Source organism: Kosakonia sacchari SP1 (genome assembly GCF_000300455.3).
GTDB lineage: Bacteria > Pseudomonadota > Gammaproteobacteria > Enterobacterales > Enterobacteriaceae > Kosakonia > Kosakonia sacchari.
Genome location: NZ_CP007215.2, coordinates 687,824 through 803,166, shown reverse-complemented (window position 1 = coordinate 803,166; position 115,343 = coordinate 687,824). Strand labels below are relative to the sequence as shown.

96 protein-coding genes, 1 tRNA gene and 2 pseudogenes (1 of these 99 cut by a window edge) are annotated in these 115,343 nt (G+C 53.2%); 32 read left to right on the top strand and 67 right to left on the bottom strand.

The features are described from left to right. The 3 genes from speA to C813_RS47730 form a co-directional block, all read right to left on the bottom strand. Positions 1 to 20 carry the beginning of a biosynthetic arginine decarboxylase gene (gene speA, locus C813_RS26790; protein WP_017457588.1) on the bottom strand. 1,957 nt of this gene lie to the left of the window's left edge, so only the first 20 of its 1,977 coding nucleotides appear in the window; it begins with the start codon at positions 18 to 20; its stop codon lies beyond the left edge, outside the window. A gap of 8 nt (positions 21 to 28) precedes the next feature. Beyond that, positions 29 to 211, bottom strand: coding sequence for an acid stress response protein YqgB (yqgB, locus tag C813_RS47685; protein WP_017457587.1), 183 nt, complete (start codon positions 209 to 211; stop codon positions 29 to 31). A gap of 93 nt (positions 212 to 304) precedes the next feature. Then, positions 305 to 448: a hypothetical protein gene (locus C813_RS47730; protein WP_419177757.1), complete on the bottom strand. Its 144-nt coding sequence runs from the start codon at positions 446 to 448 to the stop codon at positions 305 to 307. 439 nt (positions 449 to 887) lie between these two features. On the opposite strand from C813_RS47730, the gene metK reads away from it, so the two are divergent. The 8 genes and pseudogenes from metK to ruvX all read left to right on the top strand — a co-directional run bounded on the left by metK (position 888) and on the right by ruvX (position 8,086). After that, positions 888 to 2,042, top strand: coding sequence for a methionine adenosyltransferase (gene metK, locus C813_RS26785; RefSeq protein WP_017457586.1), 1,155 nt, complete (start codon positions 888 to 890; stop codon positions 2,040 to 2,042). A gap of 402 nt (positions 2,043 to 2,444) precedes the next feature. Beyond that, the gene (locus C813_RS26780; RefSeq protein WP_017457585.1) at positions 2,445 to 3,839 is read left to right on the top strand and encodes a sugar porter family MFS transporter; all 1,395 of its coding nucleotides are present in this window, start codon (positions 2,445 to 2,447) and stop codon (positions 3,837 to 3,839) included. 81 nt (positions 3,840 to 3,920) lie between these two features. Next, entirely contained in the window at positions 3,921 to 4,427 is a 507-nt protein-coding gene (locus C813_RS26775; protein WP_017457584.1) for a SprT family zinc-dependent metalloprotease, read from the top strand. An 87-nt stretch (positions 4,428 to 4,514) separates the two neighbouring features. Next, entirely contained in the window at positions 4,515 to 5,213 is a 699-nt protein-coding gene (endA, locus tag C813_RS26770) for a deoxyribonuclease I (protein ID WP_017457583.1), read from the top strand. Between the two features lie 81 nt (positions 5,214 to 5,294). Further along, a pseudogene (gene rsmE / locus C813_RS46220) lies at positions 5,295 to 6,025 on the top strand (16S rRNA (uracil(1498)-N(3))-methyltransferase). A 13-nt stretch (positions 6,026 to 6,038) separates the two neighbouring features. Next, complete coding sequence (gene gshB / locus C813_RS26765) at positions 6,039 to 6,986, top strand: glutathione synthase (RefSeq protein WP_017457581.1); 948 nt, start codon at positions 6,039 to 6,041, stop codon at positions 6,984 to 6,986. A 120-nt stretch (positions 6,987 to 7,106) separates the two neighbouring features. Next, entirely contained in the window at positions 7,107 to 7,670 is a 564-nt protein-coding gene (locus C813_RS26760; protein WP_017457580.1) for a YqgE/AlgH family protein, read from the top strand. Continuing rightward, positions 7,670 to 8,086, top strand: coding sequence for a Holliday junction resolvase RuvX (gene ruvX, locus C813_RS26755; RefSeq protein WP_017457579.1), 417 nt, complete (start codon positions 7,670 to 7,672; stop codon positions 8,084 to 8,086). The genes C813_RS26760 and ruvX overlap by 1 nt, the downstream gene beginning before the upstream one ends. A gap of 153 nt (positions 8,087 to 8,239) precedes the next feature. On the opposite strand, the gene C813_RS26750 is transcribed toward ruvX, so the two are convergent. Then, on the bottom strand, positions 8,240 to 8,932 hold the full coding sequence (locus C813_RS26750; RefSeq protein ID WP_017457578.1) for an IclR family transcriptional regulator domain-containing protein: 693 nt from the start codon (positions 8,930 to 8,932) through the stop codon (positions 8,240 to 8,242). 66 nt (positions 8,933 to 8,998) lie between these two features. Between C813_RS26750 and C813_RS26745 the strand changes: the two genes are divergently transcribed. Then, on the top strand, positions 8,999 to 11,257 hold the full coding sequence (locus C813_RS26745; RefSeq protein WP_017457577.1) for an FAD-dependent oxidoreductase: 2,259 nt from the start codon (positions 8,999 to 9,001) through the stop codon (positions 11,255 to 11,257). Here C813_RS26745 and C813_RS26740 read toward each other — a convergent pair. Further along, on the bottom strand, positions 11,254 to 12,234 hold the full coding sequence (locus C813_RS26740; protein ID WP_017457576.1) for a type IV pilus twitching motility protein PilT: 981 nt from the start codon (positions 12,232 to 12,234) through the stop codon (positions 11,254 to 11,256). The genes C813_RS26745 and C813_RS26740 overlap by 4 nt on opposite strands. Positions 12,235 to 12,251: 17 nt before the next feature. Between C813_RS26740 and C813_RS26735 the strand changes: the two genes are divergently transcribed. From C813_RS26735 to hemW, 5 genes are read left to right on the top strand one after another with little or no spacing between them, the layout of a single operon-like run. Next, positions 12,252 to 12,956: a YggS family pyridoxal phosphate-dependent enzyme gene (locus C813_RS26735; protein ID WP_017457575.1), complete on the top strand. Its 705-nt coding sequence runs from the start codon at positions 12,252 to 12,254 to the stop codon at positions 12,954 to 12,956. Between the two features lie 18 nt (positions 12,957 to 12,974). Then, positions 12,975 to 13,541 carry a YggT family protein gene (locus C813_RS26730; RefSeq protein ID WP_017457574.1) on the top strand — a complete coding sequence of 189 codons (567 nt, stop codon included), beginning with the start codon at positions 12,975 to 12,977 and terminating at the stop codon, positions 13,539 to 13,541. Further along, positions 13,538 to 13,828: a DUF167 family protein YggU gene (gene yggU, locus C813_RS26725; protein WP_017457573.1), complete on the top strand. Its 291-nt coding sequence runs from the start codon at positions 13,538 to 13,540 to the stop codon at positions 13,826 to 13,828. The genes C813_RS26730 and yggU overlap by 4 nt, the downstream gene beginning before the upstream one ends. Positions 13,829 to 13,836: 8 nt before the next feature. Further along, positions 13,837 to 14,430: an XTP/dITP diphosphatase gene (locus C813_RS26720; RefSeq protein WP_017457572.1), complete on the top strand. Its 594-nt coding sequence runs from the start codon at positions 13,837 to 13,839 to the stop codon at positions 14,428 to 14,430. Beyond that, on the top strand, positions 14,423 to 15,559 hold the full coding sequence (hemW, locus tag C813_RS26715; RefSeq protein WP_017457571.1) for a radical SAM family heme chaperone HemW: 1,137 nt from the start codon (positions 14,423 to 14,425) through the stop codon (positions 15,557 to 15,559). Before C813_RS26720 ends, hemW begins: the two co-directional genes overlap by 8 nt. Positions 15,560 to 15,612: 53 nt before the next feature. Here hemW and wzz(fepE) read toward each other — a convergent pair whose 3' ends face one another. From wzz(fepE) to trmB, 4 genes are all read right to left on the bottom strand, one after another. Next, on the bottom strand, positions 15,613 to 16,716 hold the full coding sequence (gene wzz(fepE) / locus C813_RS26710) for an LPS O-antigen length regulator Wzz(fepE) (protein ID WP_017457570.1): 1,104 nt from the start codon (positions 16,714 to 16,716) through the stop codon (positions 15,613 to 15,615). Between the two features lie 326 nt (positions 16,717 to 17,042). Beyond that, complete coding sequence (locus C813_RS26705) at positions 17,043 to 17,762, bottom strand: YggN family protein (protein WP_017457569.1); 720 nt, start codon at positions 17,760 to 17,762, stop codon at positions 17,043 to 17,045. Between the two features lie 55 nt (positions 17,763 to 17,817). After that, positions 17,818 to 18,144, bottom strand: coding sequence for a YggL family protein (locus C813_RS26700; protein ID WP_017457568.1), 327 nt, complete (start codon positions 18,142 to 18,144; stop codon positions 17,818 to 17,820). Next, a complete protein-coding gene (trmB, locus tag C813_RS26695; RefSeq protein ID WP_017457567.1) occupies positions 18,144 to 18,863 on the bottom strand; it encodes a tRNA (guanosine(46)-N7)-methyltransferase TrmB in 720 nt (239 codons plus the stop codon). Before trmB ends, C813_RS26700 begins: the two co-directional genes overlap by 1 nt. Before the next feature lie 142 nt (positions 18,864 to 19,005). Here trmB and mutY point away from each other — a divergent pair, with 142 nt between their 5' ends. The 4 genes from mutY (at position 19,006) to C813_RS26675 (ending at position 23,040) form a co-directional block, all read left to right on the top strand. After that, a complete protein-coding gene (gene mutY / locus C813_RS26690) occupies positions 19,006 to 20,055 on the top strand; it encodes an A/G-specific adenine glycosylase (RefSeq protein WP_017457566.1) in 1,050 nt (349 codons plus the stop codon). Positions 20,056 to 20,080: 25 nt separating this feature from the next. After that, positions 20,081 to 20,356, top strand: coding sequence for an oxidative damage protection protein (locus tag C813_RS26685; RefSeq protein ID WP_017457565.1), 276 nt, complete (start codon positions 20,081 to 20,083; stop codon positions 20,354 to 20,356). Between the two features lie 109 nt (positions 20,357 to 20,465). Beyond that, entirely contained in the window at positions 20,466 to 21,548 is a 1,083-nt protein-coding gene (gene mltC, locus C813_RS26680; RefSeq protein ID WP_017457564.1) for a membrane-bound lytic murein transglycosylase MltC, read from the top strand. Between the two features lie 238 nt (positions 21,549 to 21,786). Next, positions 21,787 to 23,040 carry a nucleoside permease gene (locus C813_RS26675; RefSeq protein WP_017457563.1) on the top strand — a complete coding sequence of 418 codons (1,254 nt, stop codon included), beginning with the start codon at positions 21,787 to 21,789 and terminating at the stop codon, positions 23,038 to 23,040. Between the two features lie 241 nt (positions 23,041 to 23,281). On the opposite strand, the gene citG is transcribed toward C813_RS26675, so the two are convergent. From citG to C813_RS26635, 8 genes are read right to left on the bottom strand one after another with little or no spacing between them, the layout of a single operon-like run. Further along, on the bottom strand, positions 23,282 to 24,109 hold the full coding sequence (citG, locus tag C813_RS26670; RefSeq protein ID WP_017457562.1) for a triphosphoribosyl-dephospho-CoA synthase CitG: 828 nt from the start codon (positions 24,107 to 24,109) through the stop codon (positions 23,282 to 23,284). Next, a complete protein-coding gene (gene citX / locus C813_RS26665; RefSeq protein WP_017457561.1) occupies positions 24,087 to 24,626 on the bottom strand; it encodes a citrate lyase holo-[acyl-carrier protein] synthase in 540 nt (179 codons plus the stop codon). Before citX ends, citG begins: the two co-directional genes overlap by 23 nt. Beyond that, the gene (gene citF / locus C813_RS26660; RefSeq protein WP_017457560.1) at positions 24,623 to 26,149 is read right to left on the bottom strand and encodes a citrate lyase subunit alpha; all 1,527 of its coding nucleotides are present in this window, start codon (positions 26,147 to 26,149) and stop codon (positions 24,623 to 24,625) included. The genes citX and citF overlap by 4 nt, the downstream gene beginning before the upstream one ends. A 10-nt stretch (positions 26,150 to 26,159) precedes the next feature. Further along, positions 26,160 to 27,035: a citrate (pro-3S)-lyase subunit beta gene (citE, locus tag C813_RS26655; protein ID WP_017457559.1), complete on the bottom strand. Its 876-nt coding sequence runs from the start codon at positions 27,033 to 27,035 to the stop codon at positions 26,160 to 26,162. Next, on the bottom strand, positions 27,032 to 27,325 hold the full coding sequence (gene citD / locus C813_RS26650) for a citrate lyase acyl carrier protein (protein WP_017457558.1): 294 nt from the start codon (positions 27,323 to 27,325) through the stop codon (positions 27,032 to 27,034). Before citD ends, citE begins: the two co-directional genes overlap by 4 nt. A 17-nt stretch (positions 27,326 to 27,342) precedes the next feature. After that, positions 27,343 to 28,362, bottom strand: a complete 1,020-nt coding sequence (gene citC / locus C813_RS26645) for a [citrate (pro-3S)-lyase] ligase (RefSeq protein WP_017457557.1) — start codon at positions 28,360 to 28,362, stop codon at positions 27,343 to 27,345. A 16-nt stretch (positions 28,363 to 28,378) separates the two neighbouring features. Next, positions 28,379 to 29,242: a fumarylacetoacetate hydrolase family protein gene (locus C813_RS26640; RefSeq protein ID WP_017457556.1), complete on the bottom strand. Its 864-nt coding sequence runs from the start codon at positions 29,240 to 29,242 to the stop codon at positions 28,379 to 28,381. Positions 29,243 to 29,263: 21 nt separating this feature from the next. Then, positions 29,264 to 30,628 (bottom strand): 2-hydroxycarboxylate transporter family protein, encoded by a 1,365-nt coding sequence (locus C813_RS26635; RefSeq protein WP_017457555.1) that lies wholly within the window; start codon positions 30,626 to 30,628, stop codon positions 29,264 to 29,266. Between the two features lie 335 nt (positions 30,629 to 30,963). Between C813_RS26635 and C813_RS26630 the strand changes: the two genes are divergently transcribed. Both C813_RS26630 and C813_RS26625 read left to right on the top strand, forming a co-directional pair. After that, on the top strand, positions 30,964 to 32,601 hold the full coding sequence (locus C813_RS26630) for an ATP-binding protein (RefSeq protein WP_017457554.1): 1,638 nt from the start codon (positions 30,964 to 30,966) through the stop codon (positions 32,599 to 32,601). After that, on the top strand, positions 32,591 to 33,283 hold the full coding sequence (locus tag C813_RS26625; RefSeq protein ID WP_017457553.1) for a response regulator: 693 nt from the start codon (positions 32,591 to 32,593) through the stop codon (positions 33,281 to 33,283). The genes C813_RS26630 and C813_RS26625 overlap by 11 nt, the downstream gene beginning before the upstream one ends. A gap of 35 nt (positions 33,284 to 33,318) precedes the next feature. Here C813_RS26625 and C813_RS26620 read toward each other — a convergent pair whose 3' ends face one another. Next, complete coding sequence (locus C813_RS26620) at positions 33,319 to 35,454, bottom strand: ornithine decarboxylase (protein ID WP_017457552.1); 2,136 nt, start codon at positions 35,452 to 35,454, stop codon at positions 33,319 to 33,321. 399 nt (positions 35,455 to 35,853) lie between these two features. Here C813_RS26620 and C813_RS26615 point away from each other — a divergent pair, with 399 nt between their 5' ends. Both C813_RS26615 and C813_RS26610 read left to right on the top strand, forming a co-directional pair. Continuing rightward, entirely contained in the window at positions 35,854 to 36,570 is a 717-nt protein-coding gene (locus C813_RS26615) for a DUF554 domain-containing protein (RefSeq protein WP_017457551.1), read from the top strand. 105 nt (positions 36,571 to 36,675) lie between these two features. Continuing rightward, positions 36,676 to 36,751: transfer RNA gene (locus tag C813_RS26610), tRNA-Phe, on the top strand. Positions 36,752 to 37,436: 685 nt separating this feature from the next. On the opposite strand, the gene C813_RS26605 is transcribed toward C813_RS26610, so the two are convergent. From C813_RS26605 to C813_RS26495, 22 genes are all read right to left on the bottom strand, one after another. After that, positions 37,437 to 38,846, bottom strand: a complete 1,410-nt coding sequence (locus C813_RS26605; RefSeq protein WP_017457550.1) for a VasL domain-containing protein — start codon at positions 38,844 to 38,846, stop codon at positions 37,437 to 37,439. A gap of 393 nt (positions 38,847 to 39,239) precedes the next feature. Further along, positions 39,240 to 39,677: a type VI secretion system baseplate subunit TssE gene (gene tssE / locus C813_RS26600; RefSeq protein ID WP_017457549.1), complete on the bottom strand. Its 438-nt coding sequence runs from the start codon at positions 39,675 to 39,677 to the stop codon at positions 39,240 to 39,242. Further along, a complete protein-coding gene (gene tssJ / locus C813_RS26595) occupies positions 39,677 to 40,222 on the bottom strand; it encodes a type VI secretion system lipoprotein TssJ (RefSeq protein WP_017457548.1) in 546 nt (181 codons plus the stop codon). The genes tssE and tssJ overlap by 1 nt, the downstream gene beginning before the upstream one ends. Continuing rightward, complete coding sequence (gene tssG / locus C813_RS26590) at positions 40,200 to 41,285, bottom strand: type VI secretion system baseplate subunit TssG (protein ID WP_017457547.1); 1,086 nt, start codon at positions 41,283 to 41,285, stop codon at positions 40,200 to 40,202. The genes tssJ and tssG overlap by 23 nt, the downstream gene beginning before the upstream one ends. Further along, entirely contained in the window at positions 41,249 to 43,003 is a 1,755-nt protein-coding gene (gene tssF, locus C813_RS26585) for a type VI secretion system baseplate subunit TssF (protein ID WP_017457546.1), read from the bottom strand. Before tssF ends, tssG begins: the two co-directional genes overlap by 37 nt. Before the next feature lie 67 nt (positions 43,004 to 43,070). Further along, positions 43,071 to 43,340 (bottom strand): hypothetical protein, encoded by a 270-nt coding sequence (locus tag C813_RS26580; protein ID WP_017457545.1) that lies wholly within the window; start codon positions 43,338 to 43,340, stop codon positions 43,071 to 43,073. Next, positions 43,333 to 44,487: a PAAR domain-containing protein gene (locus tag C813_RS47465; protein WP_017457544.1), complete on the bottom strand. Its 1,155-nt coding sequence runs from the start codon at positions 44,485 to 44,487 to the stop codon at positions 43,333 to 43,335. The genes C813_RS26580 and C813_RS47465 overlap by 8 nt, the downstream gene beginning before the upstream one ends. A 30-nt stretch (positions 44,488 to 44,517) precedes the next feature. After that, positions 44,518 to 46,119, bottom strand: a complete 1,602-nt coding sequence (gene tssA / locus C813_RS26570) for a type VI secretion system protein TssA (protein WP_017457543.1) — start codon at positions 46,117 to 46,119, stop codon at positions 44,518 to 44,520. Beyond that, complete coding sequence (locus C813_RS26565) at positions 46,119 to 49,595, bottom strand: ImcF-related family protein (RefSeq protein WP_017457542.1); 3,477 nt, start codon at positions 49,593 to 49,595, stop codon at positions 46,119 to 46,121. The genes tssA and C813_RS26565 overlap by 1 nt, the downstream gene beginning before the upstream one ends. Then, positions 49,592 to 50,800, bottom strand: coding sequence for a hypothetical protein (locus tag C813_RS26560; protein ID WP_025263842.1), 1,209 nt, complete (start codon positions 50,798 to 50,800; stop codon positions 49,592 to 49,594). The genes C813_RS26565 and C813_RS26560 overlap by 4 nt, the downstream gene beginning before the upstream one ends. Before the next feature lie 630 nt (positions 50,801 to 51,430). Further along, positions 51,431 to 51,904: a hypothetical protein gene (locus C813_RS26550; RefSeq protein WP_017457539.1), complete on the bottom strand. Its 474-nt coding sequence runs from the start codon at positions 51,902 to 51,904 to the stop codon at positions 51,431 to 51,433. Positions 51,905 to 51,907: 3 nt separating this feature from the next. Then, complete coding sequence (locus C813_RS26545) at positions 51,908 to 53,983, bottom strand: kinase (RefSeq protein ID WP_040016502.1); 2,076 nt, start codon at positions 53,981 to 53,983, stop codon at positions 51,908 to 51,910. 12 nt (positions 53,984 to 53,995) lie between these two features. Further along, complete coding sequence (locus tag C813_RS26540; protein ID WP_017457537.1) at positions 53,996 to 56,347, bottom strand: type VI secretion system Vgr family protein; 2,352 nt, start codon at positions 56,345 to 56,347, stop codon at positions 53,996 to 53,998. Then, positions 56,344 to 58,998, bottom strand: coding sequence for a type VI secretion system ATPase TssH (gene tssH / locus C813_RS26535; RefSeq protein WP_017457536.1), 2,655 nt, complete (start codon positions 58,996 to 58,998; stop codon positions 56,344 to 56,346). Before tssH ends, C813_RS26540 begins: the two co-directional genes overlap by 4 nt. Positions 58,999 to 59,174: 176 nt before the next feature. Then, a complete protein-coding gene (hcp, locus tag C813_RS26530; protein ID WP_017457535.1) occupies positions 59,175 to 59,666 on the bottom strand; it encodes a type VI secretion system effector Hcp in 492 nt (163 codons plus the stop codon). 4 nt (positions 59,667 to 59,670) lie between these two features. Beyond that, the gene (locus C813_RS26525) at positions 59,671 to 61,383 is read right to left on the bottom strand and encodes an OmpA family protein (protein WP_025263841.1); all 1,713 of its coding nucleotides are present in this window, start codon (positions 61,381 to 61,383) and stop codon (positions 59,671 to 59,673) included. Then, positions 61,380 to 62,069, bottom strand: coding sequence for a type VI secretion system protein TssL, short form (gene tssL / locus C813_RS26520; protein ID WP_017457533.1), 690 nt, complete (start codon positions 62,067 to 62,069; stop codon positions 61,380 to 61,382). The genes C813_RS26525 and tssL overlap by 4 nt, the downstream gene beginning before the upstream one ends. Continuing rightward, positions 62,066 to 63,409: a type VI secretion system baseplate subunit TssK gene (tssK, locus tag C813_RS26515; protein WP_167579009.1), complete on the bottom strand. Its 1,344-nt coding sequence runs from the start codon at positions 63,407 to 63,409 to the stop codon at positions 62,066 to 62,068. Before tssK ends, tssL begins: the two co-directional genes overlap by 4 nt. A gap of 14 nt (positions 63,410 to 63,423) precedes the next feature. Continuing rightward, positions 63,424 to 64,971 (bottom strand): type VI secretion system contractile sheath large subunit, encoded by a 1,548-nt coding sequence (tssC, locus tag C813_RS26510; RefSeq protein WP_025263840.1) that lies wholly within the window; start codon positions 64,969 to 64,971, stop codon positions 63,424 to 63,426. 32 nt (positions 64,972 to 65,003) lie between these two features. Continuing rightward, on the bottom strand, positions 65,004 to 65,501 hold the full coding sequence (gene tssB / locus C813_RS26505) for a type VI secretion system contractile sheath small subunit (RefSeq protein WP_017457530.1): 498 nt from the start codon (positions 65,499 to 65,501) through the stop codon (positions 65,004 to 65,006). Positions 65,502 to 65,777: 276 nt separating this feature from the next. Next, positions 65,778 to 66,410: an ECs1377 family protein gene (locus tag C813_RS26500; RefSeq protein ID WP_017457529.1), complete on the bottom strand. Its 633-nt coding sequence runs from the start codon at positions 66,408 to 66,410 to the stop codon at positions 65,778 to 65,780. A 161-nt stretch (positions 66,411 to 66,571) separates the two neighbouring features. Continuing rightward, positions 66,572 to 74,632, bottom strand: coding sequence for a non-ribosomal peptide synthetase (locus tag C813_RS26495; RefSeq protein WP_083200598.1), 8,061 nt, complete (start codon positions 74,630 to 74,632; stop codon positions 66,572 to 66,574). Between the two features lie 804 nt (positions 74,633 to 75,436). Between C813_RS26495 and C813_RS26490 the strand changes: the two genes are divergently transcribed. Beyond that, on the top strand, positions 75,437 to 76,150 hold the full coding sequence (locus C813_RS26490; protein WP_025263838.1) for a 4'-phosphopantetheinyl transferase family protein: 714 nt from the start codon (positions 75,437 to 75,439) through the stop codon (positions 76,148 to 76,150). A gap of 62 nt (positions 76,151 to 76,212) precedes the next feature. On the opposite strand, the gene C813_RS26485 is transcribed toward C813_RS26490, so the two are convergent. The 4 genes from C813_RS26485 to C813_RS47345 all read right to left on the bottom strand — a co-directional run bounded on the left by C813_RS26485 (position 76,213) and on the right by C813_RS47345 (position 84,289). Then, complete coding sequence (locus C813_RS26485) at positions 76,213 to 79,977, bottom strand: two-partner secretion domain-containing protein (protein WP_017457526.1); 3,765 nt, start codon at positions 79,975 to 79,977, stop codon at positions 76,213 to 76,215. A 681-nt stretch (positions 79,978 to 80,658) separates the two neighbouring features. Beyond that, entirely contained in the window at positions 80,659 to 81,690 is a 1,032-nt protein-coding gene (gene pstS, locus C813_RS26480) for a phosphate ABC transporter substrate-binding protein PstS (protein ID WP_370568886.1), read from the bottom strand. 451 nt (positions 81,691 to 82,141) lie between these two features. Next, positions 82,142 to 83,698, bottom strand: coding sequence for an MFS transporter (locus C813_RS26475; RefSeq protein ID WP_017457523.1), 1,557 nt, complete (start codon positions 83,696 to 83,698; stop codon positions 82,142 to 82,144). A gap of 423 nt (positions 83,699 to 84,121) precedes the next feature. After that, entirely contained in the window at positions 84,122 to 84,289 is a 168-nt protein-coding gene (locus C813_RS47345; protein ID WP_017457522.1) for a hypothetical protein, read from the bottom strand. Positions 84,290 to 84,454: 165 nt separating this feature from the next. Here C813_RS47345 and C813_RS26470 point away from each other — a divergent pair, with 165 nt between their 5' ends. Beyond that, a complete protein-coding gene (locus tag C813_RS26470; protein ID WP_017457521.1) occupies positions 84,455 to 85,147 on the top strand; it encodes a class I SAM-dependent methyltransferase in 693 nt (230 codons plus the stop codon). Positions 85,148 to 85,151: 4 nt separating this feature from the next. Here C813_RS26470 and C813_RS26465 read toward each other — a convergent pair whose 3' ends face one another. The 4 genes from C813_RS26465 to budA form a co-directional block, all read right to left on the bottom strand. Further along, positions 85,152 to 85,919: a class I SAM-dependent methyltransferase gene (locus C813_RS26465; RefSeq protein ID WP_017457520.1), complete on the bottom strand. Its 768-nt coding sequence runs from the start codon at positions 85,917 to 85,919 to the stop codon at positions 85,152 to 85,154. A gap of 130 nt (positions 85,920 to 86,049) precedes the next feature. Beyond that, positions 86,050 to 86,820 (bottom strand): (S)-acetoin forming diacetyl reductase, encoded by a 771-nt coding sequence (locus C813_RS26460; protein ID WP_017457519.1) that lies wholly within the window; start codon positions 86,818 to 86,820, stop codon positions 86,050 to 86,052. Positions 86,821 to 86,836: 16 nt separating this feature from the next. Then, positions 86,837 to 88,516: an acetolactate synthase AlsS gene (gene alsS, locus C813_RS26455; protein WP_017457518.1), complete on the bottom strand. Its 1,680-nt coding sequence runs from the start codon at positions 88,514 to 88,516 to the stop codon at positions 86,837 to 86,839. A 22-nt stretch (positions 88,517 to 88,538) separates the two neighbouring features. Continuing rightward, on the bottom strand, positions 88,539 to 89,318 hold the full coding sequence (gene budA, locus C813_RS26450) for an acetolactate decarboxylase (protein WP_017457517.1): 780 nt from the start codon (positions 89,316 to 89,318) through the stop codon (positions 88,539 to 88,541). Positions 89,319 to 89,425: 107 nt separating this feature from the next. Between budA and C813_RS26445 the strand changes: the two genes are divergently transcribed. Beyond that, on the top strand, positions 89,426 to 90,298 hold the full coding sequence (locus C813_RS26445) for a LysR family transcriptional regulator (RefSeq protein WP_017457516.1): 873 nt from the start codon (positions 89,426 to 89,428) through the stop codon (positions 90,296 to 90,298). A 29-nt stretch (positions 90,299 to 90,327) separates the two neighbouring features. Here the strand turns inward: C813_RS26445 and C813_RS26440 are convergent, their stop codons facing one another. Genes C813_RS26440 through C813_RS26430 form a run of 3 tightly spaced genes read right to left on the bottom strand, consistent with a single transcriptional unit; the run spans position 90,328 to position 91,389 of the window. Next, positions 90,328 to 90,684: a DUF1971 domain-containing protein gene (locus C813_RS26440; RefSeq protein WP_017457515.1), complete on the bottom strand. Its 357-nt coding sequence runs from the start codon at positions 90,682 to 90,684 to the stop codon at positions 90,328 to 90,330. Between the two features lie 23 nt (positions 90,685 to 90,707). Further along, a complete protein-coding gene (locus tag C813_RS26435) occupies positions 90,708 to 91,046 on the bottom strand; it encodes a DUF1869 domain-containing protein (protein ID WP_017457514.1) in 339 nt (112 codons plus the stop codon). A gap of 10 nt (positions 91,047 to 91,056) precedes the next feature. Then, positions 91,057 to 91,389: a DUF1971 domain-containing protein gene (locus C813_RS26430; RefSeq protein ID WP_017457513.1), complete on the bottom strand. Its 333-nt coding sequence runs from the start codon at positions 91,387 to 91,389 to the stop codon at positions 91,057 to 91,059. Positions 91,390 to 91,601: 212 nt separating this feature from the next. Here C813_RS26430 and C813_RS26425 point away from each other — a divergent pair, with 212 nt between their 5' ends. Further along, on the top strand, positions 91,602 to 92,189 hold the full coding sequence (locus C813_RS26425; protein WP_017457512.1) for a flavin reductase family protein: 588 nt from the start codon (positions 91,602 to 91,604) through the stop codon (positions 92,187 to 92,189). A gap of 37 nt (positions 92,190 to 92,226) precedes the next feature. On the opposite strand, the gene C813_RS26420 is transcribed toward C813_RS26425, so the two are convergent. From C813_RS26420 to C813_RS26400, 5 genes are all read right to left on the bottom strand, one after another. After that, positions 92,227 to 93,315: a pectinesterase family protein gene (locus tag C813_RS26420; RefSeq protein ID WP_017457511.1), complete on the bottom strand. Its 1,089-nt coding sequence runs from the start codon at positions 93,313 to 93,315 to the stop codon at positions 92,227 to 92,229. A gap of 10 nt (positions 93,316 to 93,325) precedes the next feature. Beyond that, a complete protein-coding gene (locus C813_RS26415; RefSeq protein ID WP_017457510.1) occupies positions 93,326 to 94,909 on the bottom strand; it encodes a rhamnogalacturonan acetylesterase in 1,584 nt (527 codons plus the stop codon). A 211-nt stretch (positions 94,910 to 95,120) separates the two neighbouring features. Further along, entirely contained in the window at positions 95,121 to 96,182 is a 1,062-nt protein-coding gene (locus C813_RS26410; protein WP_025263836.1) for an ABC transporter ATP-binding protein, read from the bottom strand. A gap of 1 nt (position 96,183) precedes the next feature. Beyond that, positions 96,184 to 97,758, bottom strand: coding sequence for an ABC transporter permease (locus C813_RS26405; protein WP_017457507.1), 1,575 nt, complete (start codon positions 97,756 to 97,758; stop codon positions 96,184 to 96,186). Between the two features lie 21 nt (positions 97,759 to 97,779). Next, positions 97,780 to 98,796: an iron ABC transporter substrate-binding protein gene (locus C813_RS26400; RefSeq protein ID WP_017457506.1), complete on the bottom strand. Its 1,017-nt coding sequence runs from the start codon at positions 98,794 to 98,796 to the stop codon at positions 97,780 to 97,782. A 341-nt stretch (positions 98,797 to 99,137) separates the two neighbouring features. Between C813_RS26400 and C813_RS26395 the strand changes: the two genes are divergently transcribed. Together C813_RS26395 and C813_RS26390 are read left to right on the top strand one after the other, a co-directional pair. Further along, a complete protein-coding gene (locus C813_RS26395) occupies positions 99,138 to 99,365 on the top strand; it encodes a hypothetical protein (RefSeq protein ID WP_017457505.1) in 228 nt (75 codons plus the stop codon). A 310-nt stretch (positions 99,366 to 99,675) separates the two neighbouring features. Continuing rightward, positions 99,676 to 101,865: a TonB-dependent siderophore receptor gene (locus C813_RS26390; RefSeq protein ID WP_017457504.1), complete on the top strand. Its 2,190-nt coding sequence runs from the start codon at positions 99,676 to 99,678 to the stop codon at positions 101,863 to 101,865. A gap of 286 nt (positions 101,866 to 102,151) precedes the next feature. Here C813_RS26390 and C813_RS26385 read toward each other — a convergent pair whose 3' ends face one another. Continuing rightward, positions 102,152 to 102,631 (bottom strand): hypothetical protein, encoded by a 480-nt coding sequence (locus tag C813_RS26385; RefSeq protein ID WP_231942994.1) that lies wholly within the window; start codon positions 102,629 to 102,631, stop codon positions 102,152 to 102,154. A 436-nt stretch (positions 102,632 to 103,067) separates the two neighbouring features. Between C813_RS26385 and C813_RS26380 the strand changes: the two genes are divergently transcribed. The 4 genes from C813_RS26380 (at position 103,068) to fucR (ending at position 106,381) form a co-directional block, all read left to right on the top strand. After that, complete coding sequence (locus tag C813_RS26380) at positions 103,068 to 103,625, top strand: DsbA family protein (RefSeq protein ID WP_017457502.1); 558 nt, start codon at positions 103,068 to 103,070, stop codon at positions 103,623 to 103,625. Positions 103,626 to 103,691: 66 nt separating this feature from the next. Further along, the gene (gene yghU, locus C813_RS26375; RefSeq protein WP_017457501.1) at positions 103,692 to 104,555 is read left to right on the top strand and encodes a glutathione-dependent disulfide-bond oxidoreductase; all 864 of its coding nucleotides are present in this window, start codon (positions 103,692 to 103,694) and stop codon (positions 104,553 to 104,555) included. A 132-nt stretch (positions 104,556 to 104,687) separates the two neighbouring features. Further along, positions 104,688 to 105,674 (top strand): sensor domain-containing diguanylate cyclase, encoded by a 987-nt coding sequence (locus C813_RS26370; protein ID WP_017457500.1) that lies wholly within the window; start codon positions 104,688 to 104,690, stop codon positions 105,672 to 105,674. Beyond that, complete coding sequence (gene fucR, locus C813_RS26365; protein ID WP_017457499.1) at positions 105,671 to 106,381, top strand: L-fucose operon activator; 711 nt, start codon at positions 105,671 to 105,673, stop codon at positions 106,379 to 106,381. Before C813_RS26370 ends, fucR begins: the two co-directional genes overlap by 4 nt. Here the strand turns inward: fucR and hybG are convergent. The 10 genes and pseudogenes from hybG to C813_RS26315 form a co-directional block, all read right to left on the bottom strand. Beyond that, entirely contained in the window at positions 106,372 to 106,626 is a 255-nt protein-coding gene (gene hybG / locus C813_RS26360; protein WP_017457498.1) for a hydrogenase maturation factor HybG, read from the bottom strand. The two genes, fucR and hybG, sit on opposite strands and share 10 nt — an antisense overlap. A gap of 7 nt (positions 106,627 to 106,633) precedes the next feature. Beyond that, entirely contained in the window at positions 106,634 to 106,972 is a 339-nt protein-coding gene (gene hypA, locus C813_RS26355; protein ID WP_017457497.1) for a hydrogenase maturation nickel metallochaperone HypA, read from the bottom strand. Further along, entirely contained in the window at positions 106,965 to 107,444 is a 480-nt protein-coding gene (gene hybE, locus C813_RS26350) for a hydrogenase-2 assembly chaperone (protein ID WP_025263835.1), read from the bottom strand. The genes hypA and hybE overlap by 8 nt, the downstream gene beginning before the upstream one ends. Beyond that, entirely contained in the window at positions 107,434 to 107,931 is a 498-nt protein-coding gene (locus C813_RS26345) for a HyaD/HybD family hydrogenase maturation endopeptidase (protein ID WP_017457495.1), read from the bottom strand. Before C813_RS26345 ends, hybE begins: the two co-directional genes overlap by 11 nt. Next, a complete protein-coding gene (hybC, locus tag C813_RS26340) occupies positions 107,931 to 109,634 on the bottom strand; it encodes a hydrogenase 2 large subunit (protein ID WP_017457494.1) in 1,704 nt (567 codons plus the stop codon). The genes C813_RS26345 and hybC overlap by 1 nt, the downstream gene beginning before the upstream one ends. After that, the gene (gene hybB / locus C813_RS26335) at positions 109,631 to 110,803 is read right to left on the bottom strand and encodes a Ni/Fe-hydrogenase cytochrome b subunit (RefSeq protein ID WP_017457493.1); all 1,173 of its coding nucleotides are present in this window, start codon (positions 110,801 to 110,803) and stop codon (positions 109,631 to 109,633) included. The genes hybC and hybB overlap by 4 nt, the downstream gene beginning before the upstream one ends. Further along, positions 110,793 to 111,769 (bottom strand): annotated as a pseudogene (gene hybA / locus C813_RS26330) (hydrogenase 2 operon protein HybA). The gene hybB and the pseudogene hybA overlap by 11 nt, the downstream one beginning before the upstream one ends. Positions 111,770 to 111,771: 2 nt before the next feature. Further along, positions 111,772 to 112,890 carry a hydrogenase 2 small subunit gene (gene hybO, locus C813_RS26325; RefSeq protein WP_017457491.1) on the bottom strand — a complete coding sequence of 373 codons (1,119 nt, stop codon included), beginning with the start codon at positions 112,888 to 112,890 and terminating at the stop codon, positions 111,772 to 111,774. A gap of 241 nt (positions 112,891 to 113,131) precedes the next feature. Then, positions 113,132 to 113,419 carry a DUF2623 family protein gene (locus tag C813_RS26320; RefSeq protein ID WP_025263833.1) on the bottom strand — a complete coding sequence of 96 codons (288 nt, stop codon included), beginning with the start codon at positions 113,417 to 113,419 and terminating at the stop codon, positions 113,132 to 113,134. A gap of 68 nt (positions 113,420 to 113,487) precedes the next feature. Next, the gene (locus C813_RS26315; protein WP_017457489.1) at positions 113,488 to 115,137 is read right to left on the bottom strand and encodes a methyl-accepting chemotaxis protein; all 1,650 of its coding nucleotides are present in this window, start codon (positions 115,135 to 115,137) and stop codon (positions 113,488 to 113,490) included. Positions 115,138 to 115,343: the final 206 nt, after the last annotated feature.

Genomic DNA, 115,343 nt, shown 5'->3' with positions numbered 1-115,343 from the left:
GAAGACATGTCGTCAGACATAACGAACCTCAATAGATGAAAGTGTATACCCTGTGCACATCACGACGCCCAAAGGCGACCGCGCGAAAATGCATACGGATAAAATAGTTGACTACTATCGCAGTGACACATAGCGATAACAACCCATAAACAGTCTGACTTTTCAGCGAAATATGCTGAAGCACCGACTGTGCGACCGGTTTCTTATTCATATCATTGTAAAACACGTATCGGGACTCGAGTATGACAGCCCGGCGAAACCACGAGAAAACCCCTGATCTAACAGGAGAGCCCTTGTTCAGTTATCACAACGCCTTACCGGCCCTGGAGTCCTGAGAAGCGCCGAAATGGGTATAACATCGGCAGGTTTGCAGATTCGAAATGCAGGTTGCGGGGAATAAACGCACGTCAGAACGACGCGACAGGTCCTGTAGAAAACAGCGCTTCATTATCTCTTATCACCTCCACGCAAGCCGTTAAGACCCGCGACAAGCCAAAGCCATTAAATTCACTGCTTAACCCGGCTGGAAGTGGCGACACAGCGTTTCTGCCGTGCGCTTTTTTAATGAGCCGCGCGCGGCGTTTTATACCGATAACGGGGTGAAAATGCAAAATAAAAAAGCTGTGTTTGCCGCATTGCCAGGAAAATTTTCCGTCACTATTTGTGACAGGATGTGGCGAGCATCAAAAAACGCTGGCAATAGGGTCAAGAGTTAACCTAGAATAGCCATCCAGATGTTAATCCGTCCATACGTGAAGAATGTATGCGCAGAACCGATTAACACGCAGACTTCATGTGTCACCTTCTGCAGTCCGCGTCCGCCAGACGCGAAGACCTCCGGACACAGAATTCGAGCTAACCGTATTACTCCAGGGTGAAAACTTACTATGGCAAAACACCTTTTTACGTCCGAGTCCGTCTCTGAAGGGCATCCTGACAAAATCGCTGACCAAATTTCCGATGCCGTGCTGGACGCTATCCTCGAGCAGGATCCGAAAGCACGCGTTGCTTGTGAAACCTACGTCAAAACCGGCATGGTACTGGTAGGTGGCGAAATCACCACCAGCGCGTGGGTAGATATCGAAGAGATCACCCGTAATACCGTACGTGAAATCGGCTATGTGCATTCGGACATGGGCTTTGACGCGAACTCCTGCGCCGTACTGAGCGCAATTGGTAAACAGTCTCCGGATATCAACCAGGGTGTTGACCGTGCAGACCCGCTGGAACAGGGCGCTGGCGACCAGGGCCTGATGTTTGGCTATGCGACCAATGAAACCGACGTGCTGATGCCAGCACCGATCACCTATGCTCACCGTCTGGTTCAGCGCCAGGCTGAAGTGCGTAAAAACGGCACGCTGCCGTGGCTACGTCCGGACGCGAAAAGCCAGGTAACGTTCCAGTATGACGACGGCAAAATCGTCGGTATCGACGCGGTAGTTCTGTCTACCCAGCACGCAGAAGATATCGATCAGAAATCCCTGCAAGAAGCGGTGATGGAAGAGATCATCAAACCGATCCTGCCGACCGAATGGCTGAACGCCTCAACCAAATTCTTCATCAACCCGACGGGCCGTTTCGTTATCGGTGGCCCAATGGGCGACTGCGGTCTGACCGGGCGTAAAATCATCGTTGATACCTACGGCGGCATGGCTCGTCACGGCGGCGGTGCATTCTCCGGTAAAGATCCGTCGAAAGTTGACCGTTCTGCGGCGTATGCTGCGCGTTACGTGGCGAAAAACATCGTTGCGGCTGGCCTTGCCGATCGCTGTGAAATCCAGGTTTCTTACGCTATCGGCGTGGCTGAACCGACCTCCATCATGGTGGAAACGTTCGGTACGGAGAAAATTGCCATCGAACAGCTGACGCTGCTGGTGCGCGAGTTCTTCGATCTGCGTCCGTACGGCCTGATCCAGATGCTGGATCTGCTGCACCCGATCTACAAACAAACCGCCGCATACGGTCACTTTGGTCGCGAAACTTTCCCTTGGGAAAAAACCGACAAAGCGGCGCTGCTGCGTGAAGCCGCTGGTCTGGAATAATTCTCTAACCGCGTTGCTGTTCAGGCCAGCCTTGTGCTGGCCTTTTTATTTTTGACACCAGTTCATTTCGCCGCGATTTTTTCCAGCGCCTATACTCACTTATCCCGCACAGTATTTATCTGAAAGCGATTACACCGCTGCGCTTCGCTGATTTTTCAGACTTTTCCTTTTGAAAATCGAATACAACATGACTGTTACATTCCGTTTCGGTTTAGTCTGAAACTCGCCGCATCCCCTCTCCTTTACTGCCCAACAATTCTATAATAATTAACACTTTTATTTACATTGACGTCCTTATCGCAATGTAACCGATTACACTCATGTGATGTGAGTCACGTATTTTTACTGATGAGTGGCCTACCTTTTACATCGAAAAAACCAATGACATGAATGGAGGGCATAATGCCTGACAATAAAAAACAGGGGTATTCAAACAAGGCAATGACCTTCTTTGTTTGTTTCCTCGCTGCACTGGCAGGACTGCTTTTTGGCCTGGATATTGGGGTAATCGCTGGTGCGTTGCCCTTCATAACCAAAGATTTTCAGATTAGCGCACACACGCAGGAGTGGGTGGTTAGCTCAATGATGTTCGGTGCCGCTGTTGGCGCCGTCGGCAGCGGCTGGCTCTCCTGGCGCCTGGGGCGTAAAAAAAGCCTGATGATTGGCGCTATCTTGTTTGTCATCGGTTCGCTCTGTTCTGCGGCCGCACCAAACGTGGAAGTGCTGATTATTTCCCGCGTACTGCTCGGTCTGGCGGTTGGTATTGCCTCTTATACTGCGCCACTCTATCTCTCTGAAATCGCGCCGGAAAAAATTCGCGGCAGCATGATTTCCATGTATCAGTTGATGATCACTATCGGGATTCTGGGTGCTTATCTCTCTGACACCGCGTTCAGCTATAGCGGCGCATGGCGCTGGATGCTGGGCGTTATCATCATTCCGGCGATTTTGTTGCTGATTGGCGTGTTCTTCCTGCCGGACAGCCCGCGCTGGTTTGCCGCCAAGCGCCGCTTCCACGACGCCGAACGGGTGTTGTTGCGCCTGCGCGATACCAGCGCCGAAGCGAAAAACGAGCTGGAAGAGATCCGCGAAAGCCTGCAGGTAAAACAGACCGGTTGGGCACTGTTCAAAGAGAACAGCAACTTCCGCCGCGCGGTGTTCCTGGGCGTATTGTTACAGGTAATGCAGCAGTTCACCGGAATGAACGTCATCATGTATTACGCGCCGAAAATCTTTGAACTGGCGGGTTACACCAACACCACCGAGCAGATGTGGGGCACGGTGATCGTGGGTCTGACTAACGTACTGGCGACCTTTATTGCCATCGGTCTTGTCGATCGTTGGGGACGTAAACCCACGCTGGTACTGGGCTTCATGGTAATGGCGGCCGGTATGGGCATTTTGGGCACCATGCTGCATCTGGGTATCCATTCGCCGTCGGCACAATACTTTGCTGTCGCCATGCTGCTGATGTTTATTGTTGGCTTCGCCATGAGCGCCGGTCCGTTGATTTGGGTGCTGTGTTCCGAAATTCAGCCGCTGAAAGGCCGCGACTTCGGTATCACCTGCTCCACCGCCACCAACTGGATTGCCAATATGATTGTCGGCGCAACCTTCCTGACCATGCTCAACACACTGGGCAACGCCAACACCTTCTGGGTTTACGGCGGTCTGAACGTACTGTTCATCGTGCTGACACTGTGGCTGGTGCCGGAAACCAAACATGTTTCGCTTGAGCACATTGAGCGTAACCTGATGCGTGGCCGTCCGCTGCGCGAAATAGGTTCCCACAACTAACCTTCAAGGCTTCCTCTGCGGAGGAAGCCTTTACTTTTTGCCTGTTGCACTCATGCCCCGCCCCACCTATTCTCTGCACTTATGAAAACACCCCGTCTCCCAATCGCCCTTCAGCAAGCCGTGATGCGCAGCCTGCGGGATAAACTCGCGCAAGCGAACCTGAAACTGGGACGTAACTACCCGGAACCGAAACTGGTCTATCAGCAGCGCGGCACGGCGGCAGGCACCGCCTGGCTGGCCGATTACGAAATCCGGCTGAATCCCGTTCTGCTACTCGAAAACCAGCAGGCGTTTATTGAAGAGGTGGTTCCCCACGAACTGGCACACTTGCTGGTGTGGAAGCATTTTGGTCGCGTCGCACCGCACGGCAAAGAGTGGAAGTGGATGATGGAGAGCGTACTCGGGGTGCCCGCTCGCCGCACTCATCAGTTTGAACTGGAATCTGTGCGGCCCAATACTTTCCCATACCATTGCAAATGTCAGCAGCACCAGTTAACGGTGCGACGACACAACCGGGTGCTGCGCGGCGAGGCGGTTTACCGCTGTGTACACTGCGGCGAGCCGCTGGCTGCCGGCGCGAGTAACTGAATCCATTAAGAAGTTTTCCGCTCGAACTGATTGCATCAGGCAACAGCTTCCGCTACGTTGCGAACTCGTTTTGACAGGGAGTTCGCCATGTTTCGTTTTATCTCACTCTTCTTCGCGCTGATAGCAGTTCCCGCCTTCGCAGCGGACGGCATTAACAGCTTTGCCCAGGCCAAAGCAGCGGGCGTTAAAGTTAACGCCGATGTGCCGGGTGATTTCTACTGCGGTTGTAAAATCAACTGGCAGGGTAAAAAAGGGGTTATTGACCTCGCGTCTTGCGGCTACCAGGTACGCAAAAACGAAAACCGCGCCAGCCGGGTCGAGTGGGAACATGTCATGCCCGCCTGGCAGTTCGGCCATCTGCGCCAGTGCTGGCAGGATGGCGGGCGTAAAAACTGCGCCAAAGATCCGGTGTACCGCAAAATCGAAAGCGATATGCACAACCTGCAACCCGCTGTCGGCGAGGTAAACGGCGATCGCGGCAACTTTATGTACGGTCAATGGAACGGCGGCGAAAACCAGTACGGTCAGTGCGGCATGAAAATTGATTTCAAAGCGAAGCTCGCTGAACCGCCTGTTCGCGCGCGTGGCGCAATTGCGCGTACCTATTTCTATATGCGCGACCAGTATCAACTCAACCTTTCCCGCCAGCAAACCCAGCTTTTCACCGCCTGGGACAAGCTTTATCCGGTCACTGACTGGGAGTGCAAACGTGATGAGCGCATCGCCAACGTGCAGGGCAACCATAACCCTTACGTGCAGCGCGCTTGCATGGCGCGAAAGAGCTAACCTACACTAGCGGCATTTGTTAAAGCCCGCCCCGCCCGTCAATCCCGGTCGGGGCTGCAACCTAAGCGGATTCGAAATACCATGCGCATTCCCCGCATCCACCACCCAGAACTTATCCAGCCAGGCCATGATATTGCCCTCAGCGAAGATGCTGCCAACCATGTCGGCCGCGTGCTGCGTATGGGGCCAGGCCAAGCCATTCAGCTTTTCGACGGCTCTAATCAGGTTTTTGAAGCCGAAATTGTCCGCGCCGATAAAAAAAGCGTGGTGGTGAAAATCCTTGGCAGTGAAGTGGACGATCGTGAATCGCCGCTGCATATTCACCTGGGCCAGGTGATGTCGCGTGGTGAAAAAATGGAATTCACTATCCAGAAATCGATTGAGCTTGGGGTAAGCCTCATTACGCCACTTTTTTCTGAGCGCTGCGGGGTTAAACTGGATGCTGAACGTCTGAATAAGAAGCTCCAGCAGTGGCAAAAAATCGCCATTGCCGCATGTGAACAGTGCGGTCGCAATCGGGTGCCGGAAATTCGCCCGGCGATGGATCTCGAAGCCTGGTGCGCCGAAGAGGAAGCTGGCTTAAAGTTGAATCTGCATCCGCGCGCCAGCCAAAGCATCAACACGCTGCCGCTGCCCGTTGAACGTGTGCGCTTACTGATTGGCCCGGAGGGCGGGTTATCCGCCGACGAGATTGCGATGACCGCGCGTTATCAGTTCACAGATATTTTGTTAGGCCCCGTGTGCTACGCACAGAGACTACGGCGCTTACCGCCATCACCGCGCTTCAGGTGCGCTTCGGCGACCTGGGTTGAAAGGAGAAGCAGAATGATCAAGCTCGGCATCGTGATGGATCCCATCGCGGACATCAATATCAAAAAAGACTCCAGCTTCGCCATGCTGCTGGAAGCTCAGCGCCGCGGCTACGAGCTGCACTATATGGAGATGGCGGATCTTTATCTGATTAACGGTGAAGCTCGCGCCCGAACTCGTACGTTGTCCGTCGAACACAATTACGACAAATGGTATGAATTCGGCAGCGAACAGGATATGGCTCTCGCCGAGCTGGACACTATCCTGATGCGTAAAGATCCGCCGTTCGATACCGAATATATTTATGCGACGTATATCCTTGAACGCGCGGAAGAAAAAGGCACGCTGATCGTGAACAAACCGCAAAGCCTGCGTGACTGTAACGAAAAGCTGTTCACCGCCTGGTTCCCGGAATTAACTCCGGAAACGCTGGTCACCCGCAACAAAGCACAACTGAAAGCCTTCTGGCAAAAGCACACAGACGTCATTCTTAAGCCGCTGGACGGCATGGGCGGCACCTCAATTTTCCGCGTGAAAGAGGGCGATCCAAACCTCTCGGTTATCGCCGAAACGCTGACCGAGCTGGGTAGCCGCTACTGCATGGCGCAGAACTACCTGCCCGCCATCAAAGATGGCGACAAACGCGTGCTGGTCGTTGATGGCGAACCGGTGCCTTACTGTCTGGCGCGCATTCCGCAGGGCGGTGAAACTCGCGGTAACCTCGCCGCAGGTGGACGCGGCGAACCACGCCCGTTAAGCGAAAGCGACTGGGCTATCGCGCGTAAAGTCGCGCCGGTGCTGAAAGCGAAAGGGTTAATCTTTGTCGGCCTGGATATTATCGGCGATCGCCTGACCGAAATTAACGTCACCAGCCCGACGTGCATCCGCGAAATCGAAGCGGAATTCCCGATCTCCATTACCGGTATGTTGATGGACGCTATCGAAAAACGCCTCGGAAAATAACTGTCATATAAAGGTGCGGGATGGATCCCGCCCCTCGCCAGCTTTGGCTAGTGACAGCACTTCGCTTTCCCCCCATACTAAGCTGTCGCTTTTTTGAACCAGGAAACAGAACCTCTGACAATGAATTTACAGCATCACTTTCTTATTGCCATGCCTGCTCTTCAGGATCCCCTCTTTCGTCGCTCAGTGGTTTACATTTGCGAGTACAACGATGAAGGTGCGATGGGGCTGATTATTAATAAGCCTCTGGAAAACCTGAAAGTGGAAGGTGTTCTGGAAAAACTCAAAATCCAGCCCACAGAACGCGATCCGGCAATCCGCCTGGATAAACCGGTGCTGCTTGGCGGCCCGCTGGCCGAAGATCGCGGTTTTATTCTGCACACACCACCAGCGGCATTCTCGTCGAGCATTCGCGTGTCGGATAACACCGTGATCACCACCTCGCGCGATGTGCTGGAGACGCTTGGTACGGCAGAACAACCGAGCGAAGTGCTGGTTGCGCTGGGCTATGCCTCGTGGGAAAAAGGGCAGCTCGAGGAGGAGATCCTTGATAATGCCTGGCTCACTGCACCTGCGGATCTCAACATTCTGTTTAAAACGCCGATCGCCGATCGCTGGCGTGAAGCGGCCAAACTTATCGGCATCGATATCTCCACCATGCCTGGCGTGGCGGGACACGCCTGATGAGCGGAACCCTGTTAGCCTTTGATTTTGGCACCAAAAGCATTGGCGTTGCCATCGGGCAGCGCATCACGGGTACGGCTCGCCCACTCAGCGCGCTGAAAGCGCAGGACGGCACGCCGGACTGGAAGCTTATCGAAAAGCTGTTAAAAGAGTGGCAGCCCGAGTCTGTGATTGTGGGTTTGCCGTTGAATATGGATGGCACCGAGCAACCACTTACCGCTCGTGCCCGTAACTTTGCCAACAAAGTTCATGGCCGTTTTGGCGTGCAGGTGACGCTGCATGATGAACGCTTAAGCACTGTCGAAGCCCGCGCCGGGCTGTTCGAACGCGGCGGTTTTCGCGCGCTCGACAAGGGAAGTGTCGATTCCGCTTCCGCCGTCATCATCCTTGAGAGCTACTTCGAACAACATTTCTGAACCTGCCCCGACCAGCAACTCTCCCCATTACTGACCCAACGAAAGCCGCGACCTGTTCGCGGCTTTCTGCCGATCGTTCTCACAGTTTCCGGCTGTGCTTTTTGCATTTCATCGCGTGTTTCTATAAAAGAAACATATTAGCGTTAGCCAGCGTCAGGATTTTTCCGTCAGGCGTTCAACCAGCGCGTGAAGTGCCTGTAGCCGTGTTTCTACGACCGTGTCGTCAACGCGCCACATTCCGGCAAAGGCGAGTGCGGCGGAATGTGCGCCAAGCGGTTTTGCCATCGAGACTTCACCGTCGTCATGGTGCCAGACCACGTGACCGCGCTCACGCTGCCGGGCGACATGTGGGCCAAGCAGCAGCCACTGCTCTTCGCTAAAGCGCTGTTGCAGGGTTTCATCACTTTCTGCCGCCAGTAACGCCATACCGATGACGGACTGCCAGGCCGGGAGCATATGAAAACCGGCCAGCGCCTGGCTGACCTGACTACCGGGGCTGGAGTGATAGATATAGATCACCTGATCCTCCCAGAGCACGCCCATTGCCACCACGATGTCTTTCGGGGCATGGCTTTCCAGTAGCGGCAGCGCCTGGGAGAAGAGTGCTGAACCCCGGATGGCCTGCGCTGCCAGCGCATGGATTCCGGGGCCAGGCAGATAGCGACGCTGTGCATCCTGCATCGTCAGGCCAATAGACGCCATGGTCATCAACAACCGGTTTACACGGGTTGTGTTAATGCCCATCAGGCGCGCCAGTTCGCGACAGCCAATGGCGCGATCGCTGGAAACCAGATACTGCAGGCAGCGAATGCCGTCGATCAGGCTTTGATTGGGTTGTGAAGACATTGCAGGTTCACTTTTCAGGTTGCTCGAAAAACCGATTTTACCGCCAGTAAAGAAGGAAACAAGGTTATGAAAATCTTTCCTCAAACCGAGGCCAGAACATTTCCAGCGCAGCAACTGCACGCCGATCTGCTAGTTGCGGGCGGCGGGCTGGCGGGGCTTTGCGCCGCGCTGGCGGCAGCGCGAGACGGCCTGCAAGTGGTGCTCGTTCAGGACAGGCCAGTGCTGGGCGGTAATGCCTCCAGCGAAGTGCGTTTGTGGGCCAACGGCGCAACGTCACATATGGGCAATAATAACCGCTGGGCGCGCGAAGGCGGCATCATGGGCGAAATCATGGAAGAGAACCTCTGGCGGAACAAAGAGGGGAATCCGGTGATGTTCGACCTGGTGCTTCTGGATCTTGCCAAAAGCCAGCCGGGGCTGACATTGCTACTCAATACCACCGTCTTTGAGGTCGAAAAAACGGGAAACGCCCTCACTGCGGTAAAAGCCTTCAACCCCATTAACGAAACCTTTTACACCGTAAGCGCCACGCAGTTCTGCGACGCTACCGGTGACGGCGTACTCGGTTTTCTGGCCGGCGCAGAATACCGTGAAGGCGCAGAAGAAGCTGAAGAGCTGGGCGAAAAAATGGCGCCCGGTGACAATTTTGGTCACAAGCTGGGCCACTCCATCTATTTCTACACTAAGCAAACCGCCGGGCCGGTAAACTTTGTTCCCCCCTCTTTTGCGCTGAAAGATATCACTGAAATCCCGCGCTATAAGCGCCTGACGTCAACGCTGAACGGCTGCGATTTGTGGTGGCTGGAGTGGGGAGGCCGCCTCGATACCGTGCACGAAAGTGAAGAGATCAAATGGGAACTGTGGAGAATTGTCTGGGGCGTCTGGGATCACATTAAAAACTCTGGCGAATTCCCTGAAGCCGCCAATATGACTATCGAATGGGTTGGTGCGATCCCCGGCAAGCGTGAAAGCCGCCGTTTCCCTGGCGATCATTTGCTGTGCCAGCAGGACATTATTGAGCAGCGCGATCACTACGACGCCGTAGGTTATGGCGGTTGGTCGATAGATTTGCACCCGGCGGATGGCGTGTATAGCACCCACGACGGTTGCCGGCAGTTTCACAGCAAAGGCACCTACACCATTCCGTTTCGCAGCCTTTACAGCCGCTCACTCGATAACTTATTGCTTACCGGGCGGCTGATCTCCGCTTCGCATGTCGCCTTCGGCAGCGCCCGCGTAATGTGTACCTGCGGTCTGTTGGGCGAAGTTGTCGGGCGCGCTGCGGCGCAATGTAAAGCCCTTAACCTGCTGCCGCGTGAACTGGCTCAGCGGGAGCATATCAGCGCTTTGCAGCAACATTTACAGGCCACTGGCTGCTATATCCCACGTCAGTGGCTGAACGACCCGGCTGCTGGTGCCACCGTCAGCGCCAGCAGCGAATACCAACTGAGCGAGCTGAAACCCAACGGCACCTGGCAGCCGCTTTCGGAACGCATGGCGTTACTGTTACCCGTACGCGCGGGCGCGCAACTACCCGAGATGACGCTGCGCTTACGGGCATCAACACCGCAACCACTGGCGGTTTCACTGCTTGGCAGCGCACGCGCCGGGAACTTCACCCCGGATTATCAATACGACGAAAGCGTACTTCAGGTCTCCGGCGAAGCCGAGTACACCCTGGCTTTCAACTGGCAAAGCGATCGCGACCAGTATGTGTTTGTCGCTTTCGACGCGCAGGAAGGTATCGAAATTGCGCTCACGGATACCCACCCGCCAGGCATTATGACGGTCTTTAACAGCCTTAACGCCCGCGTGGCAAAACACACCCGCCAGGTCGCAGACGGCGATTATGGCGTCGACGAGTTCGATTTCTGGCTACCGCGCCGTCACCCGCAGCAGATCTTCCCTGCCCTGCGTTTCAGCCAGCCACTGAATGCCTGGTGTGCGCAGAATGTAGTAAATGGCCGCTTGCGTCCGGAGCAGCAAATCAATGCATGGACACCCGCCGCTGACGATGTCGCGCCGGAAATCATCTGGCGCTGGGCGGAGCCACAAACGTTGCAGCATTTAACGCTGGTACAGGACAACGACTTCGATAACGCGATGGAGTCAGTCCAGATGGGTCATCACTATGCCGTAACGCCACACTGCATCACGCACTACCGCTTGTGGGCCGACGAACAGCTCCTGGCAGAGGTGGAAAACAACCACCACTCGGTGTGCCAGCACAGGCTGGAAGAACCGCTGACGGTGCGCAGCGTCAGGCTGGAGATCCTGAAAACGGCGGGCGCGCTGCCTGCGGTTTACTCGCTAAACATCCGCTAAAGCCAGCCTTGCAGCACCCGTTGTTGGTGGCTTTGTGCGAAAGTTTGCATTCCCGCCTGTTGCCCGGTTTGCATTACGCCGGGCAACTGGTGGGTTTTGCCTTCGCGGATCAGGCTCGCCGCCGCCGGAGAGTTGATCAGCAACTCGAATAACGCTACTCGCCCTCCCCGCTTGTCCACCTCAAGTTTTTGCGCCAGCACCGCCTGCAGGCTTCCCGCAAGCTGGCTGCGCACAGGCTCTTTTTCTTGCGCCGGAAAGGAATCGACCAATCTCTCTACAGCTTGTGCCGCACCGCGCGTATGCAGCGTCGCCAGCACCAGATGCCCGGTTTCTGCGGCGGTCAGCGCCAGACGGATGGTCTCGCTGTCGCGCAACTCACCGAGCAGGATCACATCCGGATCCTCACGCAGCGCCGCACGCAGGCCGTCGGCAAATGACATGCAATGCAGACCCACTTCCCGCTGCTGGATCAGGCAGCGGTTGCTGGTGTGAACAAACTCGATCGGATCTTCCAGCGTCAGAATATGCATACCATTATGTTGATTAAGGTGATCCACCATGGCTGCCAGGGTGGTGGATTTGCCGCTGCCGGTCGCACCCGTTACCAGAATCAGGCCGTTTTCCCGCCCAAGTAATTCGCTCAGCGGCGCAGGAGCGTCTAGCTCGCTGAGCAGTGGGCAGCTTTGCGGCAGCAAGCGTAACGCCAGCGAAACGCCACCGTGACGCGTAAAGGCACCGGCCCGCAGCCTGTGTCCTGCGGCTGTCGTCAGGGCAAAATCCACCTGCCCCCGCTCTCGCCACAGACGCTGCTGAGCAGTATTCAGATGCTGTTCAATCAGCCCGGCGAGATCGGTTATTTCAAACGGCGCGGGTTCCAGACGGCCTTGCTGCCGCCAGCGCGGCACTGAGCCACTGCACAGGTGTAGATCCGAGACATTATGCTTTACACTAAGCGCCACTATTTCTTCTATATCCATATAGCCATCCTGGAATCATGAACGATATTGCGCATAACCTGGCACAGGTCCGGGACAAAATCTCAGCCGCCGCAACACGCTGCGGCCGGGCTTCAGAAGAAGTGACGCTGCTTGCAGTGAGCAAAACCAAACCTGCGAGCGCTGTCGCAGAAGCGATCAACGCCGGGCAACGTGCTTTTGGCGAAAACTATGTTCAGGAAGGGGTGGATAAAATTAACCACTTCAGGCAACTGGGCGTTCAGGGTCTGCAATGGCACTTTATTGGCCCGCTACAGTCCAACAAAAGCCGTCTGGTGGCGGAGAACTTCGACTGGTGCCACACGATAGACAGGCTGCGCATTGCCAGCCGTTTAAGTGAACAGCGCCCGGCAACGTTAGCGCCGCTGAATGTGCTTATCCAAATCAACATCAGCGATGAGCAGAGCAAATCCGGGATTGCGCTCAACGAGCTGGATGCGCTGGCCGCTCAGGTGTCCGAGCTACCCGGCGTTTGTCTGCGAGGATTGATGGCGATACCCGCGCCGCAAGCAGATTACGAACGCCAGTTTGCCGTGGCACGGCAAATGGCTGTAGCATTTGAGGCGTTGAAAACACGCTATCCGACGGTGGATACCCTATCGTTGGGCATGTCCGACGATATGACCGCCGCCATTGCGGCGGGAAGCACGATGGTGCGCATTGGTACGGCCATTTTTGGTGCGCGCGATTACACGAAAAATTAAGGAAAACTGAGGAACGCCATGAAGACGTTGACTTTCCTGCTCTCGACAGTGATTGAACTCTACACAATGGTTCTGCTGTTACGTGTCTGGATGCAGTGGGCACGCTGCGATTTTTACAACCCGTTTTCGCAGTTCGTGGTCAAGGCCACGCAGCCGATTGTCGGGCCGCTGCGCCGCGTGCTGCCCGCAATGGGGCCGCTGGATAGCGCCTCGCTGCTGATTGCTTTTGTTCTGTCGTTTATTAAAGCGATACTGATTTTTATGGTGATCACCTTCCAGCCGATTATCTGGGCCTCCGCCCTGCTGATTTTACTGAAAACCATCGGCTTGATGATTTTCTGGGTACTGCTGGTGATGGCCATCATGAGTTGGGTCAGCCAGGGACGCAGCCCGGTGGAGTATGTGCTGATGCAGTTGACCGAACCACTGCTACGCCCAATTCGCAGTTTGCTGCCAGCCATGGGCGGCATCGATTTTTCACCGATGATTCTGGTGCTGCTGCTGTATGTTCTGAATATGGGGATTGCGGAATTGCTGCAATCTACCGGCGATATTCTGCTGCCGGGGCTGTGGATGGCACTATGAGTGCCGTTGTTACCTGTGAAGACGGGCTGGTGTTGCGGCTGTATATTCAGCCAAAAGCCAGCCGTGACGCCATTATCGGGCTGCATGGCGACGAGTTAAAAGTCGCCATCACCGCCCCGCCAGTGGACGGCCAGGCCAATGCGCACCTGGTAAAATTCCTCGCTAAGCAGTTCCGCGTGGCGAAAAACCAGGTCGTCATTGAAAAAGGCGAACTGGGCCGCCACAAACAGATTAAAATCTCACATCCGCAACAGATCCCGACGGAAGTCGCGGCGCTGATACATTAGGATCCGCTATGCAAAAAGTTGTCCTCGCTACCGGTAATGCCGGTAAAGTGCGCGAGCTGGCCTCGCTGCTGAATGATTTTGGCTTTGATGTTGTCGCACAAACTGAGTTGGGTGTGGAGTCCGCCGAAGAGACCGGCCTGACGTTTATTGAAAATGCCATCCTCAAAGCGCGTCACGCAGCCCAGGTTACTGGCCTGCCCGCTATCGCTGACGATTCCGGCCTGGCTGTCGATGCCCTCGGCGGTGCGCCGGGCATTTATTCCGCCCGTTATTCCGGCGTTGATGCCAGCGACCAGCAGAACCTGGAAAAACTGCTCGACGCGCTAAAAGATGTGCCGGACGCTGAGCGCAAAGCACAATTCCATTGCGTACTGGTCTATATGCGTCATGCTGATGACCCGACCCCGCTGGTGTGCCACGGCAGCTGGCCTGGCGTGATTACGCGGCAGGCCGCCGGTAACGGCGGCTTTGGTTACGATCCGATTTTCTTTGTCCCTGCTGAGGGCAAAACCGCTGCGGAGCTCACCCGCGAAGAAAAAAGCGCGATCTCCCACCGTGGACAAGCGTTGAAACTGTTACTGGAAGCACTGCGTAATGGCTGATTTGCCGCCTCTGAGCCTTTATATACATATTCCGTGGTGCGTGCAGAAATGCCCGTACTGCGATTTCAATTCCCACGCATTAAAGGGCGAAGTGCCGCACGACGACTACGTTCAGCATTTGCTTAACGATCTCGATGCCGATGTCGCCTGGGCGCAGGGACGTGAAATAAAGACCATTTTTATCGGTGGCGGTACGCCGAGCCTGCTCTCTGGTCCGGCAATGCAAACATTGCTGGACGGCGTGCGTGCGCGTTTGCCGCTCGCACTGGATGCAGAAATAACCATGGAAGCCAACCCCGGAACCGTGGAAGCCGACCGCTTTGTCGACTACCAGCGTGCCGGCGTGAACCGCATTTCCATTGGTGTACAAAGTTTTAGCGAAACGAAGTTACAGCGCCTCGGGCGTATTCACGGCCCGCAGGAAGCCAAACGCGCAGCACAGCTGGCGAGCGGGCTGGGGTTACGCAGCTTTAACCTTGATTTAATGCACGGGCTGCCGGATCAGTCGCTGGAAGAAGCGCTGGATGACTTGCGCCAGGCGATTGCGCTCAACCCGCCGCATTTGTCGTGGTATCAACTCACCATTGAACCTAATACGCTATTTGGCTCACGTCCTCCGGTGCTGCCAGACGACGATGCGCTCTGGGACATTTTCGAACAGGGCCACCAGATCCTGACTGCCGCCGGGTATCAGCAATATGAAACCTCGGCTTACGCGAAGCCCGGTTATCAGTGCCAGCACAATCTCAACTACTGGCGTTTTGGCGACTATCTGGGTATTGGCTGCGGCGCTCACGGGAAAGTGACGTTTCCGGATGGGCGTATTCTGCGTACGGCAAAAACCCGTCATCCACGCGGTTATATGCAGGGTAATTACCTGGATAAGCAGCACGATGTTGAAGCGCAAGATAAACCGTTCGAGTTCTTTATGAACCGTTTTCGTCTGCTGGAACCCGCACCGCGTGCTGATTTTTCACGGTATACCGGCCTGGATGAACGCGTTATTCGCCCGCAAATTGAGGAAGCACTGAAGCTGAATTATTTGACGGAAAATGAAGAGCGCTGGCAGATAACCGAACACGGTAAGTTATTTCTTAATTCCCTGCTGGAACTATTTCTTGCCGAATAATTCTGGTGCTAGCTGTTCAGTTATTTGAACAGCCAGCCAGGGAACATTCGTGGTTACAGAATATTACGCTGACGCATTGCGTGGCGCAGTAGCACAATACCACATGAAATAATCCCGCCGATCATCGCCGCCAGTACAAGAATTAACGCCTTGCCCGCGCCATCTTTTTTCATCGGAAGAGAGGGTGTTAGCTGGTATTTGATAGGGGAAAACTCAATATCTTTGATGTTAACTTTTTCCAGCTCCGACAATGTATATTCCCGGTTCTGGAAATCCGCATTTAACTCAGTAACATCCTTAAGCGACTTTTCAATCCGCAGCTTTTCTGCGATCCCATCCGCGCCCAGTGCGATAGAAAAATCAGGGTCATCCTGTACGGATTGGCCATTACTGTAGACCGGGCGCTTGATTCCAGCAGCATTGGCGACTTCCAGCGAGTAATTCAGTCGTTTGATATTGGCATCATGCTTCGTCGTGATGCGCACCCGATCCATCTCCAGCACGTTTTTTTCGTAACTTTTACGCACGTCAACATCACTACGCAACGTATCCAGCGTCTCTTTCACCACTAGCGCCGAAACGTAATCGATATAATTTTTCAGTACTTGTTGCGCTTCCGGTGCGCTTGGTGCCGTGAAACTCAAGGACCATGAAGCATAAGAAGAGTCGCTAGTACCGGGTTTGATGTTGTTGACGGCTTTAATTTTTTCCGATAACAGCACGACGGCGCGACGCAATTCGTGTTGATCAAAGTTCTGATCCTGCAATGCTCCTAAAACCAGCGGAGATGAGGCGAGAAACTCTTCTTTCAATGATTGAGAATTAAATTTTTTCAGGAAAAGATTAAATATTTCATTTGCATCAATAGGAACTTTTACATCAAGCACTTGCAGCGCAACTAGTGTTTTCTGTAACTCTGTCCACTGGATTTTTTCCGCTGGCGTAACCTCAGCCTGGCTGGTCCATTTCTGTGGCAATAATGCGGCAATAAAAAAACCGGCAACTGCAAATAGCAACACAGTCGCGATAATGAAAACTTTACCTTTCCATAAAATCCCTACCAAATTTAACAGGTCGATTTCATGGCTTCTAAGTGGAATAGGCTGATTCTCATAAAATGAAGGAGTATGTTCAGATTTGATATTTAGTGATGACATATGATTTTTTTGTGAGAATCGCGTCCATGATTTGAAGCCGCGATATTACCACCAACAAGAACATTCTGAAAGTATGTCAGATGTCGCTTAACTTACAGATATTGATAGATTTTATTAAAAACCCACCATATTTCGTAGGTTTTTGGATTTTATTGTACTTTAATTAACCAGCAAAAGAGCTTTTTTAAATTTTAAGGCACAATAAGAGGGCGGGAATAGATGACAGATTATATTTTATATATTTTGAAATATAGAAACAGGACATTGAATATATTATATGAAATAAAACACAGCCTTTCGTTCAAAGAGAAGGCTGTGAAATTGGATTACTTTAACTGGGCGGTTAATGCCTTACGGCTCTCTTCCAGCGTCACTACACGTTTACAAACATCTTTCCCGAACTGCTGGAAATCCGCTTCCTGATTTTTCCACTCGTTCTGAATAGCGGTCTGTAAACCGCCCAGGCTGCCTAAGACGTTTTGTAATGGGTTGCCGCCGCTTTTCAGCACCGCTTTCGCGCCCATTTCATTAATGCTGTCCTGCAGAATGCCGCCCATTGCCTGATTCACCAGTTGCTGTCCGTCTGCGCGTACTTGCTCAATCGCTTTATAGTGGAAGGTCAGGCCATCGCTACGATGTTCAATAATGCGATTCATCTGCTCTTTTAATTGTGCATCAAGCTTGGTCAGGCGATTACGCATACTGCTGCTTTCACCTACCTCTTTAACGATGATTTTATCCAGCGCGATGCGGTTTTTCTCCACGCGGCTACGCGCACCATCGTCAATCCATGGCAGCGCGCTGCGCAGTTCAGCCTGGTAATCTTTTGCCTGCTCGCGCTGAGCGGCGCTAAGTGTCGGTTGTTTGCCGTTGAACATCACATTGCCATCCGGCGTGATAACCAGATTGCCGTTCTCCCCTTTCACCTGCACGGTTTGCGGGTTGATGATCACATCGTCACGCGGCGTGACGCTACATTGATAGTCGGCCTGAGCCGCGAATGCTGTAAGCGTTAGAGCCGCCGCCAGTAGCGTTTTGCGCATCATAAAAACTCCTGTAGAGACAAAACGGGCCAGCAAATGCTGGCCCCTTATGCTTTAGTTAGTCCCACCAAACGTCGAAAAGTTCGCTGACGCGTACCTCGGTCAGATGGTGTTCTTCAAGCCATTTGCGCACGATAGCCTGATGCTCTTCCGTACATTTGCCAATCTCTTGCAGGCAAATCAGACCATCCCACGCCAGATAACCGCTACCGTCAAACGCCAGCTTGTTCGGCTCAATCACTTCCTGAATAAAGTCATCAACCGTTTTATCAATCTGCTCTTCGCTGGTGCCTTCCGGGAAGCGCCATGCAACGGAAAAACCCAGTTCCTGAAATTCATCGATATGCATTTTTTTACGCAAACGACGGCTGCGGTTTGTTGCCATTATTTCACCCTCTCGAACATTAAGTCCCATACGCCGTGACCAAGACGATGGCCACGCTGTTCAAATTTGGTTACCGGGCGCGACTCTGGACGCGGCACAAAATCGTTGGTCGCCGACAGGTTTTTGTAACCGTCGATGGACGTCATCACTTCCAGCATATGCTGTGCATAGGCTTCCCAGTCTGTCGCCATATGAAACACGCCGCCCAGCTTAAGCTTACTTTTCACCAGTTCAGCAAAGGGGACCTGAACGATGCGGCGTTTATTATGACGCGCTTTGTGCCACGGGTCAGGGAAAAAGAGCTGCACCATGTTCAAAGAATTGTCAGGAATCATCTTGTGCAACACTTCCACCGCGTCGTGGCACATTACGCGCAGGTTTTCCACGCCCTCTTCATGTGCGGAGGAGAGGCAAGCGCCAACGCCCGGCGAGTGCACTTCAATGCCGAGGAAATTCTGTTCGGGGCGCATCTTCGCCATTTCAACCAGCGACGCGCCCATGCCAAAACCGATCTCCAGCGTAACCGGAGCAGTGCGGCCAAACAGCGCGGTGAAATCAAGCGGCTGTTCAGTGAACTCAACGCCCATCACCGGCCAGTAATTATCCAGCGCGTGTTGCTGTCCTTTCGTCAGGCGGCCCTGGCGACGGACAAAGCTGCGAATGCGGCGCAACGGGCGGCCGTTTTCATCAAATTCCGGTGAAATGACGTCGTTATTCATAAAGTGATCTGCTTGTGAGAGTGTTCAGGAAACGGGCATTATCCAAAGTTCATCGCCCGATGCAAGCACCGGAAAGTTCCGGTTTACAGCTCATCGCCTCTGTGCTGCAATCTTCGCCCCTGATTACGTGATTCTGGTGACCATGCAAGCGTCTCAATTTTCAGCCCAGGTGCTGGGCTGGTACGACAAATACGGGCGAAAAACCCTGCCCTGGCAAATTGAAAAAACGCCTTACAAAGTATGGCTATCGGAAGTGATGTTGCAACAAACGCAAGTAACAACCGTAATCCCCTACTTCCAGCGCTTTATGGCGCGTTTTCCAACGGTTACCGATCTGGCGAACGCACCGCTGGATGAGGTGCTGCATTTATGGACCGGGCTGGGCTATTACGCCCGTGCGCGCAACTTACATAAAGCCGCGCAGCAGGTCGCAAACCAGCACGGCGGGCGCTTCCCGGAGACCTTCGAAGAAGTCGCCGCGCTTCCGGGGGTTGGCCGTTCGACCGCGGGCGCTATCCTCTCTTTGTCGCTGGGCAAACATTTTCCAATTCTTGATGGCAACGTGAAACGTGTGCTGGCGCGCTGCTTTGCGGTGGGTGGTTGGCCGGGTAAAAAAGAGGTGGAAAAGCGTTTGTGGGAGATCAGCACAGAGGTCACCCCGGCTCAGGGCGTCGAGCGCTTTAACCAGGCGATGATGGATCTTGGCGCGATGGTTTGCACCCGCTCGAAACCGAAATGCGAGCTCTGCCCGCTGCAAACGGGCTGTGAAGCCTATGCGTCGAATGCCTGGGCGCAATATCCGGGGAAAAAACCGAAACAGACGCTGCCCGAACGCACCGGGTATTTTCTGCTGATGCAGCACGAAGGCGAGGTGTATCTTGAGCAGCGACCACCAAGCGGGCTGTGGGGCGGGTTATTCTGCTTCCCGCAGTTCAGCGATGAGGCCAGTCTGCGGGCCTGGCTGGCGCAGAGGAAGATTAGCGCCGATAATCTCAGCCAACTTGTGGCGTTTCGCCATACATTTAGCCATTTCCATCTGGATATTGTGCCTATGTGGCTTCGCGTGTCCTCGTTCTCGTCTTGCATGGATGAGGGCGCAGGTCTTTGGTATAACTTAGCGCAACCGCCATCCGTCGGTCTGGCGGCTCCCGTGGAACGCCTGATACAGCAATTACGCGCCGAAATCCGTTAAGCGCGCAAGCAAAGAGGATTATTTAATGAGCAGAACTATTTTTTGTACCTTCCTGCAACGCGAAGCGGAAGGGCAAGACTTCCAGCTCTATCCGGGCGAACTCGGAAAACGCATTTACAACGAGATCTCGAAAGAGGCCTGGAAACAGTGGCAGCATAAGCAAACCATGCTGATCAACGAGAAAAAGCTCAACATGATGAACACTGAGCACCGTAAATTGCTGGAAGAGGAGATGGTGAATTTCCTGTTTGAAGGCAAAGACGTGCACATTGAAGGCTATACGCCGCCAGAAAAAAAATAAGCCGCTGTTCACGCGCAATCACTGGTAATGCCGCGAATACATGGGAAGGCATTGCCAGTGCGCAGAGGACACCGGCGCTAACACACCAACACAATTGCATCCCGGAATGATGAAAAAATATTTAGCGCTAGCGATTATTGCGCCGTTGCTGATTTCTTGTTCCAGTTCGAATAAAACGGGCGACGACTACAACGAAGCCTGGATTAAAGACACCAACGGTTTTGACATCCTGATGGGACAATTTGCCCATAATATTGAGAATTTATGGGGATTTAACGAGGTTCTGATCGCAGGCCCAAAGGACTACGTTAAATATACCGACCAGTACCAAACCCGCAGCCACATCAACTTCGATGAGGGGACGATCACCGTCGAGACGATCTCCGGCACCGATCCTGCGGCGCATTTGCGCCAGGCGATTATCAAAACCTTGCTGATGGGCGACGATCCGGGTTCAATCGATCTTTACTCCGATGTTGACGATATTCAGATCTCGAAAGAGCCGTTCCTGTATGGGCAGGTGCTGGATAACAACGGCGAAGCCATTCGCTGGCAATGGCGTGCCGCGCAGTTTGCAGACTATTTGCTGCAGACACGGCTGAAAAGCCGCAGCAATGGTTTACGTATGATCTACAGCGTGACCATTAACCTGGTGCCAAACCACCTGGATAAACGCGCACATAAATACGTCGGGATGGTGCGCAAAGCGTCACATAAGTATGGCGTTGACGAATCGCTGATTCTGGCGATTATGCAAACCGAATCCTCCTTTAACCCGTACGCCGTCAGCCGCTCCGATGCGCTGGGCTTAATGCAGGTTGTGCAGCATAGCGCCGGTAAAGATGTGTTCCGCGCGCAGGGGAAATCTGGCACGCCCGATCGCAGTTATCTGTTTGATCCACAAAGTAACATTGATACAGGTACCGCCTATCTGGCGATGTTGAATAACATTTATCTCTCCGGGATCAATAACCCAACGTCACGGCGCTATGCGGTTATTACCGCTTATAACGGCGGTGCCGGCAGCGTGTTGCGCGTCTTTTCCGCCGATAAAGTGCAGGCGGCAAATATCATCAACACCATGACGCCAGGAGATGTGTACCAGACCCTGACTACCCGCCATCCGTCGGCGGAATCGCGCCGCTATCTCTACAAAGTTAACGCTGCGCAGAAAACCTACCGTCGCAACTAATCTGCTGCCTCTTTCGTCTGCCCCGACGAAAGAGGCATAAGGTATTCATGTGAGTGATGCAAACGGTTGCGCTAAATTGTGATATCCGTCACCATATAAAAATGCAATCAGAGGAAGTTTGCATTTTTATGTCGGGCATAACAAATTCGCCACCCCGTAGATGGTAGAATCCTGACACATAACAAACGCAATTGTGCCCATTCCAACATCTATCACTCTCCTTTGTGAGGAAATTAGCATGAATCTTAAGCTGCAGCTGAAAGTCATTATCTTTCTGCAGTTCTGCCTGTGGGGAAGCTGGCTGACTACGCTTGGCTCTTATATGTTCGTTACCCTGAAATTCCAGGGCGCGGAAATTGGCGCGGTGTATAGCTCGCTGGGTATTGCATCACTGCTGATGCCAACGCTGCTCGGTATCGTTGCGGACAAGTGGCTAAGCGCAAAATGGGTGTATGCGCTGTGCCATCTGATTGGGGCGATTACGTTATTTATCGCCGCAGGCGTCACCACGCCAGGCGCAATGTTTGTCATCATCCTGCTTAACTCGCTGGCCTACATGCCAACGCTGGGCCTGGTGAACACCATTTCTTACTTCCGCCTGAAATCCGCAGGCCACGATATCGTGACCGATTTCCCACCGATTCGTATCTGGGGCACCATCGGCTTTATTCTGGCGATGTGGGCGGTGAGCTTCTCCGGTTTCGAACTGAGCCATATGCAGCTCTATATTGGCGCGGCGCTGTCGCTGGTGCTGAGCCTGTTCTCTCTGACGCTGCCGCATATGCCGGTTGCCAAAAGCAAAGAGAAACAGACCTGGGTGGAAATGCTGGGCCTGAACGCTTTCGCGCTGTTTAAAAACAAGCGCATGGCGATCTTCTTTATCTTCTCGATGCTGCTGGGCGCCGAACTGCAAATCACCAACATGTTCGGCAACACCTTCCTGCACAGCTTCGACGCGAACCCGTTGTTCGCCAATAGCTTCATCGTGACACATGCGTCGGTGATGATGTCGATTTCGCAGATTTCCGAAACCGCGTTTATCCTGGCAATTCCGTTCTTTATGAGCCGTTACGGCATCAAGAACGTCATGCTGATCAGTATCATCGCCTGGGTGCTGCGTTTTGGTCTGTTTGCCTATGGCGACCCGACGCCGTTCGGTACCGTGCTGCTGGTTCTGTCGATGATCGTTTACGGTTGTGCATTCGACTTCTTCAACATCTCCGGTTCGGTATTTGTGGAGAAAGAGGTGAATCCGGCTATCCGCGCCAGTGCACAGGGTATGTTGCTGATGATGACCAACGGCTTCGGCTGTATTCTCGGCGGGATGGTGAGCGGCAAAGTGGTTGAGATCTACACCACGGCGGGCATCACCGACTGGAAAACCGTGTGGCTGATTTTCGCAGGTTACTCGCTGGTGCTGGCCTTCGCCTTCGTGATGCTGTTTAAATATAAACACGTGCGTGAGCCAGAAGGCGTGGCGCAGAAAGCCTGAAACTGTTAACCATCTCCTGAAGGTGGTTAAAGATGCAAAGACAAAACCCGGCCTGAGCGCCGGGTTTTTTGTGGCCATTTGACCAACTCTTTTTGCAGAGGTGGTCAGCAACAGGCTTTAGCTTATTGCCTTTGGATGTAATTTGTTCAGAACAGGCAGAGACTTTTTATTAAGGCTTTTAATGCACGCCTCCTAGTCGTAATCAATACCATCCGCCAGACAAATGTTTTTTATGACCTGCTTACAGCCCGGCAAGAACCCAGGCCACCGCCAGCAGGTCGGCGCTCCCGCCAGGACTTAACCGACGCGCCATTAACGCATCATCCATATCGCGAAGCGCGTCGCTATTCCAGCCCGTTACCAGCAATCTCGCCGCATAATCCTGTACGTAGTGCAGCCCTTCAATACCGCCGCGAGATACCAGATTACTGTCGCGGTTCGCGGCCATCAGGCGCAGCAGCGCATTGTGTAACCGCCGCTCCCCATGCTCCTGATGCCAGTACGGCAACACCGCGCGGCGCACAGTGATAAACCCCTGTTCCGCTTCACCGCGTGCGCCCGTCAGCCCATACTGACGAAACTGTTTTTCACCCGCCGTGATAGCCTGTGGGCGATCAGCCAGCTCACGCGCCACTAATCCACAACAGATTTCACTCACCTGCTGGCAAAGCGCGTCAGCGCTAACCATGCGCCCTTGCCCCTGCAAACGCCCGGCAGCAAAACAGAGCAGACCAAGTGAAAAAATACCGCCTTTGTGTGTGTTCACGCCCCCTGTCGCCGTGAACATCGCTTGCTCGCAGGCGATCCCCATCGGGCGCAGCAGCCGTAGCTGTTCGCTGGTTGGTTTCTGCGCATGGGTTTTACCCGCCCCGGCAAACACCGTGAACCATGGTGCGATCGCCGCAATACTTTTTAAAAACAGCGCATGATCCATATCCTGGTGCGAGCCGTTATTGGCTCTGTCCACCAGCCCAGGTTTGGGGGTTAAATCCAGCTCAAGACGCAGCGCCTGCGCCGCAAGCTCAGGCACGTCAGCAATGGCGGATTTAGTCGCGAGCAAACCAGCCATCGATTAACTTCTCCACACGAGCCACTACATCTTCTACCGAATGGCGACGCGAGCGGGCGCAGCCGTGTGCAGGTTCATCACATACCAGGCAGAGTCGGGTATTTAAATCCAGCGAATGCCGCCCAACCTGGCCTTCTTTCGGGCAAAACACATCGAAATCCCACAGTCTGCCAAGCGGATGAGTCTGTTCCATCTCCACGCATTGCGCTTTGATTTCCACCGCCGGATGCTCCACGCACCACAGCGCTTCCGCACCGGTTGGTAGCCACAATACCTGCCTGTCCAGCACGCGCCAGTGGTTTTGCCACAGCAGCTGGTCACAGGCCTGGAGTGCCACGCCCATAGTATTGCGGTAGCGAATACTGTCTTTTACCGCGCCGGGGGTAACCAGCGTCAGCGAAATAACCGGTTGTTGATAGTGAGTGAGCCAGTCAGCCTGACGCGCCGCGCGGCTATCTTTCGCCGCCAGCAGAGCTTCGAGGCTGACGCCCGCTCTCACGGGCGTCAGTGTGGTCATAGATTGTCCTCTTTAACCTGACGAACCACATCGATCACGCTGCCGTCGCGATAACGGATCACGCCAACAATGCGGTCAGTGAATGCGATCGGTTTCGGTTCGCCGGTCAGTGAAATCGCACGCTGGTAAAGCGCTTCGATGTCGACGATTTTCAGCCCTGCCGCCAGTAAACGCTCACGAATATCCGGTCGAGCCGGGTTAACAGCAATACCATGATCGGTGACCAGCACGTCGATGCTTTCCCCTGGTGTCAGCAACGTGGTCACGCGTTTTACAACAGTAGGAATGCGGCTGCGTAGCAAAGGAGCCACGACAATGGTGAGGTTTGCCGCTGCCGCGACATCGCAGTGGCCGCCGGATGCGCCACGCATCACGCCATCAGAACCGGTGATGACGTTAACGTTGAAGTCGACATCGATCTCCAGCGCGCTGAGGATCACCACATCCAGTTGATCGCAGCTGGCAGCTTTACCGCCCGGGTTGGCATAGACGTTAGTGGAGATCTCGACATGGTTCAGGTTACGGCGCAGCGAAGCCGCCGCTTCGCCATCGAAACACTGCGTATCCAGCAGTTTTTCAATAAGCCCTTTCTCATGCAGATCCACCAGGCTACCGGTGATGCCGCCAAGCGCGAAGCGGGCTTTCACCCCGTGGCGCTCCATTTTTTCTTCCATGAAGCGCGTCGCTGCGGTCGCTGCTGCGCCGGAGCCGGTCTGCATGGAGAAACCGTCTTTGAAATAACCGGAATGCTCTATCACATCCGCGGCGTAACGGGCGATCATCAACTCGCGCGGATTGCTGGTGACGCGTGCCGCGCCGACGCTGATTTTCGCCGGATCGCCCACGCTCTCTACCTGCACGATCAGATCAACCTGATCCTGACCAAGGCTCGCAGGCATGTTCGGGAACGGCACCAGCTCTTCGGTCAGTAACACCACTTTTTTGGCGAACTGCGCGTCCACCATCGCGTAACCCAGCGAGCCACAGCAGGATTTCCCCTGTGTACCGTTGGCGTTACCGAACTCATCGCTGCACGGCACCCCGAGGAAAGCGACATCAATGTTCAGCTCACCATCCTGCAACAGCTTCACGCGCCCGCCGTGAGAGTGGATCTGAACCGGTTCCGCCATCAGGCCGTGAGAGATTGCATCCGCCAGCTTGCCGCGCATTCCGGAGGTGTAAATACGCGAAATCACACCGTTCTGAATATGCTCGATCAGCGCATCGTTGCAGGTCATCAGCGAACTGGACGCCAGCGTCAAGTTTTTAAATCCCAGACGCGCCAGCGTTGCCACGACGCTGTTGATCACACGATCGCCTTCGCGAAATGCATGGTGGAAAGAGATGGTCATGCCGTCTTTCAGACCACTGCGGGCAATCGCGTCTTCCAGCGTCGCGCACAGTTTGCGCGTGTGCTTGGTGTTGATATCCGCCAGCCACGGCGTAGCCGCATGCGCGCTTTCAAAGGGTTTTAAATCACGCAGGTGTGGAAAATTAACGTGAAGAAGCTCTGTTTGGTTCATTGTTCTGTCCTTAACGACGCACGCCGGACGCAGCTGCACGTTCCAGCACCATCTGCGCATGATTAATAATCGGGGCGTCAATCATTTTGCCGTTCAGCGAAACCACGCCCAGGCCGTTGCGCTCGCCCTCTTCCGCCGCTTCGATAACCACTTTCGCGTGATCCACTTCCTGCTGAGTTGGCGCATAGGCGTTATGCAGCAGATCGATTTGACGCGGGTTGATCAGTGACTTGCCGTTGAAACCCATTTTGCGCACCAGGTCGACTTCGCGCAGGAAACCGGCTTCATCATTGACGTCTGACCACACCACGTCGAACGCATCAATTCCAGCGGCACGCGCGGCGTGCAGCACAGCGCAGCGCGCGTAGAACAGCTCGGTGCCGTCGCCACGTTCGGTTTGCATATCCATTACGTAGTCAAATGCGGCCAGCGCGATGCCAATTAAGCGCTGCGAGCTGCGCGCAATCGCAACGGCGTTAATGACGCCAACTGCCGACTCAATCGCCGCCATTACGCGGGTCGATCCCACTTCGCGACCGCAGGCCAGTTCGATGCGCTCCAGGTGGCGTTCCAGCTCGTAGATATCTTCCGGCGTATCCGTTTTCGGTAAACGCACCACATCAACACCAGCACGAACCACTGCTTCCAGATCTGGCAGGCCAAACGGCGTGTTCAGTGGGTTAATACGCACCACGGTTTCCATATCCTGATACATCGGGTGCTGTAGCGCGTGGAACACCAGCAGGCGCGCGGTGTCTTTTTCGCGCAGCGCTACCGCGTCTTCTAGGTCGAACATGATCGAATCAGGGCGGTAGATAAAGGCGGTGGAGAGCATGGCAGCGTTAGCGCCTGGCAGGAACAGCATGCTACGACGTAGTTTTTTCACAGCAGTTTCCCCCAGTCGATTTCAGTGCCTTCGGCGGCGCGCAGAATGGCGCTTTGCAGACGGGCGCGGATTACACAGTCCAGTGCGCCTTTGTCTTCAATGATGATTAAGCCCTGGCGAACCTCCATCGCGCGCAGCGTGGCATCCACTACCTTGCGGATTTGACCGCCGAACTGCTTCATCACCTCGCTGTGGATAACAATCTCCAGCTCGCCTTCTGCGGGGGCAATTTTCACCATCAGGTCGCTGGACTCCATCGTCCCGGCCAGCGCCTCCCTTACAATTTTCATAGTTATTTTCCTGATTTTTAAGCGACTTCCGCGCTGTAATGAGATTCAAGGTGCGCAAAAGTGGTATCCGGTACAATTTCCCGAATACGGGAAAACTGGTGTGTTTTGAGTAAACGACGCACTTCCGAGGCGGAGATGGCGGTGCCGGTCGCTTTAATGCGCGGAACTTCCACCACTTCAACCGCCCCCGCGAGCAACTGATGCATAGTCTGGTTGTACTGGCGGGTGATATCGCAAAACGGCTCGCTGCCGATAAAGCGGTGGGTAACACCGAGCGCCGGGGCAATATGGTTACGGAAGATGAGCAGGTCGATTTCGCTCCACGCCTGCTGCACTTTGCCGGTCTCTTTGAGGAAATAAGCCGGAAAGGTAGCGCGGGAAATAATGTACTGAGAGCCTTCGTGAACCGTGGCATTTGGCAGATGCGCCACGCCCGCCTTCACCATTTTCAGCCGTGCGGAGAAAGGAAAGAACGAGGCATCTTCCCGCACTACAAACAGGTGCAGCCAGTCGCAGGCCTGTGCGGCCTGCTCCACCAGATGCCGATGACCAAGCGTGAAGGGATTGGCGTTCATCACAATGGAGCCGATGCGCTTTCCGGCAACGCGGCGCGCCTGCAACGTGCGGCAGTAACGCTGGATGCCAGACGGCGTATTTTCCATCAATATCGCGTTGTTGCCGCTCTGGGCAACCGGCCAAAAACCGCTGTGCTGGAAACGCTCCCGATTGCAAGGGCGCGTGCACAGGAACAGATGAAAATGTCCACGCGCCAGCGCCAGATGCTCAACTTCCGCCAGCAGCCGCGCACTGAGGTTTTCCCCACGCAACTGTTCTTCAACCGCTACGCACTTGATAACGTTGGCGGCGAGACCAGCACAACCCACCAGCCGGTTTCCCGACCAGGCTTCAACGAAGGTAGTGATATCGCTGTCCATACCTAAACCACTGTCTGCGAGCAACGCGCGGATAGAGGCCAGCCGTTGAGTATTGCCGTTGACTTCCGCAACGCGGAAGTCGATGGAGGGTCGTGCTTGCATTGTATTGCCTTCGTCCTTAGTGCGCTGCCGTCAACGCATGGGCTGGCGCATCAATAATCACATTGCTGAGGTGACCGATGTTTTCGATCTCCACTTCGATGCGATCGCCCGCTTTCATGAACAGCGGCGGATTGCGTTTCTTGCCAACACCGCCCGGTGAGCCAGTGATGATGACGTCGCCCGGCGTCAGGCTGGTAAAGGTGCTGATGTACTCGATAAGCTCGGCGACCTTGTGGATCATGCTGGCGGTGTTGTCGTCCTGCACCATGCGACCATTCAACCAGGTGCGGATAGTGAGCTGATGCGGATCGGGGATCTCATCTGCCGTGGTCATCCACGGGCCGAACGCGCCGGTCTGCCGCCAGTTTTTACCGGCGGTGAACCAGGTATGCTGCCAGTCACGCGCAGAGCCATCCATATAACAGCTGTAACCTGCGACATGACTTAACGCCGCGTCACGAGAGATGTTTTCACCGCCTTTACCGATGATTACTGCCAGCTCACCTTCGTAATCGAATTCGCTGGAGTGACGCGGTTTCAGCACCGGCGCGTTATGCCCGGTTTGCGAGTCGGCGAAGCGTACAAACAGCGTCGGCGCCGGGTTATGTTGATCAAACTCTTTGCGTTTTTCGGCGTAGTTCATGCCGACGCAGAGAATTTTCCCCGGGTTTTCAATAACCGGCAGGAAGTTGAGATCGTCAAAGCACAGATCCGTCGCTTCACCACTCAGCTGTTGTGCCTCACTCAGCGCGTCGGCCGCGAGCAACGATTTCAAATCACCGTAGCGGTCGCCCAGGCGCTGGCCCAGATTGATGACGCCATCAGCCTTGACGATGCCGTAGCTACGGATCCCCTGATGGACAAAGCTTGCGAGTTTCATATCAGTTCCTGTAGTGCTTAATCAGACGAGGAAATTGCCAAGAACCAGCAGCGATACCGACACGTTGATCGCACCGCCAATACGGGTCGCAATCTGTGCAAACGGCATCAGGCTCATACGGTTACCGGCAGTCAGGATGGCAACATCCCCTGTACCGCCCTGGCCACTCTGGCAGCAGGAAACAATGGCAACATCAATCGGATGCATGCCAATCTTTTTACCTACGAAGAAACCAGTGGCAACCAGTGCGGAAACGGTACTCACGATCACCAGCAGGTTATCGAGAGTGAAAGCGTGAACCAGCTCTTCCCACGGCGTAATGGCAACGCCCACGGCGAAGAGGATTGGGTAAGTCACGGAGGTCTGGAAGAATTTGTACACCACCTGAGAACCTTCCAGCAGACGCGGAGAAACACCGTGTGCCAGCTTGACCAGCACGGCGGCAAACAGCATGCCGACCGGTGCAGGCAGGCCAATCAGTTTGTGGCCGAGCATGCCGATCATGTATAGCAACACAGCCAGCAGTGCGCCCGCCGCGATGGTGGTGACATCAGTTTTACCGGAAAACGCAGGGGCAGCCGGCGCTGGTTCATCACCATTGCTGCGGTTTGGCATCAGTTGGCCTTCGCCGGTCAGATGCGGGAAGCGTTTACCCAACTGGTTCAGGCAGCCGGAAATAATGATTGCGGTCAAACCGCCCAGCATCACCATTGGCAGTACACGGCCCAGAGCAACGCCCTGATCCATGTGCAGTAAGGTGGCGTAACCGATAGAGAGCGGAATGGCGCCTTCACCTACACCACCCGCCATGATTGGCAGAATGATAAAGAAGAAGATCTGGAACGGTTCCATACCCAGCGCCAGGCCAACGCCCATACCCACCAGCATGCCAACCACTTCGCCACACACCATTGGGAAGAAGATGCGCAGGAAGCCCTGAATCAGAGTGGTACGGTTCATACTCATGATACTGCCGACAATGATGCAGCAGATGTAGAGATAGAGGATGTTGGTTGATTTGTAGAACTTGGTAGTGGACTCGACCACTACATCCGGCAGCAAACCGTAATACACCATCGCCGAAGGAATAAAGGTGGCGCAAATCGCCGCTGCGCCCAGCTTGCCCACGACCGGCAGACGTTTACCGAACTCACCGCAGGCAAAGCCGAAGAACGCCAGTGTCGCCACCATCACGACGATATCGCTTGGCAACTTGCCGCCAAGACAATCGATAGCAATTAACGCACCGGCTAGCAGGAATAATGGCAGTGGTATAATCCCAACTTTCCACGTATCCATAATGTGCCACCACTTATCCTTCAGTGATGTTTTTTGAATCGCCAGCGATTCAGAGGTAACAGAGAATGAATCGTCAGTTGTGCTCATAATTAAGCCCCTTGGTTATTTTGTGGCTGTAGAGTAAAGGGCTAAACGCATACTTTATGTGAGGAATAGCATATTAAAACCGGAGTTTTAATGGCTCCTATGGTTTTTAAGGTTTCTTTTATTTTGTGTGATTTGCGCCTTAATTATTGGCGTGGTTTTTATGGTTTTTTTAAATAGAAACACAAGTTAATAACATTTCCAAAAAAGAATATTTAACAGACCATTTTTCCGCTTCAGTGCTGGCTGTGCAAGGGATCACAAGTTTCCAGTAAACTGCGTACGCGTGCGCAAAAAGATGCTACATTGGCGCTTTGCTGGCTGCTGTGCGAACCGTCATGAAAGTCTCTTTCCAAATCAAACTTTTTATTTCGCTGGTGCTTTTTTTCTCCGGTTTGTTCGTTCTGCTTGGCATTTATTATTACAAGGATGTCGGTCGCCAGCTATATCAGGAAATGAGCGCACGAGCAAAAATACAGGCTGAGGAAATAGCCATTATTCCGAATTTACGCCAGTCGGTTGCTGATAAAGATATTCGAGCCATCGCGCAATTTATGCATAAAGTGGTGGCGCATAGCGATGCAAGCTTTATTGTTATCGGCGATAACAAAGGCATGCATTTATTTCATTCAGTCGATTCTGATGTGGTCGGAAAAACATTAGTGGGTGACGATAATACCGAGGTGTTGCACGGGAAAAGCATCACCACTATCCGCAAAGGTGGGTTGGGTATTTCGTTACGCAGTAAGGCGCCGATTTTTGATGATGCAGGGCGCGTTATCGGGATTGTGTCGGTGGGGTATCTGACCAGTTATCTCGATACCATCACGCTCGGTAAAGTGATCAACATTTTTATTGCCGCTGTATTGCTGCTGGCAGCGCTGTTTATTTTTTCCTGGTTCTTTACCCGCAGCATTAAAAAACAGATTTTCTCCCTTGAGCCACGGGAGATTGGCCTGCTGGTGCGCCAGCAAAAGGCGATGATGGAATCGATCTACGAAGGGGTGATTGCGATTGACAGCGAACTGCGCATTGAAGTGATCAATCAGGCAGCACGCAAACTTCTGGAGTTACGCCAGCCGACGCGCGAACTGCGCGGGCAAACCATCGATGAAGTCATTGCCCCGGTACCGTTTTTTGACCGTTCGATGATGCTGGAAAACGACACGCACGATGAGATTTGCCGTTTTAATCAGTTAACGGTGATTGCCAGCCGGGTACGCATCATGCTGGAGAATAAATTGCAGGGCTGGGTGATTACCTTTCGCGATCGCAACGAGATAGACACGTTGAGCGCGCAACTCAGCCAGGTGAAGCGCTATGTTGATAACCTGCGCATTATGCGCCACGAGCAACTGAACCGCATGAACACACTCTCTGGCCTGCTACATATGGAGCGCTACGATGAAGCTGTGCGCTACATCCAGGCGCAGTCAGAGCACGCGCAGGAGTTGCTGGACTTTATCTCTTCGCGTTTTAGCTCGCCGACGTTGTGCGGTTTGCTGCTGGGGAAAGCGGCACGCGCCCGTGAAAAAGGTGTCGAACTGGCCTTTGATCCCCTGTGTCAGGTGGACAGAGCCTGCCGGTTGTTGGGTGAAGCGGAGCTTATCTCCATCATCGGTAATTTGTTGGATAACGCGATTGAAGCAACCCAGCGCGCCACGCTGCCTCACGAACCGGTTGAAGTGCTGATTTTGCTGAACGAACGGGAGTTGATTATTGAAGTGGCGGATCGCGGTATCGGCATTGATCCGGCGATTCGCGACCATATTTTTGAACGCGGGATGACCACCAAGCGCAGTGGTGATCATGGCATTGGTCTGTACCTGATCGCCAGCTATGTCACGCAGGTGGGCGGATCGATTGAGGTTTCCGCTAACACGCCTCGCGGCACGATTTTCTCTTTGTTTATTCCTGAAACGGGTAACGTACCGCGTCCCGTGCCGACCCTGGAAGATCAGAATTATGCAACATGAACTGATAGACGTGCTGATAGTAGAAGATGAAAACACGCTTGCGCAGCTTAATGCGGAACTGGTCAGCAGACACCCGCGCTTGCGCCTGGTTGGTATTGCCTCGTCGCTTGCCGAAGCGCGGGAGTTATTGAGCAACACGCAACCACAGTTAGTGTTACTGGATAACTATTTGCCGGATGGCAAAGGCATTACGCTTATTAACGATCCGCAGATTATTCGCGCGAACTGCTCGGTGATTTTCATTACCGCCGCCAGTGATATGGACACCTGTAGCCAGGCGATCCGCAATGGCGCGTTCGACTATATCCTCAAACCCGTGTCGTGGAAGCGGCTGAGTCAGTCGCTGGAGCGCTTTGTGCAATTCGCCGAGCAGCAACGCGTATGGAAAATTGTCGACCAACAGAACGTGGACTCGCTTTACCAGTTACAGGCGAAGAATTTCCGCCAGGATAATGGCAGTAAAGGCATTGAAGAGAGCACACTGGCACTGATTCAGAAGCTTTTTGCTGATGAGATCGCGCGCTGTTTCTCCGTCGATGAAGTGGTGAGCGAAACGGGGTTGAGCAAAACCACCACCCGGCGCTATCTGGAACACTGCGTGGAAGCCGGGTTTCTGGCGGTGGAGATGCAGTACGGGAAAATTGGCCACCCGAGGCGCATGTACCGCCGGGTGGCTGCGTGAAATGGCCCCTCACCGTGTGGCTGAGGGGCTAAAAACTACTTCAGGACATAACCGTACAGGCGTTTGATGCCATCGGTGTCGGTCTCCGAATAAACGCCCTGTAGCTCCGGTGAAAAGCCCGGCAGTAGGTTGACGCCCTCTTCCAGCGCGAGGAAGTAGCGCTGCACCGCCCCGCCCCATACTTCTCCCGGCACCACGCAGAGCACACCAGGCGGATAGGGCAGCGCACCTTCGGCGGCGATGCGCCCTTCCGCCTTACTGATGCGCACCAGCTCAACATTACCGCGAATAAACTCACTGTTAGCATCCTGCGGGTTCATCACGACCGCCGGCAGGCTGGCTTTGCGGAACATCGCTTTTTGCAGATCTTTTACGTCAAAACTCACGTACAGATCATGCATCTCCTGGCACAGTTCACGCAGCGTGTAGTCGCGATAACGTACCGGATATTTATTAAAAATGGTTGGCAGCACGTCAGCCAGCGGCGTGTCGTCTTCAATATGTTGTTCGAACTGGGCGAGCATCGCCACCAGCTGCGCCATCTTCTCGGCGCTTTCGGCCGGCGTCAGCAGGAACAGGATCGAGTTGAGATCGCACTTCTCCGGAACAATGCCATTTTCACGCAGGTAGTGCGCCAGAATGGTGGCCGGAATGCCGAACTCAGTATATTCACCCGTTTCCACATCGATGCCTGGCGTGGTCAGCAGCAGTTTGCAGGGATCAACAAAGTATTGCTCGTGCGCATACCCTTCAAAACCGTGCCATTTATCACCCGGCTCAAAGCTGAAGAAGCGCCGCTCGCGGGCAATCACTTCTGTCGGGTGATCCTGCCACGGTCGCCCGGCGATCTCCGGCGGCACAAAGGGTTTGATCATCTTACAGTTCGCGATGATCGCTTTGCGCGCTTCAATACCCAGCGCTACGCATTCTGCCCACAGACGACGCCCGCTCTCGCCCTGATGGATCTTGGCGTTAACGTCCAGTGCGGCAAATAACGGATAAAACGGGCTGGTTGACGCATGCAGCATAAAAGCGTTGTTCAGCCGCTTATGCGGGCAAAAGCGTGGCTGTCCGCGCAGATGGTTATCTTTTTTGTGGATCTGCGAGGTTTGTGAGAACCCGGCCTGTTGCTTATGCACCGACTGGGTGACAAAAATACCCGGATCGTTCTCGTTCAGCTCCAGCAGCAGCGGCGAGCAGTCGGCCATCATCGGGATAAATTGCTCGTACCCTACCCAGGCCGAATCAAACAGAATGTAGTCACACAGGTTGCCGATCTTGTCGATCACCTGCCGTGCGTTGTAGATCGTGCCGTCGTAAGTACCAAGCTGGATCACCGCCAGGCGGAACGGACGCGGCTGCTCTGCCTTTTCCGGCGCGACTTCGCGGATAAGCTCACGCAGATAACTCTCATCAAAGCAGTGATCGTCAATGCCACCAATAAAGCCAAACGGGTTACGCGCCGCTTCCAGATAAACCGGCGTTGCACCAGCCTGGATCAACGCACCGTGATGGTTGGATTTATGGTTATTACGATCGAACAGCACCAGATCGCCCCGCGTTAACAGCGCATTGGTCACCACTTTGTTGGCGGCAGAAGTGCCGTTCAATACAAAGTAGGTTTTATCGGCGTTGAATACCTTCGCGGCAAACTTCTGCGCGTGCTTTGCTGAACCTTCGTGGATCAGTAAATCGCCAAGCTTGACGTCGGCGTTGCACATGTCGGCGCGAAAAACGTTCTCGCCGAAGAATTCGTAAAACTGGCGGCCCGCCGGGTGCTTTTTAAAGAACTCGCCGTGCTGATGACCGGGGCAGGCAAACGTGCTGTTGTCCATTTCGACATACTGGCGCAGCGTATCGAAAAAAGGCGGCAACAGATTGTCTTCATAGTCGCAGGCGGCGGTTTCCAGCTCCAGCCAGTCCTGATCCTTACCGCCGATCACCGCTGTCACGCCTTGCGGCGCACTCTCCGGCTCTTGAGTGAACAAAAAAACCGGCAGGTTAAACCCCGTCCGTTTGAGTAACGCAAGAATGCCGCTGCGACTCTCCGCTAATGTCATGACGACTGCCGCCACATCCGTAAAATCGGTACTGTCCAGCGTCACCACTTCGCGGTGGGTGGAAAGCGCAGATATCAGCTCGCGGCTGACGGCAATTTTCATTGATTTCATAAGCACGAATACCCGTTTCAGGGGAGTAAAAGACCCCGGACAAAGCAGTTGCTTCGCCCAACGAACGTGTCTGACTGGAACCAGCTCCGACCGCCAGACATCAGTAAAAGCAGACAGCTTCTGATCTTACTGTTGTCCTACAGTGAGCGTGCGTTACCCTCACCGCATGGTGAGTGAAATATGGGGGAAAATGACACGGGTACCCGAAGGCATGCAGGTGCAAAACGCGTGACAAACAGCAGTCATGTACGTCATCTGGCAGCTCCCGTAAGGTGGAATAAAATTCGCGCAATCATGTCACCTTTCCCAAAGAGGCGCAACCAGGCCGGGCGTGGTCGCGCATAAAAATGCTATTCTACGCGGCATATTATTCAGTTATATGAAACACAGGAGTGACTCGTGCTTACTGGTCCTTTTATTAACGCTGCTGCGGTATTAATTGGCGGCACCTTGGGCGCGTTACTCAGCCATCGCCTGCCCGAGCGCATCCGTTCCTCAATGCCTTCGATTTTCGGTCTTGCGTCGCTGGGTATCGGTATTTTGCTGGTGATCAAATGCGTGAATTTGCCGGTAATGGTGCTCGCCACGCTGGTCGGAACGTTAATTGGCGAACTCTGTTACGTCGAGCGTGGTATCAGCGGTGGTGTTAACGCGCTACGTAATCTGCTGCAAAAACGTAAAGACGGGGATGCCAACAGCGCTCACGAGTCGTTTATTCAGAGCCTGGTGGCAATCATTATTCTGTTTTGTGCCAGCGGCACCGGGATTTTTGGTTCCATGCGCGAAGGGATGACCGGCGATCCGAGCATTCTTATTGCCAAAGCTTTTCTCGATTTCTTTACCGCCGTGATCTTCGCCACTTCACTCGGTTTTGCTGTCGCGATGATCTCCGTGCCGATGCTGATTATCCAGCTTACTCTCGCCACCTGTGCAACGCTGATTCTGCCGCTGACCACGCCCGCAATGATGGGTGATTTCACCGCCGTTGGCGGCATCCTGCTGCTGGCGACCGGGTTGCGCATCTGCGGCATTAAGATGTTTGCCGTGGCGAATATGCTTCCCGCGCTGGTGATTGCGATGCCGATTTCTGCCCTGTGGACAGCATTTTTTGCCTGAGCGAACGTGCATTATGCGCAAAGTGGTGATAGATTGTGCAGTCCGCAGCGAATTGAAGAAATTTCGTTGACGGAGCGCGGCGAATCAGGTTTAATGCGCCCCGTTGCCCGGATAGCTCAGTCGGTAGAGCAGGGGATTGAAAATCCCCGTGTCCTTGGTTCGATTCCGAGTCCGGGCACCACTTATTCAGAGAACCCAGCCTATGGCTGGGTTTTTGCTTTTGGGGAGACGGACTCTCCATCGAACTACGTTCGATTATTCGCCGCAAGCGGCTCACCCCTTCGGGGCCAGCGCGACAAGCGCGCTGTTCAACGCCTGACGGCGTTAGTCCGGGTCCGGGCACCACTTATTCAGAGAACCCAGCCTATGGCTGGGTTTTTGCTTTTGGGGAGACGGACTCTCCATCGAACTACGTTCGATTATTCGCCGCAAGCGGCTCACCCCTTCGGGGCCAGCGCGACAAGCGCGCTGTTCAACGCCTGACGGCGTTAGTCCGGGTCCGGGTCCGGGCACCACTTATTCAGAGAACCAAGCCTATGGCTGGTTTTTGCTTTTGGAGAGACGGACTATCCGTCGAACTACGTTCGATTATTCGCCGCAAATCTCACGCCTCATCCAGAACGGATACTGCAAAGCGCGTTGGATAAATGAGGCGATGGCATCTTGCCCCCTGCCCCAAAATCAGTGCAGTTCCCCATCAGATCCAACTCATCAACCCCGGGAAAAGGCCGCTGTTGATACACCACGTCCTGCGCGTGACCACACTAATAAAAAGGTGGCGCACTCTCCTGCATGGAGAATCAGCCATCATCCTTGTCACCAAGAGTCGCTTCCTTAATCGTTCAGGTGGTGCTGTGATTTGCCGATCATTCGGGCAGCAACTCCGTTACAGGTGCGCTGTTTTTTATCTGCCCCAGAGTATAAATCTGAGAGCGGAGATGCTGTTCCAGTTGTCGGATAAGTTGCTGACGCAGAGGAGAATCGACTGGCAATAAGTTAATCTGACGAAGCTGTTCCTCCGTCGGTTCAGTTTGCTGGAAGCTGGTCATCATGCCGAAGACGGATGATTTGAGTTCGCTGACCGTCATGTATTTACCCTTGTGCTCATCCAGCCCACTCAGTTGGTTACTAAGTTGTTGTAGCTTCGTCATCCCTTGATGCCAGCCATTCAGATTTTCTGTCAGTATGCTGGCAGCGTTTAACTGCCGAAGCCATTGCTGTGTCAGCGGTTTCGCCTGCTCAGGCCAGAGCGACTGAACCTGTTCGATCAGTTGACGGCTGTAGTCAATATTCCAGTCCGGCGACAACTGACCTAAGCGCACGAGCTGCTGCTGCGTGTCTGCGAACAAGGATTGCGGTATGGGAGTGTGCTGATACAGCGTATCAAGTTGCGCGGGCGTGAGTGTTGCGGGTAACGGTGCCAGCGATGCAGCAAGCTGAGCCTGCAACGGGTTAAGTCGATGTAAGACATGCCAGCCCCACACCGTTGCCGCACTGATTACCAGCATGGTGCACATACCGGCGGCAAAGGATTTCCACTTTTTTTCCTGTACCGGTACCGCCGCCAGCACATCCACGTTCGGCTGATGCTCGGGCTGTGCAACATAAACCCAATTAACTGTGTTGGTCGGTTCGTTCTTTTCTGTAACAGGAGCACCAGGCGAAGCATCACTTAATATTCCCGCGCTATTCATTACTGTCGCAGGCAGCACGATACCAGTCTGAATAGCTACACCAGAGTCGGATGCGCCGTCACTATTTTCCAGCCGAACAGCACTGTTATGTATCATCAATCGCAACGTATCTAGCTGGCTCAGGTGCTTAAGTTCCAGTCGTTGTAGCACCGAGCCGAGACGCGTTAGCAGTTGCTCCGCCCGATATAACTGGCTGAGGTCGCTGTAGTTTAGCGCTAGCGCGCGCATCCGTTGCTGCAGGCGCTGGCTCAGATTGCTGAGAATTTCCATGCGGGCGTGTACAGGCTGCGGCCAAAGCCCTCCCCACTGATGGCTTATCAGGGCCTCCAGTATTACCAGGCCCTCATTCAGACCGAATAATCCGGCCAGTTGCGTCCGGGCAAGCGTATACCAGGCGGCCGTTTGCAATTCCACGCCATTTTGCTCAAACAGTGAGAGACAGAGCTTTTCTACATACCGCCAGTTCACGTCCGGACGCGCCGGATGACTCAGCTTGCTCAGCTCATCGCGCAGGGTGGCATAATCCGGCAGGGTGCGCGGGTCGCTACCGGTTTTGATTTTACGGGGGGAAATGTCATTCATGACAGATATCCATTTAGCTTGTATAGAACGGAAGGTTTAGAAGGCATTATCAACAAAGGAGCTCATATCTGAGTTCGCGTACGCAAGCCGTGCTTTGCAAGGTGGGAAATGGATTTGGCACGAGAATATTGCTGGGGTACGTTCTGAGTTTTTGTTCAAGATATAAACGCTGGCATTATCTGTCCGCGCCTTTTGCAGGACGCTGTGTTTCATATCGCATTAGCCACTCTACCATCTGTTCCTGACACGGTTTCATTCCCTGGCGAAATGTAGCAATAGCAGCCAGGCGATCACTGATGAACGAAGCGTAGAGGGATTGTTGGGACGGTCACTTTTGCAGGAATTGTGATTTTACGAACACTATCTTCCCTGGCCTTACGTACGGGGTGTCGTTTAGAGATACTGCTGTTGCTTAAGATGTCGCAACAGAACCCGCCCTTCGGGTTTAAAATCTGTGCCATAACGCACCAGGCCAATACCTTTGAGTTCAGCGTCTATGGCATAACGCAGTTCACCGGGGATTTCCTGCTCCAGCAGTACGACGGCGATTTTTTTCAGGCGTGGCTCATATTTGAGCAGGACGGCGGAGAGTGTTCCCATCAGTACATGCGCCGTCCCCGGCATGCCCTCGAGGATTTTGGTCATGTCAGGCAGCCCATAGTCCGGCAGGTGCGCCAATGTGCCTGCACGACAGTTAAGAACGCGCTGCATATTGTCCAGTACGGAAAGTATGACCTGATTTTCTTCATTGACCTGCTGAAGGTTGAGGCCACCGACGAAATTGCCGGTGAGCATTTCATATAAAGAAGGAGAGTTTTGGCTGTGAGACATTATTCGTCCTTTACCGGTAGCAGCCTGAGAGAGTTATTCCCGGCTTCAACCACCCGGGGCATATCGGGATCGAGTTCTTCACGGTTTATCTTCAGCTTCCATGTGTTTTTCACCAGATCGGGTTGCCGGAACAATCCAGCCACGGCCACGTAATTCGCGTCCTTTTCCAGTGGCATATCGAGCAGCACGTCTCCGCCCGGTTTAAGCACGACAACACGGGTAGCCAAAAGATCAGTTCCGAGCACCTTTTCACCGTCGTTCAGTAGCTGCTGGTACACACTTTGGTCGAAGGTTTTGTTGTCTTTAAGCTGATAAATCCGCACAAGAACCGATTCAGACAGCACGTTGTTCTCACGGGCATCAGTGTTCAGTGCTTCACGAGCCGTGAAATCCAGATGTAGTACCTTAATCTTTTTGTAGAACACCGCGTTAAATGCCGATTGGGTGCCATCAGTAATACCCTGCGTCACCCCGCAGCCCACCAGATTGAACGCCAGCACAGGCAGTAGCCAGAACGCGACCTTAGTTAAATTTGTACGTGACACGTCGGTTTCCTTGTTGTGTTTTCGCAGGTTCCAGTCCTGTGTAGTAGCCCAACTCTATCGTAAAGCTCTGCGGGATATCGTCCGGAAGTTCATCACCTTCCACACCGAATACGCCGTTTATCCCAAGCCAGAAAGGGCCTTCACCCAACGGCATGAAAGCCAGCTGGCGGCTACAAATGGTCAGAGTAATTTTTGCCCTGAATCGCCAGCCCAGGTATACCCGCAGCATAACCAGCAAATCCTGATACAGCAGGCCATCCGGCCTCCAGCCCTGCGATTCCTGTTCGTTATCCGTGGAAAGAGCAATCAGCAGCTGGCTGTTGGCATCCAGCACTTCGTCGCCAAGCGGCGTATTGCCATCCAGCAAAAAATCCTCATCTCCGTAAAAGCCCAGAGGTTTACTCACTTCTACCGGGCGCAGACAGTAAGGGCTGACCTGCACGGTGGTATCCGGAGCCAGCAGGCTAACCAGTGCCTGTATCCCCTCCTGGGTTTTACCCGGCTGACGCAACACGCCAAGCAGAGCCAGAAAGCGTGATACTGGCGTAGCAATATGTTCAGCCGTGCCGGGAATACCCAGCCCTACCAGCCCCAGCAATGACTGAGAGATATTGTCGGTGCCACCACGTTCAAACGTGGCCGGATAAGAATACTTGCGCCAGATGCGGTAGAACTGCGTCAGAATGCGGTGGTTAAAGATATCCAGAAAACCCTGCAGCGCCTCATGTCCTTCCCGACGCTGAGTAATGTCATCGAGATATGCCGTCGGCAGCGGGGAATCTACGCCGTACAATCCCATAAACGTGGCACGGATGATCGCCGGTTTGCTGTCATCGTCTTCATCGTATTCAATCGCCTTCAGCTCACTGACCGGAAATCCCATTCCTGGATGCGGCGCAAAGCGCACCGGGTCATCTGCCGGGTGGCTGGTTGAACCCATCAACGACTTGTCCGGATGCCGTTTCTCCAGTAACTGACAGAAACGATAGAAATTGATCCGGTTGAGGTCTGCTTCCAGCCGCGCGGTCAGCCGGGAATACGGCGATTGTGCTTCTCTTCCCATTCCAGACGTTCTCCGGTCGGTTGCAGAATAATAATCAGGCGATTAAACAGGTAAATGTCGGTGTAGAGCGCAAAGAAGCGACTCAGCATCTCGCCGAACAGACAGATGTCGCCACGCCCGGCAAAACCGTGGCTGTCCAACATCACTTCTATCTGTACACCGCGCACCAGGTAGCCCTGCTCAAAGCGCTCAGTTTCACTGTGCTTCACATCAATGATGGCTTCCAGACGGCGGCGGTTCATCTCACTGTCGGTCCACTCATACAACGCAAGGGTGCCACGCAGCACATCGGCATTATCCATCATCGAAAGGAACCCGCTGCCGAGGTGGCTGAGTACACGCCAGTGAAACCTGTCCTGTGCCGGCGGATAGCAGGGAAGCGTCGGGGCGCAAAGGTTGCGAACAGCAATGCTGACCGAGGTGGTTTTCATCACCGTGTCGAGCACAGTACTCTGCAGCGCGCGGCGAGGTAGCTGACCATTTGTGCCGGTGAGCGTCAGAGAAAGGCTTTCATCTTCCGGGATGGTATGGTTATCAAAGGCTTCACCGCCGAGAATAAGCCAGGTGTTATGCAACCCGGATGGACCACGACGCACACGGGTGTGCCAGTAATATTCCGGTGCCTCATGGCGCATCATTCCCCCCTTGTGGCGGAAGCTCGTGAAGGGGACGTAGGTATGCTGGCTGGATGACATCACCGAATCCACCGCATAAATCTCTGTGTGACCATCCTGCACACGCATCGGGCGCAACATATATTCCGTCTGCAATCCGTCGAGCGTCAGCGGGTCTGATTCCAGCGGAAACAGGTTGATCACCGGTACACAGTTGAGGCGCAAGTGCTTTTCAGTGAAGCTGAAGTCATGCTCCCAGCGCTCAGCCAGGACCACATCTATTTCAAACCAGGAGAGATCAGCCGGAAAGACGACGGCCTCCAGCCCTCGCAGCCCGGTGAACATGAATTTCTCGCGAAAGGTGAAATACTCCAGTAGCAGCTGATAGCCACTGAAACTACTCTCCCCCTTCGGCCACAGACCGTCGTCATCACCAAACCCGAGCGCGGTGAAATACCCGTCAAGCGGTCTTCTCTCCACATCACCGGACATCCGCAACCACAGACGGGCGATATTCATGGTAAAAGCTTCATGCATGGCGCAAGCCAGCGGTGTGTCAGCATTGAAGTAAAACGGGATCAGGCTGAGATCGATACGGCTCCAGTCTGCAAGTTGACTACAGTTAAAGCGCAGCGTAATCACCGACCGGCCATCAGGATCGGTTATCAGACTTGCGTGCTCAAGCGACAGCGGCTGAAGGGTGATCTCTTTGGTGGTGGTGTACCGGCAGCGGGTGCCATTTTCACCGATCGGCCGCGAGTTCACCTCGAAACCTTTGACGATACGCATCTGTTCCTTCATTTCACGCCAGTCGGGAGTGAACTCCACCACGGACATCGACGGTATGGTGCGCAGGTAATGGGGCCACAGCAGGCTGACCAATCCTTCGGTCAGCTCCGGCAGGTCATCGTCGAGCTTCTCGCGCAACCGCCCCATGAGGAAAGCAAAGCCCTCGAACAGGCGTTCCACATACGGGTCACGGGCACCAGCCTTATCGAGGTTAAGCATTGCCGCCTGCTCAGGATGAGCGCGGGCAAACTCTTCACCCGCTTCCAGCAGGTAACGCATTTCAGCGTCGTAATAACGCAGGGTTAAATCATCCATAGATAACCAATATGATTGAGTGACTTACAGTGTTCAGGAATAAAGCGAAGCCATAACAGCCTGCAACTTATTGAGATCGTACCGGCTGATCTTTCTTACTTAATCGTTTAAAAACCAGGAGAAAGACAATATAAATAACAATAAAAGCAATATTCGATGTAGCAAAGAATAACCAGACCATAGAGTAGGTTTCGTCAACCAGATAATCCAGATGCGTTCCAATTAATACGGGTTCATAAGTGTATTTGATATCCATAAATGACAGGGAAAGAACCGCTGTGCTGACCAGTAAAAATAAGGCTACGGGCACAAAAGCAATCAGTAGAGGTTTAATCATTCTCAAATCCCTGGGACTGGCTGAATGTTGTGGGGGCATAACCGCTCGAGCCTTTTCCGGCGAATCCACTTACTTTGCCTATTGCCCCGGCAGTTTCATTACCGCTGCCTGCACCTTCAATTTCCTTATAATTTGAAGCGTTATGATAGTTGCCCTTAAATTCGTCAGTCATTCTCATTATTCGCATATCAGCTGGATTTACAGCTAACTCCTCCAGATAAGCATTCAGGGACGATGGGATCGCAAAGTCTTCGCTGTAACCAAAAGAGTCAAGCAGGCTCACGTTAAATATTCCGGTACCTGCTTTTTTAAGTCCCGTTACTGACGTTGTAGTATAGTTGTTGACTGCCAGGTTATATCTATCAATAACACGTCCATTTTCTTTTATCTCCGCACTGGTATTTTTTCCATCAGGGTGAACACTGCTGGATGCCCATAAAGCATTAAATATTGATAGCGTGTTAGATTCATCAACGTCCAGTATTTTAAAAACTGACGCCCTCATCCGATAAAGTACTTTTGTGTAAAACCTTTCCGCTCTTTCGCTGGAATATTTAATCAACACTCCTTCACCTACGGGACTAAACCCTTCCTGATCATATCGTCCATAGGTGAAAACATGGATCATATTTTTAATGTGTATCGAAACGAAAGCATGTCCTGCCCCCTGGTTTTCTGTCCAAAGGAAAACACCATCGCTCAGTTCATTCGGCTCTGCAATACATATTCCCGCAAAGTCATTTGGACCAAACTGGCTACTATCAATACCCAGAGCCAACATCGTATCAGCCCGTAAGCCAGCCAGAAACGTCTGATAAACAGCATCCGTTCCAGATCCTCCTGCAGTTGAAATTGCTCCAGCCGAACTCTTCTCATATGTATCATTCATCATCGATGGAATAAACTTCGCCTTACACGGACAGGTACTGTAGCTGTCGAGTGTTCCGGCCATTCGCCTGCCGTGTATGGTATCGTTGTCGATGCCACCGGCTATCTTGTAAAGCCCGGCATGTTTTCCACAGGTCACGCTGTCCTGTTCACGGGCAACAGGTCTATCAAACAGCGAATGATCCTCTGCACCGGTGATAATTCTCCCGCCGCAGGTCGTTTTGTCGCCCTGCACCAGATAAAAACCTTCTGCTGACATAACTTCCCTTTTCGCTAAATTCAGTCCTGTTTACCCGCAAAGCACCGCACTGCCTGCCGGATCGAGCGCAATCAGACCTGCCAGAAGATGGTCCATCTCTTGCTGTAACCGCGATTTATCGGTTTCACTGCGGGTGGCTTTCATGCGCAGCAATTTGAGGCGGCGCGATTTGACTTCAAATAACAGTGCCGGAGTCCACTGCGTGAGGGTGATGGACTGTGCAGCCCCATCGAGTTCCCCCAGCAAATGCAGAGCCAGTTCATTTTTGCCCTTCTGTTCGGCCACGCGGGCCATCAGCAAACGCAGTAACCATTTGTCTTTTATCGAATCGATGCCCGGGCGTGTCTGCAACCATTGAAGTGTGGCACCCAGACCGTCAGTGTCCGCTTTATCCAGCGCTTCCGGCTCGAGTGCAAGGATATCGTTATCCGTCACACTGACGACACTGACCGGCTCATCACACCAGCCGGAAATTTCGTCCAGCACGCTCTGATTTATCCAGTTCAGCGTTACCTCATCGGCAAACGGCGTCCCGTCATTAAAGGCCAGGGTTTCAAGCCCGGTAAGGCGGCGCAGCAGCCCTTTCAGGTCGGCGATAATGATGTCGGCCAGCACATCCTGCCCCGATTTCACCAGGGCCTGGTGGATATACCACTGCAAATCCAACCAGAGGTGATTGGCGCCACGCGAGAAAGTGCTGTCCGCCTGCTCCAGAATCTCCAGCCAGCTCTGCTGCAGGTACAGGCGTTTGAGCATGGCCCGCTGATCAGCCCGTGGCGGTTCAATGCGCGTTTTCCCTTCGGCATCCGGAGCCGGAATAGCGCTCAGCGTGTCATGACGCAGGCTTTTCATCAGCCGGTGTGCGGCCAGCCAGCCATCGGGTTGCTCACGCAGGTACCCCGTCAGAGTGCGGGCATGGACCAGCAAATCCTGACCGGACGTGATGCGGCTCAGCACTGGCGCATCCTGTTCTGTCGTGTGAGATGGCGGCTGCGCGCGTGTCTGACTACTGGCATTCTGCGGTACAACCGCATCAACGCCGCCGCCTTTCATCAGGCGGGACTCCAGTGCTCTATAAAGCGCATTCAGCTCTGGCTGTGACGCTTCCGGCTCCGCCCCCAGGCTGTCGCGGATCAGCAGCAACGCGCCGACAGTGCGCAATGCATCCTCGCGTACCACTTCCGGCCAGAGTGACAGGCTGTCGAGAACACGGGAGCCTGCGAGCCACTCTAGCGCCGGTTTACGGCTTCGCTCGCGCTGCGGATGAAGTTGCGTTCCATAGCGCTGTAACAATCCCGCTAGTAGCTCAAGCCCTTCGGCAAAGCCGGTTTCCCCGTCCTGGTGCAGACGCGCCCAGCAGTAATAGGTGACAATCCGGATATCTTTGGCAGTGGTATTCAGCAGTTTTTCGGCAAGCGTGCAAATCAGTCCGGTATCGATGCCGGAAAGTTTATTGACCTCCTCCCGGATGCGCTGAAAATCATCGTCATATCCCGGGTCTTCTCCAGTCGGACTGGTATCGCTGACCAGAGCAAGCCAGGGTTGCCAGTTTTCCATGCGTGCCTGCGCCTGTTGCCGTAACTGAGTTTCATCAGCCTGGCAGGCGGCAACCAGATTCTGCAGAGTGCTCATTATTCGACTCCATCCATGTCACTGTTTCCGGTGTTGACCATTAGCGCCTGAGCGGTGGCCGCGCTGTCGACACTGAATATCTGCTCCGGCAGCGTGAAACCGCGCAGATCCAGCAGCGCCAGTGGACCTTTTCCGAGCTGTGAGCGCAGTACCCACTGCAGGGTTCGAGCGTCCGGGGCGGTAAAGCTCATCATCCACTGACTGCGGTCAAGCCGCTGATGTTTACCCTGGTCCAGCCAGCGAATGAAGCCCCAGGTCCCGCTGTAGTCTCCGAACAGGCGCGCGCCAGTGTTGACAGTAGTCCAGGTCATCATAGTCCCCGGCTTGTACGTGTCTCCCGGCCAGCGAAAGCTCTGCCAGTCGGCCATCTGGTTGAAGTAGTGCAGCTTTTGTCCATCAATGGTCAGTTGGGTTTCCACCACCTGCGATACAGGACGCGCCTGCAGCTCAAAGCTGATGCCCTGGCTTCCATCAGTAAATAGAATGTCCGACAACTGGCTCAGCTGATTAATCGCCCGCAGGAAGGCCGGGTTAAAGCTCAGCCCCTGGCTGTTGACTTTATCCGGTACCCACTGGCTGCCCTCTTTGTGCAGTACACCGCTGAGCTCTGTCGTCAGGAAGCGCTCAATACGTCCGCTGTCCTTGCGCACAAATTCAGCCAGCATCGGCAAAGAGGCATCACTTTTACTCGCCGCAAACGGGAAACGTCCGTCAAATGAGGTATGCCAGTTAGCGACAACCGAACGGCTCCATTTGTCGTTGAGGCTTGCCGCCGACGGCTGAAGCACCGTCTCCCAGGCCTGCGTCAATGGCTGCACGAACATCGTACTACCAAAACCGCTCCACTCTTCGCCAAGGCTTGCCGAAATCAGACTGCCGTACTGCTGGGTGTCGGTCAGGTCCACGCTTTTGCCCTGGAATACGGTCTGCGCCAGGGTTTGCATCATTTCCTGCGGGTCAGAGGCGCTGGCCACCTGTTGCAGGCGCAGACGCACGCGGGTGATGCGGGTCAGGTAAGTCTGCAGGCTCAGCATGTCATCCGCCGACACCATATTACCGCCCTTGTCTTTGCCCATCAGTGTAAGCAATGGTCCAAAGGATTCATCCAGTGGTCCCTGCTGGCCTGACGCTGACTGGTCAATGGCGGGTTTGTCTTTTCCACCCACCAGATCTTTGGCCGATCTGATGATGGAGTCCGAAAGAGCTTCATTCTGCTGCCCGGTCTGCCCCTGCCAGGCAATGGTATTCATCAGGGCAACCAATGGTGACTGGCGTACATCACTCATCAGGGTCAGCTGGTCAGTGACGTCCGTAATGTTGTTCGCCGGATTAAGTCGCAGGCTATTGAGGAAATTCAGCCAGCTACCGGCAAAGTCGGTGAAGTAACGTTGCGTCAGACGCCCTTTCAGTGCTTCCGGTGACAGAGTTGAGGGTACGTTTTTTCGACTGTCGCTCAGCACCCAGTCGATTTCATCCCGCCGCGAGTTGGCCGCCTTTTCAATGGCCTGCCGAATTTCCCCTTCCCATGCCTGGCGGGTGAACATACCCGGCACCACTTCATCTGTAGTAAACAGACGGCGCGCATCGGTGCTACCACACATGTCTTCCAGAGACACATCGGCGAAATTACGACGCACGGATTTGAGCATGTTCTCATAAAGCGTACTTTCAGCGTTGCGGCGGCCAATCTGTTGCAAGAGTATCTGCCGGCTCTGGCTGACCAGTTGCGCATCCGGCGTGATTTTCCACTGTGGCCGCTTTGGCAGTTCGGAAATGTAGAAGGCCCATAAATCCGGCGACAGGCTTTGCCACAGGCCGGTTGAGATGCCCATTCGCGTCGGCTGTACGGTTTTCATAGTCTGCGCGTAATACGCGCCGTCGGCTTTATCCGGACGGGCCATCATCAGCCACGCTTTCAACTGGTCATAGCCTGGTTTCGCCAGTTGAGCACGCTGGCCGCTGTCAGGGGGAGTGCCTGCCAAAACGCTGAGTTTCTGCGCCAGGGCGGCATTTGCCGGGTCGCGTATCAGGCGGTTGTTCGCCACGCCGTACAAGGGCAGCATCGCGTCGAGCAGTTGCTGGTTATGGTTCAGACCAAAGCGCTGATACCATGGCGCACCGTCCCGAATACGGTGCTGCAGGCGGCCAGCATCATTTCGCAGGGAATGTAGAGCCGTCAGTTGGTAATCCAATACGGAAGGATGCCCTAGCAGGGCATGGGCTTGTTCAGCAACAGAGACTATCTGCAGGCGATTTAACGCAAACGACAGCAGCATCCCCGCGCCCCAAATACCAATAATGGTCATCAGCGCCCAGACAAACGTCTGTTCCCACGCCATACCGACTCGGCGGCCACGTACTCGGGTGCAGTCGTCAACGATGCCCTGCCAGGCCACCGGCAGGGTCAGCGCATGGCGTTGCGATTCTGGGATATATTTCGCGGCAGATGCGGAGCTGGCTGTTCCCTCTAATGGATCAGCGGGTTGATTCTCCGGCAGACTGAACATCAGGCCACGCAGCGGAACACGCTGCTGGGAACCAGACAACCATGGCACCAGTTGCTGAGCCCAGCGGGCAATACCGCCGTCTTTGAGGTGCTGACCCAGACGCAGCAGGAAGTCGTGACTGTTGTTCTCAGCGACCTGACTCACCCCCTGCGTCCGCAGGGTCGGCAGCATCAATTCAAGCTGGCGGGTAATATTTTCGGCTTTCGCACGCAGCGGGAAACTGGCCCCTACCGTTTGTTCAGTGCGTTTAGTCTGCGACCACTTGCTATCGCACAGTTGCCACAGCCAGACCGGTGCGGAAAAACGAAGCAGCTCGCTGATTTTTTCCAGTCCGCGTAAATCGTTGTCACTGGTTTGTGGGGTCAGATTAAGCGACTGTGGTATGACGCGAACAATACCGTCCAGTGGGCGTCCAGGACACAGTTTACGCAGCGCGGTGTATTTTTCCTTGTCGGGCTCAGCAGTCAGACTGCCGCCATAAATCAGAACGGTACGGCTGCCTTCAAGCCACTGGCTTTCCTGCAGGCCTGGTACCAATAGTTCGATTGCCGCCTCATCGCCAGTGATTAACAACAGACGGGTTTTACGGCGCCAGTAAAGTCCAATGCGGGAGCGGAGATGCACCCGAATCTTGCCATACATGGCCACCGCTGGGTGAACAGGAGCTTTATCATTTTCCCGTTTCTTTTTCTCATCATCACCGCTGGTGTTATCGACAAGCGCATTAAACTCCTGCTTGCCAGCAATACGTACCGCCGCCAGGAGCATCACCGATACGATAAGGGCACACACTGAAATACATCCGCCAGCAATAAGCCAGTAAATTTGCTGCTGACTACCGTCTTCAATCCCGGCTATATCCGGCTGCTTCCAGACCATGAACGTCATAACGGCTAACAGCAAAAAGAAAATCAATGCGACAGCAAGATAGCGGCCTTCCGTAGTCTTCGGTGCTAAAGGTAGCTTCACGGATCCATCTCCTGTCGGGAAGCAATCGGGGTAATGAGCGTGCTCCACAGCAAATTCTGTGTGGTATCACCGCAGATGATCATCTGTGGTGACTGTGTTTGTCGGGCGATTTCAGTGGCGGCAGCGATGGCCAGCCAGGGAGCTGCAGCTCCGGCATGTCCCATGGATATATCGAGTGAAATCACGCCGTCGTCATCTACAGACTGCGCAGGATGTATGTTCTGACACGCGATCACTTCTGCGCGCTGCTCACCAGTCAGACCGGCAAGCCATAAATTTTTCACGATATTTTCTTTGAGCGGGACGTTATAAGCAGCCATGTACATCCCCTCGCTCAGTTCACCTGCTGGAGCAGCATCTGGCCGATGCAGCAAAGCGAGAGGTTCGAGTGCATCCTGTGTCAGGCGGTTGCCAAGAAGCAGAGCAACGGCTGCTTCAGCAGTATTGTTTGAAACAACCGGATCAATCTGGAGACCAACAATTAATAACATCGCCTCATCTTTAATGCGGTGATTCAGCCAGTGGCTGACGACTTTCGGCCCAGTGTTGTCTACATACTCAACAGCGCAGGTTATGCCACTCTCTAGCCAGGCTTTCTGCCAAATATTTTTAATCGCAGAGAATGAGAGAGATGACGAGATATCAAGGATGACCACCAGCGAGGTATTTTCCGGGAACTGGCCAACTGGCAGATCAGCAATAAGTTCTGAGAACAGACGTAAGGCGACCAATTCAGGGGTATCGTCTGGATCAGTCGTAATACGGCTCAGCCGCTTGCTTTTCTCTTCTTTCCAGTCCGACTGAGTAATGATAATGCTCTGATTGTTGATCATTTCAACGGCAACAGAAGCCTGTTCATCTTCCTGATAGGCAGTAATAAATGTCGTATTCAATACCTGAAGCGCACGGCGTGCTTTACGGGTCTCACTTAAGATCCAATGCTCCCGACGTCGGTCAAAACCATTCGCTTTACTGTCCTGTAATGACCAGGCCCACGCGCGAATGCTGAAACTCACAATCCATACAACGACAGGCGTACCAATGGTAATTAACCAAAAGTGCCTGGGATCAATGTAGCGTCCGAATATACGCATGAAGATCACGCTAATGACCAACATTGCCGCCAGAACAGCAAACCAACGTGATATTTTTGGTGGAACGGGTCGTGGATAACATTCAGGAAGATGTTTAAGGGAGTAAAACATAATTATCCAGTCAGCTAATCATGATAAAAATCAGAAAATTAAATGTATAAACGCTACTACTGCCTTTCAAAAAAAGTGAATTCTTTGAATTGAGCTTCTTATAACTATAAGGTTTTCACTTTAGTTTCAGACTTAGACAATTGATATACCTCGCCTATTAAATACTTTTACCCCCTACAAATACAAAATGATATTCAAAATGGTCAATATTGGTGCCTGTATCACCGATACCTTGAAGGTATTTCGTTCTTTATCACTACTTCCCGCACGCTATTCGTAGAGCCAATAATTATTGCACTACTCTGAAGTTGTTGAGAATTTTCCCCAAACATATCAGAGCAGACTCTATCAGAAGATTGAGTACAATATTTTTAAGCAATTTAATGCATTCATCTTTTGCATGGAACCCAGTATCTTCACTTAAATTCTGAGTGGCTACATCATTCCACACTTCATAATGTCGTATGAAATCCATGTCCGTTTTCTGGGGAGTACCTTTTACAAAAGAATACACTGAAAAAACTGAGTAAAACGACGACACTATCAATATTATCAGCAATTTAATAATCCTCAAGCTAACTCCTTGATGACATAATCATCATTTCTTTCAACCTATTAGCTATGCTAACCCTAAGGGTATCTATTAAATTCCCACGAACTATTTTTCTTACACGCTTCAAAATTCTTATCATCCGTAGGATCAAATCCTGGCCCTACTGGTTTTAGCTTTCCACTTGTAAGATTAAAAAGTAAACCCTGATTGGTTTCGATATAGGCGTAATCCTTTCCTTTTATAAAACCAACGTCAAAGACACCTTCACTCACAACTTTTTCAATCTTTTTGTACCCTTGTTGTAAATCTACCAGAATCACATTTGTATCTTGGGGGTTTCCCTCATTAATTGCTTTCGGCTTACCCCAAAGAATTAATTTATCACCACTACATTTAACACTATAGCCATTTATAACAGTGTCAAACGTTAAATTTTTTGTGTGATTGTTAATGTGAATACTTACAGAATCATTTCCATTTAATGTAACGCCTGATGCATATGCATTAAATGAAATAAAAAAACCGGCAATTGTTGCAATACTCAGATTCATTTATTAGTCCATCAATATATGAGAGATTCTAATTGTTTCTTTCCATCTGCGTTCTTCGTCGGTATACGCACCATTAATAGCTTTGGTTACAATTTTAGAATGTTCATGTGAAACATCCAACTCCACTATTTTCGCATTTATTGGGCGAAATCCAGCGGTGCGAGCACCGGCAATCCAGTACCAAGCACCAGCGTCAATACAGTTATATGGAGAAATTGATAGAAGCTGTGGGTCAGCTATGGCAGGAGCTTTAATTAAATTAACGGGCCTCCACCATCCATTTATAAACCCCTTGTAGTTCATAGGGTATTTTTCTAAGTCAATCCATCCCCTATACCCCCAGTATTTACTGTAGTTTTCGCGGCCTGTAAGCTGTTTCATCCCTCTGCCTCTAAATTTCGGACCATCTCCTGGCTCAATATTTCCAAGTCGCCCATTCAGATAATCAAGATAGCCACCAGGAAGAGGGTTATAGTATCCATTTTTCTCTGAAGAAAAACTTGAATGGGTAGGGTTTCGTGAAAAACTGGCAGCCCCTTCAATCATTAGTGATAACATCCCTGACTCAATTGCACCTTGCCCAAAAAAATGTGATTTTCTTGTTGGAGTTGTTATGAAATATTTTTCAAGGCAGCGATTGATGATTTCTCTATATTTTTCTCTAATATCCTTTGGAGACGTACCTATTTTTTCCAACGCCTTAAGAGGATAGAGGTTATCTGGATAGACTTTTTCTAACTCTTCTGCGGAAAGCCAATTACATTTCCGAAACAATGTAATAAACGATCTGGGGTCAAAATGCCATACCCTATTTTTAGGGATATCTCCACTTATGCATAGAGCTCGAGCATGGTCTAGTAATTTCTCCCATGAGTCTTTATCCAATGGAGGATCAACAGTTTCATTTTTCTCCTGCAACCAACCAAGTCGCTGTTCTAGCGTATTTTGATCCCATTCAAAAGGGAATCTACATATTAATCGGCTTCTGCATTCATCTTTTGAATTTATCACAACATTTGAATTACACTGACTATCTATATCTGAATCATCAGTTACTAAAACCCACCCAATCCAATGAGGAAAATCTGCATCGCTATATTTTTTTACGGATTCTGATGCGATATTTATGAAACCACGCCCACCAGGATAACTCACCTCAAGCCAATAGTTATTGCTTTTATCAGATAACGGCTTGCTTTCACAATTTAAAACACGGCCGAATCTGAGCAATTCATACCCTGATGAAATGGAGTCTGGATATCCTTTAAGGGCATATTCATACATATTGTTTTCATTCAAACCACTAGCATCATTAATAGATTCACCAACGATATCAAACTGACCATCTTCTTTCCCATTCTGCCTGGTGGTTATTGTACGTTTCTCGCCTTTAGTTTCAATTGTTAAAAATAACTCCCGGTTATTAGTGTATATTGGTGTATTTTCTTCAACAACAGTCACACCATCTATACTTTTGCCATTATAGAAAGGGGTTCCTGATGGGATGTAAAAATGAATATCACCAAAACATACATCAACTCTTCCATTTTTTGATGTATCAAGGTGCGGTTGTGATCTCCCTGTGATTTTTTCTATATACTGGTCTTCGCAATATATTTGCATATGTATAGCATTCACTCCATCGACCATGCCGGTTGTACCTAATGAATCTTTTCGTCCAATATTTTTCCCAACGAAAAGAGCATTCGATATGAAATTCAAATGCATATACATTGAGTAAAACATGACTTTACAATTTTCTCCAGAACCGATTTCAGTTTCATGCTTTATAATAATGCAACCATTGTCTGTGTAACCATTATAATTCAATGGTTCTTTCTTGGTTTTTTCTTTTTCGGCTGGTTCTCTAATGAATACTATAGTTCCATCAGCTATCGCACGTAACATCTCTGGTGGATGACTCGAATCATTATGTTTTATATGCACACCGCCGTGCCATGATTCCTTTCCGTTAATCGGAAATCCACGACTAACATCAACGGGTATCATTTTGCTCACCCATCCATCATCACTTTCATTTTTTGAATGAGGCCTTAAATATGGAGGACTAATAATCATGTTTTAAACCCTCTATGAAAATGTAAACTTGCCAGATGGAGTATTTTGCTCAGGAGTTAAAGCAGGAACAGCTTCTTTATTATTCGCTTTAGCCTTTCGGCCATAATGTCCTGCTTTTGTTCTGTACTCACCCAACGTGGCAGATTCAATAGCATTACCGTCCAAAGTGATGTAACTGCCACCGCCATTCAGGGTCAGCTTTTTCTTCGCAATGATTTTGATTTCATCTTCAGTACTGACGATACTAATTTCCTTACGAGCAAGCAGAGCCATTAGGTCGTTCTGCACCTGTAGCTGCACCGGCCCCTGGTTCGCGATGAGCTTCATCCCCAGCTTACGGACGAACACGTTTAGGGCACTGCCAACCCCGATGAACAGATTTTTCACCACGCTGATGTCTGCATTTTTACCAGCCGTGGCAATCAGGTTCTGGCTGGCCGACACCTGCAAGTGCTGTCCACTGGTCAAAGCAATACCATCCGGCGCACTGAGCAGCAGCACCGATTTTTTGAGATCCGTCAGTTGCTGTTCCAGCAGTTTGATTTGCGCCTGGAGATCGGCCGGATTCGCGGTCGCCTTCTGCGCGTCATCGGAGATGGATGTCATTTGCTTCCGGGCATCGTCCAGATTGCTGACCGCCGACTGCATCTCCAGTTGCTGGCCTTGTGCTTTCGTCTGGCCATCAGCGCTGATAAACATCCCTTTCTGCGCGCGGATGGCTCCCCAGCTGTCGGTTCTGAGTTCAAAACCCTCTCCGCGTTTCTGTTTCTCGCTATCAACAAGGTGACCGAGATTCAGTTGACTCTTACCGCCGAACTCCGTGCTGACCTTGATGTGCTCTTTCCCGCGCTCATCGTCGAGGCGAATTTTGTTATTTGCCGGAGTGCGCAGGACATTGCGTTTGTAGTTGCGGATAGTGACGTGGTCAGGATGCGCGGAGTCATGCAGCGCACCTGCAATGTACGGTCTGTCCGGGTTACCCCCCTCAAAACCAATTGCTACTTCGGTGCCAGCCAGTAGGGGCAGGTGCAGACCGTAGGTATCCCCGGCATACGGGCGGGCCAGACGTACCCACAAGCTCTCGAACCCAGTTTCCCAGTTATCACGGTCAAACAGCATGTTGACACGGTAGCGACCATCTTTATCGATATGGCTGTAAGTATCATTGTCAGTGGTACTGGTAATGCGTGCTGGCAGCGTACCGGCCATTAGCGGACGATCTCCGGGCTCAGGGCGGAAGCCAAAATCGGTGCTAGCCGGAATGCCGCTAAAGTGGATACAAAAATCTTCATCACGACGAGCATGGCAGTGCATTGCCGTCACGACCACGCCCAAGCTGAATACCTCTGCCACTTCATAGCCCCCGGTGACTTTCAGCACCTGCCCCGGAGAAAGCGTCGGACAACTGGTGATAGCATGGGTCTGTGTCTGTCCATTCATGTAGCGCTCATGGCGCAGATGGGCATAGAACGTGCCGGACTCCGGTGCCGGGTTGCGGTCATAATTACCGCCGGACGTCAGATAGTTATCGGCATAATGGTAGGCATCCCCGTAGGTCGTGGAATCCCCGCGGGTCACATCGACTTGTGTGTCCATCTCCTGCGTGGCCTGACGGTAATTGTAGTCACGAGTACTGACCTGCTTTTGCACTACGTTGTGATGACTCTCCATCCCCCAGACCGAGTCCACGCCTTCCGAATGCTGTCCTGACGGCGGAACCGATGGCAGCGACAGGCCTTTCTCATACCCCTGCTGACTGTCATAAAACTCCACAACATCGATGTTAAGGCGGGTGTCGGTGGTGAAACGAAACCAGATGCCAACCTCGCCCAGCAGGCGGCTAATAAAATGCAGATCATCCTCACCGTACTGCATCACCTGCTCACGACGCGGATACTCCTGGATCAGTGAGAACAGAAAATCTTGCCCACGCATGTTGTGGCGTTCTCGCAGAATTTTTTCGACGATTTGCGGGACGGACATGTCCTGATAGATGGCATTCTGGTGTGAGCGATCAAGCAGCGCCAGGCGCGGCTGGAGTGTCACGGCATAATGGGTTTCATCTTTCGAGGAACTGAGGCGTTCAAAGCCACTAATCACTCCCTGAATCACCCGCACCGGCTGCTGCATTTTAATACCATGGCCCTGATCAACCGGTGCCTGCAGCGTCAGAGAGCTGGCTTTCATCAGCATCGTCTCTTTGCTGATGGCGTGGTCGGCGCTGGTAAACTCAATGCGGTAACTGAACGATTTGCTCAAGGCTTCGTCGCCCTCAAAAGCCAGTACGTCGAGCTCAGATTCACATCCTTTAACCGCCAACAGGTGGTGGTTATGACTGAATCTTAACGGGAGGTTAGCACTCATATGTTCACTCCTTGTGGTCGGTCAAATTCCATTCCAACCCCCTCTTCTTCACTCCAGCTAAGGCGTAACGACTGCGGCTTCTGCTTTGCGGCTATATGGGTAAGCAACTGCTGGCTCAGTACAGGCAGAATTTGCTGGTTGAGTAGGCTGTCGACGTTGCGTGCGCCGGTGTCCGGCAGCAGGCAGGCGGCGGTCAGCGCGTCATACAGACTTTCATCAATGTGCGTGGTCAAACCGTAGTGGCAATGTAAGCGCTTGCTGACCTGTGACAGTTTCATTTCCACGATGGTACGCATGGCTGCTTCTGCCAGCGGGCGGTAAATCACGGTCTGGAAACGGGCCAGCAGCGCCGGCTGGAAGTGGTCGCGTAAAATCGGGCGCAGCAGTTCTTGCAGGTCGCCTTCGGTGGCGTCAGGCTGTTCGTCGAGCAACTGCATCAGGTGGTCGCTGCCGAGGTTCGAGGTCATCAGAATGACGGTGTTGCGAAAGTCGATTTCGCGGCCTTCTCCGTCACGCATAAACCCGCGGTCGAAAACCTGATAGAACAGGTTCATCACGTCTCGATGGGCTTTCTCCACTTCATCCAGCAGCACCACGCTATATGGGCGCTTACGCACCGCTTCGGTCAAAATGCCGCCCTGACCGTAACCGACGTAGCCCGGAGGCGAGCCTTTCAGTTGAGAGACCGTGTGTGGCTCCTGGTATTCGGACAGATTGATGGTAATCAGTGACTTCTCGCCGCCGTACAGCACATCGGCGAGCGCCAGCGCCGTTTCGGTTTTCCCCACTCCGCTCGGACCAACCAGCAGGAACACACCCTGCGGACCGTTTTCGGAAGTGAGGCCTGTTTTCGCTGCGCGCAGGCGTTGCGCGATGGCGGTGAGCGCGGCATCCTGCCCGACCACACGTTTGCCGATTTCATCTTCCAGGTTCAGCAGTTCGGTCTGCTCGTCTTTCATCAGCGAAGAGAGTGGCACACCTGTCCAGTCGGCAATCACGTTAGCGACGGTACGCACATCCACATCCACGGAGAGCAGCGGATTGTTGTGCTGAATGCCGCTCAGCTCCTGCTGCAGCGTGCAGATTTCACTCTGGCGGGAGATGTCCTGGCGGCTCGCCAGCAGTTGTTCGGTGAGTTTCAGCGCCTGATCGTACCGGGTCTCCAGTTCGTCGAGTTCAGCAGTCAGATGTACGTGTTCCTGCTCAATCGCCGTCAGGCGTTCACCGAGGTTCTGATTCCCGATGGCGATGTCTTCCAGCAGCGCCTGCTTCTCCATTTCAAGCGCTGTAATTTGCGAGCGGAGGTGAGTCAGTTGTTCCGGCACAGTGTCGAGGCTCATGCGTACGCGGGCGCTAGCGGTATCGAGCAGGTCAACGGCTTTGTCCGGCAGTTGACGGCCCGTCAGATAGCGACGCGACAGCGTGACAGCGGCGCGCACGGCATCGTCAGTGATATGCACGCTATGGTGTTCGGCGTAGCGGGATTTCAGACCGCGCAACATCAGACAGGCGGTATCGTCGTCCGGTTCGTCCACTTTTACCATCTGGAAACGGCGTTCCAGCGCGGCATCGCGTTCGAAGTATTGTTTGTATTCGGACCAGGTAGTGGCGGCGATGGTACGCAGTTCGCCACGCGCCAGCGCGGGTTTCAGCAGATTTGCAGCATCCGCGCCACCTGCATGGTTGCCCGCGCCAATGATGGTATGTGCTTCGTCGATAAACAGCAGAATCGGCACCGGCGACTGCTGCACGGCGTCGATAACATTTTTCAGGCGCTGTTCAAATTCGCCCTTCACGCCTGCGCCCGCCTGCAACAACCCAAGATCGAGGGTACGCAGAACGACAGGTTTGAGTGATGCAGACACGTTGCCTTCGGCAATGCGCAGCGCGAGACCTTCGACCAGCGCGGTTTTTCCGACACCCGGCTCACCGACCAGAATCGGGTTGTTTTTACGACGACGGGAGAGAATGTCCACCATCTGGCGGATTTCAGTATCGCGACCAAACACCGGATCGATTTTGCCCGCTTTCGCTTTGGCGGTGACGTCGAGGGTGAATTTATCCAGCGCGTTCTGTAACGCCGCGCTGAGTTCCCCCTCTTTTGCCTCTGCGCCGACAGGACGTCCGACAAACTCCACATCGCCGCCATGGCTCTGGGCCAGTTCTGCTTCCTGCTGCACTTCCGGGCGTTCGTCAGACTGTGCATCCAGCAGCGGGCGCAGGCGCTCAAGCTGGCTCTGACCCAGCGTTAGCATGGGCCACAGGCCATCGCAATGAATCAGCGTCGGGCTTTCAACCAGCGCAATCAGCAGATGCAGGCTGCGGATTTGTGCTTCGCCCTGCAACGACGCAATCATCCATGCCTGTTTCAGCAACATGTTGAGAGAGTTCGCTAGTTGCGGCCGGCTGCGTACCGAGCGCGGAAGCCTGTCCAGCCAGCCCAGCAGCGCCTGCCACATGCTGTCCATATCCCACTCGTAACGACGCGCCAGTACTGTGAGATCACCTTCGCCCTGCTCCAGCAGTTTCAGCAACCAGTGTTCCGGCAAAATTTCCGCATGGGCACGGGTCTGGCACAGGGAGGCAGCCCCTTCCAGCGCACGGGCGCAGTAAGGATTAAGGCGACGTAACAGGGCGGCTGAGTTTTCCATTTTTTTCTCTCTTAGGTTGTGCCGGGTACGCTACCGCCCATCGCTTTCCCTTTTGACAAGGAACCCAAAGCGCATCAGGTCAGGCAGGCAAATTGTGCGATTCTTTGCTGAAAGCCCGCGACGGCAGACATTCAGCAAAAAAGAAAAAGCGGACAGGGGGACTGCCCGCATGCGACTTACGCGGTGGCGCGTTCGTTCCAGGAATCGGAATGTATGATGTTGCCGTCTTTGTAGGTCCAGGTGATTTTTTCGTAGCGCAGTTCGATCTGCTCGAGGTGGTTGTGCTTCTCGTAAGAAGGGTCTTTGATGTCGTGCATCACCGGATTCACTTTCACCACTTTCACGTTTTCCAGTTTGGTGTTGAAGTACTCCACTTCCTGGCCCGCGTCGTTGATTTTGTACCACTTGAATTCCGCAGACTTCAGGGTCTGGCCGGTCGTCACCGCTTTGTACAGGTACGGGCTGGAAGAATCGATTTCCTTAGTGAACAGGAATGGGGTGTGGATACGGGTACCGGTCAGCTTGCCGGTGTTGTTGTCAGTCGGGATGTACAGGTTGTGCTGCTGTGCAACGACTTCAATGCTGCCTTCGCGATCCTGGACGTCCACAGACCCTTTGATGTCCGCACCGCCGTCGTCTTTCAGCCAAAGATAAACAGGAATTGCCATGGAATTACTCTCCATTGTGTTGTGATGCGCCATCATCCTGTGATGACGCTGAGGGTTTGCCCGGTAACTGGCAGGCATCGACCTGCGGTACCAGACTGATTTCGACACGGCGGTTGCGCGCGCGCCCTTCCGGGGTGTCGTTGGTTGCGATCGGGCGACTTGCGCCATAACCCTGCACCGCAAAACAGCTTTCCGGTACGTCACCGGTGTCACGCATCCAGTCACGTACTGCTTCGGCACGTTTCATCGAGAGCGTTTGGTTAAGCCCAGAATCGCCGGTGTTATCGGTATGCCCTGCCACGACAATCAGCCAGCCCGGTTTGGCCTTGATTCCGACCAGGGAGTTGACCAGCAGTTTGGTAGAGCCAGGCTTGAGGTCAGACTGACCCGAGTCGAATAGCGACATGCTGTCGAGGCGGATAATTTTCGGTACCGGTTCTGCTTTCGGTTGAGATTCAGGAGGTGATGGCGGCGGGACATACGAACGAATTGCTTCCAGCACCGTAATGCGCAGTCGCTCTCCCTGATACAAACCAAGGCTCATTCGGGCTGGTACGCCATTACGCGCCCAGCCATCCAGTTGGGCCGCGTCGTCACGCAGGACCGCAACGGCATCCGCTTTCGGGCCGTAATCAACCATGGAGAGTTGGTTGTAATGGGCTATATCGAAGCTCACACGGTGGAGCAACTGGCAATTATTCCAGCCGCTGCTGAGCAGGGCGGCAATAGCCGCAAGCGTGAAAAGGTTCAGCGCGCACCGCAAGGCCTTGTCCCGCGAGGTTAATCCCTTCCCTTCCGGCAACAGCGGCAGAACGAAATCCGGCAATGGCGATGCCACCGTACTGTCAGCCTCCACCGGCTGCCAGCCAGTCACTTGCTGCATGGCGGTGTGACGAGATAACCACACGGTCCAGGCTGAAGAGGCCAGGTTCCCGGTAAGAATGGGCCCCATGCCCCATAAAACAGCAGTGGGCGAAATGGGCGAGACATCAGGGTTCTCATCCATAAATACTGCAATAACGTGCTGATAAAACCAGCTCATCAGGCTATTCATCAGCACCTGCTGCTGCATCGCAGGCGCGCCGCAGGTGCTGACCCATGCGGCAATCGAACGGGGCCCGGAGGACTCGTGCCAGACCCTCACCTCTTCACCCGCAATCGCCAGCTGCCACAGCGTGTCACTCATGATCGCGCTGCCAATCTGGCCATTCAGCACCAGCGGTACAGAATGCCCGGTCTCCTTACGCAATTGGCTGATTTGCCAGCGCAGGGCAAGCAGACGACTGGTCAGCACTTCGCTGTCAGCATGCTTCTGCGGGCAGACACAGACCATCACCGAAAGTTGGCGCCCCCAGGGCGGGCGCTGCCATAGTACCTGGCGGACCATCTGTACCAACTCCTGGTCATCCTCCACGCGGATCCAGCAGCCCTGCGTTACGGTTAGTACCTGTGACTGCTGTGGCCAAGCCAGCGGTAGATCGCCACAAACCAGTACCACAGGCTGGCGGTATGTAGCGTCCGGCAGGTTATCCAGATACGAGGTGACGTCATATTCAGCACGACGGCTGGCGACGAACCAGAACGCCGCGATCCCCCCCAGAATCGCCAGCAGAGCAAGTACAGCAACCATCCTGGACACTGGTAAAAAAACCAGGCAGACCACGACGCTTAGCAGGGCGGCCCACAGTGCGAGCCCGTACCGTTGAGCAGGACTCATTTATCGCCCCCCGGCAACAGGGAGATCAGCAGTTGATCGAGCCAGTGGTTCAGCCCCCACCACATGGCCACGACCACAATCACACTCAGGCAAATGTACACAGGCCACGAAGTCAGCCAGCCGCCCCTCCTCCAGCCAGCAAAACTTTCCGCCAAGACAGGATGGGTTGGTGAATTGCTGAAGGGCGTGACAAGTGTGCTGAGTGCGCTGACGAGCTTCTGACGCTCCGGATCGTTTAGTGAGCGAAAACTGCCGAGGAATCCCAGCATCATTACCCGCTGGAAGCAGGTCACGACGGCATGGTTGGGTGTCTGTTCATGCAGCACATCGCGCATCCGGTCACACAGCGTGTCGCCAGCATCCATGGTGCCGAGAAAATACCCCTGCAGAGGAATGTCATACCACTGCACGCAAGCGTCATCATCCACACCGCGGCTTTTGACTGCCTCATCAAGCAGCGCACATTGCGCAGTGAGAATATGCAGACAGCTGGCCTCATCAAGTTCGCTCGCTTTAAGCTGACGCTGTACGCGCTCCACATCAGCGATACAGCGCTCCCACAGCATCCGGCCTTCGCCTTCCTGAAACTGCGGGCCGTAACGCAGGCTAATGACTTGCAGCCAGGTGTCCTGCAGCAGCTCATCAATATCAATGGACGCGGCGCCACCGCATTTACGCTTATTCATGTTCTCAGTACCGCAAAGAGTTCAAGTTCAGGTTCGCCGAGCATTCCCGGGACATAAAACATGCAGCAGCCACTCTGGAGCATTTCCACAGCCAGAGGATGAGAGATATCAAGGCTGAAATACTGATTTTCCAGGCGCAACGGAATGGCAGCAGGAACGTGACGCAAAGGCGTCAGAGGAACCCCTACACGGGATGAATTAACGATGCCCCGGACATGATCCGGACTGCCCACTTTGCACTGACGCGGGAACTGCTCCTGCAATTGCGCCACCGGCATCGGTGAACGCACAGAGAGGTAGTAATCAGCACCTTCGCGCAGACGTGGGTCATGCAGACGGGCCTGCCAGAAACGCAGACGTGCGTCATACTCAAAGTCAAGCGAGACCACCCGCGAGGGCAGACTGGCTTCCAGCAGATCACTCAATAAGTCAAACAGCGGCGGGAAAACCGTATTCAGTTGCTCGTGCTGCCAGACTGGAATAGCGCTCACCTGATGCTCCAGCGAGAACGTCAATAAACTTCCAGCCAGGCGGGCAAGCTCCGGATACAGACGCTCTGGTGGGCTTTGCGGGTTGCATTGAAACTGTGCCAGCACAGGCTCGGCACTATTCAGTGCATTGAGCAACCAGAATAGAGATACGTCGGCCACCGCGAAATCAGCCATCCGTTCATTACTTTCACGACGCATGGCCATCAGACGGCTCAGACGAGCACGCAACTGGGTTATCAACTGTTCCAGTTGTTTCACCAGCCAACGGCTGCCCTGAATGGCCAAGAGTGGGGGGAGAAAGGTTTCGTCCAGTACCCAGACGCCCTGAGAATCCAGCCGAAGACGCGCAACCGGGCAGGTTAGGTAATCGCTGTTGTTCTGATGGTCAAAACGCAGCGTCAGTTCTGGCTGCATCACCGCAATCTGACGAGTGTCGTCCCCGAAAGTATTGCGAACATCTCGCCAACGCTGGCGATAGCGCACCGGGCGCTCTGCCACACCATCAGGTTTTAGGCAATTGCCGCCATTGGCCCGCAACAAAGGGAGTGCCAGCACCACCACCACCTCATGTGATTCGCCCTCAAGCGACAGCGCAGATGGTAGAGCGTCAGCATTGTCTGTATCAATCAGCGTACCGTCCTGAAAGCGGATATGCAGGTGGCGGCTCTGCAGACGACCCAGCTTTAGTGCTTCCAGTTCAAAAGTGGCATCAATCACCCCCCATGGGTGAGCGAGGCCGAATTGGGCGATACATTCCGCAGCCCAGGCCGTATACGCGGCCTGTTGCTGGAAGTGCTGGGGAGAAACCATAATGCCCCTGCCCCATAACGGTTGTTCCGTTTTCATCAGCTTCCTGGCTTACCTTATGATTTCGCTTTCGGCATCTGGGAAACCAGTGACAGATTGACGTCCATGCCTTCGACCTGGAAATGCGGGATGGCATAGAGTTTGACGCGGAAGAATCCCGGATTGTCGTCAATATCTTCCACCACGACTTTGGCATCACGCAGCGGGTGGGAAGCCTGTAGCTCGTCGCCCGGATCGGTCATCTCGGTGACCAGGCTGCGCACCCAGGTGTTCAGCTCAAGTTCCAGTAATCGGCGATCTTTGGTGGTGCCGATGTTTTCGCGTTGAATAAGCTTCAGGTAATGCGCAATACGCGAGAGCAGGAAGATATACGGCAGGCGCGCATTGATACGGCTATTGGCGGTTGCGTCAGCGGTATCGTACAGCGCCGGTTTCTGCGTGGAGTTAGCGGAGAAAAAACAGGCGTAATCGCGATTTTTGTAATACGACAGGGGAATAAAGCCGAGATTGGCGAACTCAAATTCACGCGTTTCCGGGATCATCACTTCAGAGGGGATTTTTACCTGGTTGCCCGTGCCGAGGTCATAAAGGTGAATAGGCAGATCCTGAACCGCACCGCCAGCCTGCGGGCCGCGAATTTGTACGCACCAACCGTTATTGATAAAGCTGCGTACCATATTGGCGGCAAAGGCGAACGAGGCGTTGGTCCACAGGTATTTATCGTGATCCGGCCCTTTCACTTCCTCCACATAGTTGAAGCTTCGTACCGGTACGGTGTCCGGGCCATATGGCAGGCGGCCAAGTACGCGTGGCATCACCAGACCGATATAGCGGGCGTCGTCCGTCTCGCGAAAGGATTTCCACTTGATGTACTCCGCGCGGTCAAAGTAGTTGCCAATATCTTTAATCGCCGCCACGTCCTCCATCGAGTCCTTGAGGAAGAATTTCGGTCCAGCAGAGCCAATAAACGGCATGTGGGCCGCGGCAGACACTTTCGAAATATTGCGCAGCAAAGCGACATCCTGCGCAGAAGCATCAAACTCATAAGCGGAAATCAGTGCGGCGATGGGCTCGCCGCCCGGCGTGTCATATTCATCAATATAAGTATGTTTGTATAAACCGCTCTGGATAATTTCGGGGCTGTCTTCAAAATCCTGGCGCAGATGGTCTTTGGAGAGATCGAGCAGTTCGATTTTGACGTTCTGGCGAAAATCGGTTTTATCCACCAGTGATTTCAGCCCACACCACAGACTTTCTACTGCCTGAAACGCCTCATGATGCATCACCGCATCCAGTTGACGGCTAATCTGGTAATCCAGTTCTGCGATATGGTGGTCAATCAAATTGCGGTCAAGTTTTTCGACTTTCGAACCGGACTTTTTCAAACATTCAAGGAATACCTGCATCCCAGCGGTCAGACGCTCATCGGCAGTTGCATCGGACATCGCCTGCGCATCCTGCCAGATATCCAGCGCGCTTAGCGTTGTTACCGGGTTCAGATTGATCTTTTCGAATAAAGAGGCGTAGACACCTCCCGCTTGCGTGCCTTGTAAAACCACGCTTTCGCCTGTGGCGACACCTTCATTTTGTACAGACATCAACATTCCTTATTCATCTGTTAAAACTTCGCCAGCATTCATGGCTGTTTGGGCGCAAGGGAGGATAGCTCATCACGCAGTTCTGCGCTGAGAGAGGGGTTAAGAAGAATTTTTTCTAATTCCTTTCGGAAAGTCTGATTATCGAGTAAGTTCGCTTTCAGATCGCGAAGCAGATTACGCATTGCCAGCATAGCTTTGAGCTGGGGAATTTGGCGGGCGACCTCTTCTGGTGTGAAATCTTTCATATCGCGGAACGTCAAGCTGATATTCTCTTCGCTACCATTACCCGCCAGTGTATTTTCAACCACAAGGTTAACTTTTGGGGAATAATCAGAAAGAACACTATTAAAGTTATTCTTATTAATATTGACCTTAACGCGTTCGCTTAAAGATGCAGTTTCCTTGCCGTTACTAAAATCACCCGCAACCAGTAATTTCAAAGGTAATTCTGTTTTTTTCTGTGCTCCGCCCGTATGCAGGTCGAGTTTCAGGTTGATACGTGCTTTCGGTATCTCCCGCTGGAAGCTATCGCTCATCGTTCCCTCTCTGTTTATTGCTCTGTGATATTTGCGCGTAATTTCCCCTGCGCACAACACGGAAACAATAAACCAAAACGGTTCATTTTTTTACAGCAAACACTAAAGATTAGGAATAAATAAAGGGTTTTAATTAATTATTAATGGGCGAGATTATTAATTGATGAGTTAATTAGCGCGCTGTATTTTCCAGATAATATTATTACCGGTAATAGAGCCGCGTTATATTTTCAGGAAGCATTCCTGAATGAATTTAAATATATCGCTAAAGCTTCTTTAACGCGGTTCAAGTTGATAATACGGTACCCGCCGCGTTGTGCCCGTCAGGCTATCGAATGCATCCGTTTCTGCGGTGCTGATCCGCATCCCTTTCTTTCTGAGCCTCGCCACATCTGCGGCAAGCCGCTGAATGCCAAACCAGAATAACGCATCAAGCGCCGTGACCTGGAGCCCCTTCTCCAGCGCCAGCTTCAGGCGTTCGCGCGGGGCTTTAACCTCTTTAGCGATTTGCTGGTACGGTGCCGCCGTAACGTTGGTGGGATCAAGGCGACGGATACGATTGGAAAAGCGATAGCTAAAGGCATCCGGAATAGTGCTTAAATCGCTTTTCAGACTGTAAGTACACCCCCAGCGGCTGCCGCTGATAACGGCGGGTTTACGGCTGATTTGCAACTCATCGCGCAGGCTGTCGATAAGCTGCGGCGCACGAACCAGCAACAATCGAAAAGGCAGCTCCAGGCTGGTAACGTAATCCACATTCAACAATGCAATGCGTAAACGCTCCTGCGCCCCGGCCTGCGTCTGGCGGCACTCGTCCATGACATCGGCCCACTGGCGCGCCAGACGCGGCTTTTCATCAACGGCGGTGAAACTATATTTTTCAATCTGATAGTCGATACGCCCGCTCATCTTTATCTGCCTCTGTTCCCTCATCGTTACCCGCGAATCACTTTACCAGCGTGCAAATATAACCGGAAGCAGGAGGCTGCTCTGATCTGTGCTTTTATAGGCACAAATAAAAAACCACCTCGTCAGAAGTGGTTTAGGTTTGATACCAAAAACGGGTTCGGCTAAGGCTTACTCATTACGGTCATTATATGATCGGCCAGCACGCCCGCATACGGCGCGGTCAGCATAGTCATATGATTTCCCGGGCTCAGCAGAGTGGTAAATTGTGTCGCGTATTCACCCCAAACCGCTTCGCGTTGTTCCCGCTCTGCGCCATTCGCTTCTTGTGCATTAATGCTATGCAACACCCCCAGGTAACGCTCGCGGGGAATATAGGACGTATTGAGATTTGCGTACAACACATGGAAAACCCCGGCCAGCAACGAAAGCGGCGTGTTACGGGTGTAAACCCCCGCCTCAATCAAAAGTTGGTGCAAACAGATAAGCCGCTGGTCTGGCTCCATTCCCAATAGCGCGTCCTCTGTAATGGGCAGTTCCCGGTTCAGCATCAAATTATAAATACTGATTAATTTCATCACTGCCCCAAGGTGGCTGACCGGCGGTTTAATGCCGGGTGAGCGGCTATCAATGATAATCAGACTGGCAACCGTCTCCCCTTGCGCCTGTAATTGCAGCGCAATTTCAAAGGCTATCCAGCCGCCAAAGGAGTGCCCAATAAGGCGATATGGCCCAGAAGGCTGCCGTTCGCGCATCGCGCAGATGTAATCACGAGCCGTTTCTTCAATTGTCAGATGCGGCATTGTTTTTACATTGGTGAGCCCGCGTGCCTGTAGCGCATAAACAGGAAGTTTTGCAGGCAAGAGCCCCACAAGTTCGAGAAAACTGAATGCGGATGCACCAGCGCCTGGGATGCAAAATAGTGGCATTTCGCAATCTGCCCCTTCCTGCATAACAACCACCGGGTGAGAGGAAGATCGGGGAAGCAGATCTGCCGTCATTTGCCTCGCCAGTTGTGCCAGGAACGGCGGTTGCATAATCGATAAATGCGTTCCACCAACAATATGTAGCGACGAGTCGCTGCTTACTGTGCCATGCCAGCCACGCCAGATATCGTCGCTTTCATCCGGGTTTGCCGTATAAAGATTGATGGTGAGATCCGCAGGAGTCGGCTGATACCGTAACCCCAGCGGCCTGAGGTACAACACCGTTTCCATTCGTAGCCATAGATCCTCATAGCGAATATCCTTCGGCAACCAGTTATGTTCGCTACAAAGATCAAAAACGGCTTGCATATCAATGGGAGTTTGCAGCTGTGCCAGTATCGACCTTTCGCTCTCCGGTACATGCATGGATAAGAAATTGACGATCATATCGTCGCGCAGGGCCTGCTCGCTGCTCGTGCTGAAACCACGCGTTTGATGCGCAGCCGGATGATAGCTATCAATCATGCCGATAAAGGCGATCTCTTCCCCGCTTCGCTGCAACTGCACCGCTATTTCATAACTGATAACGCCCCCCAAAGACCAGCCAGCAAGATGGTAAGGTCCATGTGGCTGTACGCGACGGATGGCTTCAACATGACAGGCGGCCAGTGCTTCCAGCGATGTCGGCGGATTCTCTGCGGTATGCAGACCAAGTGCTGAAAGTGCATAGACGGGGCGATCAATTCGCAACATCGTCGCCAGAGGCGAATAGACCAGCGGATCGCCGGAAGGCTCGTGCACCAGAAAAAGCGGCGGCTGCGCACCTTCGCCCCGTAGCACAACGGGATTATCGACAAAAGGTGAAGCGAGTGACTTTTCCCTGTCCTGAATGACGCCAGCAAGCTGCGCCAGGGATGGATTAGCAAAGAGTGTCGCCAGCGAGATAGCGAGTCCTGCTTTTGCCATGCGGTTTAACAGCTGAACCGCCAGTAAAGAGTGGCCGCCGAGTTCAAAAAAGTTGTCGTGCCGCCCGACCTGCGACAGCCCCAGCAGGTCGCACCAGATAGCGGCCAGCGCGTTTTCCACCTCACCCACCGGGGCCTCATCCCCTCGGGTGACCAGCGCAGCACGATCCGGCGCGGGCAGCGCCTGCCTGTCCAGCTTGCCGTTCGGGGTGAGCGGGAAGCTTTCCAGCGTGACAAACGCAGCGGGCAGCATGTACTCCGCCAGCGACTGTGCCAGCTGCTGACGAAGCTTTGCAGGCTCCGGCGTGTGACCGGGTTCTGCCAGCAGGTAGGCAACCAGCCGTCTGTCGCCCGGCGCATCTTCCCGTGCAATCACCACCGCATCACGTACGCCAGCGCACGCCGTCAGGCAGACCTCGATTTCCCCGAGCTCGATGCGGAAGCCGCGCAGTTTGACCTGAAAATCATTGCGCCCGAGAAACTCAATGTTGCCGTCCGGCAGCCAGCGACCCAGGTCACCGGTTCTGTACATCCGCTGGCCGGACGTGAAGGGGGCCGGCAGGAAACGCTCAGCCGTCAGTTCCGGGCGGTTCAGGTAACCGCGCGCCACGCCGTTACCAGCGATATAAAGCTCGCCGCAGATCCCCAGCGGTACCGGCAGGCCGTGCTTATCCAGCAAAAAGATCTGTGTGTTGGCGAGCGGTTTTCCGATACTCGGCGTCGCCAATGTTTTATCAATCATGCACATGCTGGCATTGACGGTGCACTCCGTCGGACCATAGGCATTCACAAAACGGATCTGCTCAATGCTTTGCATTGCCGACCATGCCGATAAAGGGATCGCATCGCCACCAACAATGACCGTATTGGGATACTCTCCAATGCCATCGTGTAAACCTGCGTCAAGCAGCCCTTGCAGTTGAAGCGGGGTACAATCAGCAATGTCGATACGCTGTCGACGCAGAAAATCTAAAAAGGCCGGCCCCTCTTTGCGCACCTCTTCGGGCACGACAACAACCGTATGTCCCGACAATAATTGCAACCAGCACTGCACTGACGCATCGAACACCATACTGGCATTCATAGTGATACGTGACGCTTGCGGTAGATCCAACTGGAGCTGCAAGGCGGCGTACAAGTTAATCACATTGCAGTGCTCAACCATCACCCCCCTGGGTTTTCCGGTGGAGCCCGAGGTGTAAATCACATACGCCAGATGCTGCGGCGTCAGTCCCTGCGGCTCCGGGTTGTGTTCCGCCACCCCCTCCTCCGGCTCCGCATCCGTCAGCACCACCGGCAGCGTGGCATTCAGCGTCTGCGCCAGCCCACGCTGCGTCACCAGCGCCACCGGCGCGGCATCCGCCAGCATATAATCCAGCCGTCCCGCCGGGTACGCCGGGTCCAGCGGCACATACGCACCGCCCGCTTTCAGAACGCCCAGTATCGCCACCAGCACATCCGCGCTGCGCGGCAGGCACACCGCCACCCGCTCGTCCGGGCGCACGCCCTGCGCCAGCAGCCGGTGCGCCAGCCGGTTGGCCCGGCGGTTCAGTGCAGCGTAACTGAGCGTGATATCCCCGCAGACCACCGCCTCCGCCTCCGGGGTGCGCGCCACCTGCGCCTCAAACAGGCGGTGTATCAGCCCCTCAGCCGGAAGCGCCGCCCGCGTGGCGTTAAACGTCACCAGCAGCTGCTGCCGCTCCCCTTCAGGCAGCACGGGGAGGTTCAGTACCGGGCGCTGCGGCTCATGCGCCAGCGCCGCGCTCAGCGACGCCAGCGTGGTCAGCAGATAACCCAGCTGGCGCTGCGGGTCGATGCCCCCCGCTGTCTGCGCCGTCAGGATGAACCCCTCCCCGGTGTCATCCACCGAGAACGCTATCGGGTAGTGGGTCCGCTCCTGCGCCTCCAGCAGCCGGATGCCTTCACGCACAAGATTGCTGCGCGCCGGGCTGTGGCGGTAATTCAGCAGCGTGCTGAACAGCGGCTGCGGCTGCGGCACCCCGCTGCAGCGCAGCGCCAGCGCCAGCGGCGCCTGTTCATGCTCAAGCAGCGCCGCCAGCGCATCCCGCGTCGCCATGACCGCTTCCTCCACGCTCTGCCCGGCCAGCGACACCCGCAGCGGCAGCGTGTTGATGAACATGCCGGGGCCGGATTCACCGCTGTCACCGGCCTGCAGACGCCCCATCAGCACGGTGCCGAACACCACGTCATCCCGGCCGCACAGCTGCGCCAGCAGGCGGGCCAGCGCCGTGTGGAACAGCACCCCGGGGCTGACGCCCAGCCGCCGCGCCTGCGCGCGGATGTGCCCCGCCAGCGTGGTATCCAGCGCCTGCCGGGCTTCCCCGCATGCCCCGCCGCTTTCCCGCGTGTCAGTAATGTCATACGGTGCGGTCGGGGTGCTGATATCCGCCAGCCGGGCGCGGAACCACGCCTCATGCTCACTCTGTGGCACCCGCAGCGTGCGGGCGATAAAGTTGCGGTAGGGCACCGGCGCCGCCAGCGCCGCGCTGTTGCCGTCCAGAATCTGCGTGATTTCATCGCAGACCAGCGCCATCGAGATGTGGTCGCAGACCAGATGATGAAACTCAAGCGCCAGCAGCCACTGCTGCTGTGCCGGGTCGTGCACCGTCTGCGCGCTGAACAGCGGGGCGCGGCTGACGTCCATGCGCCGCGGCTGGCTGGCCTGCGCCCGCAGCTGTGCGGCGACATCCTGCCCGCCCTGCGGCACAAACGCCGTCACCGGCAGAACAGCCCGACGCCGGACCACCTGCACCGGGCGGGACACGCCCTGCCAGCACACCGCGCTGCGCAGGATGTCGTGGCGGTCAATCACCTGCTGCAGCGCCGCCAGGAATGCCTCCAGCTGCGCGCGGGTGTCAAAGGCCAGCAGGCTGCTGAGCAGGTAGGCATCCCCCTGCGCCTGCAGCAGATGGTGAAACAGAATCCCCTCCTGCAGCGGTGACAGCGGGTAGATGTCCTGCACGTTCGCTGCACCGCCCTCCACCGTGCCCACCACCGCATCAGTCTCCGCCTGCGACAGACTGACCAGCGGCAGCATGCCGGGCGTGATGGCCTGACAGTGCACCGGGATGCGTGGCGGCGGCACCGGCGTATCCGCCTCCAGGAGGGTGATGCGCCGGGCCATGTCAGCCAGCACCGGGGCGGAGAATGCCCCGCGGATATCCAGCGTCATCCCCTGCCCGCGCAGCCGCTCCAGCAGGCTGACCACCATCAGCGAATGACCACCAAGCTCAAAAAAGTTGTCCTGCCGCCCGACCTGCGACAGCCCCAGCAGCTCACACCAGACGGCAGCCAGCGCGGTTTCCACCTCACCTGCCGGGGCCTCATCCCCCCGGGTCACCGCCGCCGTGCGATCCGGGGCGGGCAGCGCCTGCCTGTCCAGCTTGCCGTTCGGCGTGAGCGGGAAGCTCTCCAGCGTGACGAACGCGGCGGGCAGCATGTACTCCGCCAGTGACTGCGCCAGTTGCTGGCGCAGCCGGGCAGGCTCCGGCATGTGACCGGGCTGTGCCAGAAGATACGCGACCAGCCGCTTATCACCCGGCGTGTCCTCCCGCACCATCACCACCGCGTCGCGCACGCCGTCACATTGCGTCAGGCAGGCCTCGATTTCCCCCGGCTCAATGCGGAACCCGCGCAGCTTGACCTGGAAATCATTGCGCCCGAGAAACTCAATGTTGCCGTCCGGCAGCCAGCGCCCGAGGTCGCCGGTCCGGTACATCCGCTGGCCGGGTGTGAACGGATCCGGCAGAAAACGCTCTGCCGTCAGTTCCGGACGGTTCAGGTAACCACGTGCCACGCCGTTGCCAGCGACATAGAGTTCACCGGTCACACCAAACGGCACCAACTGGCGGTGACTGTCCAGAATGTAGATCCGCAGATCGGCGAGCGGACCGCCAATTAAACTGGCGCCATGCGAGGTGATATCTGAAGGCGCTATTTCATACCAGGTGGCATGCACGGTGATTTCCGTGATGCCATACATATTGATAAGACGCGTATTACGGTTTGATGCGTTGTTAATCCACGGCACCAGAGAGCGCATTTCAAGCGCTTCGCCGCCAAAGATAATGCAACGCAGGGTATGTGGAGTTGAGTCCTGGGCAGCAATCAACTGGCGGAATGCGCTGGGGGTTTGGTTGAGCACCGTAACCTGTTCGCTGCACAGCAGCGCATAAAGCGTTTGGGGTGAACGGGCGCATGCGGTTGATACAATAATCAACCGTCCACCCGAACATAACGCGCCGAATAACTCCCAGACGGAAAAATCAAAAGCAAAAGAGTGGCATAGCGACCAGGCATCGTTGCTATTAAAGCTAAAAGCAGGCTGGCAGACGGTTAAAAGTCGGGTGATATTCCGGTGTTCAACCATCACGCCTTTCGGCTGGCCTGTGGAGCCGGACGTATAAATAACGTAAGCCAGATGGTGCGCCGCCAGGCCGAGAGATAATGGCTCAGGGTTGTTCTCATCATCTTCATCAGCAACGGCTGGAAACGGCGCATCCATTAACACGGTAGGAATAGCGCTGTTCAGTACCTGCGCAAGAGCAGAATGGGTTACCAGTGCGGTGGGGGCGGAATCTTCCAGCATGTAATTGAGCCGTTCGCCCGGATAGACCGGATCCAAAGGAACATAGCCCCCGCCCGCCTTGAGGATACCGAGGATGCCGATCACCATATCCAGGCCACGTTCCAGGCAAATAGCCACGCGGTCATTCGGACGTACACCCATTCTGATGAGCTGATGGGCCAACGTATTTGCCCGGCGGTTCAGCGCGTCATAGGTTAATGAACTCCCCTCGAAAACGGCAGCGACAGCCTGTGGCGAGCGACGGGCTTGTGCTTCAAACATTTCATGGATTAATAGGTCAGAAGCGTCACTTTCTATAGCGAGAGCAGGCTGTAGCAGTTGCTGGCGTTCATGTGTCGATAAAATCGGTAACTGAGACACTGGCGTATCACTATTCTGCAGTACGCCTTCCAGTAATACAGCAAGGCGAGATTGCATAATCTGAATATCTTCAGGTGTGAAATAGTCGAGGGAATAATTAAATTCAACACAAACCGAGTGGCTCTGTTTATTATTGCTGGTGATGGCGTACTGATTAATCGTTATCGCTAAAGGATATTGTGCCCGGTGATGAGGTTCGATGGTATGAATTGTCGCACCTTCCAGATGAATGTTCACGTCGTAAGGTTCATAGGATAGCGACATATCAAATAAATTGGCTCTGCCGGTATTTTGCTGTTTTTTTATTCTCCGGTTGATTTCCGTAATGGGTAACCGCTGGTGTTTGTAGCAAATACGTAATTCATCGGCAGCTTTTTGCATCACATCAGAAAAGGAATCTTCATCCGTTAATCTAATGCGAACCGGGATAACCGAAGCATACATTCCCACCGCCGCTTTTTGTTGTGCATTTCTTCGATTATGGAGTGGTATGCCGAAACAAATATCATCAATGTTTTTTATTCTTTTAAAATAACAGGAAAAAAGGGCATACATAAAATGCAATACCGACAACCCATATAAAGAAGCCACCTGTTCAATACGCTGAAAAAGATTTTCCTCAAGCATCCAGGTCACGGGCTCAGGCAGATATGATGCCGGCGTCCGGGTTGTCGCCAACGGAGGGAATAATGGCGGCGGCAATGTCGTATATCGCTCAAGCCAAAAAGCCAGGTCTTTGATGCACTGCTTCGCACTCAGATAAGCCGCATCACTGGCAACAAAATCGGCATACGATAACGCAGCGCCTGCAGATAATTTCTCCCCACGAATAAGACGACTGTAATTTTCGCTCAACTCTGCGTTAAGCAGGCTCAGACTCGTTCCGTCGGCGATAATATGATGGCAGCACAGTTGCCAATACCAGCGATTATTACCGGCGTAGATTAATGCGCTGCGCCATAACCTTTCAGCCAAATTAAATGGCTGAGTAAAGTTTAACTTCACGTATTGTTCAGCTTCATTTATTGGGTTATCCGTTGCCGAAAAATCCTTAAATTCCATTAATGGCAACGCGGAAGAATCAAAATATTGTGCTGGAGACGTACCGGCAACTATCCGCAAACGAAATGCATCATGCCGCTTAATGACGGAATCAAACGCTTTAACCATGATATCGGGAACGATATTGCCATCAATGATCATCACGCTCCCTATATTGTAATTTGTTAATTCAGGATTGAGTGTCTGTGCAAACCAAATCGCTTGCTGATCTGAACTCAATGGAAACGGCGACGCAGGAAGCGCTGTACATTCTTTCGCCACTGATGCACTGTCTAAAAAGCTATTATTGGGAGATATGTCCATATATTCCAACCTAATGAATGAAAGCCAAAGCGTCTTAATTAATTGACAGCACACTTTTTTTCAGAAAACAGAGTGCTATCAAGTAATATCCCTGATGAATGTTTTTATCCTTTAAATGAACAACTAATTATTCATTGCAAACGCAGGAGATCTTGTCGCCAACGTTGCGAACCGAATGAGGTAAAACTCAACATGTTTTAACAATAAGCCTATCAATTAGTGCAACCATCCATTCTCTACACCAGCTATATCCATTTTGAAAGGCAGGAAATAATACCAAGGGAAATCAATACATCAGCGTTACATCATATAAAAAACGCGATTAATCAGTCACACCCTCTAATCTATAAAGTTATTTACTTCTCATTAAAACCCTCCGTCGCGAGTAATAAGCCTTACAAATTGATAATAAATACCTTTTAAGTCTATATGGCAAGAAAATATATCACCACAACAACATCACCATGATATTTACAGCACCATGCGCTTGATAATAAAGATGTTATTATTTTTAATTTGGCGAAAATATTTTATATTTCCATTTATCACCACAATGAAAAATTCTGAAAGGAGCTTTTTATTATTCTGTGAAATTATTCATGAGGTGGATAGATAAGTGACAATATAAAAGAAAACCTTAACGTTGATGGATGATAATAGTGTGATTTCCTCAAGACGATTCTCAATCACCGCGCCTTTGCGGAGAAAGAAATGCGTGATGGCTACCGCACCTGCGGTACACTGATTGCGTTTGCTAGCAACATGTTACCGATGAGACAACACATTAACTTATTGATAGATAAAATGTTTACTTCACAACTAAGCCATTCCTGTTCTACTTTCGTGATGCACTCGGAAACGGGGTTCATCACGCAATTCCCGGCAATGGCTTACTGCCAGGTCACATTCGACGCAACCGCTTACCAGGATGCGCTTTTTAGCGAATATGCCATCCCTTTTCCCCCGGTGCTTGATAAAGCGGTAGCAAAACGGCGCGCGGAGTACCTGGCGGCTCGCTATGCCGCCAGACAATTATTACAAAACGCGGAATGCGATGGTCACGTGGGTACGTCTCCCGGCCGGGAGCCCGTCTGGCCTGCGGGCTGGTGCGGCAGCCTTTCTCATACCCGTGGTCACGCCATTGCTATTATTGCGCCGCGTAACGCAGGGTTAACGCCCGGCATTGATATTGAAATGTTCGACGCCAAGGCCATGAGAGAGACAGCGGAGATGTTCACCAGCCCTGAGGAGCGGCGATTACTTGCCGCCTGTGGCTTGGCGTATGAAACGGCGTTACTGATAGTATTTTCCGCCAAAGAGAGTCTGTTCAAAGCGCTCTATCCTGACGTGAAATGTTTTTTCGGTTTTGAAGCGGCACGGATTTGTAGCATCGATACGGCGGCAGAAACTTTTACCCTTGAGCTAACGCAGTTGCTGACGCCAAAGCGCAAACAAGGATGCCAGTTTAATGGCCAGTATCTCATCGAGGACAATCGCGTGATTACGCTGATCGCGTAAGGCAGTAGGCGGGTATCAAATCAGGAAAGGCAGCAGCGATCGCTGCTGCCTTTTGTTGCGATTTACAGACCGACAATAGTGCCGGTATTTGTGATCGCATTCGCTTCGAGATCAAGGCCGTAAAAACCGCCCAGAACCGCGTCCTTGCCGCTGTTCGTGACTTTATTCGCGGTCACTTTCGCGGTGCCATAACTCAGCATATTGAGATAGTTATACACGTTACCGTCTGTTTTCACGGCTAATGCATAATCACTGACAATATTGCCTCGGTTATTAATATCCTTTACCGCATCAATCTTAATGCTTTGCCCAAGCATATTACTGTTGCTGTTGTTAGTAACGTGCCGTTGGGTAGTAAGGGTAAGGCTGGTTCCCGCCAGGATATCTTTAAAGTTCTCGATACCGTTCAGGGCATTAATCGCCAGTGCGTTATTAGCGGCGATGGTGTTGCGGTTATACAGCACACCTTTTAACACGCTGAAATTCACATCGCCCTTACCGCTGATCCAGCCGTAATTGGTGGTGCTGTTATCTACGGTCAAGTTCAGGTTCTTATCCGAAGCGATAACGCCTGTTGCCGTTCCATCTTCCAGCTTACCGTTGCTGTAGTTCTCAAGGTAAGCAGAGGTGATGTCGAGGTTACCTGCGCTATATGTCATCGCATAGTTATTATAGAAAACACCGGCCGCCTTAATAATGGCGTTGGCACCGCTCATCAATATGCTGCGAGTGTTATCGAAAACGCCCCGGGACAGCACGTTAAGCGGGCCGTTCTCTGCCAGAATGCGGCTGTTAGTGTTGTAGATATTCTGTGCGGAAAGCGAGACGCCCGCGTTACCCACCATGCCCCCCACATCGCCTGCGACACCAAAATACTCGCCGTTGTAATAACTGAAGTTATTACCGTCTCTGTTTTCAATATTGCCGACAGCATTTACGGTAAGTGTTTTATTCGCGGCAATCAGCGCCGTGTTGTTATAGATACCTGATTTGGAATCAATGGAGATATTTTCACCTGCGATTAACCCGTTGTTGTTATCCACCGAGTTGGCAACCAGCTTGATATCGCCCATTTGAGAGGTCACAGAACCTTTGTAACTATCGAAGTTGCCCGTCAGAATCAGGTTAATATCGCTTAAGCCAGCAATCTGACCATAATCATTGAGCAACCTGTTGCCGCTAATTCCGACATCACCAGCTGAGGTGATCTTACCGTTATAGTTATCAACCGTTCCTTTTGCCGCCACATTAACATCGCCAGTCAGGGAACGCAGCGTGCCACGGTTATTACCCACATTGCCATTAGAGGTAATCGTCAGATCACCGCCTGCTTCAATAAGGGAATTATTGTTGTTGACGTTGTTTGCGGTAATCGCGACATCACCAGCGCCCAGCATATAGAGGTAGTTATAGAGATTACCTTTAGTCACAACGTTCATATCGCCGTCGCTGACAATATTACCGCGGTTATTAATATCGTTTACCGCGTTAATAGTAATCCCGTTACCGACCATATTGCTGTTGCTGTTATTTGCCACATGACGTTGCGTATCCAGCGTCAGGCTGCCGCCTGCAGAGATATCTTTAAAGTTCTCAATACCGTTCAGGGCATTGATCGCAAGCGCCTTATCAGCTGCAAGGGTATTACGGTTGTAAAACGCCCCTTTCGCAACATTCAGCGCCACTGCGCCTTTACCATTGATCCAGCCGTAGTTCGTGAAATTGTTGTCCACATTCAGCGTAAGATCTTTTTCTGAGTTGATGAAACCTGTGGCGTTATTATCGATAAGCGTGCCGCTGCTGTAGTTTTCCAGGGAAACGGTATCGAGTGTGAGGTTGCCTCCGCTGGAAATCGTTGCGTAGTTATTGTAGAAAGCCCCGCCGGTTTTGATTGCGGTATCCGCCCCGCTGACCATCAGCGCACGCGTGTTATCAATGTTCCCTTTCGCTTGCAGGCTCATTGGCCCATTTTCTGCAATGATGCGGCTGTTGTTGTTGTAAATATTCTGCCCGGAAATCTCAACGCCACCTTTACCGATTAAGCCACCGGTCTGTTGCGGCATGCCGAAATAGAGGCCAAAGTCATTGCCAAAGCGATTACCATCACGGTTATCAACATTTCCGCCCGCATGGATAGTCAGCTTTTCACTGGCTAATACCAGCGATCTGGTGGTGTTTACGCTGGCTTTCGCGTCGAGGGAGATATTTTGCCCCATCATGAAACCGCCGTGGGTATCGACCGCATTTGCACTCAGTGAGATATCACCTTCTTCCGCACTCACAACGCCGATATAGTTGCTCAGGTCGCCGTTAACCGACACCTCCACGCCCTTCTTGCCGCCGATGCCACCGTAGTCATTACGATAAGAATCGCCCTTCACAATCACTTTGCTATTGGAAAGAAGATTACCGGAATCATTATTGACCAGGCCCTTACTGTTTAGTGACACATCGCCGTTCGATGCGATCTGACCACCGCTGTTATTGATGCTGTTTGCGTTGATTACTACACCAGTATCGGCTGCGATACCTAAGGAGTCGGAACTGACGGTATCCGCTGTTTTGGTGCTGCCGTTGTTGATAGTGCCGCCAGACAGGATGTTGATATGGCCGCTGGCAGAGCGGATCAGGCCCTTGTTATTGTCGACATTGCCAAGGCTGACAATGTCCATGTCGCCTGATGTTTCCAGAATACCGCTGTTGTTGTTGATCGCACCGGATTCAAGCCCCAGATAGCCGCCGTGGATCTGACCGTTACTGTTATTTAGCGTACCGGTTTTTAAGGTGACAATACCTGCTTCGATACCAACATCGTTTCCTTTACCCACGTTGGTAAACGTATTGTTATTGGTATCGACAGCCAGCACACCGCTGGCGGCAATTTTGCCGTTGGTGTTATCAAATTCGCCGCTATTAACGTAGATATCTGCCGTCGTCGAAATCGTACCTGAACGGGCATTAACAATAGCGTTCTTATTAGTATCGAGATAAATAGCACCCGCAGAAGTAATAAGACCCGTTGTATTGTCCAATTTGCCGTTGGTATTAATCTTTGTCGAACCGGTCGATTGAATCTGTGCATTACTGTTCAGTAGCTGACCATTGGCATCAATGCTGATCCCGCCAGAGCCACCGGCAATGACGCCCTGATTACGCACGCCCACGCCGCTTTCGGTACTAATAAGATTAATTTTATTCGCGTACATGCCGCCAACTTGTGCAACGTCAACGCTATAGCTGTTACGCGAGCCTGACGCCGTGACCGTTCCGGTCACCTGACCGGCAGTATTAACGTAGTTATTACCCGCAACAATATTCAGTTCATCTGCGGTTACTTTTCCGCTGAGCACTACGTTGCGCGACAAAATTTCAGTAGGGCTGGCGTTATCCAGTTTACTGATAGTAATAGTTCCGCCGTTTACGGAATAACCTGCAAGTTTGTCATTCTGAATATCTGGTGTGCCGGTGGTCAGAGTGAGTTTATCAGTATTAATCGTACCGCCACCATTTACCGTAATGCCATTGGGGTTGGCGATAATTAATGCAGCTTTATCACCCGCCACTTCCATCATGCCATTAATCGTCGATGCATTTTTGGAGGTGACTTCGTTGAGAATAACTTTTGCTGACCCGGATGTCAGATTGCTGTTACCCTGGATGGTGCCGCCTAATACGGTATCGGATGCTGAACCGCTGTTATTAAAAATAACGCCATTTTTATCGACGTTGAGGTTGTCCCAGACGTTATGTGACAAGCCATTACTGTTAGGTTTACTAATATCCACGACCGGCACGCCATTCGCATTATATAGCGTGCCATTTTTCATACTTAAACCAGCGGAATGCGCAACAGCAGGTAATGCGAATATCATTGCAACCGTCAACGGAGCCAGCTGAGTTCTCACAAGGCGTTGGACTTTCTTTTCCGAATTAATCACGCTTTTGCTTCCCTTTAATTAACCTTCAGAACCAATTTGAAATAAAACGTTCTCAGTCTTGTTTCCTGAGCCTGGAATCGATTTTTTATTCGAATGAATTTATTGGTAACTTCACCAGGCATACCGAATCAGAATAAAAAATGAAACCTGGCACCTCGCGAGACGTCTGGTTTTTACAAAGCCTGTGAAAGAATTAACATCAGGATTGAACATCGCAGTATCCCGCGAGCGGGGAATAAATCAAGACCGGGCTAAAAACTAACAGGGGTTAACAAATAGAACAATATGCCATACTTCAAAATCAGATGATTCATTTGGTCTGGCGAGTGAAAAACAGACAATCGAAGTGCATCATTTAAAATATAACTTAGAAGCATTAAGACAATAAAAATATCGTTGCAGAATTATCTATCAAAGTAATATAACAAGCCTCAATGTTATTAACCTGGTAAACATAATTATTCGCCACTCAACTTAATAAAATAAAAATACGTTGCGTAGGCAATTAGCTTTGAGCTAATAACAAAAAACCCGGTAGCGCACCGGGTTTGTTTTTAAGAAATAGCGAGATTAGAACAGCGGCTTACCAGAAGCGTCCTGTACGTTGGCTTTCCATGCAGCGCGAACCTGAGCGGTAACGGAATCCGGCAGCGGCGCGTAATCCAGATCGCTGGCGATGGTGCTGCCATTTTTGTAAGACCAGTCGAAGAATTTCAGCACTTCAGCGCCTTTCGCCGCGTCATCCTGTTTTTTATACACCAGGATAAAGGTGGTGGACGAAATCGGCCATGCATCTTTGCCTTTCTGGAAAGTCAGATCCTGAGCGAAAGATTTACTCCAGTCAGCCCCTTTGGCGCTATTGCTGAAGCTCTGCTGTGACGGCTCAACCACTTTGCCATCGGCGTCAAACAGTTTTGTCCAGGTCAGGTTGTTCTGTTTAGCATAGGCGTATTCAACATAGCCGATGGAGCCCGGCAGACGCTGTACAAACGCGGCAACGCCATCGTTGCCTTTACCGCCTAAGCCAACCGGCCAGTTCACCGTTGAGCCTTTACCCACTTTGCTTGCCCAGTCAGCATTCACTTTAGATAAGTAGCTGGTGAAAACAAAAGAAGTGCCCGAGCCATCTGCGCGGCGCACCACGTTAATATTCGTGTCCGGCAGTTTGACTTTCGGATTCAGTTTGGTGATTTCCGGGTCATTCCACTTTTTAACGGTGCCCAGATAAATATCGCCCAGCGTTTTGCCGTCCAGCGTCAGTTCGCCGGATTTTACGCCAGGAATATTAACCGCCAGCACCACACCACCAATGACAGTCGGAAACTGAAACAGGCCGTTTTTCGCCAGATCATCATCACTCATCGGGGCATCGGATGCGCCGAAGTCCACGGTTTTCGCAATAATCTGTTTGATGCCGCCAGAAGAACCAATCCCCTGGTAGTTCACCTGAGATCCCGTCTGTTTCTGGTATTCAGCCGCCCATTTTGCATATACAGGCGCCGGGAAAGTACCACCAGCACCCGTCACATTCGTTGCAGCGAAAACAGTAGTCGTAGAAAGTGCAAGAGCAGCAGCCATCAGGCGAACTGACGCATTAAGCATTGCCATAGTCTCTCCGAATCGAAATAGTGATTAAATTTTTGAATAATATTAAGAGCGAGGGCAGCATAGAGCGAATTTATGACAATTTTGTGTCAACCGCGAAAAATAAAAACAAGGCGGCACAACACGCAAAAAAAGACCTCCGGATCGCAATCGGGAGGTCTAAGCAAATCTTAAAAAAGATGAATTAACCTAACGGTTAAAATTTGCAACTCTCGCGCTCTGGAGGAGCGTACTGAGTTACAGTAGCCGCAGCTATTAAACACGAAAACCGCAGCACTCATATGACAGATGTGCAACATTATGTAAGTTATTTTTTCCGCCCGCAAAATTACTCTCACCGAGAATAATCCACCGACTCAACATGATATTGATTCATCAATAAATGCCCTTTAAAAATAGCCGATCCTTTTTTAAAAAAATCAGCCCAATATATACCAGGCAATTAAACCTATTTCGGCATATAACTTTTACTTAATCCGGCAGTTGATATTACTGCATCGTCTACCGTGGCATCAGACCAAAGCGTGTCGTAACGATGACCTGTCAAGTCTTCGACAACTTTACGCGCTTCAGGTGTCACACTCTGTTTATTTCCGTTGGCTTTCAGGCGGTCAAGTTCATCGACAAAAATACGGTGTGTGCGCTTATTCAGATGGAAAGTCAGGGCTTGCCACATTGCCACCAGCAAAAGCCCGGCGGTGCCAATAAACAACAACATCACAATGGTGGTGATCGCTTCCTGAGGCTGTTGCAGGCTGCCTTTAACAAAACCACCGCTCTGCAATAGCAAACCCACGGCAAAGGTCGCAATGGCTACCGTAGTTTTACGTGAAAACGTCATCACGGCAGCAAATAGTCCTTCGCGGCGCTGGCGCGTAATCATTTCGTCAATGTCCGGAATAAACGGGAACACGTTCCACGGCGTAAATTCCAGAACGCAGCGCCCAACCTGGTAGAACCCGGCAAGGATCACCAGCAGCACCACTTTGTTTTCCGTGGGGAATTGGTACACCAGAAAGAAACCGCCCAGGCACAGCAGCATCATGCTGTAGGCAAAAACATAAAGCCGGGACGGGCCATATTTGATAATGGCGAAGCCCGCGACGAGCGTTACCGGCAGCCCGACGATGCTCATCGACAGCAAGGTTCCCGCCAGCGAAGATGAGACATGCAAGCAATAAACACAGAAAAAAACAAACACCGTGTTATAAATATCTTTCGCCGTGAAAGAGAAAAGATAAATAGCCAGATGCTTGCGGAATGCACGAATTTTCAGTGTCGAGGCATAATCTTTAAATAACTTAATCACGCCGGTAAGTGTTTGCGCCGCATTGCCAGTTTGACGTTTTTTCTCCATCTCCTGCATCATTTCTGGTGTGATTTCTCGCTCCCAGCTTACTTTCCAGGAAATAAATACGCAGACCATAAACAACACAGCAAAAACAACGCCGTTAATCAAATACGCATCGGCATTTTTTTCACCCAGCCAGCCAATTAACACACCGGGGATAAAGGTCGCGAGAAACGTACCGGAAGCCGAAAGAAACATGCGGCAAGTAGAAAGCTTGGTGCGATCGTTAAAATCTTTGGTCATTTCCGATGGCAATGTTTCCCACGGGATTAAGACCATGGCAGCAATAATTTCAAACGCCAGGTAAACGGCAAGATAAAACCAAAAATTCATGCCATTCAGCCATAACAGAATATAAACCAGCATCAGCGGAGCGCCGATAAGTAAAAAGAAACGACGCCGGCCAAATTTCTTGCCTAGAAAATTTTTATAAAAATGATCGGTAAAACTGCCCATAAACAGGCTCACGATAGCATCAACAATCCTTGCGATCGCGACAATGGACGCCGCCTGAATCGGCGATAAACCGACAAACGTAGTGTAATAAAACAGCAGCCAGGCGCCAATTACCGTAAAAGCGCCACCGCCCATTATGTCTGTCATGCCGTAACCAATGCTGACAGGAATCGTCACTTTTCGGTTTTTACGGGTCATAACCAGCCCCCGCAACTGCTCAGCTTTATAAGGCTCTTAAGCTGTAACTGTTCTTTATTTATCATGGACATAAAAACTCCATAAGAGAATTATTTGTGCCAGAACGGCGCCGTTAATAACGCACGCCTGTTGCCACCGGAAAACATCACAGTCTTCACGTTATCTCCCTTCGGGAATTTATGTCTACTACCATACAAGTTAAGTTGTCGAAAATGTGACCTCAGGCATAAGCCAGAAAAAATCGCCTTCGTTAATTCTAAAAAAGTGAGAAGTGAGATCGAAAGAACAGTTAAAAAGTGGCAGTTGTGAATTCACCAAAACCCTGCGCAGCACAAACAAAAAACCCGCCTGATATCAGACGGGTTTTACTTTTCAGCGCACAGTTCATTCCAGTAGCTATAGCGCATCACCAGGTGAAAGCGCTCATTTTTCATCGTAAATCCATACAGAAGGATGATAATCAAGACCATAAAGCAGGCCGAACGGGATCAGTAGCGCCACATGGCGCCCCGAATCATATTCCCCCGCGTCCGTCTGTAATGGCAGCGTCGGGGTAAGGCGATTAAGCCACTGTTGCAGCAATGTCTTCATCAGCACGTTCTCCAGCAAAGGTTGACGTGCTCAGTTAAACGCAAAGCGCACCATAACCAAAACGATCATTTTCGCACTGGTTTGCCGAAATATGCATATGCCTTGCGCTGCCTATTATCATGTAATATTTTAAGTTACATTACTGACAACCATCCCGGAGATAACGTGGCACAGAATACGAACGATATTTTTAACAGCGAATTCTCCCGCCAGTACGATGCTTACAACGAGCGACTGGGCGAAATTGCTAACAATCTGCACCTGCTTATCTCTCTGTTGCTGAAAAAAATGCCGCAACAGGCGCGAATTCTCTGCGTTGGTGTCGGCACCGGCAGCGAAATCATTCGCCTTGCGCAGCACCATCCGCACTGGCATTTTGCCGGCGTTGATCCCTCGCCAGATATGCTGGCAGTTTGCCAGCAAAAGCTCGACCAGGCGGGCATTGCCAACCGCTGCACATTGCATGAAGGCTATCTTTGTGAGCTTCCCGCCAGCGGCGATTTTGATGCGGTGATCTGCCTGCTGGTGACGCATTTTATTCAGCATCCGCAGCGCGATGGCATCTATTCACAAATGGCGAGCCAGTTAAAACATGGTGGACGTGTGATCACAGCGGAGATCGCCGGGGATATGCACAGCCCGGCGTTTGATGAACAGCTTGAAGTGTGGACAGCCATGCACGAAACCGCCAGCCAGGCACCGCGCGATATGGCTGAAATCAAAGCGCAACTGTCGCAGCGCCTGCTGCTGTTGCCCGCAGAAGCCACGGAAGCGCTGATTGAACAGGCTGGTTTTACCCCACCGCTGCGCTTTTTCCAGTCGCTGCTGATCCATGGCTGGACGGCGCGCAAAAGCTGAGGTGTTACGCCTTGCGTGAACAGCAGGCAATGTAGTTTAACTGGCGGCGATTTGCGCGAAAAAAGCGGAACATGCCGAGAAAACGCGTCCGGTTATCACGGGTGCGCAAGCCATTAAAAACAATGCGCAACGCACGCGCGAAACCTTCATCACGGATCAGCCCAACGGGCGACATCAGCGACATTGCCCCGTGGCACGTTTCCACCTCGGCAAAGCCATTGTCGATAAACAATGTTCTCCACGCTGCTTCTGTCATCGGGCTGACATTCGATTTCACCACCTGCTCCAGTTTTGACTGGTTATCTGTCGCCAGCCCGCTGCGCATAAACATAATGTCGTGCGTCAGTAAACGGCCGCCGGGTTTCAGCACACGATAATATTCACTGATGAGTTTTGCTTTCGCTTTGTCCACATACATGGTCAGCATCGCTTCGTTAATCACCACATCAAAAGTGTTATCGTCGAACGGCAACTTATTCGCATTGGCTTCGCTAAGATGAATGTTGCTATTGAGGCCGGCAGAAATCACGTTCTGTCGCGCCTGCGCGAGCGCGTTTTTATCCATGTCGATGGCATCGACCGTGCAGCCAAAACTCTGCACCAGTTCAATTGAGGTGGTGCCCATATTGCAGGCGACTTCCAGCACCCGGCTCTGCGCATTTAGCGGTACCTGGCTAAATAACCATTCGGTCGCTTCCACCCCGCCGGGGCGCAAACGCGTTTTCCCGAGGCTCGCCAAAAAGGTATGCCCTGCTTTATCACTGTCGGCCATCGGACTCTCCTCACCATAACATGTATTTTACATGCAACTTAACACAACGGTATGGAGATGAGAATGGCTTTCATCAACAAAAAAGCCCCTGCGTTTTCGCAAGGGCAAGGCTGTGTCCGAGCCATATAAATTAGTTAAAGACCATCCCACCATCGATCAGCAATGATTGGCCGGTCATATAGTCGGAATCCGGCCCTGCGAGGTAAGAGACGCAGGCGGCAACGTCTTCAGGTTCCGAAAGACGCCCAAGCGTAATGCGTTTAGCAAACTCCTGCGTGCCATACCCCAGCGGTTTACCGGCCGCTTCCGAAACCTGGCGGTCAATCTCTGCCCACATGGGAGTTTTCACGATGCCAGGGCAGTAGCCATTAACGGTAATGCCAAGCGGCGCGAGATCCCGCGCGGCGGTTTGCGTGAGTCCCCGCACGGCAAACTTACTGGAACTGTACACGGCCAGTTCCGGGTTACCGACATGCCCCGCTTGTGAACAGGCGTTGATAATTTTGCCGCCGTGTTTTTCCGCTTTGAAGGCTTTTACCGCCGCCTGGATGCCCCAAATCACGCCTTTTACGTTGATGTTATAAACCTTATCCACCACTTCCGGCGTGATGGACTCAATCGGTGTTGAAGGCGCAACACCAGCGTTATTCACAATCACGTCGAAACCGTTCAGCTTGGTTCTGGCCTCCTCTACCGCGGCAAACACTTTGTCGCGGTCAGAAACATCCACCGTCACCGCAATCGCGCTGCCATTGTTGTGATTAATTTCGTCGGCCACCGCTTTTGCCGTTGCGGCGTTGTAATCGGCAACAGCGACGGCAAAGCCATCTTTCGCCAGACGCAACGCAATGGCTTTACCAATGCCCTGACCGGCACCGGTCACGAATGCAACTTTTTTCATCATATCTCCTTGGTTTTCAAAGAATCTGGTTAAGATTGAGCTGGCCCATCAGCAGAGGGTTATCGCTGTAATCGACCGGAATGGCGACCACCGCCGGGCCGTCCGTGTCCATTGCCGCACGCAGTGTGGGTTCCAGTTCTGCCGTGCTTTCGACCGCGAACCCTTTGGCGCCAAACGCTTCGGCATAGGCTTTAAAATCGACCGGGCCAAAATTAACGCCAGACAGGCGCTGGTATTTTTTCTCTTCCTGAATGGCCACCATGTTGTAGGCGTTATCGACCCAGATGATATGCAGCACATTCGCCCCGAGGCGCACGGCGGTTTCCAGTTCCATGCTCGATTGCAAAAAGCCACCATCGCCGGAAACCGACACCACTTTGCGCCCCGGGTTGACCAGCCATGCGCCAATCGCCCATGGCAGCGCGACGCCCATGGTTTGCTGACCGTTGGAAATCATCACCTGGCGGGCGCGGAAGCTATAGAGATAGCGGGCAATCCAGATATGAAAACTGCCCATATCAACGGTCAGCGTGACGTCGTTATTCACGATATCCTGCATCGCCCGCACAATACGCAGCGGGTGAATGGCGAACTGGCTGAGCTGCGCCCCTTTACGGCTGAGCAGTTCCCGCTGGTTGCGGCGCTCAATCAGGATCTCGGAGGCGCGTGGGGTGAGGATCAGTGGTTTTTCGATTTTCGCAGCCAGTTTGTCGAGCGTGCTGGCAATGTCGCCAACCAGTTCGCAATCCGGCACGTAATTGCGTTCTTCATAAGCAGGAAGCACGTCGATATGGACCAGTTTCGCGTCACCGGTGTTCCACATCGATGGTTCATACTCCACCGGGCTGTAACCAATACAGATAATCAAATCTGCCAGGTGCAACAGCCGATCCCCGGCCTGGTTATTAAATAACCCCACACGCCCTGCAAAGCGGGTGAAATGCTGCTGATTAACCGCGCCCGCCGCCTGATACGTGCTGGTGACCGGAATATGGCTTTTTTCCAGCAACTGATGCAGCGCCGAAATATTTTCCTCACGGCTTGCCATCAGCCCGAGCAAAAACACCGGGTTTTGCGCCTGCGCGATAAGTTTCGCCACCTCGTCAATCGCCGCATCCGGTGCGGCACCTAACTGCGGAACACAGCTGGCGGGCAAGATATTACCGCTCGCGGGTTGATCGGCAATATCCTGCGGCAGGCTGACAAACGCGCTGCCCGGCCGACCCTGCTCGGCGGCGCGAAAAGCATTGGATACCACTTCGGCAATCGCGTCGGAGGAGGTTATCTCTACCGCGTATTTCGTGACGGGGCTGAACATCGCTACCGTGTCCATGCTCTGGTGCACCAGCTTGGCTTTATCCGCCCGTTTCACCGCCCCGCCCAACGCCACCACCGGGTCGCCTTCGCTGTTGGCGGTCGCCATACCGGTAATTAAATTGGAACAGCCGGGGCCGGACGTAACCAGCGCGACGCCAGCTTTACCGGTAATACGTCCGACCGCCGCCGCCATAAATGCCGCGTTCGCTTCATGGCGCACGGGAATAGTTTGAATGGTTGAATCAATAAGCGAATCAAAGACTTTGTCGATTTTGGCACCGGGAATGCCAAACACATGTTTCACGCCCTGCGCTTCCAGTTGTGTCACCACCATATCGGCGCCATGCGCCCACTGGTGTGTACGGCTCTCTTTACTCATCATTTACTCCTTTAAATGTTTATCAGTTCTCGACGGAACGAATGGCAGCGTCCAGGTTGTCCGGGTGTAAATCGGCGTTGAGAAACGCCGCATCTGCGGGCAGATCAATCATCAAATGGTGGATTTCGCCAAACGTCAGCGTGCCGCTTTCGAGCTGGTAATCCAGCAAATGTCCGCCGCCATGACGGTCATCCGTAATAAAGTGCTCGTGGTAGCCCGCCACGTTAATCCCCTGCATATGCTGCGGTGTGCGGAACCCAACGAGCACGCCATCACGCCCGTTGAAACGAAACACGGGTTGATCGTCAAGCACGTCAGTCATGGCGCGATAAGGCGGCGTCTGGCGCGGAACAGTGCGGGTGTGCGCATGGCGAAAATGGCCATCGATACGCAGAGCGCAAAAGACGTTATCGGAGGGGATCGCCTTATCGATAATGTCGTGCAGTTGCTGGCGGCTGGACGGTTTATCCAAGTAAAACTCGTGTTCTGGTTTAAACCAGGTCATTACCGCGAAAGGGGTTTTTTGCTGTCGGCTGGCTTCCCGTGCGCTACCGTCAGCACGCAACTGGTAAACCTCACTATTGAACGCAATTAATTCGCCATCCAGTTCGTTAAATGTGCCGAGCCCAAAGTCGCCGTGATTGAGTAAATCCTCAATCGTGGTATTTCCTTCGTAAACACCGCTTAATAGCGCACTCATTAGCGATGTTTGATATATCACACATTCCGGGCGGGTTTGTGAAAAGGCACGAAATGTTTCCCGTAGACTTTCCTCGCAAGAACAACCGGTTACATGACTCATTATCCTTTACCTCGCTGAGCAGTCGTTTAGAAAAGCTGATAAATTATTGACTCGTTTCAGCGAGAGATTCCAATATACAAAGCATCAGGGTTTGAGATGTTTTTAATATGGAACTCCGTTATCTACGCTATTTTGTCGCCGTTGCGCAGACGCAACATTTCACCCGTGCCGCAGAAATGCTGGGCATGTCGCAACCGCCGTTAAGCCAGCAAATTCGCCGTCTTGAGCAAGAAGTGGGTACGCCGCTTTTTTACCGGCAAACTCGCGGTGTTGAGCTCACCGAAGCGGGCGAAGCGTTTTATGAAGATGCCTGTCAAATCATCGCGTTGAGCGATGCGGCAATGGAAAAAGCGAAAGGGATTGCGCGGGGGATTAATGGAAAATTGTACCTTGGCGTGACCAGTTCCAATGCGTTTCACACGCAAATTTTTTCAGCGCTTCGCCAGTTTCAGCAAAGCTATCCGCAGGTGGCGCTGTATCAAAAAGAGGACAATATGGCGACGCTGATGCAGGAGCTGGAAGAGGGGCTAATTGACGTGGCCTTTGTACGCCTGCCGTGTGAAAACAGCAAAATGTTCAACCTGAAATTGATCGACGAAGAGCCGATGGTGCTGGCGTTACACCGCTCGCATCCGCTTGCCGCGAAAACGGATATCTCGCTGAACGAACTGCAGCAAACACCGCTGGTGATTTTCCCTCAGCAAGTCGCGCCGGGGCTATATGAACTGGTTTTCAACGCTTGCCTGCGCGCGGGTATTGATATGGAAAACCAGCAACAAGCTTCACAGTTCTCCTCTTCGCTGAGCATGGTGGCCGCAGGTTTCGGCTTCGCCATCGTTCCGCAATCCATGGCCTGTTTCAGCCACCCGCAAGTGACATTTCACCGGATGCCGGAACAGGCATTAAAAACGGATGTAGCGCTGGCGTGGCGCAAGTTCGAGCGTTCGCCCGCCGTAAAACGGTTTATTGAGAACTTTTAAAACGCCCGCCGCAACGCGGGCATGAAATGTTAGCTGCGGTGGGTATTCACCACCTGGCCAATCCCCTTCCCTTCCAGCGCGTCGTTGGGATCGGCAAAGAAATCGATATTGAAGTAGGTGTCGTCGGTTAACAGTTCAATATGGTGCCAGTATTGCGGCGGGCTAATGCCAAAATGCCCGGCTTCAATTACCACTTCCACTTCCGGCGTGGTGTCGTGCTCACTGGCAAAACCAAAATATTTCACCGCCCCCTGCATCACCGACAAACGGCCATAGACACCTTTTTTGGTGTTGTGATGAGTAAGTAGCGCCTGCGGAACCGTCTCCTTCGTCCAGAAAGGCGTTGAGCGGGTATGACGGAAATGAACAGGAATTTGATGCGCCATAAAACCTCCTACAACTGCTTCGATTACCAGCCGCACACGTTAGTTTCTTCGTCCGATTCATAGCCCCGGACGATATTAATCAACTCTTTCACCGCGTCTGCAGCATTAAGCGGATCGTTTAGTTCATTAAGACTGGAAAACTCTTTATCCACAGAAACACCGTTATTATTGTTGGTCACCGTCAGGATAAACTCACTGGAATTATCTTTCGCGCCCGCAAGGCCAGTAATCAGTTCCGAAACCGCCTGTACTGCAACATCAGGGACATATAACGACATTGGCTTGAGATAGATCTTTTCCTGCGTTTCATTGTTCGCACGGTTAGAAACTGCTAAAGAATAACCTTTGTTTTCAGTTGTCATCAGAATTACCTCAGCCTTCAATCAAAATTTTCGGGTCAACATAGAAATCGACGCTAAATATCGTATCGTCACTTAATGCTTCAATGTTGTGCCATTTTTCCGGCGGAAAAACGCCAAATCCACCGGCATTAATCGTTAATGTCTCTACCGGTTGCGGGCTGGTTTCATCGGCGTAACCATAATATCGGATCGCCCCTTGCAGCACACTCAAACGCGGGTAGACGCCCTGCCGTGTTCCAGCGTCGAGATGGCGCTTCCAGATGGACGCCGGAGCGGTTTCTTTGGTCCAGAACGGCGTGGAACGGGTGTGGACATAGTTCGCGGGTATCGCAATACGTTGCATGTTTCATCCTCTTTGTGTCTCAGCAAAGCGAGTTTGCCGGGAGGGGGAAAAGCATTTGTTGCATATGATATACCTGTTTTATGATTTGTGGACTACTTTTTTTAGTGGCTATTTCAAGTCGGTTTTTATTACTCAAAAAGGGTTATTGTAAAGCGCATATCGAAAGAGGAAAAATGGGTGAGGAATTATTTATAACGTAGGGTTAATGCACAATGAAAAACAAATCCAAACTCAATTCTTTTTATTATGGATTTCCCGTTTTTTTAGTCACCACGCAAGATAAAGATGGCAACACAAATATTTCAGCGGCATCCTCCTCTATTTCTCTGGGCGAGAAACTGATTATTGGCATCAGTAAAGGCGGAAAAACCTACAATAATTTATTGGCTGGTTCAGACGCCGTGATCAATATTCCCGATCACACGCTTTGGGAAAAAGTGGAGCAAATAGGCAAACTTACCGGCGGCGACAGCTTGTCGGAAAACCAGACCAAATGGGGCGTAGAAATCTGCCATGATAAATTCGCCAAAGCTGGGTTACACACAGAAGCCTCTGTCGATGTTGCACCGCCGCGCGTCGCGGAGTGCCCAATCCAGGCTGAATGCCGTTTAGTCTCTACCAGCGATAAAGGCCGTTTTATGCTGGCTGAGCTGGATATCGTGAACTTATGGGTTGAAAACGCGCTATTAAATGAAAATGGCATTGTTGATTCAGGCAAATGGAAGCCGCTGATTTTCAATTTCCGTGAATACACTACCGTTGGCGATACGCTCGGGTTTAACGTGAAATACGGCAACTGATCCTCATAAATGGCCCCCGCTCACGGGGCATAATCCTTTACTCCAGCAATGCTTTATCCCAGCCGCTGAAAATTGCCACAGGATTGTAGTGCGCGGCTTCCGCCTTACTTAATTGATATTTTTCACCGCCTTGCCCTGCGCCCGGGCCACGGTTATCAAACTCATAAAAACGGCTGTCTTGCGGATAAAACCAGATTTTCTCCCCGGCTTTATCTTTGCCGGACATTTTATCCCAGCCGTAAATATGGTCGTCGATTTCACAATTAATAAACGCCGCAAGACCAATAGCGTTCGGATCGGCATAGCGCCCGTCGCTGAACTGTGTTGTCGGATGCCACGGGCGACCCAGCGCGAAACTTTTCTCCGGAACACCCGCTTCTTTACTGAGCTTGCTGTTGATGATCAACAAGCCAAACTTCTCATCCGCCTGCGTCGCCGGCGCGGTGATGTAGCCATACGGCGGGGCGATATCACTGCGGTTACGGGCGATAATTTCGCAGCGGTCAAACACCGCGATGCCGGGGCCAAAGATAAAATCAACGTGCCCACTCACTTCACAGTCGGTGAAATAGCTGCGGCTCCCGCTCTTGCTGTAAAACGTGTCCTGGTAGCCTTCGAGCCGGACATGGCGGAAACGCGCTTTATCAACGTTTTCCGACACCATCAGCGCCACCGCCTGCGTGTCTTTCAGTTTCTTCGCGTCGCCATCCGGCAGCGCGGCATTGGCCGGGAAGTCAAAGCTATTGCGAATGGTCAGATTCTCAATGGTCACGCCCGATGCGCGTACTTCCACGGTGCTGGTGCGCCCGGTGCCGAGCTTTTGTCCGTCACTGCCTAATGCACCGGCGGGCGTATTCGCTTCAATCTGTGTTTGCTCTCTGGATTGCCCCACCAGCGTGACCGGTTTTTCAATCACCAGCCGTTCGTTCCAGCGCCCTTCTTTGACCAGGATCCGCCACGGCGTGCCGCTGTCAGGCGCGGCGGCCAGCGCCTGGCTGATGGTGGCGAACTCACCGGCTTGCGGCGCGGTGGAGACAACGGCATTCCACTCGCTCGCCTGAGCTGAAACGCTGATACAAGCCAGCAACAGCGCGGAATAGCGCAGTGAATAGTTCAGTGTTTTCATCGGTCTCTCCTTAGGGTTTTAATGTGTCGGCAAGCGAACTCAATTCAGGGGTGGTGCGAATGAGATCAGCCACCATCGATGCGACAGCTTCTGCACCTTGTTGCTGGAAATGGGTGGTATCAGGATTGCTGCGAATACCGGAGGTTTGCGTTTTATACCAGGGATAGCGCGGGTCACTGGCATCCACGGCCAGCCAGTAATTCATCCAGTTGCTGGCATGTGCATTGGCGAAATCGATTGTCGCTTTTTCCAGATCGATAAGTGGCACGTGATTGCGTTGGGCGGTCTGTTTGATGGTGTCGATGTAATTCCCGGCAAAGCGGTAACCGGGCTTTTTCACCGTGTAATGAGTGCTGACCACCACATCGTCGACGCCCTGCTGAAAGGCCGTTTTCCCGGCGCGGTTTTTTACCCGCGTGGTTGGTGTAAACAGCACCGGCGTCGCGCCCGCCGCGCGCGCCAGCGTGATATAGCGCTCCAGCGAGTGCTGGAACGACAACAACGGTTCCCCTGGCGGAAACTGCGGATTGCCGCTGGCATCATTGGGATAGGTGCAGAGGTTTTTCACGTCAGCCGCGCCGCGCACTGCTTTATCGCTATCGCAGTTTTGATCGTTATGACCGTGGGCGATAAAGACATAGTCGCCGGGACGCAAATCGCGCGCCATTTGCTGGTACCAGCCTTCGTTGTAAAAATCCCGGCTGGAGCGTCCGGAACGCGCGCCATTAAGCACCACCACGCCGCTATCGGCGCGAAAAGCCTGCTGGAAAACTTGTCCCCACCCCATGCGCGGTAAACGGGTGACTTCGTACGTGGCGGCGGTGGAGTCGCTGACCAGTAAAATCCGCGTTTTCGCGCTGCTGATAGCCTGCCGATCGCGCAGCGCACGCGGCAAATCTAACGGTTCCCACGACCCGTTGTTCTGTAAACCAACAATCGGGCGAAAGGCGCTGTCGGTCAGCACCGCACCACCCGCCTCGCCGCTGTTGTTGTCATAGTTGCGGTTATGGTTAACCACCGACAAAATCCGCGCCATACCGTTGCCGGTGCGAATCGGCGTCTGCACAGGATCGGCAGTTTTCGCATCCAGGCCAGATAAACGCAGCGCGTCGGCCATACCTTGACGAAAGTTAGCCAGTGGTTCGGTCAGCAAACCGGCATTCAGCTTGCTGTTATCACCGCGCTCAACCCATTGCTGTGGGCCGATATAGCCCAACTGACCGGCCACTTCGGAGACCAGTCTGTCGGTAAAGGGGGTGATATTAGCGGTATTGCGACGCTCTTTTTGCAGCGAAATCAGCAACGAGGCCATACAGCGCGCACGCGGCTCATCGCTTCGCAAACATGACTGCGCGGTTCCCGTGCTTTGAATGGTAGAAAGGGTTAACGGCGGCGTGAGGGCATCAACCGCTAGCGAATAGCGTCCGTCGCTGCGCGTTTTGGTGGTAAGGCGCTTGCCTGAACTGTCGGTCACCGTTACCGGAGCGCCCGCCAGCGGCGCGTCGGCGAAAACCGCGCCTTCAAGTATCGTTGCCGCATTCGCCATCGCAGGCAGGCAACAAAACAGCACACTAAGTCCCAGAGGGTATTGCATGGGTCATTCTCCTGAAACTGGTTCTCCCGGTAGGCTGCACCGGTGTAATCGCGCGTTTCTGTTTCTGGAAAATGTGGCCAAGCGTGAATGCCAGCAGGCATTACGGATCAATAAAGGCTTTTATTTTTATGTTGATACAAAACGGAACGAAGTTTTACACATGTAAAAACATTGTTTTGAGATCGGATTCAAGAATATGACAATTGATAAATCAGCCCGCCGTTAACCGGGCTGTATATTCAGCGGGGAATACGCGGGCGCTACCGTTAACCTGCAGGTTGACGTTCATGCCGGGTCGCCAGTCCGGGCGGGTGATGGCTTGTAATATCAGGCGTTCGCCGGTTTGCGAAAAGCGCAGCGTCAACGACGAAAGATAGCCAGCAAAATCCATATCGATAATTTGTGCCTGCGGGTAGGTTTGATGCTCATCACACGGCACCACACTCACCTGTTCCGGACGCAACATAATGCGATGCGTGCCAGAAAGCGCCGGGTTATCTACCGCAACATCGCCAAGCAGGCAGTGCGCACGCCCTTGCGCCACATCGGCAGATAAAATCAGCGCATCGCCCAAAAACAGCGCCGTCTCCTCATCAACCGGTTGCGAATAGACCGCGAACGGCGATCCCACCTGCGCAAAGCGGCCGTGGCGGATCACCACAATCTGGCTGGCGAAGGAGAGCGCCTCTTTCTGATCGTGTGTGACCAGAATGGAGGCGACGCCCGCGTCGGTCAGCAAATCCGCCGTGGCTTTGCGTGTGGCGGCGCGTAAACCGGTGTCCAGCGCCGAAAACGGTTCGTCGAGTAACATCAGCGCCGGTTTCTGCGCCAACGCTCTGGCCAGCGCCACACGCTGCTGCTGACCACCGGAGATCTCATGCGGCCAGCGCGCCGCCAGTTTACTGTCCAGTGACACCATCGCCATTAACTCGTCAACACGGCGTTGCTTCTCATGGCGCGAACCTTTAAGCCCCCAGGCAATGTTGTCCCCCACGTTAAGATGCGGAAACAGCGCGCCTTCTTGCGGTACAAAGCCAATGTTGCGTTGGTGGGCCGGGACAAACTGACCATCGCCAAACAACGTTTTTCCCTGCAGCACGATGCGCCCCCTGTCCGGCATTTCAAACCCGGCGATCAAACGCAGCAATGTGGTTTTCCCCGACCCGGACGGGCCGACAATCGCCGTGCGGCTACCCGCAGGGATCACCAGATTGACATCATCCAGCACGCGCGCAGCGGCAAAGCTTTTCGAAATGGTTGCCAGTTCTAACATCTTAAAGACCCGAAAGTTTTTGTGATTGCTTATACAGCAGGCCGGTCAACGGCAAGGAAATCAAAATCATCAGCAACGCATAAGGCGCAGCCGCCACATAATCGATCTCGCTGGTCAGCGCCCAGAACCCTGTCGCCAGCGTGCGCGTGCCGAGCGGGGAAAGCAGCAGCGTAGCGGTCAGTTCGGTGCTCACGCCCAAAAAGACTAATGCCGCAGCGGTAGAGGCTCCCGGTGCAGCCAGCCGCAGCGTGACGCTCACTAGCGCTCTGCCAGGCGATGTGCCAAGGCTTTGCGCCACCTGCTCAAGCTCGACCGGCGCTTGCGCAATCCCGGCGCGTAAGTTGATCAACGCTCTGGGCATAAACATCAGCAACCAGGCGAGAAACAGCGTCACTTCAGTCTGATAAATCGGGCGAGCGTAATGAATGGTCACGGTAACCAGCGCCAGCGCTACCACAATACCAGGCAATGCGCTGGTGATGTAATTACAGCCTTCGAGCAAGCGGAATACGCGGCGCGGATGGCGCACCGAGAGCCACGCCGTCGGAATGGCGAACGCGGTTGTGATCAGCGCCCCGCAAACGGCCAGAAAAAGAGTCTGGCGCAGTGAAAGCCAGAGATCGGCGCGATGCCAGTTATCGAACCCGCCAAGCCACAACCAGCGACCAAGCACCGCAATCGGCGTACCGAATGACAGCGCCACCGTGCATACCGCCAGCAATAACCCCAACCCGTAACTCCAGCGCCCAAGCGCGCGACGCTGCTGCTTACGCGCTGAGCCTGAGCCCACTCGCGCATAGCGCGCTTTGCCGCGCGCCGCCGTCTCCAGCAGCAGCAACGCCAGGCAGCAGAGCGCCAGCACACCGGCGAGCATGTTAGCGGCCGGGCCGCTGAACGTTGACTGGAACTGATCGTAAATCGCGGTGGTGAAGGTATCGAAGCGGATCATCACAAACAGGCCATATTCCGCCAGTAAGTGCAGCGCCACCAGCAGCGCACCGCCGCAAAGCGCCAGCCGGAGCTGGGGTAAGATCACGCGAAAGAAGATCCGCCACGGCGGGGTGCCAAGCGATGCCGCAACATCCTCAAGGCTGGGGTCGAGGCGGCGCAACACCGCAGCGACCGGCATATAAATAAACGGAAAATAGGCCAGCACAGCGATAAACACCGCCGCAGGTAAGCCGTTAAACGCGGGCAAAACGCTAACCCAGGCATAGCTTTGCACAAACGCCGGGATCGCCAGCGGCGCAACCGCCAGCACGGCCCACAAGCGTCTACCGGGCAGCGACGTTCGTTCGGTGAGCCACGCAAGCGACGTGCCAAGCGCAACGCTTGCGGGTACAGCAAGTGCAATAAGCCAGAAGGTGTTGACGAGCAACTCACCCACACGCGGGCGAAAAATGAGCGCCTGCACCGTCGCCCAGCCGGTATCAATACCGACACCGATGACAAACCCAACGGGCAGTAAGGCAAGTGCTGCGACAAAAAGGGCAAATACCACCAGCACCCGCGAAGGGCGGTGCCGGGCGGCCTGGCGGGCCGCATTGCTTGTCGCCGGGAGACTTAAACTGGACATCAGGCACTCATTCCTGCGTGGTTACAAAAGACCGGCTTCGGTCATTAACTCGCTGACTTTTTTGCTGTTAAGCGCAGAGGGTTCCACTTTCGGTGCGTCTAATTGCGCCAACGGAACCAGTTTTTCATTGGAAGCAGCGCCTTCTCCTACTGCGTATTCAAACGCGGTGTTGGTGCGCAGCATCTCCTGGCCCTGCTTGCCGGTTACCCATTTGATAAACGCCTGCGCCTGTTTCTGGTGTTTGCTGGACGCTAAAACGCCACCGCCAGAAATGCTGACGAACGCGCCCGGATCCTGATGCTTAAAGTAGTGAAGCTGGGTATTTTTGCTGTTCTCGCCGGTTTTCGCCTGATCCACAAAGTAGTAGTAGTGATAAATCACGCCGCCGTCGATTTGCCCGGCATTGACCGCTTTCATCACCGTGCTATTGCCTTTGTAAGGCACAAAGTTAGTTTTCATCGCTTTCAGCCAGTCCAGCGTGGCTTTTTCGCCTTTCAGTGTCAGCATCGCGCTGACAATCGCCTGGAAATCAGCGCCCGAAGGCGACGCCGCCCAGCGGCCTTTCCATTCCGGTTTGGCTAAATCCATGATCGATGCAGGTAACTGCGAAGCAGAAAGTTTCGACGGGTTATACACAAAAACGGTGCTGCGCGCGGCAATGCCAATCCAGCGGCCATGCGCCGGGCGGAACTGAGCCGGAACTTGTTTCAGCGTATCCGCATTGAGCGGCGCAAAAAGCCCGGCATTATCAACCAGTGTCATCGCCGGGGAGTTTTCCGTCAGAAACACATCCGCCGGGGAAACTTTGCCTTCCTGCACCAGTTGGTTACCCAGTTCCGTGTCGCCTCCGTTACGCAGCGTGACTTTGATGCCGGTTTCTTTGGTGAATTCGTCGACCCAGGATTTTGTCAGGTTTTCGTGCTGCGCGTTATAGACCACGATACCGTCGTCGTTGTCGGCGGCGAACGCCGCGGGAGCGGCAAAAACTGAAGAGATGACCAGTGCAAGTGAACAGAGCGGCAAAAAGCGGTTCTTCATCATCATTCCTTTTAAATTATGTGTAATCGTCAGCACATACGAGCCGGGCTGGATTTTAATCGTAGTGGAAATGAAATGAGAATCAAAATTATTATCAAAAGATTGAGTTTGAAATTAAATATCATCAAAAATTAAAAAATGAATTAATCCACCAGCCCGCAATGGCGAGACACTCCAAAGATTAAGACAACCTTAACATGAGGTTAAATGTTTCATATATTATCAATCCAGCGAATCAGACAACCGTGGCTATCTTTTCCGTGAATAACAAATTAACATCAGATTGAGTGGGTTTAATACCAAACATCGCAAAACAACCTGCACAGGTAAGACAAATTATTATGAAAAATAAAAAGATAGATACAATGGCAAAAGTGGCTATGCGCAGCAGGGGATTGTCTGTAAAAGAGAAGCGCGTGCGTTATCAGGGTAAGATATTTACCTTTAAATATGTTTCTGGCCACTATGAAGTCTTTTTCGAAGGCGAAAAAGTGGATGCTATCGAAACCGATAACATCAATCAGGCGATTGCGGATTTTAAAGAAAAACATAACAAAGCGAAGCGCTAAACCACGCTAAAATACCTTTTCATCTACCGTTAACGCTTCAACCAATAAATACCAGCAACCTTATTATACCGGGCGGTATTATTATCGAACCCGGTGCCTCCCCGCCCTTTGTCTGTTCAGATTCCCGTTCAAAAACCCTAAAAATTTCATGGAAATCACCGGGTTATTCCAACATTTTTTACATAAAGCGTTTACATGGTAACGATAATTCATATCATCTTGATAATCGCTATCAACAAATAGCGATATTGCTTGCGGCTCAGGAGGATCAGCGCCGCCGTATTTCTGTTAAATCAGGATCACCATAACAATGAAATATCGTTATCTTTGGGCATTAAACCCTTGTTTATTGATGATGTTTTCCGCTCACGCCTCGGCGGAAGGTCAAAAAGAAGAGACGCTGGTGGTTGCCGCCAGCCGCGCAAACCACAGCGTTACGGATATGGCGCAAACCACCTGGGTCATTGAACAGGCTGACATTGAGCAGCAGGTTCAGGGTGGAAAAGAGTTAAAAGAGGTGCTGGCGCAGTTAATTCCTGGCATGGACGTCAGCAGTCAGGGACGCACCAATTACGGCATGAATTTGCGCGGCCGTTCAATGATGGTAATGGTCGACGGTGTACGTCTGAACTCGTCCCGCAGCGATAGCCGCCAGCTCGATTCAATCGATCCATTTAATATTGAGCGCATCGAAGTGATCTCCGGCGCGACATCGCTGTACGGCGGTGGCAGTACCGGCGGTTTAATCAATATCGTCACCAAAAAAGGCCAGCCGGAAACCGAGGTTGAGTTCCAGACCGGCACGAAAAGCGGTTTTAACAGCCATAACGATCACGACGAGAACATCGCCGCGGCGGTCAGCGGCGGTAATGATAACGCTTCAGGGCGTCTTTCTGTGGCCTATCAGCGCTATGGCGGCTGGTATGACGGCAAAGGCAATGAAGTGATCATTGATAACACGCAAACCGGTTTGCAGTACTCAGACCGCCTGGATGTCATGGGCACCGGCACGCTGAATATCGACGATCATCAACAGTTGCAGCTCACTACGCAGTATTACAAAAGCCAGTCTGATGGTAAGCACGGTCTTTTCCTTGGCGAAAACTTCTCGGCAGTGCGCGGCGTCGGCAACGCGTACAACAAAAGTAACCTTGATTCCGACCGTATCCCCGGCACTGAACGCCACTTAATTAACCTGCAATACGCCAACAGTGATTTCTGGGGCCAGGATTTACTGGCACAGATTTACTACCGTGACGAAAGCCTGACGTATTACCCCTTCCCGACGCTTTCCGGCGGCTCGGTGACCAGCATTGGCGCATCACAGCAAAAAACCGATTTCTACGGCGGCAAACTCACTCTGAACAGCAATCCGCTGGAAGATCTGACATTAACCTGGGGCGTGGACGCCGAACATGAAACGTTCGATGCCAACCAGCAATTTTTCAATCTCAGCAAAGCCGCCGCCAGCGGTGGGATGAAACTGGATAACGCTTACAACGTCGGGCGCTATCCCGGCTACAGCATCACTAACCTCGCGCCGTTCCTGCAAAGCAGCTATGACATTGCGGCCATCACCCTGAGCGGCGGCGTGCGCTACCAGTACACAGAAAACAGAGTCGACGACTTTGTGGGCTACGCGCAGCAGCAAGCTATTGCCACCGGCAAAGCGACCTCGGCGGACGCCGTGCCTGGCGGCAAAACGGATTACAACAATCTGCTGTTCAACGCCGGCATCCTTGGTCACCTGAGCGAACGCCAGCAATTGTGGTTTAACTTCTCGCAAGGCTTCGAAATCCCGGACCTGGCGAAATATTACGGTTCCGGCACTTACAAGCTGGAAAATGGCCACTACCGTCTGGTTAACAGCGTCAACGTGAACGATTCGAAGCTGGACGGCATTAAAGTGAATGCCTACGAGCTGGGCTGGCGCTTCACCGGCGATAGCCTGCGTACGCAGATCGCCGCGTACTACTCGCTTTCGGATAAAACCATCAACATCAACAAAAGCGACATGACCATCAATATTGAAGATGACCAGCGTCGTATTTACGGTGTGGAAGGCCAGGTCGATTACTTCTTTAACGACAGCGAATGGAGCACCGGCGCGAACTTTAACGCCATCAAGTCGCAAACCCGCGTCGATGGCAAGTGGCAGAAACTGACCGTGGATAGCGCCAGCCCGTCGAAAATGAGCGCGTGGGTCAACTGGGCACCAGGCGACTGGACATTACGCCTGCAAAGCACACAGACCTTTGATCTTTCTGACGCCGATGGGAAGCATATTGACGGGTACAACACTGTTGATCTGCTCGGCAGTTATCTTCTGCCTGTCGGTAAGTTGAGTTTTAGCGTTGAAAACCTGCTGGACGAAGATTACACCACCGCATGGGGCCAACGTGCACCGGGTTTATACAGCCCAACTTACGGCGCAGCGGGTTTATATACCTATAAAGGCCGCGGCCGTACTTTTGGCCTGAATTATTCCGTTCTGTTCTGATGAGATCTGCCGCCTGTCTATCAGGCGGCATATTCCGTTTTTATTCACGCCCATTAAAAACGCAAAAAAGCCGATATCCTCAGCCATTATTTTGCTGAAAATATATCGTGTTATTTTTGCCTTAAGCCAAATACATGACTGCGGCGACTCTATTTACCAGCCAGCGACTACGTAATATAAGATATATTGAAACAACAACTGCTAAATATAAGTTCCAGTTAGAGATACCGGATTAATACAGATAACGTTAATAACCCTGAAATAAGACAGGATTTACTTAAGATCTTTATTGCATATCCGTCGGCTCAGATTCGCCCGCCGTTACCTGCTCTTGCTGCACGACCACTTTCGCGTCCAGTTTGTGTTGCTCAGCCACACGTTTCTCTTTCTGCAGCTGCGCCGTGGCTAACTCTTGTTGCGTTACTTTTTTACCTGAAAATGCATCAACCATTTCCGTTCTGCCGTCCGGATATTTAACGATGGTCACCAGCCGTCCGCCGAATTGCGGAATACCGGTCATCGCCAGTGAATAATCAATTTCATGATTTTCCACCTTTTTCTTTTCCTGAACCTGCTGCTCGGCTTTTATCTCATTGCTGTGTTTGTGCTTTTCTGCGCGGCTGGAGAGCGTCACTTTGGTGCTCTCATCATGCGAAGCGCTATTTGCCGCGCCATTGTCCGTATGAGCCGCCGATTTATGGTTTGTGTTTTCTTTTGTTGTGGCAAGGTGCGGGCTTGCCTGAATCGCCTGAATCTCCTGCATCATTATCTCCGCTATCAATGACCAGATATTCCGCCAAATGACTCTGCCTGAGCCGAAAAAAAGATCCTCATAACGATTATCGACAGGCAAAAGAAACAGATTAATAACAAATAGCGCTGAAGCAGGATGATTTACATACAAAAATTAAATAAGCACTCGATATTTAATAAAGTAATAATTTCACTTAAATCAGTTGTATATTAAAAAATATACGTTAAGTCAGGGTATATAATTAAAAGCAGAAGCGCCGTCCATTTTTATCACTAAATTTTAACAAACGAATTTCCATGTCAGCGCGCAACGTTTTAACGCTCGCATCAGCAAAATAACGCAACCGCTTCGCTGCTTAACCGCATCGGCAGCAAAGCGCCTTTCCCCTGCCTGCGGCATGCTGCTACTCTTTGAAACGCGAAAAAAATAGTAAATATCAGGAGTGAAAATGAGCCAACAACCGCTACATGCCGCCCCGCTCAGTTGGGGTCACGGCCCACGTACGTTCGAGGTATTTATCGAACCTACTTGCCCTTTTTCTGTACGTGCGTTTAACAAACTGGACGCGCTGCTACAACATGTCGGCGAGGATAACGTTACGGTGAAAATCCGTCTGCAATCACAGCCGTGGCATCTGTTTTCCGGTGTGATTATCCGCTGCATCCTCGCGGCATCGACGCTTGCGGACGGCAAAAACGCCGCGCATAAAGTACTGCAAGCGGTTGCCGATCATCGCGAAGAGTTTGAATTTACCGACCATTGCAGCGGCCCGAATATGGACGCCACGCCGCAGCAAATCATTGAACGCATCGAACAGTACAGCGGTGTACAACTGGCAGAGGCTTTTGCTCGTCCGGCACTGCAAACCGAGATCAAATGGCACAGCAAATACGCACGCCAGAATGGTATTCATGTTTCGCCAACCTTTATGGTTAACGGGTTGGTGCAGGCCGACCTCGGTAGCGGCGACGACATCGAGGTCTGGGCGCAACGTATTCTCGCCTGAGACGACTGCTACACTGCTTTGCAGGCGCTTAACTTCCTCAACACATCAACGAAAAGGCAGGCCAAAATGTCAGACAACTATCAGCCCCCCAAAGTCTGGACGTGGGATAAATCCGGCGGCGGCGCGTTTGCCAATATCAACCGCCCGGTTTCCGGCCCAACGCATGACAAAGCATTACCGGTCGGCAAACACCCGCTACAACTCTATTCGCTCGGTACGCCGAATGGCCAGAAAGTCACCATTATGCTGGAAGAGTTACTGGCGAAAGGCGTCAGTGACGCAGAGTACGACGCGTGGTTGATTCGCATCGGTGAAGGCGATCAGTTCTCCAGCGGTTTTGTCGAGGTTAATCCGAACTCCAAAATCCCGGCGCTGCGCGATCACAGCACCACCCCGCCGACGCGAGTGTTCGAATCCGGCGCGATCCTGCTCTATCTGGCGGAAAAATTCGGTCACTTCCTGTCAAAAGATCCGGCTAAACGCACCGAAACGCTGAACTGGCTGTTCTGGCTGCAAGGCTCCGCGCCTTTCCTCGGTGGCGGTTTTGGTCACTTCTATAACTATGCGCCGGTGAAGATCGAGTACGCGATCAACCGCTTTACCATGGAAGCCAAACGTCAACTGGACGTGCTGGATAAGCAACTGGCGCAGCACACGTTTGTTGCCGGGGATGAGTACACCATTGCCGATATGGCCATCTGGCCGTGGTACGGCAACGTGGTGCTGGGCAATGTCTATAACGCGGCGGAATTCCTCGACGCGGGCAGTTACCAAAATGTCCAGCGCTGGGCGAAAGCCATTGCAGAGCGCCCGGCGGTGAAACGTGGGCGCATGGTTAACCGCACCTTCGGCGAGCCGAGTGAGCAACTGCATGAGCGCCACGACGCCAGCGATTTCGACACGCAAACCGAAGATAAACGCAACGCCTGATCTTGCCCTCCGGGCGGCATTCCGCCCGGTTTCTCCCGCCATTCACCACACCTTCTGCTCTTTTTTTCACACCATATTTACATAACCGAAATAACTCGTAAGAATGCCTTTTATTTACCCGTAGCCCGCCAAATGTCTGAAACCGCGTTAAAACAGCAGATCCAGAATCTGAAGAAGCACAACGCCCGGCTGGTGCGGATCGCACGCGATGCGCGCAATAAACTCAGCGCCGCGCTCGACGGCACCGGGCTGTGTTTGTGGCAACTGGATGTGCCCAGCGGCAAGCTCATTATCTTTAACCGCCGCTGGGGTTCGATGCTTGGCTATCAACCCAAAGCGCTGAGCGCCCATTTTGATGTCTGGCGCGAACACCTGCATGAAGATGACCGGCAACAGGTGCTGGATGCGTTTTATGACCATTTGCACGGCAAGACCCCGTTTTACGAAGCGTTGCACCGCATGCGGCATAAAAACGGCACCGTGACCTGGGTGCTCGATCGCGGTCGCGTCACCGATCGGGACGCCAGCGGCGCGCCGCTGAAAGTGACCGGCACGCACATTGATATGACCAAAGAGAAGCAGTACGAAGAGCAACTGGCTCTGCTTGCAAACCACGATCCGCTGACCGGTCTCGCGAACCGCCACGCGCTACTGCAACACTTTGCTGAACTCAAACTCACCGGGCCGTTGTGCGTCGCGTTTATCGATCTCGATGATTTCAAAGCGGTAAACGATACATTCGGCCACCGCAGCGGCGATGAGTTGCTGATCCAGCTCAGCCAGCGCCTGCGCGCTGCCTGCCCGGAGGGAACCGTCATCGGGCGGCTTGGCGGCGATGAGTTTGTCTTGCTGCTGCCCTTTGCGCTCAGCAGCCTGCTGATTAACAGCACGGCGCATAGCTGTTTGCGCGCCATACTCAGCCCCTTCGAGCTGGATAATGGCGAGGCATCGGTGGGTGCATCGATAGGCATTGATGAAGTGCAACGCGGGGATGATTTCGTTAATGCGCTGATGCGCGCCGATCGCGCGATGTACCACATTAAGCACACCGGGAAAAACGGCGCGGCTCTCGGCAAGATCCTGATTTCGCTCTCGCCACGGCATGAGGAAACACCATGAAGCAGGCGCGCCAGCAAGCGATTCTGCAGCTTCTCACCAGCCAGCACAGCATTACCACCCAGGCGCTGGCGGCGCAGTTGAATGTCAGTATTGAAACCATTCGCCGCGATCTCAACGCGCTGCAAACGGCGGGGAAAATTGTGCGTCGCCACGGTCTGGCGCGCACGCTGCATGATGGCGGAGAACCGTTTCGCACCCGACTAAAAAGCCATTACGCGGATAAAGCCGACATCGCCCGCCACGCACTGAACTGGGTAGAAGCCGGGATGACGCTGGCGCTGGATGCCAGCTCCACCTGTTTTCATCTGGCGCGGCAGTTACCGGATATCCCGTTGACGGTGCTGACCAACAGTTTGCCGGTGTGCCAGGAGATGGCGCGGCGCGAACAGATTGAGCTTATCTGCTCGGGCGGCCGACTCGCGCGCACAGAGCGCTGCTACGTGAACCCGGCTCTCGCCAGTCTTCTGAAATCGCTGGAGATTGATCTGTTTATCTTCTCCTGCGAAGGGGTAGATGCACGCGGCGATATGTGGGATTCCACCCGCCACAATGCGGCGTTCAAAGCCCAGCTGTTACGCCGGGCGCAGCAATCATTGCTGTTAATTGATAAGAGTAAATTCTATCGCGCCAGTGAAGCGAAGATCGGCAATTTATCACAGGTCACACAGATGGTGACAGACGCCAACATCGACGCGCTTCAGCGCTGAGGAGCAAACGCTTCGATTTCCATGTTGCGCAGCGCTTCCAGCGTTGCCAGCGCTTCGTGTTCATCAATCACGCTCATGGCGAAACCGACATGCACCAGCACCCATTGTCCCAGCAATTCACGCGGTGAATCCTCGCACACCAGCGCGATATTGACGTCGCGGCGCACGCCGCACACATCGACCTGCGCCAGTTGATGAAAATCATCGCCAACGGCCACCACCTGACCCGGTACGCCTATACACATCGTTGCTTTACTCCACTTCGATACTTTTGATCTGCACACCGTCGCTGCGCTCAATATGCAGTGTCGGGCAGTGGCAGAGCGGGCATTCATCGTGCCGCTCGGTTTCCACCGTCTGGCTACAGTTCCAGCACCAGGCTTGCGCCGGCTTATGCAGAATATGCAATGTGCAGCCCTGCGCCAGCGTCTCGCGGCAGGCGATATCAAAACCAAACCGCAGCGCGCTCTCTTCCACACAGGCCAGCGCGCCCACTTCCAGCCATACGCCCGTCACACGCTTCGCGCCATTTTGCCGCGCCTGCTGTTCAATGATCTCCACCGCGTTCTGGCACAGGGATAACTCATGCATGCGCTTTGTCCCGCAGCCCTTGCAGCAACGCGCGACGGCTTAGCGCGGCATCGGTGACCGGCAACGAGAGCGCCATTTTCAGGCAGTTATCGGCAAGCGCGATGCCAGCATCAACAGACAATTCCCGATCCAGCGGCGACATTAGCGAGCAGCTCAGGTATTGCCCCAACGCGGGTAATTCGCCGACGGTAAAGGTCATTTCGCCATAAGGCAATCGCAGCCCCAGCCGCTGGCTCACCGGGCGGCGAGGCCAACACTGCTGCGGGCCGGGATAGATTTGTACGCTCAGCATCCACGGCGTCAGCACGCAGCCCAGCCACTGTTCTTCAAAGCGGGTGAACGGCGTGACATACACCGGCATGGTTGCATGGACAAACGGCAGACCATGCATCTCCTGCTCTGCAATCGTCATAAAGGCCGCCTGCACTTCGCGGTGCGGCGAAATGTCGAACCCCATCACCTCATCCTGCATGTTCGGTCTCTCGTAAAACAGGCTCCACGCCGGATTCACGCAGTGCCGCCAGCACGGCCTGTAGCGCGGTATCCAGGCTCGCCTCCACCAGCGGCGTCATGCCGATATGCGGCTCCAGCGAGGACGGAATAACACCAATCAGCGTCAGTTTTTTCGGAAACTCCCCGGTAAAACGCAGCGCCGACAGCACATCCGATAACCCCAACTGGTGCGGCGAAATTTTATTGCTGAACAACGTTGGTACTTCGTCATCACGCAGGCAAATTACTGCACCCGGCTCGCTTTTGCGGCTGACCACCGCATCGGCGATGATCAGATGATCGCGGTTAGCCATCGCCTCAAGCAGTTCCATACCTGCCGTGCCGCCATCCAGCACCTCAACATGCTCCGGCAGGCGGTAACGCTGTTCAAGCGTTTCCACCACCCGCACGCCAATCGCTTCATCGGTGAGCAAAATGTTGCCCACGCCTAACACTAAAATCGACATCACAGCACCTTCACCGACACCACATCGTTGCCATCGGCATCCACCACGTGTACCGCGCACGACATACAGGGATCGAACGAGTGAACGGTGCGCACCACTTCCAGCGGTTTTTGCGGATCGGCGATTGGCGTCCCCACCAGTGACAGCTCGTACGGCCCGGCGTCGTCGTTGAAGTTACGTGGCCCGGCGTTCCAGGTTGACGGCACTACGGCCTGGTAGTTATCGATTTTGCCGCCTTTGATAACGATCCAGTGGGAGAGCATGCCGCGCGGCGCTTCAAGGAAGCCGACACCTTTAAACTCGCCGCTGGTCGGGATCTCCGTATGGGTGATAGTTTGCACATCGCCTTTACCGATATTGTCTATCAGTGCCTGATACTGCTGCTGCAACACCTGATGTAACTCGCAGGCATGCACCGTGCGGCCGATAATGCGCCCCAGCGTAGAGTGCAGTTGCTCCACCGCTACCGTTTTGCCGGTGAGTTTCTGGTAAATGGCGGTGATATCGTGCAATTTCTCCGTCGTTGCCGGGTGTTTCGCCGCCAGCTTGCAGAGCATATTGGCGAGCGGCCCCACTTCGACCGTTTTGCCGTAAAAGGTGGGTGATTTAACCCAGGAATATTTGCCCTCTTCCTGCCAGCCGGTGTACTGCGGCAGCGTAGTACCCTGCCACGGCTCCTGCGGCGCGTCGTCTTTATACCAGGCGTGTTTCGCGCTCTCCTGAATGCCTTTGATCAGGAAAGGATCGGTGTGGGTGTTGATTTCCCGGTAGGTCGTAAGATCGGCATTTTCGATGTATCCGCCAGCGAACAGGAAGCTGCCGTTGTTGGCATCGATGGGGAATTCTGGCGCGCTCAGGTAGTTCACCGCGCCTTTACCCAGCGTGAGCCATTCCGGGTAAAACGCCGCAATCACCGCCGTGTCGACTTTATAAACCTGCTCGATAAACCCTTCCAGCTTGTCGATAAACGACTTGAGGTACATCAGGCGTTCAAGGTTCAGCACTTCGATGCCATCAAGATTGATCGGGTTGGCAACCCCGCCCACCGCCAGATTCTGAATGTGCGGCGATTTACCGCCAAGCAGCGCGACAATGCGGTTAGCGTCGCGCTGACACTCCAGCGCTTGCAAGTAGTGGGCGACGGCAATCAGGTTTACTTCCGGCGGCAACTTCATTGCCGGATGTCCCCAGTAGCCGTTGGCAAAAATACCCAATTGGCCGCTGGCGACCAGCGCTTTGATCTTATCTTGCACCGCTTTAAAGTCGTTTTCGCTGTTAAGCGGCCAGTCGGAAATCCCCTGTAACAGCGCGGCGGCTTTCGCCGGGTCGGCATTCAACGCGCTGGTGATATCGACCCAATCGAGCGCCGAAAGCTGATAGAAATGGACGATATGATCGTGAATCGAGTGGGCGGCCAGAATGATGTTACGGATGTACTGGGCGTTGCGCGGCACCTTCACCTCCAGCGCACTTTCTACCGCCCGCACCGAGGCGATGGCGTGGATTGTTGTACAAACGCCGCAAATGCGCTGCATGATTATCCATGCGTCGCGCGGATCGCGGTTTTTGACAATCTCTTCCATCCCGCGCCACATGGTTCCTGACGACCAGGCCTTTGATACAACGCCGTTTTCAATTTCGCAATCAATGCGTAAATGACCCTCAATACGGGTGACCGGATCAATGGTGATACGTTGACTCATGCTTTACTCGCCTCATGTCGCGCAGATGTTTTTAACGGAGGAATAATCGGCAACAGACGTATCAGTAAGATGTACGCACAGACTTCAATTGCCACAAAACCGATGGAAATCAATAACTCTTCCGCTGCCGGGAAGTAGTGGTAGCCGTTGCCGGGATTAAAGGCCAACAGCGAATAAGAGAGCCGCCACAGCGCACAGCCGAGCAGCATGCTCAACGCGCCCAGGAACAAAAAGCGGGAATCACGACGCAGACGCGGCGCGCGCAGGATCAGCAGCGGCAAAGCCAGCAGCGCCATTTCCAGCCAGAACATCAGGCTGTAAAAATCACCAGCGAAGGCGTACTGCCATTTGTCACGCCACGTGATCTCTCCCAACCGCAGCACCAGGAACAGCGCTAACAGCACACTCAGGATGTTGATCAATTTGCTAAACAGACGTTTTTCATCCGGCCCGTTACCGCGCAGGCTGGCCTGCATTAAGGAGCCTTCGAAAATGACAATCGAGAAGCCCATAATAAACGCGGTCAGCAGCGAGAAAACCGGCAGCATTTCATAGCTCTGCCACAGCGGGTAAACCTTATATCCGGCGGCAATCATCAACGAACCCATCGACGACTGGTGCATGGTCGGCAGCAGCGCGCCAAGCGCGATGATGAAAAACATCACTTTATTGAGACGGCGCAGCGAAACCTTCCAGCCGAGCCTTTCCAGCAGTGCCGGGGCGAACTCCAGCGCCATCACGCCGATGTAAATCGTCATACAGACCGCGGTTTCAAACAGCACTGAATTGACGTTGAAATGGCCGGGAATATAGAAGTAAGGCAGGTTCCAGTAACGCCCGACATCAATGGTGATGGACAAGCCGCCCAGCGAATAACCGAACAGGCTGCACAGCAGCGCCGGGCGCACCAGCGGGTGATAGTCGCCCCGGTTAAAGACATACACTGCCCACGCCAGCGCCCAGCCGCCACAGGCAAAGCCGGTGCCGATCAGCAAGTCAAACGCAATCCAGATCCCCCACGGATAACCTCCGTTCAGATCCGAGACCGATCCGAGCCCGAAGATCAAACGCTTGAGGATAAAGATCGCGCATAGCACGATCAGCGGGGCGAACAGCAGCACCGGTTTACTCAGCAGTTTGCCGCCCATCGCTTGTGGATCATGACTCATGATCGCCTCCGTCATGCTTGTCCCGCGTATTGCGGCGCACCAGTGCCGTTAACCCCGCCAGCACGGCAAGCGGCAACATCATGCCTTTGTACACCGTGTGCTGAACATGCTCGGAACGTGCGCCGGTTGCCAGGTCATCCAGCTCCGGCAACCCCAGTTCCTGATAAGGAACGCCGGTTAGCACCAGCACCTGCGTGCCGCCGCCCTCTTTCTCGCCGTACAGATGCGGGTAGTAGCTGGGCACGTTATGCAGATAGGTATCGTTAGCGTTCAATGTCTGGCGCGGGTAGCGGTATTCAGAGCCGGGTTTCATCGCGAGACGTTTTTTGGCTTCGGCGAGCAGTTCTTCGCGCGTGCCGAAAATTACCGCGCCCGCCGGGCACACTTCCACACAACCGGGCAGTTCGCCGTTATCCAGGCGCGCCACGTCTTTCTGGTTACAGAGTTCGCATTTATGCAGTGCGCCGAAGGGGTTGTTGTAGTCATACTTCGGCACATCGAACGGACAGGCGACCATGCAGTAGCGGCAACCGGTACAGACGCTGGCATCGTAATGAACAATGCCGGTTTTGGCGTCTTTTTTCAGTGCCTGCACCGGGCAGACGGAAACACAGTTGGCATCCACACAGTGCATGCACTGCTTTTTGATATAGGCGTAGCCGTCGCGCAGCTGGTCTTTGTTTTCCCCGCTGCCGCTGTGCCAGACCTGAATAATGTTGTTGGTATAGGGCGAAAGTTTGTCGTTATTCGACCAGGTTTGCTCGCCCTGTGGGTTGCGCTGCGGCGTGTTAATTTGCTGGCAACGCGTCACACAGGCCTGACAACCGACACAGAGCGTGGAGTCGTACAACATCCCCAGCGCGCCGGGAATCGGCGGGCGGTTTTGCGCAGCGGCAAAACTCGCGGACGATCCCCCACCAGCAGCGCCCCGCCGGACGCCACCTTGAGAAAATCACGTCTGTTCACGGCTAGTCTCCCTGTGAATCCGTGTCGTTTTTCTTCTGCTGGCGACCCAGTTCACGCACAGTCATCACGCCGACACCCGCCACCAGGCCTACGACGCCGCCCAGCAAACCGACAGCGCTTGCCGACACGGTACCGCCCTCTTTCAGGTTGACGTCTGGTTTCTCGGCGCGCGGCGTCGGGTTATCCACATGCGCAAGCTGGGAGATGCCTTTGTGAAAACCAACCCCCTCTTCGTTGCAGCCATAGCATGGGTGACCAATGGCAACCGGCCAGACACCGCCCACATCGCAAAACTGCAACGTTGAGCAGTTGCCCCAGGTTTCCGGGCCTTTGCAGCCTAAGTGATACAAGCACCAGCCTTCGCGATGCCCCTGATCGCCATATGCTTTCGCAAAACGCCCGGCATCAAAATGCGGCCGACGTTCGCAGTGCTCATGAATCAAGCGCCCATAGGCAAAGCGGGGACGGTTTTTGGCGTCAAGCGCCGGAGGTTTGCCGAAGGTGATGATATGCGCCACGGTGGCAAGAAAGTTTTGTGGGTTTGGCGGGCAGCCGGGAATGTTAATTACCGTTTTGCCAGGCAGCACATCTTGCAGGCTGACTGCGCCGGTCGGGTTGACGCCCGCCGCCGCCACGCCGCCCCAGGCGGCGCAGGAACCAATAGCGATAATCGCCGCCGCGTTTTCCGCCGCTTTACGAATATGGTCGACAATCGGTTCGCCGGCGACCATGCAGTAAACCCCGCCGTCTTTCATCGGAATCGAGCCATCAACCACCAACACGTACTGGCCTTTATACTGCTCCAGTGCCCGGTGTTTATTCTCTTCAACCTGGTGACCAAACGCGGCGGAAAGCACTTCGTGGTATTCCAGCGAAATGGTTTCCAGCACAAGGTTTTCTACGGTGGGGTGCGTCGCGCGAAGCAGTGATTCAGTACAGCCTGTGCACTCCTGCGCGCCAATCCAGATGACGGGTGGACGCTGAGGATGGCTGACCGCTTTGGCCATTTCGGCAGCGGCCTTACCGCTTAACCCCATGGTCGCCGCCAGTGCAGCACACAGTTTCATAAAATCACGACGGCTCACGCCATGAGACGCAAATTGTTGGTTCTCTCCTGCCATTTATTGTTATCCCTTAGCCTGGACTAGGATTATTCTCCACCTATTTGGCAGATGAATGCTGCGATCGCCCCGACAAATAATCACATAAAAAACAAGGGTATTATGCAAAAAGCCGGAGAGTGTTGCAGTAGTCACAGAAAAACGAGGGGTTTAGGGGCACAAAACGGCAAAAAAAATGAAAGTCACCCTCGACAAAAGTGACCTTCACAAAAGAGAACGGCATTGTGAGCAAAGCTTATTTTTAGATTTCGAGGCGGTAACCCGCCATAAAAAATCGGATCACAGTGCTGGAGTGACTCTCGCGAAAGAAATCCATCACCATATCCTTATCCAGCCCGTAGCGACGCGTAAGAATGCCAGCTTCCCACGCGCTGAGTTGACGATCGCCCGTTTTTTCAAACATACGATGCGAAAACCCGAGTACAAAACCACGCTTATAGTCCGGGCAGAAATGCGCCACGTTACTGGCGCTGTCCGCCTGTGCCGCATTCAGCCCGGCCATCAAGCCTTTACCAAAATGGTTGTCCATCGTTATCACCCCCACAAACGATATATAAAAAATTATATAACGATCTTTCGTGGCGGTGATAGCGCTGATTAAAACGCGACCCACTCATCCGAAGACGTTGCCGCTTTACGCGGTGCTCCGCGTGATAAATCCGGTTTCACCAGTGCGGTAGCCGCAGGTTTCTGCTGCTCGTCACTGGAAAGGCGGAACTGCTGCACGGAACGCTGCAACTCTTCAGTCTGGCGCTCCAGCGCTGCGGCGGCGGCGGAAATTTCCTCCACCAGCGCGGCGTTCTGCTGCGTTACGCTGTCCATCTGGGTAATTGCCACGCCCACCTGAGAAATACCTTTGCTCTGTTCATCCGTCGCAGAAGCAATCTCTTTCATAATGGTGGTCACTTCTCGCACCGCACGCAGAATGCTTTCCATGGTGGTGCCGGTGTCATTGACCAGTTTCGCGCCTTTCTCTACGCGGGAAACAGAATCCGCGATTAGCGTTTCGATCTCTTTCGCCGCGCCGGCACTGCGGCTGGCGAGGTTACGAACTTCACCCGCTACCACCGCGAAACCACGACCTTGCTCACCCGCACGCGCAGCTTCCACGGCGGCGTTAAGCGCAAGAATGTTGGTCTGGAAGGCGATGCTGTTAATCACGTTGGTGATTTCGGCGATTTTCTTCGAGCTGTCAGAGATGCCATCCATTGTGCTGATGACTTCTTTTACCAGCGCGCCACCTTTGCTGGCGGTGGTCGACGCCACTTCTGCCAGTTCGCTTGCCTGGTTGGCATTATCCGCGTTCAGTTTTACCGTTGAGGTCAGCTCTTCCATGCTGGCAGCGGTTTGTTCCAGCGCGGCGGCCTGCTCTTCCGTGCGGGAAGAGAGATCGTTATTACCGGTGGAGATCTCGGACGCGCCGCGCCAGATATTCTCGCTGCCATGGCGGATGCTGCTCACCGCTTCACGCAGGCTATCCTGCATGGCTAACAGCAGCGGGATCACCTGACCCACGCAGTTACGTCCCATATCTTCCAGCGGCTGGCTGAGATCGCCCTGCGCCATCAGACCGAAGTGCGCACGAATACGGTTCAGCGGTTTCACCAGCATGGCGACCAGATAGCGGTCGGTGAACAGCAGAATTAACAAGCCAATCACCATCGCTGTAATAATCGCGACACGCGTGGTGCTGGTGCGCGCATCAACCATCACGCGCGTTTCATCCAGGCTGTTGCTGGCCGCTTTATTAAAGCTTTCCGTCGCCGTACCGAAGCTGCGGCTCAAACCCGGCGTGACATTATTGGCCTGCTGGCGGTACGCGTCCGGCGTACCTTGCTGTGCCAGTTGCATCTGCGGAGTTACCCCTTGATCCAGCAGCGCCTGCCAGGCGGTAATCACTTGTTCGGATACTTTAGGATCCATCGGGCCTGGCGATACGGCTTTAAACTCCGTCAATTTACGCGACATGGTATCCAGCGCCTGTTGCACTGGTGCCATATCTGGCGTGCCACCCGCAGCTTTGGCTTCCATTACACGGCTAAGACGGGTAACGAATCGGAAGTACTGATCATTACCCTGGCTAAGAAGGGTCATTTGCGTCACAAGCTGACGATCAACTTCATTGCCATCAGCGACTTTTGACAGAGAAAAAACGCTATACAAGCCGACGCCAGACCATAGCACGCCGAAGATCCCGAGGATCACCAGCATCACGGCTCGTATAGTAAAGTTACGAAGCATATTCATAATATTGTCCTTGCGGTAATGGTGCTTTCTCGCCTGCGGGCGAGAGTTATCTCCATTTATCGGCAAGGTGCGGAAAATATTAAATGTCCGCCCAAAATTTTTTGTATGAAAACAGCGTTGACCTTTTCTCTTTCTTCTGCCACTTAAGTCGCTGTCAAAACGATTATTCTGCTAACTTTATTTCACCGTAAATGCGGTTGATGCCG

Excerpts from the sequence above, each read along its gene's own strand:
- metK (WP_017457586.1), top strand. The coding sequence starts at position 888 with ATGGCAAAACACCTTTTTACGTCCGAGTCCGTCTCTGAAGGGCATCCT.
- C813_RS26735 (WP_017457575.1), top strand. The coding sequence starts at position 12,252 with ATGAACGATATTGCGCATAACCTGGCACAGGTCCGGGACAAAATCTCA.
- hypA (WP_017457497.1), bottom strand. The coding sequence starts at position 106,972 with ATGCATGAGTTATCCCTGTGCCAGAACGCGGTGGAGATCATTGAACAG.
- C813_RS26580 (WP_017457545.1), bottom strand. The coding sequence starts at position 43,340 with ATGATTAAACCTCTACTGATTGCTTTTGTGCCCGTAGCCTTATTTTTA.
- C813_RS26540 (WP_017457537.1), bottom strand. The coding sequence starts at position 56,347 with ATGAGTGCTAACCTCCCGTTAAGATTCAGTCATAACCACCACCTGTTG.
- endA (WP_017457583.1), top strand. The coding sequence starts at position 4,515 with ATGTTTCGTTTTATCTCACTCTTCTTCGCGCTGATAGCAGTTCCCGCC.
- C813_RS26435 (WP_017457514.1), bottom strand. The coding sequence starts at position 91,046 with ATGACAACTGAAAACAAAGGTTATTCTTTAGCAGTTTCTAACCGTGCG.
- C813_RS26550 (WP_017457539.1), bottom strand. The coding sequence starts at position 51,904 with ATGAATCTGAGTATTGCAACAATTGCCGGTTTTTTTATTTCATTTAAT.
- C813_RS26745 (WP_017457577.1), top strand. The coding sequence starts at position 8,999 with ATGAAAATCTTTCCTCAAACCGAGGCCAGAACATTTCCAGCGCAGCAA.
- C813_RS26385 (WP_231942994.1), bottom strand. The coding sequence starts at position 102,631 with ATGATGCAGGAGATTCAGGCGATTCAGGCAAGCCCGCACCTTGCCACA.
- C813_RS26720 (WP_017457572.1), top strand. The coding sequence starts at position 13,837 with ATGCAAAAAGTTGTCCTCGCTACCGGTAATGCCGGTAAAGTGCGCGAG.
- C813_RS26545 (WP_040016502.1), bottom strand. The coding sequence starts at position 53,983 with ATGATTATTAGTCCTCCATATTTAAGGCCTCATTCAAAAAATGAAAGT.
- C813_RS26775 (WP_017457584.1), top strand. The coding sequence starts at position 3,921 with ATGAAAACACCCCGTCTCCCAATCGCCCTTCAGCAAGCCGTGATGCGC.
- C813_RS26490 (WP_025263838.1), top strand. The coding sequence starts at position 75,437 with ATGTTTACTTCACAACTAAGCCATTCCTGTTCTACTTTCGTGATGCAC.
- C813_RS26460 (WP_017457519.1), bottom strand. The coding sequence starts at position 86,820 with ATGAAAAAAGTTGCATTCGTGACCGGTGCCGGTCAGGGCATTGGTAAA.
- C813_RS26380 (WP_017457502.1), top strand. The coding sequence starts at position 103,068 with ATGAGCCAACAACCGCTACATGCCGCCCCGCTCAGTTGGGGTCACGGC.
- C813_RS26525 (WP_025263841.1), bottom strand. The coding sequence starts at position 61,383 with ATGAGTCCTGCTCAACGGTACGGGCTCGCACTGTGGGCCGCCCTGCTA.
- C813_RS26620 (WP_017457552.1), bottom strand. The coding sequence starts at position 35,454 with ATGAAATCAATGAAAATTGCCGTCAGCCGCGAGCTGATATCTGCGCTT.
- C813_RS26345 (WP_017457495.1), bottom strand. The coding sequence starts at position 107,931 with ATGTCGATTTTAGTGTTAGGCGTGGGCAACATTTTGCTCACCGATGAA.
- C813_RS26730 (WP_017457574.1), top strand. The coding sequence starts at position 12,975 with ATGAAGACGTTGACTTTCCTGCTCTCGACAGTGATTGAACTCTACACA.
- C813_RS26475 (WP_017457523.1), bottom strand. The coding sequence starts at position 83,698 with ATGACCCGTAAAAACCGAAAAGTGACGATTCCTGTCAGCATTGGTTAC.
- C813_RS26445 (WP_017457516.1), top strand. The coding sequence starts at position 89,426 with ATGGAACTCCGTTATCTACGCTATTTTGTCGCCGTTGCGCAGACGCAA.
- C813_RS26780 (WP_017457585.1), top strand. The coding sequence starts at position 2,445 with ATGCCTGACAATAAAAAACAGGGGTATTCAAACAAGGCAATGACCTTC.
- C813_RS26320 (WP_025263833.1), bottom strand. The coding sequence starts at position 113,419 with ATGGACAACCATTTTGGTAAAGGCTTGATGGCCGGGCTGAATGCGGCA.
- alsS (WP_017457518.1), bottom strand. The coding sequence starts at position 88,516 with ATGAGTAAAGAGAGCCGTACACACCAGTGGGCGCATGGCGCCGATATG.
- C813_RS26640 (WP_017457556.1), bottom strand. The coding sequence starts at position 29,242 with ATGAAACTCGCAAGCTTTGTCCATCAGGGGATCCGTAGCTACGGCATC.
- hybE (WP_025263835.1), bottom strand. The coding sequence starts at position 107,444 with ATGCAGGATGAGGTGATGGGGTTCGACATTTCGCCGCACCGCGAAGTG.
- hybG (WP_017457498.1), bottom strand. The coding sequence starts at position 106,626 with ATGTGTATAGGCGTACCGGGTCAGGTGGTGGCCGTTGGCGATGATTTT.
- tssH (WP_017457536.1), bottom strand. The coding sequence starts at position 58,998 with ATGGAAAACTCAGCCGCCCTGTTACGTCGCCTTAATCCTTACTGCGCC.
- C813_RS47730 (WP_419177757.1), bottom strand. The coding sequence starts at position 448 with ATGAAGCGCTGTTTTCTACAGGACCTGTCGCGTCGTTCTGACGTGCGT.
- C813_RS26420 (WP_017457511.1), bottom strand. The coding sequence starts at position 93,315 with ATGAAAACACTGAACTATTCACTGCGCTATTCCGCGCTGTTGCTGGCT.
- hybO (WP_017457491.1), bottom strand. The coding sequence starts at position 112,890 with ATGGCAGGAGAGAACCAACAATTTGCGTCTCATGGCGTGAGCCGTCGT.
- C813_RS26370 (WP_017457500.1), top strand. The coding sequence starts at position 104,688 with ATGTCTGAAACCGCGTTAAAACAGCAGATCCAGAATCTGAAGAAGCAC.
- C813_RS26315 (WP_017457489.1), bottom strand. The coding sequence starts at position 115,137 with ATGAATATGCTTCGTAACTTTACTATACGAGCCGTGATGCTGGTGATC.
- tssA (WP_017457543.1), bottom strand. The coding sequence starts at position 46,119 with ATGAGCACTCTGCAGAATCTGGTTGCCGCCTGCCAGGCTGATGAAACT.
- hemW (WP_017457571.1), top strand. The coding sequence starts at position 14,423 with ATGGCTGATTTGCCGCCTCTGAGCCTTTATATACATATTCCGTGGTGC.
- citD (WP_017457558.1), bottom strand. The coding sequence starts at position 27,325 with ATGAAAATTGTAAGGGAGGCGCTGGCCGGGACGATGGAGTCCAGCGAC.
- tssC (WP_025263840.1), bottom strand. The coding sequence starts at position 64,971 with ATGTTGATGTCTGTACAAAATGAAGGTGTCGCCACAGGCGAAAGCGTG.
- C813_RS26405 (WP_017457507.1), bottom strand. The coding sequence starts at position 97,758 with ATGTCCAGTTTAAGTCTCCCGGCGACAAGCAATGCGGCCCGCCAGGCC.
- tssF (WP_017457546.1), bottom strand. The coding sequence starts at position 43,003 with ATGGATGATTTAACCCTGCGTTATTACGACGCTGAAATGCGTTACCTG.
- C813_RS26625 (WP_017457553.1), top strand. The coding sequence starts at position 32,591 with ATGCAACATGAACTGATAGACGTGCTGATAGTAGAAGATGAAAACACG.
- citF (WP_017457560.1), bottom strand. The coding sequence starts at position 26,149 with ATGAACCAAACAGAGCTTCTTCACGTTAATTTTCCACACCTGCGTGAT.
- C813_RS26700 (WP_017457568.1), bottom strand. The coding sequence starts at position 18,144 with ATGGCAACAAACCGCAGCCGTCGTTTGCGTAAAAAAATGCATATCGAT.
- C813_RS26740 (WP_017457576.1), bottom strand. The coding sequence starts at position 12,234 with ATGGATATAGAAGAAATAGTGGCGCTTAGTGTAAAGCATAATGTCTCG.
- yghU (WP_017457501.1), top strand. The coding sequence starts at position 103,692 with ATGTCAGACAACTATCAGCCCCCCAAAGTCTGGACGTGGGATAAATCC.
- yggU (WP_017457573.1), top strand. The coding sequence starts at position 13,538 with ATGAGTGCCGTTGTTACCTGTGAAGACGGGCTGGTGTTGCGGCTGTAT.
- C813_RS47465 (WP_017457544.1), bottom strand. The coding sequence starts at position 44,487 with ATGTCAGCAGAAGGTTTTTATCTGGTGCAGGGCGACAAAACGACCTGC.
- C813_RS26395 (WP_017457505.1), top strand. The coding sequence starts at position 99,138 with ATGAAAAATAAAAAGATAGATACAATGGCAAAAGTGGCTATGCGCAGC.
- C813_RS26750 (WP_017457578.1), bottom strand. The coding sequence starts at position 8,932 with ATGTCTTCACAACCCAATCAAAGCCTGATCGACGGCATTCGCTGCCTG.
- trmB (WP_017457567.1), bottom strand. The coding sequence starts at position 18,863 with ATGAATAACGACGTCATTTCACCGGAATTTGATGAAAACGGCCGCCCG.
- C813_RS26440 (WP_017457515.1), bottom strand. The coding sequence starts at position 90,684 with ATGGCGCATCAAATTCCTGTTCATTTCCGTCATACCCGCTCAACGCCT.
- ruvX (WP_017457579.1), top strand. The coding sequence starts at position 7,670 with ATGAGCGGAACCCTGTTAGCCTTTGATTTTGGCACCAAAAGCATTGGC.
- C813_RS26635 (WP_017457555.1), bottom strand. The coding sequence starts at position 30,628 with ATGAGCACAACTGACGATTCATTCTCTGTTACCTCTGAATCGCTGGCG.
- C813_RS26390 (WP_017457504.1), top strand. The coding sequence starts at position 99,676 with ATGAAATATCGTTATCTTTGGGCATTAAACCCTTGTTTATTGATGATG.
- C813_RS26400 (WP_017457506.1), bottom strand. The coding sequence starts at position 98,796 with ATGAAGAACCGCTTTTTGCCGCTCTGTTCACTTGCACTGGTCATCTCT.
- tssL (WP_017457533.1), bottom strand. The coding sequence starts at position 62,069 with ATGAATAAGCGTAAATGCGGTGGCGCCGCGTCCATTGATATTGATGAG.
- mutY (WP_017457566.1), top strand. The coding sequence starts at position 19,006 with ATGCAAGCGTCTCAATTTTCAGCCCAGGTGCTGGGCTGGTACGACAAA.
- C813_RS26415 (WP_017457510.1), bottom strand. The coding sequence starts at position 94,909 with ATGCAATACCCTCTGGGACTTAGTGTGCTGTTTTGTTGCCTGCCTGCG.
- citG (WP_017457562.1), bottom strand. The coding sequence starts at position 24,109 with ATGGCTGGTTTGCTCGCGACTAAATCCGCCATTGCTGACGTGCCTGAG.
- C813_RS26685 (WP_017457565.1), top strand. The coding sequence starts at position 20,081 with ATGAGCAGAACTATTTTTTGTACCTTCCTGCAACGCGAAGCGGAAGGG.
- tssB (WP_017457530.1), bottom strand. The coding sequence starts at position 65,501 with ATGAGCGATAGCTTCCAGCGGGAGATACCGAAAGCACGTATCAACCTG.
- C813_RS26705 (WP_017457569.1), bottom strand. The coding sequence starts at position 17,762 with ATGATGCGCAAAACGCTACTGGCGGCGGCTCTAACGCTTACAGCATTC.
- C813_RS26500 (WP_017457529.1), bottom strand. The coding sequence starts at position 66,410 with ATGAGCGGGCGTATCGACTATCAGATTGAAAAATATAGTTTCACCGCC.
- C813_RS26760 (WP_017457580.1), top strand. The coding sequence starts at position 7,107 with ATGAATTTACAGCATCACTTTCTTATTGCCATGCCTGCTCTTCAGGAT.
- C813_RS26485 (WP_017457526.1), bottom strand. The coding sequence starts at position 79,977 with ATGAAAAATGGCACGCTATATAATGCGAATGGCGTGCCGGTCGTGGAT.
- C813_RS26410 (WP_025263836.1), bottom strand. The coding sequence starts at position 96,182 with ATGTTAGAACTGGCAACCATTTCGAAAAGCTTTGCCGCTGCGCGCGTG.
- citX (WP_017457561.1), bottom strand. The coding sequence starts at position 24,626 with ATGACCACACTGACGCCCGTGAGAGCGGGCGTCAGCCTCGAAGCTCTG.
- tssG (WP_017457547.1), bottom strand. The coding sequence starts at position 41,285 with ATGGGAAGAGAAGCACAATCGCCGTATTCCCGGCTGACCGCGCGGCTG.
- citC (WP_017457557.1), bottom strand. The coding sequence starts at position 28,362 with ATGCAAGCACGACCCTCCATCGACTTCCGCGTTGCGGAAGTCAACGGC.
- hcp (WP_017457535.1), bottom strand. The coding sequence starts at position 59,666 with ATGGCAATTCCTGTTTATCTTTGGCTGAAAGACGACGGCGGTGCGGAC.
- yqgB (WP_017457587.1), bottom strand. The coding sequence starts at position 211 with ATGAATAAGAAACCGGTCGCACAGTCGGTGCTTCAGCATATTTCGCTG.
- tssE (WP_017457549.1), bottom strand. The coding sequence starts at position 39,677 with ATGTCTCACAGCCAAAACTCTCCTTCTTTATATGAAATGCTCACCGGC.
- C813_RS26495 (WP_083200598.1), bottom strand. The coding sequence starts at position 74,632 with ATGGACATATCTCCCAATAATAGCTTTTTAGACAGTGCATCAGTGGCG.
- gshB (WP_017457581.1), top strand. The coding sequence starts at position 6,039 with ATGATCAAGCTCGGCATCGTGATGGATCCCATCGCGGACATCAATATC.
- mltC (WP_017457564.1), top strand. The coding sequence starts at position 20,466 with ATGAAAAAATATTTAGCGCTAGCGATTATTGCGCCGTTGCTGATTTCT.
- C813_RS26430 (WP_017457513.1), bottom strand. The coding sequence starts at position 91,389 with ATGCAACGTATTGCGATACCCGCGAACTATGTCCACACCCGTTCCACG.
- budA (WP_017457517.1), bottom strand. The coding sequence starts at position 89,318 with ATGAGTCATGTAACCGGTTGTTCTTGCGAGGAAAGTCTACGGGAAACA.
- fucR (WP_017457499.1), top strand. The coding sequence starts at position 105,671 with ATGAAGCAGGCGCGCCAGCAAGCGATTCTGCAGCTTCTCACCAGCCAG.
- pstS (WP_370568886.1), bottom strand. The coding sequence starts at position 81,690 with ATGCTTAATGCGTCAGTTCGCCTGATGGCTGCTGCTCTTGCACTTTCT.
- C813_RS26465 (WP_017457520.1), bottom strand. The coding sequence starts at position 85,919 with ATGGCCGACAGTGATAAAGCAGGGCATACCTTTTTGGCGAGCCTCGGG.
- C813_RS26605 (WP_017457550.1), bottom strand. The coding sequence starts at position 38,846 with ATGAATGACATTTCCCCCCGTAAAATCAAAACCGGTAGCGACCCGCGC.
- C813_RS47345 (WP_017457522.1), bottom strand. The coding sequence starts at position 84,289 with ATGAAGACATTGCTGCAACAGTGGCTTAATCGCCTTACCCCGACGCTG.
- C813_RS26675 (WP_017457563.1), top strand. The coding sequence starts at position 21,787 with ATGAATCTTAAGCTGCAGCTGAAAGTCATTATCTTTCTGCAGTTCTGC.
- C813_RS26630 (WP_017457554.1), top strand. The coding sequence starts at position 30,964 with ATGAAAGTCTCTTTCCAAATCAAACTTTTTATTTCGCTGGTGCTTTTT.
- C813_RS26560 (WP_025263842.1), bottom strand. The coding sequence starts at position 50,800 with ATGTTTTACTCCCTTAAACATCTTCCTGAATGTTATCCACGACCCGTT.
- C813_RS26425 (WP_017457512.1), top strand. The coding sequence starts at position 91,602 with ATGAAAAACAAATCCAAACTCAATTCTTTTTATTATGGATTTCCCGTT.
- hybB (WP_017457493.1), bottom strand. The coding sequence starts at position 110,803 with ATGAGTCATGATCCACAAGCGATGGGCGGCAAACTGCTGAGTAAACCG.
- hybC (WP_017457494.1), bottom strand. The coding sequence starts at position 109,634 with ATGAGTCAACGTATCACCATTGATCCGGTCACCCGTATTGAGGGTCAT.